This is a genomic window from Cohnella hashimotonis (genome assembly GCF_030014955.1).
GTDB classification, from domain to species: Bacteria; Bacillota; Bacilli; order Paenibacillales; family Paenibacillaceae; genus Cohnella; species Cohnella hashimotonis.
Genome location: NZ_JAGRPV010000001.1, coordinates 5,188,284 through 5,303,626 on the forward strand (window position 1 = coordinate 5,188,284; position 115,343 = coordinate 5,303,626).

The window sequence follows — 115,343 nt, forward strand, 5'->3', positions numbered from 1 at the left end:
ACCGCCCCCCCGCCCTCGTTCGTGTAGCTGTCGAGCGTCGACACAAGCTCGGGAATCGATATTTCTACGGCCGCGACGAATATAGGGTCTTTGCCTCTGCTTGAAGGAGGATAAACGAGCGTGACGAATATTCGGTCCTTCCAAAATAGAAAGGGAGATTCCTTGGTCTTCAACGGACCGCTCATCGCCTTGAACTGGTTCGCGTCGAAGTCCTTAATGCCTTCCATGTTAGAGGTGATGGTCCGGTCGATCAAAGGGATGAACACGGACGCTTCCTCTACGAACTTGCTCGAACGGTTAAGAATGTCGAGATGATTTTTCAACCGCAAATTCGCTTGCGTCTTTTCCACGTCGGACATGATCTCGGCGGTAATGCTGAGCTTCATTAAATCTTCGTCATTGATATAATCCTGCAAGGTTAGGAGAATGCCTCCAAAGTCATTATCCAGAAGCTCCATGTACAGATTGACGCGGGAGGATAAAGAATGGGTAATTTCTTTATTTACATTTTTGAGCCCCGACATATTAATCTGAAGACCGATGATGTACAAGGGACTGAGGACCACCAGAAAGGTCAAAACCAGTTTGGGAAAAACGCGAATAGCGGCGACTTTATCGACCATTCTCATTCATTTACTTGCCTCCACGGTTAATTATTGTTTTCTATATTATACTTTCAGACCCCTGGCGCCGATAGATTGTTAAAATCCCTGATCCATAATGCTGAAATAGGACTGATGAAATTCATCAGCCCTGCCTGAACTCTATTCGTTTAAACAGCGTGCAACTTGGCTAATAGCACTGCATATTTCGGAAGATAAACGCTCAGCTTCCGATCGCCCGACTGCAGATCGTGATATTCCGGCGAGTCGAATCGGCGTTCACGGTCCAGCACGGCCCATTCGCAATGCGTAAATCGCTGGTTCGCGGCAGGCGTCCACGCCAGCTCGTATTCCCGGCTCTCCCCGCGGAAGTTGCTTACCCATATGGCGGAATCGCCGTTTTTGCCCGACACGCCAAGCGCATAAACCCCTTGCAACCCATCCTTGATATTCGCTTCGATCCGATAATCATATTGGCAAAGCTCGTTGAACTTCGCGAACACATCATACATTTTCTGAGGGTTGCCGTACATATCGAACAGTCCGCAGAACATGCTGTGAGGCTGCGCATCGTAGTAATTGGCTTGATGGACGGGGCAATCCTGAAGCAGCGCAAACAATGCTGCCGAGAACGCTGCGCCCTCCTCGTTTTTCTGGCGCTCGAACACGCGTTTTCGATGCGCCGCTCCCTCCGGCCTCCAAAGCAGCTTTGCCGCTTCCTCGCTGTCGAAATGGAGATAGCCCCATTCATTCAAATGGCATTCCATATCCATATAGCCGGCTTCCTCGAGCCATTGCCGGACAAGCCGGGCGTTAGCCGCAACCTTCTCGGGATCGTCGGCGTACGTATGCCAAGTAAAAAAGTCCAAGGGAACAGCGTGCTGCCGGCAATAGGCGATAAATCCGCGCGTAAAAGGATGGTTGACCATCGTGGCGGCCTGTCCGCCTACCTTCAACGACGGATCATGCTGCTTGATGGCAGTAGAAGCGACGCGGTACAATTCATAATACTGCTCGTCGGTGCCCGACCACATGACTTGTCCGTCCGGATTGTCCGGTTCGTTCCAGATTTCCCAGTAACGGATATCGTGATGGAACCCGTCGGCCCATCCCTCGTTATAATGCCGGATGATGCCGATGCAAATACGGGCCCACTTCGCATAGTCCGCGGGTGGGTGAACGTAATATTTTTTGGACGTATGTTCGATGCTTTCGCCAAGCCTGTAGACGATTTTGGCTCCCGTAGCTACGATTGATGCCAGATATTGATCCGTTTTAGAGAAATGATAGCTGGCGGGATCCTCCGGATCTTTGCCGAAGTCGGGAAAGATCGTATGGATATCCACCTCGCCGGGATTCGGCCAATTTGTGTCATGAAGCCTCGCCAAAGGAATGCCCGCCTCTCGGTAAGCGGGAGTGACGTCAACCAGGGAACCTGCCGTGACGGGGCCGTTATTGACGCCATGCAGCTTTTTAAGCGGCGCCGACTTGCGGGTAAAGTCCAATCGAATATCAGGCATTCGCTTTCCCCCTCTAATGCATGATCCAGCCGCCGTCTACGTTTAAGGTCTGGCCGGTCAAAAAATCGCTGTCCGAAGCGGCTAAAAATACGAAGACGCCTTCCAGATCGCCGGCCGTCTCGCGTCTTTGGAAGCTTTGCAGCTCCGCCATTTCCCGTTCGAGCCGAGCCGGATCGTATTGGTGCATGTCCTCGCCTTCCGTCTCCGTGAGCACGGCGCCGGGCGTGACGCAATTCACCGCAATGCCGTGTTCCCCCACCTCTCTGGCGAGCGCGCGCGTAAATCCGACAACCGCTCCTTTAGAAGCGACATAGTGCAATAAATTCCGCTGCCCCGTAAAAAAGGTAACCGACGACACGTTGATGATTTTCCCGTACCCCTGCGTCTTCATGTGGGGGAATACCGCCTTGGCGCAATAAAATTGCGACTTCACGTTCGTATTCATGACGCGGTCCCATTCATCGCCCGTTATCTCGTGCCAATGGCATCGCGGATCGATACCCGCGTTGTTAACGAGTACGTGGACCGTCCCATACCGCCTCACGGTCTCATCGACCGCTGCCCGGACTTCGGCCTCGACCGACACGTCCGCCTGGATCGCAAAAGCGTCGCCGCCGTCGTCCCGAATCGAAGCGGCAACCTGCTCCGCCAACTCCGGCAAAAGATCTACGACGACAACGCTCGCTCCTTCCCTGGCGTACCGCCTCGCCACGGCGGCGCCGATCGATCTCGCGGCTCCGGTTACGATCGCGACTTGGCCCCGTAATCTCATAGCCGAGACTCCCCCCGCCACTCAAATTCATCCTCGAAAGGGTAGAACGGCCGCGGAAGCCGCCGATAAATCAAAGATCGGATGTTTGCGGGACTGCTGCCCGGCGTATCGAGAATAAAAATATGCGGCGAAATTCGTTCGTAATCGGCTCGAAATTGATTGGCCGATTTGACCAGCAGGAGATCCGCTTCCGACGGCTCGAGTCCCACGCTGCGATACATGGCGGGATCGCCGCTGAAAGTCGGCCACTCGCTCAGCAGCAGCGATATCGATCCGATCTGCAGGACGACGCAGCGCCCCATGTTCCCCGTCGTCCCCTTTAAGCTACCGCCTCCGAATTGAAATTTCCCGTCACCGATCGTCCGGACACGTCCCAGCACGCGAATGGGCACGCCTTGCTGCGTATTTTTACTGCTCGTATATCCGACGTCTACTTCGATCATGCTGCCGACGCCCGCATCGATCGCATACGCGACCGCCGGGGCGTCCACCATCGTCAGCAGGCAGACTAATCGGTCCTGCACGCCGAGGTCGAGCAGCTCCTTCAACACATAGTTGCTGTCGCCGGTCGATCCGGCTCCGGGGCTGTCCGCGGAATCCGAAATAATAAACGGCCGTCCGGCCGTTCGCTCCACAAGCGCTCTTGCGACGATATCGCGCACGGCGTGCAGCTCGATCTGGAATTCATGCCGTTTGTCCCAAAATAAATCCGCCATCCGATCCGCTTCCTTGGACACGATATCCGCATCTTCTCCAACGACCACGACGCTGCTGCCCATATCGGGCAGATCGAGCCACGGCTGGACGGGAAACAAGGACGTATACAGGGAATCGCCCCTGGATTCGCCGGCGCGGGCTTCCGTCCATAAATCAAAGAAGGGGCCGTGCGAGGTTTGACTATTTTCCGCCGGTACGATCATGGGTATTTTGCGAAAAGCGATGACCGGACGAACGCCCTTATTCAATATCGAGAGGAAAAGCTTACCCGCGCGGATACCGGTATCGTGGTGATCGGTATGCGGAAACGTACGGTATCCGATGATCCCTTGTACGCCCTCCACGATCTTATAGGTGACATTGGCGTGCAAATCTAGGGAGACGACGATGGGCTTCTCCGGACCGAGGCGCGTTCGGACCTCCTCGACGAGCGCGCCACCAGCATCGTCGCAGCCCTCTGCCGCCATGGCGCCGTGCAGCGCCAAATAAGCGCCGTCCCCGGGTCCTGCGCGATTCAGACATGAGATTAGCAGCTGCTTCAGCTCTTCCCAAGCTTCCGCGCGGATGATTCCTGAAGATACGGCAAGCGCGGAAACGATCGGCACGATTTCTACCTCCTCGCCGCCTGTCGCCTCCATGAATCCGGTCAGTTCCGTCTCGGCCTTTGAATCGCGGATTTCTTCGCCTAACGCGAGCTGGAATCTGCGGAAATCGTCCATCGTGCTCATCGTGGGGCTAAATGTATTGCTCTCTTGGATGATGCTCATCATCCATATTCGCTTCACTGACTTTCCCTCCCGCTAGTGAAGCATAGACAACTAAGGTCAGTATATAAAGCGAAGTCGGGCTCGTATATGGCACACTTTTTAGAATCGTTCTCTTTCATTTGGATAAAGCCTGCGTATATGATCGGCAGTCCTTTTGTATTCTTCCGCGGACGGCAAATGCTCCAACATCAGCGGGATATCCCTGCCTACATTCTTTGATTAAATTTGCATTGTCATAGTAGAGCAGCGGATTTGTGATCATATTTACCGGGTCCAGATGTACGGCGAATGCCTTGCGATCGACCGCGCGAATCAAGTCCAGGTAAATGTCGGCGCTATAGGGAATATCCACGGCATGGTCTCCAACACATAGAACGTGTTCCTTGGTTTCACGGCGTCTATGATTTCACGTACCGAGTCCACGATAAGCCCGAACGTGTCTTGAGAGAAATGATCCGTTGGTCGTCTTATGGCGGACCCATCGCGGAGGGCGAGACCTCGCTCGATTATGGCGCGTCTGCGTTCCGGGCGCGATGAATTCCTGCAGTCCCCCCAAATAGGCGCAGCTGCAACATCGCACTTAGCCCCCGATAATGAAAAAACAGGACCGATCGGAGCTTCTCCGATCGGTCCTGCTTTTTCATTATGCCTTCGCAACCTCATCCGCATAAGCCCGCGCCAGCTTCGCCAGCGCCTTGAAGTCGCCGTCCGCGACGAGCTTTTTGTCCACCAGGTTGCCGCCCAGGCCGACGGCTACCGCGCCGGCGTCCAGCACGGACCGGATGTTCTGCAGGTTCACGCCGCCTGTGGCTACCATTGGGATGTGGTTCAGCGGCGCGCGGATCTCCTTGAGGTAACCGACGCCGAGACTGCCGAGCGGGAATACTTTGACGGCCGATGCGCCGGCCTTGTAAGCCGCCACGATCTCGGTCGGCGTCATCGTGCCCGGCCATACTTCGATGCCCTGCTCGACGCCGAAGCGGACGACCTCAAGATCGAGGTTCGGCGAGATGATGTACTCCGCCCCCGCCGCCGCCGCTTCCTTGGCTTGCCCCAGATCGAGCACCGTGCCCGCGCCGATCCGCATGCGGCCCTCATAACGCTCGCGGAACCGCGAGATCATGCCGAGCGCGCCGTCGGTGTTCAGCGTCACTTCGAGGAAGACGACGCCGCCCTCGGCCAGCGCCTCCGCGGTCGCGTCTCCCTTGTCCTCCGGGATGCCCCGGATAATGGCGACGATCTTGCTCGCCGCCAGCGACTTCATCAGCTCGCTCTGCTCTCTGCCCGTCGTCATCGCGCCAGCCAACCTCCGTCCACGCACAGCACATGGCCGTTGAGATAGTCGGACGCGGCGGATGCGAGGAACACGACCGGCCCCTTCATGTCTTCGGGCTGGCCCCAGCGGCCTGCCGGGATACGGTCGGTGATCGATTGGTAGCGGGCCTGATCCGCGACGATCGGCGCCGTGTTGTTGGTCGTCATGTAGCCGGGCGCGATCGCGTTGACCTGGATGCCTTTGCTCGCCCATTCGTTGGCGAGCGCCTTGGTGACGCCTGCGACGGCATGCTTGCTCGCCGTGTAGCCGGGCACGTTGATTCCGCCCTGGAACGTCAGCATCGAGGCGATATTGATGATCTTGCCGCTGCCACGCGCGATCATATGGCGGCCGGCCAGCTGGCTGAGGAAAAAGACGGCGTTCAGGTTCAGATCGATGACGTCGAACCAATCCTGGGCCGCATGGTCCGCGGCCGGCGTGCGCCGGATCGTGCCCGCGTTGTTCACGAGAATATCGATGCTGCCGAAAAACGAGAGTGCCTTCTCGAATACGCCTTCCAGCCCATCGAGCTCGCTCAGATTCGCGGAGATCTGCTCGATCGTGCCGCCCGCCTCGCGGACGGCCGCTACGGTCGCATCGCAGTTGGAGGAAGCGACCGCGACGACCTTGGCGCCGGCTTCCGCGAGCCCGAGCGCCATCGCCTGTCCCAGTCCGCCGGAAGCGCCGGTGACGAGTGCCGTCTTGCCGGTTAAGTCGAACAACATGCTATATCATTCCTTCTCTTGGTTGATGAGTAATCTGACGCCGGCTTGCCTGTATTGGGAAGCCACTTCCGGCGAGAGCCCGGCGTCGGTAACGATCGCCTCGACCTCGGTCAACTGCGCAAAGGTGAATAGCGCGCCCTGCCCGAACTTGTGATGGTCCGCCGTCACGAAGGACTGCTGGGCCGTCTCGATGAGCGCGCGCTTCATCTCGCTGAACTCCCCCGTATAGATGGTGAAGCCGGAGTCCGGCTGAACCCCCGTCGCCGCGAGAAACGCCTTGCGGATATTGAGCTTCCGCACGTAAGCGACCGCATCGGCCCCAACCAGCATATTGCGAACGCGATAGCCGCCGGGCACGACGAGACGAATGGCCTCCTTGCGGACGAGTTCGCTGATGATAATGATGTCGTTGGTCACGACGGTCATCGGCTGGTTCGGCAGCTGCCGGGCCATCTCCTGCATCGTCGTGCCGCCATCGAGCGCGACGATATCGCCGGGCTCGATCAGGGATACCGCCAGCTTCGCGACCTCCGCCTTTTCGGCCGCATGTCGCGCGACCGGATTTTTGAGCGACAGGATGCCGAGCTGGTCCGCCTGCGCGAGCATCGCACCGCCGTGCATGCGCTGCAGCAGCCCCTTTTCCTCGAGCTTGGCCAGATCCTCGCGGATCGTTTTCCCCGTCACCTCAAGCCGTTCGCTGAGCTCGGCCACCGTCACCTCGTTCGCGGCCAGCAGCATCTCCATGATCATCTCGTGTCTGCGCAGAGGGTTCATTGCCGAATCTCCAATCCTAGCGATTTCCTTCTATTTTATATCTTTCATCGCGACTGCATCCATATCCTCGAAAATTTGATTCTCGCCGGCCATGCCCCAGATGAACGTGTAGCTGCTCGTGCCGACGCCGCTGTGGATCGACCAGCTCGGCGAGATGACGCTTTGCTCGTTGCGTACGGCCAGGTGGCGCGTCTCCTGCGGCTCGCCCATCAGGTGGAAGACGACGCCGTCTTCCGGCATGTCGAAGTAGAAGTAAACCTCGGAGCGGCGGTTGTGCGTGTGGCAGGGCATCGTGTTCCACATGCTGCCGTCCTTCAGCAGCGTCATGCCCATGACCAGCTGACAGCTCTGGATGCCGCCGGTGTGGATGTAGCGGTAAATCGTGCGCTCGTTGGAGTTGGTCAGGCTGCCCAGGTGGTTTGGCGACGCCTCGCTGATCGCGGCCTTCACCGTCGGGTACGTCTTGTGGGCGGGCGTCGAGTTCAAGTAGAACTTGGCCGTCTGCGCGCCGTCGTCGCTCGCGAACAGCACTTCCTTGGCTCCGAGGCCGATGTAAAGGCAATCCTTGCTCGCCATCGCATACGTTTCGCCGTCGACCGTTACCGTGCCCGCGCCGCCGACATTGATGATACCGATCTCGCGGCGTTCCAGGAAGGTAGCGGCGCCGATCGCTTTGGCATCCGCCTCAAGCTTGACGGAGCCGTTCACCGGCAGCGCCCCGCCGACGATAAAGCGGTCGACATGCGTGTAAGTCAGCGTCAGCTGGTCCGGCTTGAACATCTCTTCGATCAGGAACTCCTCGCGCAGGCGCGCGGTGTCGAATGCCTTCACTTCGCGGGGATGAGATGCATAACGGTTTTCCATGTCAGTAAAACCTCCAATTGTTTATTTATGTTCATATAAGTTTGTATAGGTTTATATTATAGCAGTATCAGTTCGTTTACAACCTTAAAAATACAAAACACCGTTTCCAGACAGCAAAAAACCATGCAGCCCGCAGGCGCATGGCTCTAGCTTCACCATTCCGTTTAATCCCTGATCGTGCGCTTTTCAATCGCATCCAGCCTTCGTCGAAGCTCCACGTTCTCTAGACGCAGGCGGTTCAACTCGGCTTTACAGGCTTCCACCAGCAGCAAAAGGCCCAGGCCGGCGGTAAAGCCGAAGAGGCCGACCCACGCCGCCTCATGCGATGTCAAAAGTCCGACCAGAAAAAAGACGATGCCTGCGATCATCAAAAGGATCGCAACGACAAGCGTCCTGCGAAACGCTTCAAACATCCGGTATCTCCTCCTCCGCAAGCTTTGCGGCCACGTACTCGCGACCCAGCCTCCGCACGAGCGCGATCAGCCAGATGCCGGCCGCGAGCTGGCCTAAGCCGGCAAGCACCGTCATGACCGCCACGAATCCGGTATAACCGTTCAAGCCGAACGGCAGAACGAAAAGCATGACGACGCCCGTCGCGAGACTCAGATTCCATGCCGCGCGAAACGAACGCGCCAACGCTTTGAGGCCGCCCGATGCGGCCGTATGCGCGAATCCCTCGCACAAGCCGTACAACAGCGCGAGCAGGCAAAGCGCCGAAAAGCCGATCGCCGACAAAGCGGACAGCGCGTAATATCGATCCGTCTGCACAATCATCACTGCGGCCGGCATCGCTCCCGCCAGCTCGGCAATCGACAGCACCAGCATAACGGCCGCCGCCAGCTTGGCGATCCCGAATTCTTTTCGGCGATCCGGGAAGCCGTACAAACCGAGCAGAATCAAGATGAATCCAAGCGTATCCGGCAGCAGGTCGAAGTTGTTGAACCTAAAATCGAACAGCATGAGGCCCAGTCCCCACGCCATCTGCGAGCAAGCGGTCCTCATTCCTTCGACCTCCTCTGTGCCTTGACGTATTCGCGAATGGCCGACTGCGTCGGATAAGGATGCCGCTCCATCGGAATCATTTGCACCCGGTCGATGCCGGACTTATCCGTGTATGCAAGCCGGAGTCGCATGGCGACGGGCTGGAGGTAAAGCTGTGAATTTACGGGGACCGGAAAAGCCGCCATAAGCGATATCGAAGTGCCGGCTTCGATCCCGCGCGGAAAGACGGCCGTCTCTGTTCCAAAATACAATTCATAAGTAAATGCGGAGCCAATCTCGTTCAAAAGAGAGGAGCTGAAGCCGGTTGCCGTGACAGGTTTCTCCACCCTGAACGTAGCGGTTCGCGTGCCGACAGTGGATCCCGATGTGCTCACGCCGCCGATCGAACCGTCGCTCCCCCGATCCTCCCCCCGATACACGATCCTCTTGCCGATATCCGACGTCCCCCGCGTGCCGTCGCTGTAGTTGACGTCGACCGAACGGATCGTCAGCGGCGCTGCCGCCTCGGACGGCGAATCCTCCTTTTGCTCGCCCGGCTCGAAATGTCCGATCAGCCGATAAAGCTTCTGATTTCTAAACGTCATATATGCCGAGATCGGATAAAACTGCAGCGCCGGCAGCCCCTCGATCGAAACCGAAACGGGCAGCCGCTTATCGTCGTTGTTCGCGATATAATACAGCATAAAAGAGTCCCCGGGCGAATCCGTCACTTCGATGAGATGCGATAAAAAGCGGCCTTCGGGCAGCCGGCCCGTTTCGTGCGAATAAATATTGCCTGCCCAGCTTGCGACCAGAGCAACGACGACCATCCATCCAATGTACGCCTTCCGCAAATGATCTCCCCTTTCGCCTCGCCTGTCGGCCTACGTCTCAACCGTCCAGCCGCGTCCAGGTCGTCCGCACGTACCCGAGCTTCATCCCGGCCCGGTCCATATCCCGATGGCTTTGAGACAAATAAGCGCATTGACCCACGGCAATCCCGCAGCCTCTCCGGTGAGCTTCGTCGATTCTGGCATCCAGCAGCCGCCGATGGAGCCCTCTGTTCCTGTAGGCCGGCAGCACGGCCGCGAAGGTGAACGAAGCTTTATTATTTTGGGTAAAAAGAACGCCGGCGCCGGCGGCCACGCCGTCTACGTAGGTGAGATAGAACTGCCACCCCGGCCTGCCGTGCAGCACTTGGTTGTTCGCGGCGACAGATGGGATTCCCGCGTCCGGCAATCCCGTCCCTCTGCAATGGATGGCCGCGTACAGCTCCAGTTGATCCTCGCGAAGCGCCTCAATCGAGATCGTCTCCTGCTCAGGCCCCCGACCCGAAGCCTGAACAGAATTCAAATACGCCGGCACCGCTTCCCGCCGTTCGGGCTGCACATACATAGACGTATGAATGCCGGAAGGATAAAATCCCGCCTCCGTCAGTTTACGGAGCAAATTCGAGCTCGCCAGGGCAGGCACCGCTTCGAATTGAACGGCACGCCCCCTGTCCCGGTAGAAAGCGACGATCGAATCGATCCGGTCCGCATCCGCCTCGGCGAGCCCTTTTACCGTGTTGAAGGCGGGCCAAGGCATCGTCTTGCTGTAAAAGCATACGGCATTTCCAAATCGCTCGATCTCGACGCCTTCCGGATTGCCGGGTCTGTCCCGGATGGCCTCCATACGATCCATCATAAATTCGATCTCAGAAGCCTCGATATCTCGAATGAGCGCAAGCGAGGGCTGTAATGCATTCATCAAGGGGATCCCTCCAGCAATAAGGACTATCCCCTGATTTTACCACCCCACTTCGCGAACCGTCCCTTTTTTTGACCGATCAACCTGACTTCGCCGAGAAACGCGAAATGACGAACACGAGCGGAACGTACAAAAACACCAGAAATTCTCCGGTTTTCGCGTACAATTCAATCATTCTCCTCGTATCCCCGGGGTCGTTGTCGATATAGAAAAAAATCGTGAACAGCGCCAGCGCGCCGATCAGCGCGATCCGGGGCCTCACCCGCAGCTGCTGCTTCAGGCTGTGACAGGCGGCCCACAGGCCGAGCGATATGTTCGACACCATCTTGAGCAGCCATAAATTCAGCACGACGTATTCGAGACGCTGCATAAGCGGCACATGAATGATCGAGACGATGCTCAGCGTCGGCCAGACGGTCTCCTTGAGCTGCTGCGGACTGAAAAACATGAGCGAGAGCAGCAGCATGACGATATAAATGAAGGCCGCGGCGCCTGCCGACATATAGGCCCATTTGGCGGATCTGGCGCCCTCCTTGATGAACGGATATACGGCCATCAGCGTCACGCAGCCCAAAAATTGCTGGGCCATCAGCCTGGTCGAGCCGAAGATCGCCGCGGCGCTATGATCGAACGCAGGCATCAGGTTTTGCGGATGTAAAAACGGAAAAACGAGCACCGTCTGCGGCAGCACGAACAAAAAGATGCTCAGCGTCCCCCAAAAACAAATGCCCGCAACCGTCTGAATCCCACCGGACACCGTATAGTACAGCAAGCCGAAAATGCAGAGCACGAGCGGCCATTGATTCATTTCCGGGAATATCCACACCTCGATCACCTGCAAATAAAAGCGCAGCGTGGCGAACGCGCCCCATAGAAAATAAAGAACGAAGCATAGGTTGAGGACCGCGCCAATCGCCCGGCCGAAATACCGTCGGTTGACCGCCACGAGATTGGCCCCCCGGGCATCCTGACGCGCGAGAATGCCGAACATCATCCAGATCAGAAGGCCGATGAACAGCGACGCAGCCAAGACGGCGATCCATGTATCCTGCTCCGACGCGGCCGCCACGTATCGCTGAAAATCCATAAGTCCCGCTCCGACCAGACTGACGTAGAGCAGGAAAAACAGATGGATGGCCGACAGCGTGTATTTGTCGCTTTTCGTTTTGTCCAAGAATGCCGTTCCTCCTCCCCGCCTTAATCGATCGTCCCGCTTTGCACGAGCTTCGCGCTCACGCGCACTTCGGTTTTCATTTTCGGATAGGCTGCATAGAACGCTTCGCCGTCCCAATGCCGTCGATGCGTCCGGGCGTAATCGCCGAAGCCGGCCGGATCGATGCGCAGCTGTTGGCATTTTGCAATAAAATCGGATAGGCCGCTCTCGATAAAACGTTCGATCGTTCGCTCCATCTCCGCCGCTTGCGATACATCTTCGATTTTCACCGATTCCGAGATGCTCTTGATGCCGACGGTCATATGCAGCGCGATCTTGAAGGACGGCGCCGGGCCGTCCGTGCGAAGCCTCCAGGAAGGACGGGAATTTAATATGCGAAGCAGCAAAAATTGATGGGAGCCCCCCTTCTCCCCAAGCGTAACGAGCAGCATGCCCGCGCGCGTTTTCTCGGACAGAAGCTTCAAATACAGCATCTCCGCGCCTTTTGCTACGGCAACGACCCGATCTTCCTTGAACAGGGCGATGCCTCCCGCCTGCGGCCGACGGCGGCTGTCCATCGTGATATAGGGCAAGTAAAAATCGCGGCCTTCGCCGTAGTAGCTGTACATCACCTCCTGCAGGTTTCTGCCCGGCAGCTCGGCCGTTCTCGAATTCTGCTCGATCATGCTGGTGAGAAACAGCGTATCGTCGGAATCGGTGGTCGCCGCCATCGTCTCTCTCGCTGTCGTATCCGCGACGGCTAGCAGACAGCGGTTCTGAACCTTCACGTCTCGGGACAGCATCTTCAGCACATGCGCGATGCCATGCTCGGCGTACGCTTTGCCGAACAGCATGAGCTTCATCTGTCCGTATTCGATCGGCTTGTTGGTCTGCCGGTTCAGCAGCGGCACCATATCGAAGCTGTTGTACGACGTCGTCTCGAGCAGCTTGACCTTGGTCTTGTCCTGATCGGTATACTCGCCGATCAGCATGCTCGTCACGATCTTTCCGTCCTGCCTGTCGTAGCCCGCCGTCTGGACGAGCGAGATCCGGTCCACGATCTGCGAGCTGCCGCAGCCGTTCAGGGCGAGCGTCACCGTCAAGAGCGCGGCGAACCCGAACCGTCTGACCGTTTTCCGTGCGCCGCGCATGCCTGTCTCACTCCTCGTCAAAATCGTTGCTTCGCTTCTCGGGGGTCGGCTTGTACCGAACCGTCTTACTCGGCTTCAAGTAACTCGGCCGCGAGCCGGTAACGGAATAAGAGGAACGCACCAGACTATCCTTCAAGTCCTTCGCCCGTACCGGGAAGAAGGGGACGGTATACGGATACCCGAGCGATCGAAGCTTGGATAGATGCACGAGCAGAAAGCAGACGCCCATGGCGATGCCCATACTGCCCCACGCAGCGGCGAGCAGGATGATGGGAAAACGCAAAAAGCGGATAGCGTTGGACATTTTGTAGATCGGCGTGACAAAAGAGGTGAGCGCGGACAGCGACACGATGATGATCAGAATGTTGCTGGTCAGCGATGCCTCGACCGCCGCCTGGCCCAGAATGACGCCGCCGACGATGCCGAGCGACTGCCCGATGCGGCTCGGCAGGCGCGCGCCGGCTTCTCGCAGGAATTCGACGGTGATCTCCAGAAAGAGCACCTCGAGAAACGGCGCGAACGGCACGTTTTCCCGGGAATAGATCAACCGGCCGAGCAGCTCCTTCGGGATGACCTCGTAATGGTACGTCATCAGCGCCACGTAAAAGGAAGAAGCGAATAACGAAAAAATGACGCCGAAGATGCGAATCACCCGGAAAAAGGAACCTAAAACCCACGGCAAAAAGTAATCTTCCGGCGAAAGAAAAAAATCGAACAGCGTGGACGGACCGGTGATGAAGTACGGGGAGCCTTCGCTGATCACGGCCACCTGTCCCGTAATCAGCGCGTAGACGACCCGGTCCCGGCGTTCCGTCGTCGTGAACAGCGGGAACGGCGTCCTTGAATTGTCCGCGATGATCTGGTCTAGCTGCGAGGTGTCGAATACGACGTCGAAGTCGATGTCGCTAAGACGCTTCTCCATCTTCGCGACATTCTCGTCGTTCGCGATGCCGTCGATATATAGCATGGCGACTCTCGAACGGGAGACGGAGCCGACGACGATCTCTTTGAGCAGCAGATCGGGCGTATTCAACTGCGCGCGCAGTAGATGGATGTTCGTATCGAGGTCCTCGATAAAGCCGATCTTCGGGCCGACGACGCTGAACTCCATGTCCGTCTCGTTGCTCGCCCGCAGCCCCTTCTTGGCCGGCAGCGAGATGAGGGCGCAAGATTGCTCGGGGGCATTGCCGGGATAAGCGAGCAGGTAGCCTTTGAAAATAAGCTTGCGTACGCGCTCCGGGTCGGGATCGGTCTCGACGCCGTCCATCGGGACATGCGCGAGCAGCGCCTTCAGGTCCGCGCTCTCCTTGGCCTGCGTCGAGCCTTGCAGCGCATGCAGAAGATGGCCGAGCGCATCCTCGTCGATCAGCGTTTTATAATAAGAGAAGCTGAAGCTGATTTTCCCGGTCGTTAAGGGCGTCGTCACGAAATCGACGGAGCGCTTGCAGCTGTCCAGGACGGCCGTCCTGGTGTCCCATTGTTGTTCCGGCAAATTCATTCCTCCGTTGGCCGACCGTTCCGCCTTTTCCAATAGTATCCGGTTATCCGAAGGCTTTATGCACGGGCCGAGCCGCGAAAAAGCTCCGCCGGCAGGCTGGGCCTGAGGGCGGAGCTTTAGATGGAATTTACTTTATCTAACCAGGCGGACCGCGCACTTCACGCCGGCGCCCGGGTCGCGAAGCGTCATCGTTCGCTCGTCGACGCCGACTCGCCACGCCGGACTGCCACTCTGCGCGTCTACAGATTCGACCGCTTGAATCCGGTACCCGTCATTCAGATACAGACTGACCGACAAGCTCTCGATGCCTGACGGCAGGGCGAGATCGATCTCTATCTTAGTCGCTGCGCTTCTACTTACGCTTAACGAAAGCGGACCGAACACGGTGCCCAGCCGGGACGCCCGGACGGATTTGCCGACCTCCAGCCATTCCGCAGGCGCGCTCGGCAGCAGATACAGCCGATTGCCCTCCAGAATATACATCGTATTCAAGATCATCTCCATGATACGTCCGTTGCCGCTTCCGTTCGGCTGCCAGGGAGACAGCCACGGGAGCTGCGGGCTGAAGCGTTCGTGCACATGGTTCGTATCGAGCGTCGTCGAGAACGCCATCGTCGAATAGAAGTAACGCAGTGCCTTCTCCCGCTCGCCGCGCAAGCTCCAGGTCCGGTGCCAGATCCGTTCCGAATGATTGACGTAATAGAGGTCGATCGGCGCCCCCGCATGCCGCTCCTGAAGCGCCCCGAGACTCGGATCCTCCATCTCGGGCAGAAGAATGGCGAACAGGTCGCTCATCGCGTACTTCTGGCGCATCTTGTACTCGATCTCGGGAATCCGCTCGTCGAAGGCGTCGATCAGACCCGTATCGATAAAGCTGACCGGACCGTCCCAGGCATAGAGGGCGGTTCGCACGTCCGATCGAGTATACGCCTCGTTCGGCATCCACCGGACGCCGTCGGCGTCTGTCTCCGTTCCTCTCTCGATTGCATCGCGTATACACGTCCGGTAATCGTCGGCTTCACGCGCGTATCGGGAGCCTTCCGGGTGTCCGATCTCTCCCAGAGCCGCAGCCATGCCGCTTAGGCCCCGCCAGGTCGTGACGTCGGAGAAGAAGAAGTAGCCTTTGTCCGGCCAATCGTGCACGCGCCCTTGTGGCAGGAGCCCGTAATGGGCGACTTTGCCTCCCGTTTCGTCTAAGGTTTTCGTGGCGGCGCGTTCCCGGCACACCCATTCGCAAGCTTTGAGAACGATGGACAGATGCCGCTCCAGCCATTCCCGGTCCTTGGTAACCCGATAGTAATCCGCGAGCAGCCCCAGCACGGCACCCGTCTCGCACATCCAGAATATATAAGCGCGGAAGGAGCCTTCCGGGGATACGATATCGCCCTCGGGACCGACGCTGTTCTCTTGGGTGCTCAGAAAATAATTCAGCGTTCGCTTGACGATATCCGCCTGTCCCAGCCGGGTCAGCATGCGCAAATAGGCGGAAACCTCCCACGTATAAACGACCGTGTAGTCGTTGAACCCGCCTTGCCCCGGCAGCGCCGAGCCGTCCGCGCGCGCCGCGATCAGCTGCAGGGCGTTGGTCCGGGCGGTATCGAAAATCGTCTGAATGACCGGTTCCGGCACCTGAACCAGGACTTCATCTGCGGTATAGCCGTCCCACATCGACCGGCCGGCCGCAATCGCCGCCTCTTCGTCCGGCAATGGAGAGGTGTCATTCCCTTCAGTCTGTCCCTGTCCGCCCACGAACGTATCGCGAATCTCAACCTGAATATGCTTGGTTTCTCCCGGTGCGAGCGTCAGCTCGAAACCTAGGATATGATTGAACTCTCCCGCCCGGCTCAGATAGGTGACGCTCGAAGCCTCGTCGGCGCTATAACGCAGCAGCGTCGACCCGTCGGCGTGCAGTAAGCTGCCCGAGGCCGCGCCCAGCGGCGCGTGCGTGAGCGGCATGCCGTCATGCCAGGGCTCGGCCAGGCTTTGAAAAGGGACATAGTCCTCGTTGGCATGCTCGTAAAACCGATCGTGGCTTGTCTCGGCGTTCTGATAGAACCAATGCCCGGTCCGCGACCGCGTCGGATGGATGTTGGTCACCTTCAAGTATTGATGAATGCGCATGCGGCCGTCCGCGCCGACGGCCGTCAAGCTGGTCAAGCGGTGCCTGAAGTCGCCGTCGACATAGGACGAGAACAGGATCGGCACCTTCGGCGAGAGCAGCGCCTGCTCGACCTGGCGAAAATCCAGAAACCGCGGCTGCTCCGCCGAGCCAATCAAAAAGCTGTGGCCGCGACGCAAGTCCCCCCTGCGTCCCAGCGCATCCTTGACGATGACGGTGCCGTCCGGACGCACCTCGGCCAGCGTGGCCGACAATGGACCGTGAATGTAAACTCTCTTCGACCGCGTCCGCGGATACAAGCCCGATATGCGGTTCCAATCGGGTTCTTTTGTCCCAATACTCATGCCAGTTCCAATCCCTTCAACGCTTCTTGGTATTCGCCCGCAAGCCTGTCGAGCGGCACGAGACTTTCCTTCATCCCGCCCGGCCGATTGCGGCTCAGCCATATCCGTTCGTAATCGCTCTTGATATGCGCAAGCTCCCGCAGCATGGCGGAGAGCCGCGCCTTGCGCGCCGCCGTATCGTCCGGTGCCGCGTGCTTGTACAGGCCGAGCTCGGTGCCATGCAGGATCAGCGCGACCGCATTCTCGTACTCGGCGATGACGAGCGCCGCATCGTCGCATGCCGGCGCCGCCGCCGCAAGCTCCTCCCGCAGCGCGCTCACGTACGCCGCTACGCGCTTGAAGTCCGATCGTGTCAGATCCGGGAGCGCTAGCCGGTCCAGATCCCGGTTCGTGTCGGTAAGCTGGTGGTAATACAACGTTCTGAAAGTGCCGCTCCCGTCGAAGTTCGTCTTCTGCTCCTGCAAGTAATAGTTGCCGAGATCAAGCGCGAACTGCCCCAGCCGGTTGTTGCGATCGAGGAAAACGAACCGGTCGAGGTAGGCGGCGATATCCGCGTCGATATTCCGGTCCACGCTCCAGCTCAGCGCCGCGCCGTAGACGAACCCGGGATAGCTGATCGGCAGATGATGCCAATGATGCGGCGAGCCCCAATCCGTGTTCAGAAACCCGATCGCGCCGAACTGCTTGCCCCGCAAGGCGGCATTGCGCAGATTCGACTTCATGTTGTCCGTCAGGCCGCCGATCGTGTTCCAGCTCGAGGTGCCCGGACACACGTAATACGGAATGCCGTGCTTCATCAGTGTTTCGCAATGCGCGGGATCGGGATCGTCCGCCGAGTAGCCCCACTCCAGCGCGATGAGGTCTTTGGGCAGCCGTTCGATCAGCTCCGGATAGGCCGCGATGATTTCCGCCCAGAACATCATTTTCTTGCCCTTTTTGCCGACCAGCGCATTCAGGTTCAACAAATAATCCAAGTAAACGATGCCTTTGCCCCGCCGCTCGCATTCGGCCTGGCTCTGCCCTTGACCCAATTCGAACGTTTCGTCGCAGCCTACGTTAAAGTAGTCGGAGGAAAAAGCGGGCAGCAGGTCGTCGAACGTGCGCTCGAGAAAGCCGAATACGGCGGGATCGACCGGATTAAAGGTCGTCGGGTGATACCGCCCCCACGGCGCCTCGCAGCCGTCCGGGCATTCGGCGAGCGCGTTGAATTCATCGCGGATCAGCCAGGGCGTCATATGCCCGAAGCTGTTCTGATTCGGCACGAGATCGATGAACCGGTCCGCGCAGTACCGGCTCAGCTGCCTGATCTCCTCGGGGGCGATCGGCGTGCCCGCCTCCCATACGTCGGGAAAGGACGGATACGCGTACGAGAACCCTTCGATATAAAGCTGCAGCTGGTTCAGCTTGAGGTCCGCCATCAGGTCGACGACGCGATACAGCGTCGCAAGCGTCGGGATGCGGTCTCTGCTGATGTCGAGCATGATGCCGCGAGCTGCGAAGTCCGGATAATCGGAAATGCGAAGGCACGGCAGCGACGCCTCGTCCCTGCGCGCCCAGAGGATCTGCTTCAGCGTGCTGACGGCATGGAACGCGCCGGCTTCGTCCTTATAGACGATCGACATCCCGTCCCTTCCGATCTCCAGGTGATAGCCTTCCGGCGGAAGTCTGTCCTCCCGCTCGAAACGCAAGCAGTCCGCCGCCGACACGCCATCGCATACGATGGACAACGCGCTGCCTGCAAGCTCTCGGACAAGGCGCTGCGCTCGCTTCGCGATATCCGTCATTCTCTCGCCCGCCGCCGACGGCAGCCGAATGCGGCCTTCCCGCGGCAACGCGTATTCCCCTTCCGTATATAGCAATTGCTGCGGATGGGGGACCAACAGCATGTTCTCCTCTATCATCACATCTGCTCCTTACCTTATTGAGACGCCGGTTCGTAGACCGAAGGCAGCGATACGTAGTCCACCGCGATCGTCCCCGTGCCGGCTCCGTTATTGGACAGGTCGAACCGAAGCTGGCGGATCGTGCCGTTCCACAGCGGTTCGTCGTCCATTCTGACGGCGTATACGCGCGCCGCGGTGTCAAAAGGAACGACCGTAAACGTTTTTTGTCTCAGCTCGCTCGCGCCCGTGTCGGTCGTTCGCGACCAATAGATTTTCGCCTGGGTCGCGGACGTGCCGTTTTGCATGCGTACGAGAATGACGCGGTGCGCATCTGCGGCCAGTCCAAGGTTGTCAGGCGTATAGATGAAAGGATCGGTCCCCGTTATCGTCTGCTGCAGGACGCCTCCCGCGACAGAGACCGTCATATCGTTCGCCGTGTTCCATCCCGCCAGGTCGCCGTTCGTCGCGAATTCCCAATGCGGGTCCGCCGCGCTCCCGATCCGGATATAATCGATCGAGAACGAGCCCGTGCCGCTGCCGTTGTCGCTCGGATCGACGCGCAGCTGCGTAATGGTGTTCGCCCAGGTCGACGTGCCGCTCAGGTCGATCGTATATTCCCGATACTGGTTGTCGTTGGGTACGATATCAAACGTCCGGGATTTGCTCTCCGACCGCGTTCCGTCCGACTGCGTGGTCCAGTACAGCTTGCCTTTCGTTGCCGTGGTCGCGTTATTCATGCGGATGACGACCCGTTTGTTAACGGCGGCGTTCTCGGCAATGCCATACCTCGTGACGAACGGATCGGTGCCGCTTACCGTCCCCTGCAGATAGCCTCCGGATACGGCCAGTCCGGTAATGTGATTCTCCGCGACCCAGCCTTCCGGATTGCCGTCGGTATTGAATTCCTCGCCGACCCGGCGATAGGATACCGCCGCCGCCGCGCCGAGCTCGTCGATCTGGAATCCGGCGTTCCATGCTGCGCCGCTGTTCGCCCTGAACCATACCTTGATCTTGTCGACCGACGTGCGCCCCGGCCAGCGGGAGACGTCCAGCCCCAGCCGGTTCCAGCTATCGGGCGTTATGGCGCTCAAGCCCTCGACGATTCGATCGCCGCTGTACAGCCGTACCTTCACCTCGTACTTGGTGGCGCCCGCCGCGCCGCCGAACGCGTTGACCGCCAGATAGAAGTACGGCGTGGAGGAGAGATCCAGCGGCGTGCCGAACGTTTTGACCAGTCCCTTCCATCCCGCAGCGCCGTGGGTGGCCAAAGAGGTATCGAACGCGGCCTGGAGCATCCCGCTGCCCGCATACGGCGTGCCTGGCGCGTTCGCGGACGCGGTCGCGCGGGCCGCCTGATTCGTATAGTCGGCCGGCTGCCATCCCTCTTGATCCGTATTGAAGTTGGCAATAGGCAGGTTGCTTCCGCTAGTCGCCGTAATCGGCGCCAACTTGGTCGTCGTCTCCGGCGTCCGAACGTTCAGCCGCGTCGCATCGAAGCCCGGAATGATCTCCGACCAATCCGACACGCCGATGACGAGCTTGGCGAAGTCCGATACGTTCGCGGATTCCGAGGTATCGATCCACTTCATGACGTTCCATATTTTTTTCTTGGCCGCCGGCTCGTTCGCGATCGCCGAACCGGTATTGCCCGTCCAGATGCCCAGATTCAAGCCCGATTCGAACTTGTTGTCCACGTGCCGATGCAATATAAACGAATCGATGCCGTCGTTAAACATCGCTTTGTAGTAAGCGTAGGCGTATGCCGCCGCCTGCACGCGCTGATCGCCGGGATCGTTGGCGTCGGCGGAGTGGAAGCCCTGCTCGGACAATATGAGATGCCGCTGGGCGTTATTGTACCGATACTGCGGCTGGTTCAAATACTGCGTCAGCACCTGAATGTTTTTGAACGTGATTTTCTGTGTATTGAAGCTGTCCGTCGCCGTCGTATCGTTCCAGGTGCTGGGCACGAAGATGTTCTCGGGATAAGGATGGTAAGCGACGTTCCAAGGGAAATTGCCGGCGGCGGCCGCTTGCGCGTTCAGCTCGTCGAGCAGCTGCTTGCCCTGGAAATTTCCCGCCGAATCCGCGACCGTCCACAGATGATCGAGCGACACGTACACGCGGGCGTTGCTGTAGGCCTTCTGCGCGGCCGTATGGACGATTCTTAACGTGCGTACATAGTCCTTCACGAATTCCTGCAACGTTTTCGCGCCCATGTTGTACCAGCCCGTATGGGTGTTCACTTCGTTGCCGACGATATAATTCACGGCCCGCCCGTACTGCCGGTCGGCTCTCGTATAGCGCTTCACGATAAATTCCGTCACGGCTTTAAAATATTTAGTGTTCGCGTCCTTCGTATTGAAGGCGCCGACCGTGCCGCCGTTATTGTCCGGATGAAGCATCAGATTGGAAGGCGCGGTGATCCCGTTCGGATAGATCAGCAAAATGAGAGAAACGACGATGCCGTTGTCCGACAAAGACTTTACGTCGCGGTCGAAGGCTTCGATTATGTCCTTGTCGATATAGAAGTTTTCTCCGTCCATCGCGTAGGTGATCGTGTCGCTGCCGGCGGCCGAGCGCAAAATGTTGCCGTAATCGAAGTTCAATGCCGCATGCCCGATGCCAAGCTCCTGCGCGTCGTCGATCAGCTGGACCTGCAGCCCTTTTTTGGTCGCGGACAACGGGAATGCTTCGTTGCTGGCGGCGACGCCCGAGAAGGTCGTCACGTACTTGGCGTCCACGGGCGTCAGCGTTCCCGAGCCGCTCCGCAGCGCGACGGCAAAGCGATCGTAAATCAGGTCCTTCCCGGCGGGATCGAACCGGTCCGCGCGAATCGTGAACGCATAGCAGGCTTCCGCGGTTCCGGAGCCGACCGCTTGGCTGACCAACGGCGTTTTCGATCCCAGCACCGGCGCGCTCGGATCTTCGTACGGCTCCAGCGCGAATAGCTGCAGGTTCTGAACCGCGCTCGTCCGGGTCCAGCCTTCGGCGACGATCTCAGTACTCGTGGCCGTAATGCCGTTGATTGCGCCGACGCCCGCAGACACGCACGGCACAGGCGAGACGACAGCGCCCGCTGCCGCCGCCGTTCTCCCGAACCAGGGCGTCACGCTTCCAACCGCCAACGCCAAAGCCAAACCTGCCGTCGCCCATCTCATTTTCGTCATCGATATTCTCCTCCGCTACATTTTTAACGCGCCTTGGGACACGCCTTGAATGTAATACTTCATGCCGAAGCTGAACAGCAGGACAAGCGGAAGCGACGAAATCGCGTAGGCCGCGAATTCCACCCCCATATTCGATACGCCGAACTGGTTTTTGAACTGGGTTAACCCGACGCCGATCATCTGGATCGAATTGGACTTGATCGTGAGCAGCGGCCAAATGTAATCGTTATAAATGTTGAGCGAGGTCATGATGAAAATCGTCATCAATACCGGCAGAGACAGCGGCAGCACCATCCGGACGAATACGACGACTTCGTTGGCGCCGTCGATTCTGGCCGATTCGAACAGCTCGTTGGAGATGCCCGCCATGAAGCTCCTGCACAGGAAGATGCCGAACACCTGTCCGACTGCCGCCGCATTGATAATAATGACCCATGGCGTATTGAGCAGTCCGAGATCCGCGTAGAGCACGTAGGAGGGAATAAGCGTCAGTACGCTCGGAACCATCATGAGGGCCAGGATCAGCATGAACAGCGTTTCTTTTCCCAGAAACCTTTTTTTGGCGAACGTATAGCCCGACAGCGCGGACAGGAACACCACGAGCGCGCCGCCGACGAGCGCATACAGGACCGTGTTCATCGTATATCGCCAGATCACGGCGAAACCGTCGCCATAATTACTGAAGTTCGGCGGGACCGGCAGCGCCCAGAAATCCCCGTAAATTTGCGCGTTGTTTTTCAGGGAAGAAATCAGCATAAAACAGATCGGCGTCAACGTAAGCAGGACGAATAAGCCCAGTATGAAATAAAGCAATCCTTGCCGAATCCAGCTTGCGCGGGTAAGCATGTTGAACGTCACCTCGAGTCTAATCCGCTTCCGTCTTGATAAACTTCATGTTCACGATCGTCAGGATGAAGATCGCCGCGAACATGGTCACGCCAAGCGCCGACGCGTAGCCCAGATCGTTGAACTTGGTCGCCGCGAAGTACATCTGCAGCGCGGGTACGTAAGTCGAATCCATCGGACCGCCCCCGGTCATGATCAGGATCGTGCCGAAGTCCTGGACGATCGCGATGACCGCCAGCACGACGAGCAATTTGATCTGGCCGGCCAGCAGCGGCAGATGGATGGATCGAATGATGCGCGGCGTCCTGGCCCCGTCCATCTTGGCTGCTTCGATCACCTCCTCGGAGATGCCGATTAATCCGGAATACAGAACCAGCAATTGCAAAATGCCCACGAACGGGAAATTGATGAAAATGAGCGCCCAGAGCGCGGTCTTGGCTTCGCCGAGCCAAGGACGCGACCATGAGCCGAGCCCCAATGCTTCGAGAAGCTGATTGATCATGCCGTTGCCCGGATCGTACAGGTTCTGCCAGATGAGCAGGATGCCTACGGTCGGTACGACCATCGACAGGACAAACGACGTGCGGAACCAGTACTGCGCCTTTTTATTGCGCAAATGATAGATAAGCTCCGCGACGATGAGCGGCGGGACGATCGCCTTGACCAATCCCGTAGCGATCAGAATCAGCAGATTATAAGCGCCTTTGCCGACATAGGGATCGGCGAATATCCGCTTGAAATTGTCCAGCCCGACGAACTCGCTGCGCGCCACGGGATTCCAGTCGTACAAGGAGTGGAACAGCCCGGAAAAGGCCGGCGTGTACATGAAAACGCAAAGCAGCGACAGGCTTGGAACGAGCATCAGGTACGAAAATTTATCCTTCCACAAGCGAGCCAGCACCTGCGGCTTGCGGCGTTGCAGCATATAGACGGCACCCGTCAGCGCAATCGCTCCCGCCGCGATCAGGCCGATCTTCCAGGCTTGGTCCCGGGCGGCTTGCGCCTTTGCGGACGCCAGCAAACCGTCGATCTCATAGGCGTATACCTGCCCTTTGTCGGACGCCGCATACAGCCGCCTGCCGTCGCCGCTGAACTTCACCTGTTGTCCGGCGCCCGGCTCCTTGGCCGACCACAGCAGGCTGCCGTTCGTCTTCAGGATCGCGTAGTTGCCGGCAAAATCCGCTGCCGCTACGTACGCGCCAGCCGCATCGAGGTGAACGGAGGTCAGCTGGTCCTTCATGATACGGCTGCCGATCGGCTGTCCGTCGCGATCGAAGACCGACAGCTTGTAGTCGGAGGTGCCGACCGCCATCGTGCCGTCATCCGCGACGCTGACTGCTTTGATCGCGCCGGCCATCGGCGTCTTGGTCACCGTCTCGCCTTCGCTGTTCAACAGATAGACGTATTGATCGGCTGCGCCCACGACGATCCAGCTGCCGCTGGGCGACAAGCCGATATGGTCCATGTAGATCCCGATCGGAATCTCGCGCACGACCTCTCCTTGCAGATCGAGCAGGTACACCGCATCGCTTCTGTACAGCGTGATCGCCACGAGCTGTCCGTCGCCTGTCGCGACGAGCGATTTGACCATCTTATTGAAGGTATGGGTCCAGACGTTGTTGCCCTGGCCGTCCACCATATACACGTTCCGGTCGTCCGAAGCGACCAGCAGTCTTCCGTCGTTCAGCAGCGCCACGTCAGTGACTACATTATTGGCCTGCGCCTCGAATAGCGGCTTGCCGTTCCGGTCCAGCACGACGGCAACCGCATCCTGCGTGCCGACCGCCATGCGCTCGCCGTCTTCGCTTACGGATATCGAGTTGATCGTCAGCTCCTTGTCCATCTTCCACAGCGCCTCCGCAAAGGCGGGCTGCGCGTACAAGAACAGTAGAGCAACGATGATGATCGCTAGTTTTTTCATGACATCCCCTTCGGCAAGCTCAAGTTGAGCGCGATGCCCCGCCCGGCTTCAGCGTTGCCGGACGAAGCATGCGGGCAATGATGCTATTCTCTGACCGGCGGCTTGCGTTCCGGATTGTCGAGATCGGACATTTCCTTCTTGTACTGCTTCATCATCTCGGGGAACTTCTTGTCGATGTCGGCTTGATACTGGGTCAAAAATTCGTCCACCGTGATTTTGTTGTAAAAATACTTGGAAATGAGGCCTACGAAGCTTTGGACGGACGGCTGATAGTCGTACAATCCGCGGGACAGGACGTTACCCGGGCTCGGGAGGCCTTCCGAGTTGCCGATCGCCTCGAAGGAGGAGAATGCCTTTTTCATTTCGTCCGGCAGCTCGATGTCGTTCAGCAGCGGCGCGCCGCTAAGCGAAGCGTCTTTGGAGTTCTGGACCGCCTCCAGGTAGACCTTGTACCCTTGCGGACTGGTTAGATACATCATGAAGTCCATATCAAGCGCCGTCTGTTCGGCATCCTTCTTCACGAAGCCGTAAGCGCCCGTGTAGATGTGAATCGTACGAGCCGGCGCCTGCACGTTCGGTCCTTCCATGGACGGCATGCCGAAGTAGCCGAATTCAAAGGGCTTGATGCCCGCTTTGTCCGACGTCGATTGCGCGTCCGCGAAGTCTTTGGGCAGCTGCCAGTAGGAGGAGGGCAGCGCGACCATCGTTGCGGCTTTCCCCGTCAAGAACAGCTTGTACGCCTGATCCTCCGTCATGCCGAGGAAGCCTTCGGGCGCATAGCCGAACAACGTTCTTAAGTTTTCGAATACCTCGCGCCAGGCCGGATTGCCTTCCAGCTTATAAGGACCGGTATGATCCTTGACGGCCTTCAGCATTCTGAGCTCGTTGGTGGACACGTTCACCTTGGCGTCATTGTACGAATCCGCCGCGTCGTACGACCATTTGTCGTCGATATCGGGCAGATAGGTATAATCCTGGGGCTGCGAGCGTACGAGCTCGATGTAATTCCGGAAGTATTGGTCCGGATAGATCCGCATCAGCCAGCCGGCTTGCCCGCTCCAGAGCGAGAGAGCGTTTGCGCCGATGGCGAAAGGCGTGATGCCCGACGCTTGGAGCTTCTTGTAAATGTCTATCAGCTCATTGAACGTTTTGGGCGTCTCCGTAATGCCAGCTTTGGCGAATAGCTCCTTGTTGTACATCCATAAAATTTGCACCGATTCGTAGCTTAACGATTGAATGACGTCAAGCTTGGGATCCTCCAGGTTGATTCCCATGCCCGCCAGGTTGAAGCTGTCCTTCCAAGCCTTGTTCGTGTACGGATTTTCCTTCTCCAGCCACGGCTTGAAGTCGACGAACTTCTGCGCCTCCGTCAGGTCCGCGTTTTCATTCGTCTGGACGAAGTCGGCTTCCGGCACGCCTGCCGCATATTGCGCCTGGAGCCAGTCGCGGTAGCCTTCCGCGGGCTTGATGTCCACGTTGACTTTGACGCCCGGGTGCAGCGCCTCATAGGAGGCGGCAACCTTGCCCCATACCTCCGCCGATTGTCCGCGAAGCGAGATGCGAATGTTCCCCTTCAGCGTATCGGCCGGCTGCGTCTGCGGACTCGCCTGACTCGACTGACTCGCCGTCGCTTCCGGACTTGCGCTTGGCGAGGCGTTTGCCGCCCCCTTGCCTTCATTGCCGTTCGAACAGGCGGATACCAGCAGCGCCGATCCCGCCAGCACGCTTAACCATTTAGCCTTTTGTCCATGTTGCACGCTGCACACGCTCCGATCTTTTTTTAGCTTTCATGAACGCTGTTTGAACGCTTTGAAACTGAACCCCTTGAAGCGGTAATGGCGTTGTATTCCGGCTTGCCGGCGTTGCGATCACCTCCTTCAATGCATGCGCTCGCTTTAATTATCGAAATATTCTGTCTATTTATTCGAGTACGTTTCCTGATAGAATCATACATTGGACCTTATCACGGATCGATAGACGGCCGCGGCCCGCTTCGCTGCGGCCTGTCTCTCGCTCCTCCGTTACTTATTTCTGCAGCGCCCGCAGCTTTGTGATCGCGGCTTGATGCGCTTCGTTCCAAAAATCGTACACCTGCTTCTCGCCCAGGCCGATCAGCTCGTTCATCATTTTGCGCTTGCCCTCCGCAAAGCTGGCGTCGTCTCTGGCCAGGATGAGCTTGGGCACGGCCTGGTTCAGATACGTATTGATCTTCTCGGACATGCCCTTGATCTCGTCCGGCTCGATCGTCGGCATGAAGCCGATCAGCTCGTACACCGGGCTGTTCGTGTATTGCACCCCCTGGGGCAGAATGTCTGCTGGCAGTTCGACGCCGTAATAGGAAACGGCCCGTTTTGCGATCGTGTTTTCGGGCTTGGCCAGCTCGTCGATCTGAACCGCGCGGTTGAGCGCAATCTGAATCGGATCCCCGGTTCCCGGAATACGCGCGTTCATGTCCAGGCCCAAATTGTTGAGGAACTTGCGGTAGCCATATTTGAGCGCGGCGTCGGGATCCTTCATGTTGTTTTCATAGGCTTGCGTATAGCGATATGCGCCATTTTCCATCACCCAGTCCACGCCTTCCACGCCGTTCGCGACCGTCATCGCGCCATGAACGGAATACAGCCAGTTGATCAGCGCCATTGCGCGTTCCGGATGCTTGGCATCCTTTGCGATCGCGATCACGTTCGAATTTCCGAATTTATAGTTGAAGGTGTGATACTGCCTGGACGGCATCGGCAGCGGCCCGAACCAGCCTTTGTCCAGGACCTGCCTGGATTGCAGATACTTGTTGCTCCCCTCGAACATCCCTCCGTTAATCGAAGCCAGCACTTGTCCGGTATTGTACTTCCGGGCGGCCTGATCGTATTTCTGCGTAAAACTTTCCGGGTCTAGCAATCCCATCTGATACGCCCGATTCCAGAATCGAACGTCGTGCCAGAATCCGGAGTCTTCGTCCAGGTACATGTTGAGAGTCTCGTAGGTGTCCACGTCGGTCTGGACGACGTTGGCCGGGCCGCCGTACAGGTAGGTGCCTCCCTGGTTGGCGACGCCGAAGTTCATCGTATTGTAGCTCTGCCCCCAGTCGAACCAGGTCGTGAAGCCGTAGTAAGGCTTGCCGTCTTCGTTGGTGGGGTGCAGCGCCTTCATGGCCGCCACGACTGCCAGATAATCGTCGCTGTCCTTGATCTCCGGGTAGCCCAATTGCTCGTAATAGTCCCACCGCAAGTACACGCCGTTCCAGAGCGGTTCGGGCTGCGCGGCTTCGCTCTTGATGTTGACGCCCAGAAATTTCAGCTCGCCGTCGCCGTAAATGCTTTTGAACGTGCCCAGCACTTCTGCCGGAACGTTTTTCCGGATATCCGGACCGTACTTCTCAAGCAGCGGCTCCATGTCCAGGACCAAATCCTTCATTTGGCCGATGTACTTTTTGTTGACGACCATAATATCCTTCAGGTCGTCCGTCGACAGGATGGCGGCGAGCTTCTCGTCCGTCGGCCTCGTCTCCATGTCGATGCGGATGCCAAGCTCCCGTTCGATTTGCTTCGCCACGGGGTCGTCCTGAATGCCGCGCGGCGGATTGCTGCCCATCACGGCGCTCCAGAAGCTGATCGTGACGGGCTCCTTGCCGTTGTGCGCGAGCCGGGCATCGGAAGAGGCTGCCGGGTTCCCGGCGCACGCGGCCAATGGTACCAACGAGATCAAAGAAACCAAAGAGACCATCAGAGCCGCGCGCCAGCGCTTCGTTCTCCCTTTCATTCCGCTCCAACCTCCGCACGCTGCATGACTAGGAAGCCTATGATCACATCTTACATGCGCGCCCCGTGCCCGTTCAATTCTAAAAACTATTGATCTTTATAATAATTATGGCGGCGCCGGAAAAATCGCCGTTAACGAAAGGATTAAGGGGAATGCCAGCGAATCCATAGCTAAACGTCACCATGAATTCGCCCAATCGAGGTGTTGGTCATCTTCAAACAGCTCTATGAGCGTTTGCTCAAGCAAAAATTTTTGAATCGACTGCTGATCGCCTACACGCTGATCGTCATCGTCATCATCTTGTTTTTCAGCATGACGATCCTGGAGAACACGAATCGCGCGCTTCGCGTCGATGCCGCGAACAGCCAAGCCCAGGCGATCCAGCGGGCGGCCAATTATTTCGAGCAAAAAGAAGCGACGATCAAGGTGTTGATCCAGCAGCTCTATTTAAACCCGGCGCAGAGCCAGGACATGCTGGAGTATCTGTCCAAAAAAATCGACACGTTCGACGAAGAGGACTTTTCCCAGTCCAGCCCGATCCGGTACTACCTGGACTCGGCAGCCTTTCAGGACGAAGATATTATGGATGCGCTGATCTATAAGAAAAACGGGCAAAATCTGCTCGTCCGCTCCAATTACATGTCGCTCGATAACGATGATTATTTAAACCGCAACATCGTACTTTATAATGCGATGGACGATCACTTTTACGGGCTGACGCTTACCCCCACTTATTTGCAGAGCTACTCCTCTCTGCCGAAGAAGCCGATCTTCACTCTATCGGGCAACATCCGCGGCGGCACGGGCACGACGACGTTCGACCGCAGCATCGCCATTTTGTCCGTTAATTTCAATACCGAACGCATCGCCGGCTTGTTCGAACAGCTGATCGACCGGAAGTTCCCGATGACGCTTCTGGTGCTCAACCAGGAGGGCAAAGTGGTCATCGACACGTCGAATCGCTATTATGAAGGTGTCTATCCCTACTTCGAGCAAGTGAAGGAAAGCCGCCAAGATGCCCGCCTGGACGAAGTCAGCATGGTTCAGACCGTACATAGCGAAAAGCTTGGCTATTATGTCACGGCCGTGCTGCCGCATGCCGAAATTTACGACAAGAGCCGTTCCACGCGAAATCTGATCGTACTGATCGCCTTGCTAAGCATCGTCTTCGCGATCGTGCTCGGCGTCATCAGCATCCGGTTTCTCGCCCGTCGGATCAAGTACATTAACAAGGCCATCCAGAAAGTACAGGTCGGAGACTTCACTTACCGGATCCCGATCGACAATACCAAAGACGAGATCAGCAATATCGCGGTGAACTTCAATCAAATGTGCGACTGGATCGTCAACTATATCGAAAAGGGCTATCTGTCCGAGCTCAAGCAAAACGAAGCCCGCCTGTACGCGCTTCAGTCGCAGATCGATCCGCATTTCCTGTACAATACGCTGGAGATCATCCGCATGGAGGCGCTCGCTTCCGGCAACGAACAAGTCAGCCACATGATCGAAATTTTGTCGCAGCTGTTCAGGAACAGCATCAAGGGCGACCGCTACGTACAGATCAAGGACGAGCTGCGCTTCTGCGAGAATTACCTGGAGCTGTACAATATCCGATATGCGGATCACTTGTTCGTGAAATATCAGATCGAGACGGACATCCTCGAATTCGGCGTCATGAAACATTTGCTGCAGCCGATCCTCGAAAATTGCATCGTCCACGGTCTGAAGCCCCACGTCGCCAACAATCAAATTACGGTGAAAGGCTATCGTCAGGCCGACGATATTATCATCGAAATTGCCGACAACGGAAAAGGCATGGACGGCGCCGAGCTGGAAAAAATCAAGCGCGCGCTGGCCGCGAGCGATATTCCGGACAGGCAGACGATCGGCATCATGAACGTCCATCAGCGGATTCGGTTGGCCTTCGGGCCGGCATACGGCCTGAGCATCGGCAGCGTCAGCGACCAAGGGACCGTCGTCGCGCTGCGCATGCCGGCCAAAAGCAAAGAGGAGTTGTTAGCGGATGCTGAAAGCTATCATCGCGGACGATGAACCGGCCATTCTCAAAGGACTACGCGGGATCGTGCAGTGGGAAGATTACGGCATCGAGATCGCGGGTCAAGCCTGCAACGGCATCGAGGCGCTGGAGCTGATCGAGCGAGAGCAAGCCGCGATCCTCATCACGGATATTCAAATGCCGGAGATGAGCGGACTGTCCCTGATCAAGGAGGCCAAGCGGAGAGGGTATCCGATCCGATCGATTATTCTGAGCGGATACGGCGACTTCGGGTACGTGAAGGAAGCGATCCAACTGGGGATCGAAAACTATTTGCTGAAGCCGATCGTTCGCGACGAGCTGTGCTCTACGCTCATGAATCTGGTCGAAAAAATCAATCGGGAATTGGATCGGCAAAACCAGCTGCGGAGCGATTCGTTGATCCTCAGGAACAACATCCTGAACCGCTGGCTGACGAACCATATCAGTCCGGCTCATCTGATAGAGCGCTCCGATCTGCTCCAGATCGATCTGAACGCCGGCCAATACCTGGTCTGCCTGTTTAAAATTTTATATGAACGACATCATGACATCTCGCATCGGGAGCTGATCAGCTTCGCGAGCGAAAATATTTGCAACGAGGTGTTGAACCGGTACGGCAAGGTCATCACTTTCTGCGACATGAACAATCACATCGTCGCCTTGTTCGACGATACGACGGATCTTGGACCCGAGCCGATACGCGCGCTGTTGGCCGAATGCGCGGCGACGATCAACAAGCTGCTCAAGTGCGACGTATTCATCACGGTAGGAAACCGCGAGCGCAGCTGCGACGAAGTCCATAATAGCTACGCCCTGGCCGTCGAATTGATGAATTATTCCTTGCTCATGCCGCCCAATTCTATCGTCGATCACGAGCAAATCGCCAAAGAATCGTTCGTGAACAACGAACGGATCCACTTGGACGACGAAAGGTTCCAGCAGGCGTTGGCCGAGAAAAACCAGGATGAAGCTTGGCGCTATATCGATGACGTATTCGGCCGGATCGTGCATTCCGGCGAGGCGCCGCTGCTGCGCGCTTATCCGCTCGTCATGGACATGCTGTACCGGATCCTGAACGCGCTTCGTCAGATCAAAGTCGACGCAGGCACGCTGTTCGATATTCAGGATACGGTGTTCATCCATCTCATGCGCGCTAAGTCGCTGGAGGAGCTCCAGTCCTGGCTGAAAACGATCGTCGCCAAAGCGATCGACAAAATGAACGCCGCCGATGAAAATTGGAATCCGATGATCAAACGCGTGCTGGTCTACCTGGACGCGCATTACGCGGAGAACGTGTCGTTAAAGACTCTTTCTCTCGCCTTTAACGTGAACGCGGCCTATTTGGGACAATTGTTCATTAAAGAAAAGAGCGAGACTTTCTCCAGTTATCTAAATACGATGCGGATCGAAAAAGCGATCGGGCTGCTGACCGAAACGAATCTGGAGCTGCATGAGATCGCCGAAAAAGTCGGCTATGCCAATCAAAGCTATTTTAATATCATTTTCAAAAAATTAACCGGCCTGTATCCCAGCAAGTATAGGCTGGATGCCCGTCATGCTGCGCCTCGGGAGTCTTGATACATACGCGCCTCCTCATGCCTCAAGCATTCTAAGAATAACCGTCACTGCCTCTGCGCGGGTTGCAGGCGCATTCGGGGCAAATTGATTAAGCGTATTTCCCTTCATGAGGCCCAGCTCCACGGCCGCCTTCACGGAGGGGATCGCCCAAGCCGGTATCTGATCGAGATCCGCGAACGCCAATTGAATATCGGTGCTTGCTTCTTTGCCCATTGCACGTACGAGGATCGCCGACATTTCCGAGCGCGTGATCCATTTGTTCGCACCGAACGTATCGTCTGCGTAGCCGGTAATCAGCTTGGCTTCCACAGCTGTTTGTACATACGCTTTTGCCCATGCAGGAATCTCTTTATTGTCATTGAATGCCAGGCCTTTGCCGTCGCTTGTCTGCATCTGCAGCGCCCGAACGATCATCGCCGCGAATTCCGCCCTTGTCACTTGAAGATTCGGCTTGAAGGTGGCATCCGCGTAGCCGGTGACGAAGCCCCTCTTTACGGCCTCATAGATGGACGCTTGGGCCCAGTGTTTCTTGATATCCTTGAAAATCAGCAAATGTGGATCGTCCGCCACCGCTGCCGTTACTTGAGGATCAAGCGTAACGACGTTCAGCTTGGAATCGACGAGTTTGATATCGCCAAGCTTGATGGACGTTGTCCCGGATCCGATACGCTCAAAGGTGATCGCGGCCAGCTCCACTTCCCCCTTCTCGCCGCCGACTTCTCCCACCTTCGTATGCGCGATCCGGATCGTATTGGCGCTAAGGATCGGGTTTACCGAAAAGCCTTTAATCGACGTTTCCGCCTTGCTAAAGGAAAGCATATCTTCGTCATAAGACAATTCTAAATCGTAAGCGTACAAATCCGTAAGCCCGTGCCCCATAATAGACAGCTTCACATCTCTGTCCGAATAACTAAGCTTGAGTTCGAAAGTGGCGTTGGCCTCTTTAGCCGCAACGGTCCCCTGGGACAAGCCAGCAGCGAGGATGACGATCGACAAAAGCAGGATCAACTTGCGTTTTAACATGCGACTCATCCCTCCATGAACTGAGGAGGAAGGCGCCGAAGCGCCTCCCCTCTTTTCTTACGCGAACGCCGATCGTTTATTGCTGCAGCCAATTCCCTACGATCATGCGCGCTACAGCCGCCAGTTCGAGAATCGTAATCTCGTGATGATCGAACAAGTCGGCCTTCTCTACCTGATCCCAGCCAGGCTGATCCTTCTTGACGCCGTAATATTTAGCGATGATCGACAGATCCTGAATCGTAATGGATGTCGCTCCGGGTACAAGCGTCACGATCTTTGAAGCGAACGTCGATATTGCCGCGTTCAATGCCGCCGTCGCTGCATCCACCGTCGACTGCGAGGCGCCGCCGCTGCTCTTCACCGCGTTCGCCGCTACGATGGTTGCTTGAAGATCCGTGATTGCAGCCGCCGGATATTGACCGACTTTATTGCCCGCCGTTGCCTTTGCAGCTTTGGCTTGGGCGGTGGCGATTGCTTGATTTAATGCGCTCAGATCGACCGAAGGCGTCGTCGTCGGATTCACGCTTGCTCTGAACGTGCTCGTTGCCGTCGTTAAGGTCGATACGGCCAGGTCCACTTCGGATTGCGTTACCGCCGCGCGGTCGCGGACAACAATAGCAGCGTTAATCGCAGCTTGCAGCGTTGCCTTCGTACCTGCCGGATATTGGCCCGGCGCCGATCCTTCGACTGCAGCGCTCAATGCTTGCCCGGCCTCCGCAATGGCCGTATTCAATGCCGCTTTATCGATCTGGATCATCGAGCCGCTGAATACGGTTACGGCGTCATCCAATGCGACTAGCGCCTGAGCGACGTCTGCCGTCGTTGCCGCTCCGTTCTGCGCCACGGCCGATGCAACATCGATTGCGGCCTGCAGCGTTGCTTTGGAGCCATTCGGATATTGTCCCTGTTGATTGCCTTCGGATGCCCCGTCATGCAGCGCTTGTGCGGTCCCAATGGCAGCAATCAATGCCGTCTTGTCTACTTGAACGACTTGAATGTCCGCCTTGGCCTGAGCGGTGTCGAGCAGCGAATAATGGCCCTCGTCGCCGACCATTTCCTGCTTGGTTACCGCAATCGTTGTCGTTGTGGCAGCGGCATCTGCCTTGGCATGGCCTTGAAGAACGAACAACGGTCCGTCTCCCGTCAAGAAGCTTCCCGTGAGTCCCATAATGATCAGGATCTCCCCGGTTTCCGGCTTAACGGCGGTCTCGACAACCTGGAGCCCCGTCCGCGAAGACGTAACCGCACCTTCATCCAAGACGTTGACGCCATCGTTCAATGAGGTCGCAAACGCGATCACGGCCGGATCGTACTTCAGCTCCACGCTCAGCATATTAAAATTATGCGTCAAGCCGTTTACACCGACTGTAAGGTTAACCGGTTGACCCGCGTACACTGGCGCCGAAGGACCGGTTAAGCTTGCGCCTGGCTGCAGCGCGGGCCCTTGCGGAATTACGACTTCCTTATCAGGGCTGGCGTTAAGAGAATCGGTTGCCCGATACCGGACAAAATACGTACCGGCGCCGAGTCCCGTAACCTCCGCACCCGTAATGGCGGTATAGGTTTGGGAGCCTTCCCTCCTGTACTCCATGGCCGAGGTCACGCCGGTAAGCTTTCCGTCATTTCCGTTGACGACGGTCGGCTGTACCCCTGCCGGCGTCGTCGGCGCCTGCTGATCCTGCTTGGCCGCCGCCTGGGTCACTTCCCATTCCCACAAGCCGACGCCATTGCCGTTCCGGGCTTTTTTGGTCATCGTAACGCGCAGCGATTTAACCGCCAGCGCCGGGTTAAATTCAAAGATGTTCGAGGAACCTACCGGCGTCGTAAGCGCGACGATGCCCGTGCTGACTGTCCCCGCCGTCACCCATTCATTCGTTTGGCTATTCAGCGGAATGTATGAATACGTGTACTTGGTAGGCGCTTCGATGCCGCCGTTATCCGTCCACAGCATCAGATTGGAGCTCTGGAGGGACGCGCCTTGCGGCCAATCGTATTGCACCCATTCCTCGGCGCTTGTATTGCCCCACGAACCCCAATGCGGGTTGGTTGCGGCCGTTTTTAACCCGTCATTTACCGCAGGGAGACTCTCCCACGACGACGTGAAGCTGGCCGACAGGCTGGCCGCAAACGCCATATTTTTATCGCGCGGGCTGAGCAGCCGCAGATCCGTCCGCAGCTTTTCAATGGCCTGGGCCACGTCCTCATCCGTCGCTTCCTTGTTGCTCATGACGGCAGCGGCGCCGGCCTTGGCGGCGGCAATCGGCTCAAGACCCTGATCGATGAAGTTCGCGGCTTTTAAGGAATTCGCAAAGTTAATCATCTGCGCGAGCTGCGACTTATCCGTCGCGCCCGTATAGCCGTTCACCTTCCACTCCAAAATGCCGATCCCGACGGTAAGAGGCTTCATGTCTATGCGAGCGCCCGTAATATAAGCCGGTTCGAAGGCGGTCGTATTGTACTTATTTAATGCGTTTCCAAGTCCGGTTACGCCTCTTGGCGTATACCATTTTCCGTCCGCATCGCGAAGCTGAAGCTTCATATCGGTCGGTTGAAAATTGCCGGAGCCGTCCCGGAACACATAGACGTCCATCGACGAGGCAAGGAACGGTTCATCCCACTGATACATGACCCATGCCGGTTCGCCTTCTTTTCCCCAGTTGTGCCATGCACTATTAGTGGCGCCTTTCGTTGGCGAGAAGTCCGACGAACTCTTCGGATCGTAGCCGTTGTTCATCGCTTCGGGATACCCGTCGCCGCCCGAATAGCTGGCGGAAGGCTTTGCGATCAGCGCGTTGTTTTGAGGCAACGATTTTACGACATAGACAGTGACGCGCACCTTCAAATCGCTGTCTACGATATGACCCTCGACTACGAATTCGCCTGGTTTCGCATAGCTGGCCGGATCGACCTGATTCCATGCGATCGCGCTTTTCCGATAGCCGTCCTCGTGCAAAATATCCACCTGTCCGGGAAGCGTCGGAGCCGCGTTAACGGAGGTCACGACGCTAACGGCCTTGTAGGCGCCATCGGTGTCTTTTGCGATATTAATCGTTACATCCTTGCTCGACACCTTGCCTTCATCGGCCGCCGTAAAGGTAAATACATAAGTGCCGGCCTTGCTTATTCGCGCGTATGCATCGGTTTTTCCGCCATTGACAAAAGTAACGTCCGCCGCGCCCTCCGGCTTTTGCTTCACCGTCCATCCGTACGTCCATACAGGCTCGGATACCTCGCTGTACACCGGATCCGCGGTCGCCTTGCCTGACAATACGATAATGCTGTCGTTCGAAGCATCCTGTACCGCAGTCACTTCGCCAATGACCGGAGGCTGTTTTTCCGGCGGAGCGGCCAACGTGAAGGTCAGATCGTTAGAACCGCTCTTTTGCCCGTCATTGGCGGTAAGCCTGACCGTATAAGCGCCTGCTTTGGTTCCGTTTGCCCGCGTGATCGTCGACTTCGGATTGGTAAAGCTCAGCTTGCCGCCTTCCGGCGCGCTGACCGCTTCCCATTGATAGGTCAACGTGCCGCCAGGAGCGCCGTCATCGGTCACGGTTCCTTCCATGACGAACGGAATCATCGCCTGCGGGTCTTTCGTCGTCAGCTTTGCCGTAACCTTCGGGGCTTCATTTTCGCCCGTATCCGTCTTTTCAATGCTCAATTTAGCCGTCAGCGCACTGCTCATCTGGAACATGGCCGTGCCTTTGTTGTTCTGTACATAGAACTGTCCGGCGTCTTTGTCGTCCAGCTTTATCGTATAGTAACCGTTCTCGACGCCTGCGCCATCGAACGTAATCTTTGAAGCATGCTCGCCTTTTGCAAGATTCGAGAGCTGCAAACGATAGGCCTTGCCGTCTTTTTGAATTTCTGCGCTTTCGATTTTGTCGCTTTCCGAGACCAAGTAGATCTTTTCGTCGATCAGGTTGATGCGTTTGCCAAATCCGTCCTTGGGCGCGATCCGATAAGTGCCGTCCTCTTCCGAGACCGAAGCGCCGTATCCGAAAAGACCGAATACCGGATCGGTGACGATATCGGAGCTGATCCGCAGCAGCGAGCCATAGAGGCCTTCCTCCGATTCGCCGGAGAAGTCCTGCCAGCCGTTGTTCATCACGCGCGTACCGCCGTCGTTTACGTTTTTGGTGCCGGTTCCGCCCTTCTGGGCGTTGTATCTCCAGGAGATGCCGCCTACGGACAGATTCGAGATCTGCCCCATATTGACGGCGTTAAAGTTTGAAATTTTCGCCGCATAGTTGCGCTGCTGCGCGACGGCAGCCTGTTCCCCGGTTCTCCCGTCATTTTCATAGCGCAGCCAGTCATCCATAATGGAGCCCGCCAACGAAGCGGTATATTGGAAATTCCACCAGCCCTCGCCGGCGCGGAATACCGGTACGGAATAGTAGTACCAGGTCGGCTGAATGCCCCGCATCGCTCGCGTTTTCAAGTCGGCCAAGCCCATGCTTTTCAGTGCAGCGTCCGCCCGCGCGTCTTCGGGGTAATAGGTGCGCAGCGCCTTGGCCGCGGCATAGGCCCCTTCTTCGCCGGTATTGTCGTATTCGAATTCCGACCCGTAAGGATAAGCGGCGTTGGTCACGTTCCGTCCTTTGGTTTGGGCGAACTTCTTTTTCAGATTCTCATACTCGGTCGTCATTCCTTCTTCTTTTAACGCCTCGATCATATCCGGAATCTGCTGTTCGCCGTAGAATCCCGTCGCTCCGCTCGAGACACGGTTGTAGTAAATGCCGTACGCCTTTTCCAGATAGTATTGCGGCGTCTCCCGATAATCTACCAAGTCGGGGTATGCCTTCTGGATCCGATACATGTTAAAGTAGCCGGTGGACTCCATAATCTCGGAAAATGTCCGTACGTAGGGACTTGCCGAATTCGTGTAAACGCCCGAATCTTTGAGGTAGTTCGCGACCGTAAAGGTTTTCTGCGTATTTTTCATATAACTTTCCCACATGTAGTCGATCAGGTAGTTCTCAATGGAGCGTATCTCGTCTGGATCGGGATCGAGAACGTTTTTCATCGTCATAAAATTGATGTTATCGTGGCTCCAGTCATCCCCCCAATGGCTGGTCGTCGTGTCCACGCCGGTTGTCAGATACCAGTCGCGGTAATTGCCGAAGGTCGGACTTGTCGGGTCCTTATCCTGCGTTTTCTCGACCATAAATTCGGCGTGGGCTTGAGAGGTTTGATCGAGCTCGGCAAGAATATTGAATTCGAACTGGGTAAACTTATCCAACTGTTCATTGCCGCTCTTCAGCTTGTAATTCACGCGAACGCTGTTATTGCCGAGATTGCCGAACTTGAGCGAATAGAGGTGATGCTGTTCGCCGTTCACGATCTTGGTCTCCACGAACTGCACGGATTCCGAATACCCCGGATTCCCGTCGGGAAGTCCGCGGCCTGCGCGGGAATTGTTGACCATGGCGCTTCTGGTCTGGCCGGACTTGATGTCCGGGATATGCGCGGCATCGAACGGATCGTTCTCTTGCACGGACTGAATGTCTACGGACTGCACGTCGATGAGGCGATCGTCGTAATGCAGGTCCAGCATGACCGGCATATTGATCGCAGCCTGGAAGCCCGGCAGCGCAACGGCATCGATCATGCCGGATTTGTACAGGTTGGAGCGAAGGTTAACCTCGCGCTCTTCCATCGAAGTTGAAGCGTTGTTGGGACTTTGCGCATTGGCTTGCGGACTGTTGTCGCCTGCGCGCACCGCCGAAAATTTAAACTTATACGTTTTTTGCTGATCCGGCGCCAACACCAGGCTGGTCGCATCCTTAAAATATCCGCGGCCGGTTTTCTGGATATCTTTGGAGTGGATATACAGCACGTTCAGCCCCGGGAACCAGCCGCCGCTGTCGCCGACCCAGTTGGAATACTGGCTTCCGTTGCGCAGCTCGCCCGCATCGCCCAGCCAGTAATCCACGTATTCGATGCGCGCGCCGCTTTCCGGCACCGGGGCAAACATCATGAAATTCCCTTCGCCGCTCGTGCGGATTGCATAGGAATACCCGCTGTCGGCACCGGCAAAGTTATGTACCGTCACGCGGTTGTCGTACGTATCGGATACGGATAAATACTTGTTATTCCAAGGCATCGGCAAGCCGATATCGCCGAATTCCATATATTTACCGCTTTTGTTTTTCACCGTGATTTCCCATAGCAGCGAGCCATCGTCCGTATCCATGTCGAAGACGGACTTCACGTCAAAACCTTTCATCGCCCGGGCAACCGTAGAATCAAGATTCTGTCCGATATAGTTGACTTCCACCTTTTTACCGTCCGCTGAAGCCTGCTTCGTAAAGTAAGGGTTGGCAGGGTTGATCGTCGTATACTTCGTCGACCCGCCGGCCGCCAATGTTTTGTTCGTATCCACTTCTACGAAGCCGGATCTATCGTTGGGGAACTGCCCGCTATCGCCGGTACGGTAAGAAAAAATCATCTCGCCCATCCATTGGTGCTGGACGTCGTTCTGCGGCGACGTATTGTTGGGCAATACAAAATTGATAGGTTTGCCGCCTTTATTTGTCGGGTTGTTCTGGATATATAATTCTTCGATCTGCCCCAAATCGCCGATCTTGGCCGAAAGACTGGCATTGGAAATGCCGTTCGCCGCCGCCGCTGCCGAAGGCACCGCGCTCATCCCCAAAGGCAGCGCGCCGAAAAACAATGCGGACGAAGTAGCCAGCGATATCAGCCTTTTAGTCGTCGTTTTCATTTTGACCTCCTGGTTACATGATTTATTCGAACATAAGGAAGCGCTTTCATAATTGGCTCGCAAGGAAACTTTTAATTCCACCTCCCTTTGAAAATCAGCCCCGCCAAATCTTTTTTAAATTTACAGTTCGGCGAATTCACAGTCGCCAACCATTAAGCAATCGCTTTCATAAACATTCTATATCCTGCAAACCACCCGAAAAAAGTATGATATTCAATCACTTTTTTAAAATTTGCAACCTATATAATCAAACGAGGAGCAGGACAAACGAAAAAACCGCTCCTCGTTACCAGGAACGGTTCGTATTTTTGATAATGCCCGTGGCTAAACGAAAACGGCAGCCAATCATTTGACCGGCTGCCGCAGTATATGATTGTGCTCTCGTTCTCGGTTAGCTTAGCGAACTATGCAACGGTTCCCACTCGCTTTTTCTGAGCCTGTAACAATTATATCTTTCGCTATCAACCTCAATTATATTTTGAAAAATAAATCCACATTTCTGTATTACTCTGTTTGATGGGATGTTACGCAAAAGAGAAATAGCATTGAGTACCTCGACGTTCGTATTTTCAAATAAATAATGGACTAATCCTTGTGCAGCTTGCGTTGTATAACCCTTACCTCTATGATCTTTCGAAATTGCAAACATAATCTCGCGGTTCGGTGTCGGCAATTCGTCTTTAATTCCAGTACAGCACCAACCGATAAAATTTCCCGTACCTTTTAATATAATTCCCAGACGAAGACGGAGTTCACCAATCTCCCCACCTTCCGATACAGCACTTAAAAACTGTTTATTTCCTGGAATTTCGTAGTTTATAAGCCACTCTTCTCTTTGTTCCTTAGATACATTCCAACCAGGCAAGTATTCATGGATTTCAGGTTGCCATGTTAACGAATGAAACATATCCAAATCATCAAAGGAGTACTCCTCAGATAGACATCTTTACAATCAATCATGAGAAGATTCCGATTCTTTTCACCAGCATGATCTGCACCCAATTTTTTCACCCGTACTTTCAATTGGTTGAGAACCGTTTATATCATAGCATTATCTTTTATTACTTATCACCCCATTGGGATTGAACTCTGGTCGCCAACTAAGATTCAATATTCATTTCCTATAAGAGTTTTCAAATTGAAAGAAATCCTCAGTTAAACTCCCACTTGTACTTATAGTCATCATCAATAAATAAATCAGGGTCTGCTTCTGTAAACTGGTTAAATGATATTAGCCATCCCGCGGGTATCCTTAAAGGAACTAAAGCGGGACCGATATGTACAACCTCTTTTTATTTAATTAACGTCTCCCGTTAGTTCAATGATTTGGCCTCCAGTTCATCATTCCGTTCATTTCTTTAAGTGTTTTTCGTCCCATCAACTTTATCGCATTTGTCCGAATGACAGTGTTCTCTTCATAAGCTAACCACTCTGCAATTTCTATCGCGGCGAGTGTTTGAACATCATTGTGCTTACTTTGCATCATTATCTCTATAAAATCGAAAATCCGTTTTAACACGGGGCTTTGCCAATCATATTTAAGAAGTTCTTCCATTGTTGGAACGACAACCAAACCAAAGACTACATATGGCAGATAGCCGTCGGACCAGATATGCGTATTTTCAGCGTAGAGTGGCTTTAGTTCAGGTATTGAAATTAAGAGTTCATCTATAACAGTGGTGTATACCATTTCATTTGCCACGCTCACAATCTCCTTCGGCACAAACCTGTCGTCAAACGAATCGGGCTGATAGCAACCCGCTTTCTTCTCGTTCTCTGTTAGCGTAAGGAGCTTGGAAATAGCTTCATATTTCCGTTTCCCACATTTCAATAATATCGCTCCAAAAAGGTATCCTTTTGATACTGTAAAAATCTATTTGATCATATTTCTTTAAATCGAACTCGACCATGAGATATGAGTGCAGGTTTTCACCATAATAAATAATGTCAGTCTGATGAACAGAAAGGATTGGATTGCCTGCTTCAAAAGGAGTTTCTGGGATATATCTGTGTGAATAAATCGGTATTAATTTGGGTGCATTGCGATACTGTACAATACACTTTCCCTTGGCTGCTTCTAAATCAACTGGCTTAACTCCCCATTCCTGTAACCAAAAGTTGTTGTGTTCAACATCGAACAACATGCCCTGCAAACACCAATCAAATCTTTCCTGTATCAATTGAACATTACGTTTGCTCATATCTCTCCAATTAATAAACTGGTTTGAAGTAGGTAAAGTAATTGATAGGAACTCCTTTAAATCTGGTGGAAAGCAAAAATCGTATTTTTGTTCGATTAATACAAACTCTGATTCAGTCAATCCTTCTGCAAAGACAACTCCATCATCCTTCATTTTACGTATCGTTTCAGAATAATCCATTCTTAAACCACCTCATAGACAATGCGTCTGGTTCTGTCCTTTAGTATAATGACTGAAAGAAGCAGTTAACGCGGCGGCAAACTGCTCCTAGATCGTTGAACTAATGTTCTCCGTTAGCTTGATCAAAAGTTGAGCTAAGTGCCCTTCCTTTTGAAGTATGATGACATGGTCTGCAAGTAGTCATTTAGCTTAATTGGGTCATCAGAATAATTATATGTCTTATTCATATCGCCTTTTTTTGAAACTGCTTTTACACTCAACATTCGAGTAGCCCAAGCATATTCAGGAATTTCAATGTCTGGATTATGAAAGAAGAACCAGCAGCATTCACCCTCAAGCACCACTTCGGCTAAAAAAGGGGTGCTATCTTTAACGTACTGTGATAAATCTTCTTTTGCGGACTCTTGAGCCATGCGTTTAGCTTGATCGAAGGTGATAGTCGGAATGTACTTATTAACTAACTCACCATACAGATATTGCGTTTCGAGAAAAAGCTCGTTTTCAGTTTTAATCGAAATAGTGCCAAAATCCATAACTCCAAGCGATGAAACATCCTCGGCATTCCGATCAATTGCCACAACAGTACAACTCTTCTCATCTAAAGCAGTATCTAAAGAATAAAGTTTACTTCCCACCGTTATTTTGTCTAAGGCTCTTCCATTTATTATTATATATTCTGGATTCTCTCCAGAAATAATTGTATGAATTGAAAAAATAGAGGCTCTTTCCATATTATTTGCCCCTTTCGCAAAACCAAACTATAGAATGAGTATTCGCGAAATTGCTACGCAATCCTGCCCGTTACTTCAATGAACAACGACAACCGATCGTCTGACCGGCTGCCGCGATGCCCGTTCTGCTATCGTTCTCCCATAGCGCAACGAAGGCTACCGATTAGTGCAGTTAACAAACCTTGTGCATTGTCTTCAGTATGTGTTTTGCACCAATCGCCCTTTATCGTATCTGTATTGTCGTCCTGATCCGTCTTCGCGTACTTTCCCGATTTCTATAAGGTAGCTTCCGTTGTCATTCAAGAGGTGAGCATGCTGAGGAACTTCCATGCCTCCAGGTCCATTAATAACCTTTGCCGATTCCATATGACCGTCTTTGACTCTCAAAACTTCAACGTCGGGAAAATTAAGATGCGCACCTTTAAAAGTGGCGATCAACTCCTGCGTACCGTCCCCGTCAAGATCCGCGAATTGAGGTTGACCGATTATTGTGAACATGACAAACTTCCCTTGCTTATTTACACCAAGGATATCCCAGGCTGTTTGATCTGACCCAACACCTCCGATCAGTTGGATGCCGCCAAACTCGCCCTTTAGCGGCTGGATTCTGACGGTTTCTGAATTATAGACACTGTTAAGCTTATAGGAATTGCCCGCGTACTTTGCAAAAGCATTATCAAAAGCGCTGCCCGAACCGTCTTGATATAGAACGATTGCGGTGTCACCGAGAGTCTGTTCCTTGGTTACTGTCCAGTCTTCGCCTGGCGTACCTGGTTGAGGCTCTGAAGTCTCTTTTAGCTCGAACGAAAGCTCTTTAACGTCGCGTTTCTCCGTTTTTGTGCGATTCGTTTGCGAAGAAGTGGAATTGCTCTGTTTTGGGTTGTTGTTTAGATTGCCATTCGTTAATCCGCAGCAGCCGCTGATCAATAAAGTGACTGCAAGCCCGAGCAAGGAGCACTTGTGGGAGTTTTTATAAAAAGCTCTGAACACGATTCTCCTCCTCATGAGTTCATTCTTGCTAATACATCCATATTTTATAGACGAATTTCTTATTAACAAGTTCAAACTGGACCAAATAAATATGGAATGCTGCCCGTTAGCTGAAAAACCTGCCGGATCACGCCAGCAGGCTGTGTATTGAACTATCGTTCTCCGAGGGAGTTCAATGACTTACTCTGTTGTTGAAATTCGTGTTCCTTAACAGCGGCATCAGAGAAGGCGAATCGTACCTTATCACGGCTTTTAAACTACAAAATGGTGCCGATAGCCATAGCCCCAACGAAATAATGAGCCTAATCCGACAGTGCCCGCATGATGTTGGATTTTGCCTCTGCCGCAATCGCTTCATTCCCGTCATCGACCGCTTGCATTAAGATCAGTACGGGGATGTATACCGCGATCAGCCGCGCCAGCAGCTTCGTTTCCTCGTCCGCTCCTCCGTACGTTTCGAAAAACACGCCGCGAGCGTAAGGTGGTAAAAAGCTGTAAGCAACGCTCAAATCGCAAGCAGGATGGCCTACGCTCAGATCGCCCCAATCAATGATGCCGGAAACGATCCCTTTCTCATTCACAAGCATATTTTTGAAATGAAGATCGCCATGTAGCATTGCATTCACCGCCTCGACACGGTCCGTTTGTAACCTGCTAATATACGCTTCGATCACACCGGACTCCTCCGGCGACAAGTGTTCAACCATCTTCGATAGAAAGCCCGCCAATTTCACCTTGCGCGATGCAATGTCCGTCAAGCTTCGATGATCTTGCTGAACTCCGCACTTCAGCGCCGTCTGCACAGGGAACCCATGCAATCTCCGCAAAAATTTCGCCAACGTCTCTGCCGATAAAGCTCGGCGTTCTTCCGTCAAACCGATTGGGAAATCTCCTGGCACGTAGGCATAGCCAAGAAATGGTGCCGGGTATCCGTCACTTGCTTCGCCATAAAACAACGGTTTCGGATAGGGGATGGTCATATAAGCCTCCAGCATCGGTAGCAGCTTCCCTTCCATACGAATCGAGCCAACTGCAATCGTTCTTCTTGGAAACCGGAACACGTACTCGTCACCGATGAGAAAAACCGTATTGTCCCAGCCCCAGCCCAATCGCTTCACTTGCTTCGATGACAGCTGAGGGAATTGTCTGCCGATCAGCGCCCGCGCCTGCTCTTCGTTAACTTCCCACTCCGCATCCCATACATTCGTTCCTCCCACGAATTGTCTGCCTCCTCCATCGGTTATACGTTCGTTTGTAAAGAGTTTCCTCCATTTGTTTTCCATGTTAAACTGCCCGTTACTTCAACGAAAACGGCAGTCGACATCTGACCGGCTGCCGTCGTATATATTGAGGGATAGTCTCCCGTTAGCTCAATAGTCTTATGGTTTAATTAGAGTCGCTGCTTATAGTTGTGGCTTGCCGAACACCTAATGCAGTGAGATCCCGACGGGCTTTGGAGGCTGGATGTGGTCACTCGCTTCTCAGAGTAAACCGGAGCGTCAATATGGTGTTAGCCGAAGGAAGTTCTGGAAGCAGCAATTGCATTTAAGGCGTTCTCAAAATAGCTATATACTTCATCTGCAATTCCCAGAAACTCTTCAACAGGTACATTACTATCCAAGTAACAAGCATACAGATAATTAACTAAAGCGGAGTCAATCTCGCAATAGTTTAATAGGGCATTCTTCATCTTATTAATGTCATCTTGCCATACACCTGTATCTTCTAAAACCAAAGAGTATAATGCACGAATTAATCTCTTAGAGTAACCTTTAATATATCTAGTTTGCATTGTGTTATCACTAGCATTAGAAAGTAAACGATGTATACGATCTACTTCGTTCTTGGTCTCTGTATTTAAGTCTATAATGAACGCTGGAGAAATAATTATCGGTGGTACTTTTTCACCAACGTCATGACCATATATGCAAACACAAATAATCTTAACCCAAAACCCCCACTCATTTGGTTTATTTAATACATCGTCAATCGAGCAAATAATCGTATCAATCTTAGTCACTACTGGATATTCTTCCAGCAGCCTGTCTTTAATATTTGACAATCTTTCGTAATCAATATCTTTGGGATTTACACATACAATAGTAAAGTCTGCATCTGACTCAAAAGGTTTAGCAGTTCCTTTTGGAATCGAGCCACACATATAAATGCTATGAATCTTACCTTTAAATTCGGTAAGTATGTTATCTATATACTTATCAACAAAATCCTTATATTCACTTTGTATTACAATTCTATTAATAACTTTTTCTAATATCATATAGACCCCTCCTAAACTAAGAACTTCTTTCGGTTAACGTCTTTTTTGCGAACTTCATAAATTCGTCATGACTTAAGTTGTTCGCGAAATCATTAAACTATCCTCCCGATCGTTAACAGCCTGCCCGATCACACAGGCAGGCTGTTTAATTCCAACTATCGTTCCCTTTTGAATGGCTCTTACTGATTTTCCTTCACCAAGAAGCAGATAGCGTGACTACGACTGCCGATCGCAGCGCCGGCACGTCCCTGTATATTTTAGATGCTATCCTTGCGCTGTGGGGCGGACCACGATTTCACTGACGTCCACCTCTTCTGGTTGCTCAATAGCGAACGCAATAGCTTTAGCGATAGCGTAGGGGGATAACGCGATGTTCTGATAAGCTTCGAGTTTGGCCTTCATCTCCGGGTCCTTTATGGCTTCCAGGGCATCCGAATTTGTGGATCCAGGTGTGCTTGTGAATCCCGGTGAGACGATCGTTACGCGAAGTTTATCGCCGGCTTCTTGACGCAGGCCCTCAGAAATCGCACGAACGGCAAGCTTTGTGCCTGCATAAACCGACATATTAGGCAGAATGCGATAGGCTGCCGTGGAAGCAATATTAATAAAATGTCCGGAACGCTGTTTCCGAAAGGTGGGTAGTGCTGCTGCTATCCCATATAGAACGCCTTTAATGTTGATGTCGATCATATTTCCCCATTCTTCGATCCGCAGATCGTCAAAGGGAGACATCGGCATGACACCGGCATTGTTGATAAGAACATCAAGCTTTCCAAATTTTTCGTGTGCCAATTGAACTAGCTCCGAAAGATCTTCGGATCGCCTCACGTCAGCAACTTGATAAGCTGCCTTGCCACCAGACTTCTCAATGCGGCTAGCTATAGCTTCAAGCTGATCCAATCGCCGTGCGCCAAGTACGACTTGTGCTCCGCTCTCGGCAAGCAGCATTGCAGTTGCTTCACCGATCCCGCCACTTGCGCCTGTAATTATTACTACTTTATCTTTTATTCGGGTCACACTCACCACTTCTTTCTCTATAATATTTCTTACAGATTTCATTTTAAGAAATGAGAGGGCTAATCCGGTAGGCGATTCACGCCCTTTCCTTGCCTAATCCCGCCAGATAAGTATAATGGCTTTAACAGTTTTGAATAAAAGAGGTTGGTGCATAAACTTGGAATGGATCATTTCTGAGTTAGTCCGGTACATCGATCGTCATGCACCGACGGATGGCGTACACAGCATGGCAATTCCAGCGCTTTATTTCAGACGTCAATCACAGCAGTCAGGGCCCGTGTACAGCAACAGCCATCCTTCCCTTTACATCGTTGCCCAAGGTTCGAAAACGGTTGAATTAGCAGAGGAAAGATATGATGTTGATCCAGGGAGTTATTTGGTCTCTTCGGTTCATCTGCCTGTAATCGGACAAATTACCCAAGCATCACCAAGCCACCCGTACCTAAGTTTACAACTAACCTTCCATCCGGATATTCTTCTTGATGTAATGAAAACATCCAGTCCCTCGAAGAAGATCACGACTGAACGAGGAATCCTATTAAATCCATCTACCTCGGACTTGCTCAAAGCGGTTCTACGCCTTGTAGAACTACTGGAGACACCCGGTGATATTGAGGTACTGGCTCCCTTGATCATTAAAGAAATATTTTACAGAGTCCTTCAAGGTGAGAAAGGAGAACTGCTGAAGCAATTTGCCGTGAACGGAAGCTATGCACTTTGCATCTCAGAAGCGATACAATGGATCAACCATCATTATTCCGAGCCTTTAATCATTGAAGAATTGGCTAAGACGGTCAAGATGAGTCCGCGGACCTTGCATAGACATTTCAAGAAAGTAACGGCTATGAGTCCGATTCAATATCAAAAGATGATTCGCTTGCAAACTGCACGACGACTGCTGCTTACAGAAAACCTGGATGCTGCTAACGCAGGATTTCGTGTTGGATATGAAAGTCCTTCACAATTTAATCGAGAATACGCCCGCTTATTTGGTCGTCCCCCGATAAGAGATATTCATGATTTACGCGATTATTCTTTGTAGAAGATATCGTAAGTAGCTCCCCAACTTTGTACCAAGGTTATTGGATGTATTCTGCCTGTTAGTTGAACAGCCTGCCGTATCTCGCCGGCAGGCTGTGGAATTGAACAATCGCGTTAGCTTAAATTTCAATGGAAGTATGGTTGGACTAACAATACAAGGCCAATGACTGCAAATATTGCAGTTCCAATTCGAGAAAATAAAAAATAAGCAGGTGAAGGTTCTCGTGTTGCCTTCCACCCTTGAGTTATACTCCAAAATGTTTTTGGCTTAAAAGTGGCGAATAATGCAATTCCTGTCCAAAGCACAAGTAATATTGTAATTAATACAGAAATTACTTTGATTTCAGGTGGCACCGTTTAATCCCCTCCTTGAGTCACACAATACTCCTAAAAATTTCAATTTTCAATCCTTTAAATGACTACGCTAAACTACCCGTTACTTCAATGAAAACGGCAGCCGATCGTCTGGCCGGCTGCCGCAATACTCGTTCTGTTATCGTTCCTCATTAGGTTCGAAATAACCTGTATTTGACGTATCTCGATTGAATGTAATAAACATCTTGAATACAACCGTAAGTGTGCTTTACTGTGTTCCATTCTAATTAACTGGAGTTTCCTAGATTACGGGCTCCCCCCAGCCGCGGCGAACAAGTCAGCCGCGGCGAAACCCGGATAGAAGGTATCGAGGATCGCCATGGAAGTCACGTCGACTTTGGCGATTTCGCCCGTGTCGAGCAGAATGTAGCACGCTCCGGCCTCCGGGCACAGCGCCATTTTTCGAGTTAGCTGCGGAAAGTACGTCGAGAAGGTCCCCCCTCTGCCATATCGGGTCAGGAGGTGCTCCGAAACCGCCACATACTGATTGTTAGGAGGATTTGCGGCACCTTCCAACGGAAGATCGATATACGGGTTGAAGGCGATCACCGGAATGCCTTGCTCGCCCAGCCCTAGATGGGTATCCGGCGGGATGGGGAATCCTGGTTCAGTATCTACCTTGATACCGCTCTGCGTATCGTAGATGTCTACATGTCCGGGGACGATGATATTTCCCCAATTCGGGATAAAAACGCTCGTCAGAGGCGTAGTGAGAGCGATCCGTCCCGGCAGTATAGCTGTTACGACATCATAACCCTCAAGCGAGTACAGCAGATAAGAGGTAGACGCCTCGTATATAAGCGCCGATGCCGGGTAGACGGAGATCATCCGGTCTCCATAAGGATCCCCGGCCATGCGCAGTACGCCGGCTGGCTGGGTGAGCGATCCGAGCAATTCTCCTGTCGCGGGTTCAATCCGCAGCAGCCGTCCGTCATCGGCTGCATATAAATCTCCGCCAGCAAGCATGTCCGCGAAGACAGCACGGGGAGCCGCTGTCGGAATATAGGCGGCGAACGATCGCAGATCAGATTCGACCATTACAATCCCGGCTTCATTTTCCAAGGAGAGGTACAAATAAGTGGGCTCGGCAAAAACGACTGGGACCATGAATTGCCCTGCAGATCCTCCCTCCGCGTTGTAAGCTCTTACGGACAGCGCCACGCCGTTCGATCCCGGACCTGCGGCGACAGCTCTGATCCCGACCAGGTCGAACCCTGCGAACGCATAAGCTTCAATCGAGCTGTTCGTGACAGTAAATAAATGTTGCGCGTATACGGTCATTGGGCCGCTATCTCCGGTGCGAGTATAGGTTTCCAACAGCACATTCGCGTAGTTTGCGGATGGGTTGGCTGCGGTAATCACCATTCCGGCCATCCGGCCCGGGCCTATATTGGCGATGAGGCCAGTATCCCACTTCATGTCGACTCCCCCTTCTAAGTCATGCTTCAATATCGTATGCCACACGAACGGTAAAGGGACAGGCACATGCGCAGCGGCGTTGACCCTAGCAATGCCTATTTCGCGCCAAGTCCGAACCGTTCCAGATCAATGGCGACCGCGAGAATCGATCGGATTGTAACGCAGGAGAAAATGGATTATGCTGGGGGAAAAATGGTGCAGGAAGGAGGCGAGGGGATCAATGTTATCCATTTCTGATATTCGTGAATTCGCTTTATCGATGCCTGGCGTGGAAGAGGTAGAGCATTGGGGAAAAACCTCTTTTCGGATGAACAACAAGATCTTTGCCGTGATCCAGGATGACAAGAAGACCCTTACCGTGAAGACCACCAAGGAAATAAGAGCGTTGCTTATCCAGATGGCCCCTGATATTTACAGGATCCCGGATTCGTTTTCCAACCTCAATTATATGCACATCAATCTTGAATTGGCGAACGATGCAGAAGTGACGGAATACATTCAAAATGCATGGGGACACATCGCACCGAAAAAAGCAGCAAAAGCTTTTTTTGAAAATCGAGCCGGTCGTTCCCGATAACGCGGAACTCCTTCGCCTAACACGAATTTGCCTGCTTGGACTAATTATCTATTTGAATCGTACTGGATGATTCAACCATTCATCCACGTCTACGCTGCCCTGAACGCGAAGCAGCCGATAGAAGAATCGGTAAGGCAATCTATACGATTCGAGATTCGGCAGAGCAAGGCGTTGGGCATACGCTTGTTTGAAATATTTTGCAGAGAGCTCATCTAAGACGTATTCTAAGCCGATAAAATCAAATTCTCTTGGTGCCAGCGCATAAACTTCTGTATCTACGAGGCCGGTTAACTCGCTACCGTTTGTCAGAAACTGAGTGGGATCCATATCGATTAAGACAAAAGTAAAGTGGCTAGGAACTGGCAATTTTTTGACCATTGCGATTATTGACGGAAGTAGTTGCCGGATACGTTGATGTTCTGAATAGAAGTTATCGACCAACTCGATCATGGTATGGATAAGTGCATCATGAAAATCCGATCTTGCCGTTTGATGGCTGCCGGATATCGTTCCCGCCCAGTCGGATCGAAACCGATGAAGACTGGCGATTCCCGTTCCCAAATCGGCGAGTGCGGTTGATGGCAGACCGATAAAAGAACGGCACGTTGAACCTTGCAGCTTCTCGACGACCAGATATTCGCGGCCGTTCAACGATCCTTTTCGAATCACTTGCGGCACTGGTATCGAAGTGAATAGCCTTAGCGCGCGATTGATCGCCGCCAGCTCGTCGACATGCCGCGGATTTATTCCGAACAGTCGACTGCATCCAAACCAGAAATCATTGTCCGGTAGTCCCCGCATCCTCGTCGAGCGCACGACAACTTCTTCTCTTTCTGTCTGGACGAGCCAAACATCGCTGGCATGATCGTCATATCCGGGATTGAGCTCCGTTTGCCGGAGGATGGGATCTTGAAATAAAAACTGCAAATCATCCATGGATTTGCCTCGTCTCATTGTTATTGAAAGCGTCTTGACTGCTAGCTGTGCATCATTGTTATGAAAGGCCCTTTGCTGCTGCTGCGCTTGAAATTTTGAACAAGCCTATGGGGTCGAACAATGCGTAGACGTTGCCATCCTTATCGGTATCTGTAGGTACGATCATGGGCCCGTATTGCTCGCGGTAAAGGAGAATGAACCGTTCGTTGCCATTGGGATCCAGCGAATACAAGGTTCCGCCGTTGTCCGTGAAGTACACGTTTCCTTTCGCATCGGAATGAGATACATAGGCGTCGGAATATCCGGGGAAACGGATTTTGTAGCTCCATAGAACTTTGCCTTTCGCATCTACTTTGGAAATCCCGCCATCCTTGCGGCTAACATATATATTTCCTTTGCCGTCGTTGGGAATGCCGGAATCTTTAAGCCATGCCGTATTAATTAGCCCCGTTGGCAGCGTCGCACCTGTCGCAGCGTCCCAAAGAACCCACGGGCCCGTTGATGAGGTTAGCAAAATGTACTTGCCATTGTTTACGAGAGTGGCATCACTGGAGATATTGTTACTCCATAATAATTTGCCGGTATCGTCCAACGCATAAATTTTATCTTCCGTTTCGACGTAGGTTGTCCCGTTAGGCCCCGTGAAAAATCCATTTACATTGGTATGCTTGAACTCAAATGTATTAAATTGCGTTGTCGTCACTTTCAGAATATCGGTGTTTTTCCATGCAATGCCGCCATTGCGTATACCAATGATTCCATCATCCGAGTACGTAACGAAGGTTCCGTCGGCGCCTCCTCGGTATGTCACAAAGTCTTCGGTGTTCCGGGTTACCAATTCGTATTCCCATAGAAGCGTCCCCTGCGCCGTTAATGCGGTAATATAACCCGGCGTATATTGGTCAAGGAAGCTTTGCGGTTGGCGAATGGCGTAAATCGTTCCGTCCGCCCCTAGTTCAAGCAACGTATAGTCAAATGCCGAGGAAGTTTTCAATGCATATTGCCACTGCTCTTTGCCGGAAAGGTCGTAGGAAATGACGCGATGACCGCTAACGACAAAAATTTGGTTTTTCTCTTTATTCATCCTCATGTCGTTTGCATCTTCAATCTCTTTAATCCACTTTATCGGGTAATTTTTGAAGCCTCGGAATTTTAAATGTTCGCCGCGATCGTTCGTATACTTGAGTTCCTGATTAACGTTCGAAGGGAGCTGAAACGGCTTGGCCGTATGAACTGTTGCTGCCGAAATGCCGGAAGTCTGGATGCCCATCAGAAAGACAGCGAGAAAAACTAAAACTTTTAAAGCTATGCGCTTCTTCAATCTGTTCCCTCCGTCTTTTCTCGTGAAATAATTAGTCAGTAATAACATACTTTCGACAAAGCGGTGGAATATCCTCCCAAGTAGCGATCGCTTGGCCCCCGCTTGCGCTACAGCTTCCGGACCGGTAAAATCGTCGACTTAAAAAAGAAAAAAGAGCGGATTCCCGCTCTTTTCCCATCCCAACTCAACTCATTCCGACTCAATTCAACTCATTCCAACTCCATTCATCAAATACCGGTTAAAGCGAAGTGGACCTTCGCTCCGGCATGGTTCGCCTCCATCGCGAGTACCGTCCGGAGCTCTTCTTTCGCCTCGCTCTTCCGGCCGAGACCGAGCAGGCCGAGGCCTCTCATGTAATGGCAATGAATCCGGTTGCGCTTGTTTAAATCGTCCTCGAAGACGAGGAAATCCGGCAGCGACACGGCAAAATAGTCGAATTTCACGTCGTCGTTCAGATGTCGCTCCGCATAGTCGACTAATTTGTTGAAGCGGCGCTTGGCCTCCTTCTCGACGCCGAGCTTCTGCCAGGCCAGGCCCTGGTAAAAAATCATATCCGGCGGTTGGTCGTTGTAGTACATCGCGCTCGCCGGCTCCTCCAGTCCCAGAGAAGCCCGCCGGAAGCTGTCTTCGGCTTGATCCGCGCGTCCCAGCCCTTCGCAGGCGAGACCCAAATAGTAATAAACGTTGTTCTCCTGAGCGCCCTCTAGCTTGCCTTCGCCCAGATTTTCCGGGTAAACGAGCGCTGCCTGCAGGTGAGCTACAGCGTCCTCGTACCGCCGATCGGCGAGATCCAGCTTCGCCGACTCGACATGCGCCAGCACATGCTGGCCCGTCGCCTTGCCTTCTCCACCCTCCCACGGATGGAACTGGCGCTCGGCCAGTGCGTGCAGCGCATCTGCATGGCGGCCCATCGCGTTCAGCAGCGTTACGTACTCGAGGTACAGGTCGTCGCGCTTGTCCACGAGCGTCTTGCGGGCGGCCAATACCTCGAACCGCCTTTCAGGCGCATAGCCCAGCTTCTTGTATAGTTGGTCGAGCTCGTAGAGCACCCGGGCGTCGTCCGCGCGAAGAGCATACGCGCGTTCCAGCGAAGCAAGCGTGCGGTCCGCATCGCCAAGCTTGTTGAAATACGCGAGCGCGAGATTGCGGTGTACCGTCGCGAAGTCGCCGTTTGCGTTCCGTGAAGCCTCCCAGGCCTTAATCGCGTCCTGATGACGTCGTTTGTCGTACAGCCAGTTGCCCAAGTAGTAATTCGCCTTGTCGTCCGCGCCGTCCGCGAGTACCGCGCTCTCGAGCACGAGCAGGTCGAACAGGCTGTTAGGGAAGCAGTACTCGGGATTCGACGCGCGTCCGGCTTCACGGAACGCCTGAGCCTGCGTCAAGTCGCCTGTTGCTTCATACAGATAGCCCAGCGTATAGTGGACCATCGGGTAGGCATCTGCCGAAGCCTCCGGCGCGATGCGGCGCAGCACGTCGATCGCTTCTTCGTACAGCCCGGCCGAGGCATAGTCGGCGGCCAGGCTCAAGTAATTATGGGCGTCGCCTCGCATGAGGCGCAGCAGCTCCGCGCGCGCGTCGGCGGATGCAGGTACATGGCCAGCCTCTGCGAATGCAAGGATGCGCTCATTGGCGGTGCCGAAGTCCGCCACGTCAATTGCCAGTGTCTCTTCAGCATAAGCCAAGGATTCCTCAACGCGTCCCAGCCGGCGCAGCAGCGCGGCCTTCAGATGGCGCGCCTTATAGTTACGGGCGTTGCGAACAATCGAGCGTTCGACCAGCTCCAGCGCCTCGTCGAATATGCCCTTCGAAGCCGCGATCTGAGCGAGCGTGAAGTACCCGGCGTCCTGCCAGGCGGCCGACCATGTCGACTTGTACAACGCCGCGAACGCTTCCTTGTCTTTGCCCTGCAGCTTCAATGCGAAGCCCAGCTGATACAGCGCCTCGCCGTCGTATGGGTTCGGGTTGCGCCACGTCAAGGACTTGACCGCAGAACGAAAATGCCCCTCCGCTTCAGCGAACAGCCCGCGCCGCAGCAGAAGCGTGCCGTAGGCAACATTGATGCGAATGTCGGACGGATCGCGCTTCAAGCCTTCAAGGTAATAGGACTCCGGCTCGAACGTGGCATGACGGTATTGCTCCAAATGCAGCCCTGCCAGATACAGCTGCTCGTTCGTACTTAACTCCTGTGGCTCCGGCAACGGCTTGGCGGCCTCCGGCACATCCTCGATGGAAGGCTCGGCAGGCCGGTAAGCGATAAGAAGGCGCCCCTCGGCGCTCTTGATCGTGACGGTCAGGTCATGCGGCCGGTCTCCCTCGTCCAGCGATACGACAGATTTGAACGTGGATACCGGCGATAGGACGACGCTCTCCTTCAAGTAAGCGCGCTGCCTGCCTTTAAGCTCGATGACCGCGTCAACGAACACGGAAGTCGCGTACGCCAGCACCGTTGCTTGGCGCGCGGTCTCATCGACCTCGAGATTAACGGCCGCGTCGATGGATGCATTTTTAACGACCCCGATGTCCTTGTAAGGCATGAAGTACTGGGTGAACGACTTTTCCTCGTAAGGCGCAAGCCACGTAAAATCAGGCTGGTTGTCCGTATAAACGCCGGTCATAAGCTCAATATACGGACCATCTTCGTCCGTAAGATTGCGGTCCCACGCCTGCCCGAATTGTCCATTTCCCCACGTCCACTGCTTTTTACCCGGCGATACGTGATGATTGGCGACATGCAGCAGACCGGCTTGGACGCCATGGTCGTAACCGCCGACGAAGTTGTATTCCGACTTGTAGGCCATATAGGATGTCGGAACAGGGATGTTCCGATAACGGGAAATGTCCACGCCTGCGGAGTAATCCATTTTGTAGTACATGCCCGTTGCGATCGGGAACCGGGAAACATCGCGTTTGCCATGGTCGAAGACGGCTGTCACGTCCGGCGGGAACACCGACTGCGTATGGTCGTTGACGGCCACCGCCGGGTTCGCCCACCACAGGAACGTTTGCGGCTCGGGCGTGCGATTGTACAGCTGCGCAGAAATTTCTAAGTACGCTTTGCCCGGATGCAGCGTAAAGCCAGCCGTTACCTTCGTACCGTACATGCGGTCGATCTCGCTGACCCACACGGTAGCGGAGCCATCCTCGCGCGCTTCGAGCTTGTATTCGACCGGCCCGTAAGTGTTCGGACGGTGGTGCTGTGGCCAGTTGAACTCAATGCCGCCGGAAATCCAAGGACCGGCCAGTCCGACGAGCGCCGGCTTGATGACGCGATTGTAGTAGACGAAGTCGTAGTCGTTTGTCTTGTCCAGCGCGCGGTAGACGCGGCCGCCAAGCTCGGGCATGATTTCGATCCGTACGAATTCGTTTTCCAATATGGCAAGCCGGTAATTTTGCGGCTTCTTATCGTCCTCGATTTTGTCGACGACCGGATGCGGATAGACGCGTCCGGAGCTGCCCTGATACACGCGCTTCTCCAGAAACATCGGGTTGCGGTCGGGCATACCGATGCCGTAAGTCGGAATAGAAACATCCTCTTCCCAAATCCGCACGGTCTGCGCCCGAGCTGTCGCTGCTTGTTGTGCCAAGATGAATCCCTCCTCCGATGGATACCTTCACTTTACGATAGATAATGCTACTCGCCAATTGACTGAATTCGGTTTATGATGGAGGATATTCTGATTTCATATGGATAACTCGACAGGAGTGGCACGTCGTGGACGATATTCAGAAACCGGAAGGCTTCCCTCAAGAAAAGCTGTTCGTGCTGCCCGACTATTTTGCCGTCGAGTTGGCCGAATTCGAGTTGACCAAAAATTTCTATGCGAGCGATATCGGTTACTTCCCCCGCGCGCGCCATCACTACCGCGATCGACCCGAGGGCTGCGACTCGCATATCGTCATCTATTGCACGGATGGCGCCGGATGGGTGGAGCAGGAAGGGAAGACCCAGCCGATCGCAGAGCGGCATCTGGCCGTCATTCCGGCAGGCGTCCCGCATCGTTATGGCGCATCGGCCGAATCGCCATGGAGCATTTACTGGTTTCATTTGAGAGGCGATCATGTCGACGCCCATCTCCGTCTCTATGGATTAGGCGGGCGTCCCGTCCAGGTATCGATCGGCATGCATACCCACTTTCTGGAGAGTTTCGAACGATGCTACAGCTTGCTCTTGGACAAGCCCTATTCGCTCCCGGCGCAGGTTCAAGTGTCGCAGACGCTTGCCCAGCTGCTAGGCGCGATCGGTCTTGGCACAGGCGGCACGTCCCGCCAACGCAAGCGAGAAGAAGATATCGAGCGTGCGATCCGTTATATGAACGATCATCTGCAGTCTTCCATCACGCTTCCCGAGCTCGCCTTTCATACGGGACTGTCGAAGCAGCACTTAATTTACCTGTTTAAGCAGGAGACGAGTTTCTCGCCGATCGATTATTTCCTTCGCCTGAAGATGCAAAGAGCCGGCCAGCTTCTAAGCCTGACCGGCATGGCTATAAAGGAGGTCGCCGCGGAAGTCGGCTTCGGCGATCCGTACTATTTTTCCCGCATGTTCAAAAAGCTCATGGGCGTCTCGCCATCCGACTACCGCAGCATGCCCAAGGGCTGAGGCCAGCACATGGAGGGGCCACACCGCCGATGGAGGCGAAGAAGCGCTGTACAGCGTCACATGGACGGACCACGGCGCCAACCGTGGAGAAGAGACGCTATACAGCGTCTCTTCGAGGGACCACGACGCCAACTGTGGCAAAGAGACGCTATACAGCGTCACATGGACGGACCACGGCGCCAACCAACCGTGGCAAATCGACCTAGCACGTTGATCGCTGGCGCATCCTCTCGGAGAAGGAGTTTTGTTTTAATGAACATTTTAATTTTAGGCGCGACTGGACGGGTAGGAAGTAAAATCGTTCCTTATGCGCTACATGATGGACATCATGTTACCGTGTTAGTTCGTACGCCAGAAAAAATTCAAATGAATGATGAAAATTTATCTATTCTTCAAGGTAATGTGCTGGTTAAACAGGATATCGGCCGTGCTATGCAAGGGATTGATACCGTTATAAGCGCATTAAATACGGATGGAACAACCACTCTCTCAGAGAGTATGCCTCTTATTATCGAAGCCATGGAACGCGAAGGCATACAACGAATTATCACGGTAGGGACAGCAGGTATACTGCAAAGCAGGACTAGCCCGGATACACTTCGTTATCAGTCCAGCGAATCCAAGCGCAGAACGGTCCGTGCAGCCACAGAACATCATAAAGTTTACGAGTTGCTTAAACAATCAACGCTAAAATGGACGATCGTCTGTCCCACGTATTTGCCTGATGGAGAAAGAACAGGTAACTATCGAGTAGAACGCCATTTTCTGCCTGAGGGTGGCGTTGAAATATCCGTGCCGGACACAGCAGAATTTACATTTGGCCTGATAAAAACGAACGATTATATCCAATCGCGTGTAGGTATTGCCTATTGACGCCGATGCCATGTCGGAGAGAAACACAATGCGCTCAAAAAGAAAAACCCCTTGATAAGCAAGGGATTATGATCAAGGAATTCAATCTGAAAAGATTAGAAAACGCTGTGGCAACAAACTGCGTTCCAAATCGGTGACGAGCGCCATTCATACGAGAGAACATCCGAAGTTACAACTCACAGGCTCGGACCCTGTGAGTTTAAAACCAACCGCTGCCGCTGCGCCTCGAACAACAGCACCGTGGCGGCCATCGCTACGTTCAGCGACTCGGCGTATCCGGTCATCGGGATGATGATCGGCCGATCGATAAGCGCCTGCGCTTGTGCGGAGAGCCCGGCGCCCTCGTTGCCGAAGAGCAGCCAGACGTCGCCGCCGGTCAGGTCGATCTCGTAACAGGACAGCTCCGCTTGCAGGCTCGTACCGTACAAGACCGCGCCCTGCCGCTTCGCTTCAGGCAGGAGCTCGCTCAGATCGGCCTCGATCGTCGGCACGCGGAAGAGCGAGCCCATCGTGGCGCGCAGCGTCTTGGCATTATAAAGATCGGCAGTGCCCTTGCCGAGCACGACGGCCGCAGCGCCGCTCGCAGCAGCGCAGCGCACGATCGTACCGACGTTGCCCGGATCCTGCACGCCGTCGAGCACGACGACGGGGCCGCGCCGGCGCAGGGCGGCCATAGTGTCGGCATCCTCGCTCGGTCCGCTTCCGAACAGCGCCTCCCGTTCGACGCTTCGCTTTATCGCCACCGCAAATACCGGCTGCGGCGTCTCGGTCTCGCTGCACTTGGCGATGATGTCCGGCGAGACCGGGATCCACGCCGTCTCAGCGGCCTGCCCGTCTCCCGATCCGCCGCGCTCCGCGTAAGGCAGCAGCTCCTCGGGCAAGCCGAAGCCCTCGTCGAAAACGACGGCCTCGAGCGGCCATCCCGCTTCGAGCGCTTCTAAGACCAGATGGACGCCCTCCAGCTTGAAGCGCCCGCTCTGCTGCCGGTATTTGCGCTCGGACAGCTTGGCCCATCCCTTGACGCGAGGATTGGCGACGGAGGCGATCGCTTGCTCAAAGACTGGCATAGTCTTGCTCCAATTGGGTCAGCTGCCCGTTGTTGCCCACGATGACAAGCACGTCGGTGCGCAGCAGCGGCTTGTCGGCACGCGGCGTCACGTCCATTTTTTCCCCGCCGTGCTTGATTGCCATGACGTTGCACCCGTATTTTACGCGAAAATCGAGCTCCCTCAGCGTCTTGCCCGCCATATTCGAAGGCACCTGCAGCTCGACGATGCTATAGTCCGGAGACAGCTCGATATGCTCGATAATGTTCGGCGAGATCAGATGATGCGCGACCCGCAGCCCCATGTCCCGCTCGGGGAACACGACTTTGTCGGCGCCGATCTTGCTTAGCACCTTGCCATGAAGCTCGGTTTGCGCCTTGACGATAATCCGGGGCACGCCCAGGTCCTTGAGAATCAGCGTCGTCAGAATGCTCGCCTGAATGTCTTGGCCGATCGCGACGACCACGACGTCCAGATTGCGGATGCCGAGCGCCTTGAGCGCTTCCTCGTCGGTGGAATCCGCAGATACGGCGTGCGTGACCACGTTCGCCATATCCTGCACGCGCTCCTCGTTCTCGTCTACCGCGAGCACTTCGTAACCCATTTTCGCCAGATACTGCGCGACGCTTGAGCCGAAGCGCCCGAGACCGATGACGGCGAATTGCTTTTTGCCCTTGGCCATGCCGAAGGTTCCTCCTCGTTCTTGCCTTGCCGGCTTCGCTTTTCGTGGTTTCCATTATAACACGGACCCGCGCGCCGGATAACCGCCCGTCGGCTCGGAGACGCTATATTGGCGGCAGTCCCGGATGCCCCGGCCTGCGGACGATTGCTTCGAGGAGGATCAGTACCGTGAACATCACCCTGCGAGAAGCCATCTTCAAACGCGTCGAAGGCAAGAGCAAGGCCGAGCTGAGAGCCACGATCGAGGATTCGATCGGCAATGCCGAGGTGACGCTGCCCGGTATCGGCGTGCTTTTCGAGATGATGTGGACGCACAGCGCCGAGGAAATACGCGAGCAGCTGGTCGACACGCTGCATGCCCAGCTTGCGGCAAGAACCGGGGCGGCGGATGCCCCGACACCGAGTTGAATTTACTTAATTCCGAAAATCCCGCATCTGGGAAACGACCGTCCCTTCGACGATCGTATCGGTGACAACCGGTACGCCGCCGACAGTCCTGACGAGGAGCAGATCGGCAAACTTGCCCGGCTCGATCGAACCGACGCTCGCCGCTTGCCCGAGCGCCGTCGCCGGCTCGAGCGAAGCCATGCGCACGGCTTCGTGGAGCGGGATGCCGCCAGCGTGCATGCCGAACAAAGAATGAAGCAGCGACGCCGGATGATAATCGGAGCAAACGATGTCGGCGGCGCCTGCCCTGACGGCTTCCATAGCCGTCAGGTTTTTGTCGTGGGAGCCGCCGCGCACGAGGTTCGGAGCGCCCACGCATATTTTCACGCCCCGTTCCGAGGCGTATGCGGCCGTCTCCAGATTAAGCGGAAATTCGCTGATCGACGCGCCGAAAGCGATCGAACGGTCCACTTGCTCCGGCGTATCGTCATCGTGCGAAGCCACTGCGATACCGTGCTGTCTGGCAAGCCCGGTAAGCTGACGCAGCCTGTCCCAATCGATCAGCGCCCGTCGCGCCTGCAGCTCCTCGACGATCCGCTCGCATTCCTCCGCGTCGACGCCCTGATTTTTCATCACATAACGGTGGAAGGCGCCCGGACGACGGTACTGCCCCTGACCCGGCGCATGATCCATCAGCGACAAATAATCGATCTGTCCCTCGCCAATGAGCCGTTCCGCCAGCGGAAATCCGGTCAGATGCGACACTTCGTAACGCAGATGAACGCGATGTCGTATCATCGACCGCTGCGCGCCGAGCCGCCGGATCGTGCCGATCATCTCCGACACGAGATGCTCGCCTCGAAGGCTTAAGCCCACGCCAAGCGACAGCGAATGATACATGGTCGTGATGCCATGCCCGGCAAGCTTGCGCTCGAATTGCAGGAACGCCATTTCCATCGGAAAAAGCGTGTTCGGACGCGGCTCGGTCTCCTTCTCGATCGCGTCGCAATGGATATCGACGAGACCCGGCAGCACATAAGCGCCGTCCGCATCGATCTCCTGTGCGTCTCCGCCAACGCCGATCTCCCCGCGGCTCCCGATCCGCGCGATGCGTCCGTTTTCCACGAAGACATCGGCTTGCTCCACGCTCCCGGGCAGCACGACCTTGCCCTTGCGAATCCATAGCCTTTTTTCCATTGCTCCGCTCTCCCCCGGCACTTCCTGATACGATAAGACGATAAGGATAGTATTCCACAAACGCCCTTGCGGGAGCAACTTTGAGCGTTCGTGGAAGAAACGGTCTAATATCGGCGGGCGACCTGCTCCAGTTATTAATCCAGCTCTGCCCGTGAAAATAAATCCCGGATCAGCGTTTCGTCCTCGCAGGCTGCCCTAAAGGCGCGGGCGAAGCGGACGACCGCTTCCCGGTCTCCGGAATAGGCGCTGAACATGTCCGCCTCCGGATCGAACCGGACGACGCCGGTCAGCTCGGGCATCCGCTCCTCCAGGAATACGGCAGCCAGCGAAGCCCAATCGTAGCCGCTGCCTTCGAACCCTTCGTCCTCCCGCATGCGGAACAGCTCTTGCTTATAAACGCCGGCATTCACAATGACGGAAGTGCCGCTGCCGTAATCGACGAGCTTGAACGGAGCCAGCTCCCCGTCCAGCATTTCGTCCCGACCGCGATTCTCCTCGCCGCTTCGTCCGGCCGCCGCGGCTTCATTTCTCAACTGCGCGATCACTTGCGCCGCCGCTTCGTCGTTGAACCGCAACCTGCCGTTTTCCGACTCGATCGCCCCTTGTCGCATCCGTTCGTCCAGCCATTCCGACACAAAGTCCGGTGCATAGCCGTTCGTGGCAAATCCTTCGCCAAACACCAGCATGTCCGGATAGCGCTTCAGATAAGCTTCCCGGTCCGTATCCGGATACGTCTTGGTATAAAGCCAGAACTGAACGTCGTACATCAGCTTCGACAGGGCGTCGGCGTGGAGGGAAAAGTAGCCTTTCTCCTCCACGATTCTTCTGCCTACGGCGCGGATGAGTTCCTCGACCGGTTCGAACGTCGACGCATTGCCGCACAGCTCCGCCAGCAGCGGCGTGAACTGGCCGTCGGTCACCCGCAGCAGATCCTGCTCCGCATCCTCGGCCGAAGTGTCGTACACCTCTTCGTTCACCAGCCCGCGGATAAAATCTTCGAAGTTCGAGGCGAGGAAAGTTATACGGTAATCCTGCTCCTGATCGATATGGACGACCTGAGGCTCGCCTTGCGGTCCGCAGTCTCGGTAATCCAGCATGACTACATCATGGCCGGCGGACGGGCAGTCGCAAAAAACGACCCCGATGTCGGGATAGCCCCACTCTTCGATCATGAACGGACTTCCGAATTCTCCGGTCAGCGAATATTCTTTGTCCCGGCCGATCCCCATGATGCCCGTAATCGCGATGTGATCGTCCGCCCACGAAGTCGGCCCTTTCGTCGGAAAACACGTATTGCGCGGGATGCCCCCGTTTTGCAGCTTCATCAGGTGAATGTAGCCGGCCGGCAGCTTGTAACCGAGCTCCTCTTCCACCTCGGCGATCAGTTCGTCCGTCGGCGGATCGGACACGTAGCTGTCGCGCGCGTACTCGCTGTCTTCCCAGAAGTCCGAAAAATCCAATTGCTCGAACGGAACTTCGGGATGATTGCGGGCCGAAGCCGGCTTGGCGGCGAGACGCTCGGCTTCCGAACGGCTCAACCTCAGCAGCGTCTTCGTCAGCTCGTCCGAGGGATCGAGACTGTGGGCCTGCTCGAACGCCGCGATCGCCTCCTCGTAGCGGTCCAGATAGTAGTAGGAATACCCCGTCCGAAAATGCCACAGCACATCCGCGGCGCCTTGCTCGGCTACCGACAACAGCAGCGTCAGCGCCTCCTCGTAGCGGTTGAGGTTATTGTAGGCTCTAGCCAGGTGGCTGGTAAGCGTGTAGTCCCGCTCTTCCGGGGGAATCTGCTCGATTTTGTCGACGATTTCGCCATAGCTGCTCTTGCGGTGCCAATCGTTCAGTTGCTCGATCAAGTTTTTGGCCATGGTCGGCGCCTCCGAATATGTACAAATTTGGATGTTTCAAAATAGGGCCAATTGAATTTACCCAAATCCGTCGCAGTTCAACTCTTTCCCGACCGGTTTGTCGGCCATTTTCTTCGTTATAGATCGCGACGCTCCGGCAAGCAGGCATAAAAAGCCCGGACGGTATCCATCTCTGACCGTCCGGGCTTCCGCATGACCTATGAAATAGCTGACCGGCCTTACTCGAAGCCGCCCTCCGGCATGATCGCCGGACGCTCCGCCAGCGGCTCAAGCGCGATGTGGCGATCTTCGGCGGACGCCTGGAGCAGTCCGTTCATCGTCTCGAGCACGTGCAGCGCCAGTCTGCCGGATGCCCTGTGCGGGCGGCCTTCGGCAATCGCGCGCGCCATGTCGATGACGCCGATGCCGCGCATGTTGTCGTCGTAGCCGAAGGCGAGCGGCACGTCCTCATAGTCGCCGCCCGGCTTTTTCAGCTTGACCGGACCGCCGAACGTATTCGGATCCGGTACGCGCAGCGTGCCTTCGGTGCCGTGGATCTCGATGACATTGGTCTGGCTCGTGCCGGCCGCAACGTCGAAGCTCGTGATCAGCGTGCCTACCGCGCCGGATGCGAAATCCAGCACGCCGGCGATATGCGTCGGCGTCTCGACCGGGATGCGCTCGCCCTTCTTGGCTCCGCTGCCGATGACGCGCTCGGGCAACGAGACTGCTGCGGAAGCGGTGACGCGGCGGATCCCGCCGAGCAGGAAAATGAACGCGGTCAGATAATACGGACCCATATCGAACAGCGGACCGCCGCCCTTTTGGTAGAAGAAGACAGGGTCCGGATGCCAGGCTTCAGGTCCGCTGCCCATCATGAAGCCCGTCGCCGCGATCGGCCGTCCGATCGCGCCTTCGTCGATCAGCTTGCGGCAGGTCTGGATGCCGCCGCCCAGGAAAGTCTCTGGCGCGCAAGCGATGCGCAGCCCCTTGGACTCGGCCAGCGCGACGACGTCGCGACCGTCCTGGAGCTCGACCGCGAGCGGCTTTTCCAGATAGACGTGCTTGCCGGCTTCGAGCGCGCGGCGGCTGATCTCGGCGTGCGAGGCCGGAATCGTCAGGTTGACGACGATGTCGATCTCGGGGTCCGCGAGCAGCTCCTCGACGGTATATGCTTTCGGCACGCCGAACTCCTGCGCGCGCGAGCGCGCACGCTCGACGTCGATGTCCGCGCACGCCACGACTTGCACGTCGGACGAGGCCGTAAGATTTTTCAGGTAAATCGCGCTGATATTGCCGCAGCCGATCAGGCCGATCCGATTTTTGCTCACGCTTATCATCATACTCCTTCGCGATTGGGTTAATCGCTTCCATTATACAGCTTGTCGCCCACGCATTGTTGTCCGTTTCTTGTTCGATTTTGGGTCTGTGCGCAAAAACGATTGCGTAACGCGATGCCTATCCGCTATAATCATGGATATAAAGAGTCTATAATGTCACCAAAAGGAGCGTGCACATGGAACAGTTACTGGATGCGGCGATCATCGGGGGCGGACCGGCGGGATTAAATGCGGCGCTTGTGCTCGGGAGAGCCAGAAAAAACGTAATCGTGATCGACGAAGGCCTGCCGCGCAACCGGGTCACGCATGAGTCGCACGGATTTCTGACGCGGGACGGGATCAAGCCGGACGAATTCAGACGCATTGCCGTCGAGCAGATTCGGGCCTATCCGTCGGTCCGGTTCGCCGCGGATATCGCCGTCGATATCGCGGGAGCGGACGGCGACTTCAAGATTTCGACCAAGGAGGGCCGTACCTATCGGGCGAAAAAGCTGTTGCTGGCCGTCGGCAAAAAGGATCGTCTGCCCGCGATCGAAGGTCTGACCGACGTCTACGGGAAGAGTGCGTTCGTCTGCCCGTATTGCGACGGCTGGGAGCTGCGCGATCGGGAGCTTGCCGTCATCGTCAAAGGCGAACACATCCTTCATTTCGCCAAGACGATTCTTGGCTGGTCGGACCGTATCATCTTGTTCACCAACGGTCCGCACGAGCTGACGGACGCGCAGCGCGAGGAACTGCGCGTACGAAATATTCCGCTGCATGACGGGCCGATCCGCCGGATCGTCTCCGAGGACGGTATGGTTAACCGGGTCGAGCTCGAAGACGGCTTCTCGGTCCCCTGCACCGGCATTTTTTTCGCGCCGACGCTGGTGGCCGGCTCCGACCTGCCCCAAGCGCTCGGCTGCGAGCTGACTCCGACCGGCAGCGTAGCGACGACCAATGCGCTGGGCAAGTCGAGCGTACCTGGCGTATTCGTCGCCGGCGACATCGCGACCGAGATGAATCAGCTCATCCAGGCCGCCGCCATGGGCGCCATGGCGGGCGCCGGCATCAACGCCGAGCTGCTGGCGGAGGCGTGGGAAGCGCGGGGACAAATGGGGCAAGGCTGACCGCTGCGGGCAACAAACCATGGAGAAAACGCCCGGAGCTGCCGACGACCGGCAGTTTCGGGCGTTTTCGATTGCCGCTCTTGTCCAAGCAAGCCCCTTCAATTGCAGCCGAAGGAACTTTTGCGCCTAGCTGAACGAACTATTGAAGCGTAAACGAATAAAGTGCCCCGCTGCCGGGAAGCCGGTTTGTCGCCGAGTCGTTCGAGACGAAGCCGAGACGAATCGTCTTGCCCGGCGTCAAGCCGAGCGAGGCAAGCGGGATCGCGGCCTCCAGCACGGTGTCGTTGCGGACGAAGCTCGCGCTGCCGAGCGTGCTCGCGAGCGTCCAGGTCCAGCCGTTGTTCGAGCCGGCGTACGCGAACAGACTTTGATTTTCGAGCAGCGTGTCGATGCCGCCGGACGTCCAGCCGGTCGGATTGAAGCCGGTCGTCGCCAGATTGTCCGTGTTCAGATAGAACTGGCTCTTGACGTTCAGGCCGCCGCTGCCCTGCGCGAGCAAATACAAATAGGTGCCGTCGTTCTTCGCCTTAAGGGCGGTCACGGTTCCGCCCGCCCCCGAATTAAGCGCGGCGACCGCGCTCCAGTCGGCGGCGCTGCCGTCGATCGCGATCGTCGCCTGTGCCTGCGGCGTCGCATTCACGGCGGCGGACTTCGCCGATTCGTTGCCGCTCGTATCGACTGCGGATACCTGGAACGCATACGTCGTGCCATTGGTCAGCCCGGTCGCCGTGTAAGAGGTCCCGCCGATCGGCGTCGCATTCTGCTTGACGCCGCCGCGATATACGAAGTACCCGGCCAGGTCCGGTTCGCCGCCCGCCGTCCATGCGAGCGAAGCGGCGCCGTTGCCTGCCGTAACCGTCAGTCGGGCAGGGACGGCCGGCGGCGTCGTGTCCGGCGTCGTCTGCCCGCCGCCGATCGTATAGGCCGGCAGCGCGGTGCCCGTCCCCGGCAGCCGGTTGGTCGTCGAATCGTTCGAGATATAGCCGACCCGTATCGTCGAGCCGGCCGCCACGTTCAGCGTCGCCAGCGGGACGGACAGCTCGACGACGCCGTCGTTGCGGACGAACTCCGAGCCGGACAGCGTCCGGACGGCCGTCCACGACCAGCCTGCGCCGTTATTGCGGTAGACGATATTGTTCTCGATCATATATTCGGTGCCGCTCTCCGCGCCGCTCGCCGTCCATCCCGCAGCGTTGTAGCCCGTCAGCCGATTGTTGTCGGCGTCGATAAAAAACTGGCCTTTGACGTTCAGCCCGCCGCCCTGCGCGAGCAGATACAGATTGCCGGCCGCATCCGCCGCCTTGAGCGCCTGCACGCCCGAGGCTCCGGTAGCGAGCGCCGCCTTGCCCGCCCAGTCCGCCGCCGCGCCGTCGACGACGATCCCGGAGCCGCTGCCGGCCGTCGGCGTCGCGGTCGCGGCCGCGCTCTTCGCGGACTCCAGTCCGCCCGCGCCGAGCGCCGTCACCTGGAAGCTGTAGGACGTCCCGTTCGTCAGCCCCGCGCTCGTGTAGCTCGTGCCGGCGATGGGCGACGCGTTCGCCTTCGTTCCGTCGCGGTACACATTATAGCCGGTGACGCTTGGATCCGAGGCCGCCGTCCAGGAGAGCGCAACTTGGCCGTTGCCCGGCGTCGCGATCAGTCCCGTCGGAGCGGCAGGCGCCGTCGCCGCTTGGGGCACGGCAGTCACCGACGCGCTCTTGGGCGATTCGGCGCCGGCCGAATTGACCGCCGTCACCTGATAGCTGTAAGAAGTGCCGTTGGTCAGTCCGGTATTCGTATAGGCGGGCGTCGCGACAAGCGACGTATTCAGCTTCGTGCCACCGCGGTACACATTGTAGCCGGCGAGGTTGGCTTCCGAATTCGGGTTCCAGGAGAGCCCGATCTGACCGTTCCCCGGCTGTGCCGCAAGTCCCGTCGGCGCCGCCGGCACCGCTGGCGTGCCCGGCACATTGAACTTCACGGACGAGCCGCCGAAGTTCGCAACGCGGAACCAGGTCCAGATCTCCTGGCCGGCCATGGCGCCCGGGAAAACATAGTCCGCGTCGAACGCCAGCTCGGCCGAATTGCCGGACTGCCTGATCTGCACCGGCCAGCCGTTGTTCGTAACCGTCGTCGTCGGGAATTTGAACACATCCCCCTGGCCCTCGACATGCGGCGCCAAATAAGCTTTGTTCGCATTTTCGAAGTAAATCCGCGAATCCGGCGTGACGGGCCAGGCGACGCCCTGCCAGCCGGCGCTCCCTTTCTTGTCGTAATCGAAGTAGATCATTTCGCTTTGCAGGTTAAGCGCGGATTTGGCGTCGATTTTCATAAAAAACTTGTCGCCCGCGAACTTCGCATACACCTTGGTGATGCCCTTGGCGTTGCTCCCCGCCGGATCGCTGTAGATGGGCGTCTCGCCGGACCAATCCGTAAAGTCGCCGTCGATATTGAAGCCCCCGAACAGATCGGTCGGATGCGTCCCGGCGAGCGACGCTTCGGGATAGCCCTGCGCGTCCAGCCAGCTCTTGGCGTCGCCGTACATATTGGTGAAGTTGGTCGCGCCGCTCACGTCGTAGCCCAGATAGCCGCTGTTCACGACAACCTCGTTCATCCATTTGGCCGTGCTTGACGAAGGGATAGTGAAGTCGCAGATGATGATATTGAAGCCGTCGGCCTGGTTGGCCTGCGCGTTCATGTAGTCCTTCCAGAAGCCGCCGAAGTTGTCCCGGCTGCGGTAGGTCGGCGAGGCCGAATTCGTGTTCCAGTTGTCGGCGAAGGCGGCATTCTCGTCGTAAAACTTGGAGCCGGACGTAATGTACGGATTGTAGTACCAAGATTCGGTGAGAAAAAGGTTGATCGCGTGACGATAGCGAGCCGCAAATTGGGAGGTGCCTTCGTCCGGATTGAAAAACCAGTAGCCGCGGTTGGCCGCAACGACCTTGGTCGGATCGACCGCCTTGACCGCCTCGACGAGCTCCACCATGCCTTTGGCAGTGAACCCGAAGTTGCCCCGCGGTCCCCACGAGGTCGTCGGTCCCGCGCCGCCGATCGGATCGGGCGTGTCGACCGTATCCAGGAACACGCCGTCATAGCCCGCGTCGTGCTCCAGCTTGTCGGTCATGAACGTAATTAGTTTTTTCCACGTCGGATCGCCGCCGTTGATATAGCCCCCGCCGTATGTCTTGTTCGTGTCGACGGCGCCGTCGCCGTTTTTCCAGTAGCCACCGTACAAGTAGCGCGAATCGTTCACCCAGGTGCCCTGCTGGTCCAGGTACCAGGGCATGAGTCCCTTGTTGCCCCAGGCGAGCAGGCTGCCCGTCGACGAATAATCGGCGGCGATCGAGATGCCCGAGTAGCCGTTGTAGCCCGAATTGTAGGTGCCGTCCGGCAGCGCTCCGCCCTCGACGTCGACATAGCCGCCGGCGGCGTTGTAATTCCACGGATTGGGTCCGTGCAGCGGGCCGCTCGGTCCGGCGTAGTCCGCCGGCAGCAGGCCGACGTCCTTGCCGTTCTGGATCGTCATATTGCCGGTGAACCCGGTGAAGACGCTTGAAGTAGCCAGTTCGCCGACCGAGATATAAGCCAGCACGATGACGTCGTCGGCCGTGCCGAGCACGCCGTCCGTGCCCCGCTTGACCTCGTTGACCTGGTTCGGCGTGAACGTCTCGAAGTAGAACTGGTTTTTCGCCACGTTGACGATGCGGATCGTCGGCTCCAGGATGACCAGATCGTACGTTTTCAGCGTGTTCAGCTGCGCCTGGGTAGCCGTATTCGTGCCGTACCAGATCATGACGCGGCTGTAGGCGTTCAGTCCGGGCACCTTGCCGTAGATCGGGTCTTTGCCGATGGCGGCATAGGCATGATGCGGACCCGGGATCAGCAAGGAGAACGGTGCGGCAAGCAGCAGGCACAGCCAGGCCAGCACGATTTTTCCGAGGCGGCCTTGAATCGCGAACGACATTTAACTCACGCTCCTTTTTAGTGATGAAACGTCGGTGATTCGTTTGCTAAACGAACGGGCGCACCACCTCCTTTGGCAAAATAAAAAGAGCCGCACTCGCGAAAGTACGGCTCTTCGGTTTTACTTGCTTAAATCGACAGCCACCGCGAGAGCATAGCGGCCGCCTGCGCCCGGCTGACGATGCCCGCCGGCGCGAGTAAGGCGCCCGGCAGCCCGTTCAGCAGGCCGCGGTCGATCGTGAATCCGACCGCCGGCTCCGCCCACGGCGCAGTCTGTCCGGCATCGGCGAATGCGGACTGGCTAGCGGCCGACGTCGGGACCGCCTCGCCGGGATGCGCCGCTTCGTAGGCGCGAAGCAGCATGACCGCCGCTTCCTGGCGGGTGATCGGATCGGAAGGCCCGAAGCGGCCGTCGTCTCTGCCCTGGAGGATGCCGAACGCGGTAGCCGCGCGGACCGCGGGAGCATAGTAGGCGTCGGCCGGGACGTCCGGGAAGACCGGCGCGTCCGCCGTTGCCGCAAGGCCTGCCGCTTTGACGAGCATCGTCGCGAACTCGGCCCGCGTCACCGCGCGGAGCGGCTCGAACCGGTTGTCGCCGATGCCCTGGACGATATGCTTCGCCGACAGCGACTTGATGCCGCCCGCGGCCCAATGTCCGGCAAGCACGTCCTCGTAGCTGCGGTCGAAAGCCAGCACCGCGTATACGCTAAAATGGTTGACCGTCGCCGTGACTACATCGCCTCGGGCCGCACCGCCGACGTACTCAGGCGCTCCGACGCCCGGAATCGCATAAATGCCCGCCAGCGCCCGATCCGCGCCTTCAGCCAGTTTTAGCGTCAGCTTCAGTCCTTCGTCGAATTGATGCAGCGGGGTCTTGACGCCGGCAGGGCTCCTTACGCCGAGCTCCAGCTCGTACGCGTCTCCCGCCTGGCGATAGACCGCGCTCGCCGTCGAAGCTGCAGCCAGCGCCTTCGCCGCCGCTTCGCCCCCCGGCCGCCTGACGACATAAAGCTCGCCGCCCTGCCAACCGCCGTCCGCGCGAAGCGCGGCAAGCTGCTTCAATACGCCCGGCGGCAGCTCGAGCGAGAAGCCGCCGTCCGCGAAGGCGAGTGATTCGCCGAGCGCGAACGCCGCATCCGCCGGTACCCGCACCTCGGTCTTGCCGGCTGCGATCGCGACCGTCGACTTGCCGCCGGCCGGCGCAGGCAGCGACGCGACCTGCTGCACCTCATCCGCCGGTGCCGGCGTCGGCCGCGCCGTTCCCGCGATCCGGATCGTATCCAGCGCCGCCCAGTCGTCACCCCGGTCGCCCTCGATCGCGAGCTTGATGCCCGGCTTGCCGGTATCCGGATCGAGAATGCCGACCAGCACCCGGTATTCGCCGCTCGCGAGATCTGCCGGGATATCCAGCGGCAGCGGCGCCTCATAGTCGCCGGGCAGCCAGCCGCGAATGTCGACGCCGCTCGCCTTCGTGACGCTCGACGCGACGACCCGTCCGTCCGCATCCGCCAGCGCGACGGCGACCGGCCAGTCGTAATAGAAAGGCGCGACGCCTTTGTTTGTCCACTGCGTCTTTACTTCGAGCTTGTCGCCCGCGGCCGCCTCGCCGTCGTGCTTCACGGCATTCAATACGTACCGGTAGCCGATCGTCTTGCGGAACGTGTCCATGTTCTCTTGAATGTCCTGCGTGATCCCGCCCTTGCCCACCTCGTAGTCCGCCGGCGCGGACGGTCCCAGCCAGGACGTATGGGACAGCCGCGCTTCCCGCAGCGACTCGACGATGCTGCCGTCGGCGAGCGAGAGCAGCGGATTGCCGCTCGTGAATTCGCCGCCGGAGAAGCTCGTTTTCCAGAAATCCGGCATCTTGGACGCAGCCTGTACTTCGGCCGCGCTCTCGCCCGGTTCGATATACAGGCCGATGTCCGACCAGCCGTCGCGAATCCAGCTTAGCCAGGATTCCGTCGAGCCCTTATCGCCGAACACGTCGTTGAACAGCCCGAGGCCGCTTGCCGCCGCGATCGGGAACGGCTTGCGCATGCCGAGCAGCTTGTGCTTGAAGCCGTCCAGATAGTGCTGCACGTACCGGTCGGATACAGCGACGTTCGGGAACTTGCCCGACAGCGGCTCCGGGTAGTTGTGGAATTCGCCCCAGTGGCCGAGCGAACCGATCTGGACGTAGGCGATGCGCGGATCCTCGTCGTAGCGGGCGGCAAGCGCCGCGATCATCCGCTCGTGCTCCTCGAGCAGCACGGGAAGGTTGTAGTTCGGCGCGAAGCCCGCGCCGATCTCGGACGAGTCGTACCATTTGCCCACGCCGTCCGCGGAGCCCGCCGCCTCGACCAGCTCGTCGTACAGCCAGTCGGGAATGTCTTTATGCGCCGGGTCCGACGTCGGCGTGTCCATCACGATACGAAGATTGATTTTTTTGCCGAGGCTCGCCCAGTAGGCGAACTGGTACTTTTCCTCGATGCCCGCCCAGTCGAACTCGCCCTTGACCGGCTCGAGCTCGCGCCAGCTGATGCCGGCGTACACCATGCTGTGCGACTGCGCATACGGCTCGCCGAGCGCCTTCTTCGGCACGTCCCGCGCCCAGGCGACCCAGCCGGTGTACGGATTGTTCAGCACGTCGAACGATTCGCGCGGATAGTAGACGCCCGCCTCGGACGGCTGCTCGACCAGCGCCTGCACCGCCAGCATCGGCCGGCCGACGCCGGGCAGCGCCAGGACGTTTTTCGCCGCATAAGCGACCTTAAGCCCGCTATCCGTCGTTGCCCCGATCTGATCCAGATACAGGTAGACGAGGTCGCTCGCCGCATCCGGCACGTTCTGCACCTTGCCCGATGCCGTCCAGCCGGCGCTGGCGCTGTCATATCGATAAAGCGTGTTGCGCGACACTTTGTAATCGATGCCGTCGCCCGGCCAGCGGGCATCCTGCAGACCGGTCGTGCCGTCCGCGTCGGCATCGATGAAGTATTCGTTCTGCGTGTTCAGACCGCTGCCTTGCGCCAGCAAGAACAGCTTCTCCCCGTCGCGCAGCGCGCGCAGCCGAATCGAGCCGCCGCTCGACGCCGCCTTGTTGTCGACGTCCGACCAGTCGCCGTCCCCGCCGTCGACCGCGATCTGGGCGCCGCGTTCGGACAGGGCTGCCGGATAGCGCGCTGCGCCGGAAGCCGCCGGCGCGTAGTCGGCACCAACGCCCAGCGCGACCCGCACCGTCGAACTCGCTTCCCAGCCGCTCATGTCGACGACCGTCTCCAGCACGCTTTCGCCGGACGGGGCATACACGCTCGACACGACGCTCTCCGCCGCGCCGAGCGCCTCCCAGCTCCAGCCGCTGCCCGTGCTCTTGTATGCGGTGCCGTTCTGCACCAGATAATCGGCGCCGGTACCGGCATATTGCCAGCCCTGATGGCCGGTCTCCGGATCGTTGTCCGCGTCGATGAACAGGTTTTTCTCGCCCGACAGGTCGTAGCCGTGCGCGAGCACGTACAGCCTGTCGTTTTTCACGAACGCCGACAGATCCCGGATATTGCCGGTGCCGGTCGCGATCGGACGGATGCCAGGCCACTCGGCGTCGTTGCCGTCCGCCGTCACGCGGGGCAGCGAGGGCACGATCTTCGCCGCCTGGGCGGCCGGCGCCGGCGCGTACACCTCGCCGACGTTAAAACCGATATACAGCGGCGCGGGGGCTGTCATCCCGAGCTCCCCGAGCGGGACGGACATCTCGATGACCTTTCCATTGCCCGAGCCGGACTCGGCATACTGAATGCCTTCCGCAGCGAGCTGACTCCAGCCCCAGCCGCTGCCGGTGCTGGCATACAGCGCGCCGTTTTCCATCATGTAGTCGAAGCCGTAATCCGGCCACAGCCAGTTCGTCGTGAAGCCAGTGTCCTTGCTATGGTCCGTGTCGATAAAAATGTCGTTCCAGTCGCCCATCCTGCCGCTGACCATGATGCTCAGCGTGTCGCCGTTCGCCGCGGCGTACAGCTTCGTGAGTCCGTCCGCGGACACGGCGACCGGCTCGGAGCCGGACCAATCCGCCGGATCGCCGTCGACCGCGATGTCCGGGTCGGGTCCGAAGGCTGCCGCTTCGGCCTCGACGGCCAGCATCGGCTTGCCCGCATCCGGCAGGAACGCGTTGGCCGCCGGCTCGGCATACGCCGCCTTCAGCGGGGCCGACGCGATCAAGCCAAGCAGCCCGATGTCGACCGCCGCCTCGGCGATCGTGCCCGAATTGGCGTACGCAGCCGTACCGGCCGGCGTCCACGCTCCGTCCGCATAGCGCTGCACCTGCATGCCGACGATCCGGTAATCGATGCCCGTCGCATCGCTCCACGCCGGCTCCTGCGCCCCCGTCGCCGGATCGCCGTCCGCGTCGATCAAGAAGACGCCGCCCGGATCGACGGCAGTTCCCTCCGCCAGCAAGTACAGCATGCCCCCGCGCTGCACGGCCTTCAGCAGGCTGAGCGAGCCTCCGCCCGCCGCCTCGTCCGCCGCGACCGCATCCCATTCGGACGGCGCGCCCGTGAATCTGGCCGGCGCTGCAGCTGCCGCTTCCGCCACGGTCGCCTCTCCGACTGTCGGCGCCAGGCCGGCGGCCAATGTCAATACCAGCCCCGCCGACAGCCATCTCCTAAGATGCGAGCGCTTACCTTTCTTGCCCTTGTCTTCATTCATTCCGATACCCACCTTCATTCCCTCATCCAGCTTCATTCCGTCATCCACCTTCATATCCCACGCATCCTCCTTCATCCCGTCTGCCGATCGCTTAAAAAGGCAAAAGAAAAGACAATGGGTTCTGCAGGCTTTGACGGACTGAATCAAAGTTAAATGCGGTTCCCATTGTCTTTTGCGCTATTCTTGTTGTTCGATCGATGCCGTTCGCGCCGGCGGACTTCGCGTCAAGCGACCGCCGGCGCTTCTTCTCTTATTTACCGTAAAGCGACCCGATCTCCTTCACCACGCCGTCAAGCTCGCCCTTGCCGGACAGCGCCGGCGCGAGCTTTTGCGGGATGATTTCCCACAGCAGCTTTTCCTTGCCGTCGAAGAACGGCGCGGAGATCGCGTATTTTTGCGCATCGATGAACGTCTGCTTGTTGTAGCCTTCGTCCTTGGCGAGATACGTTTCCGCGGCCGCCTTGTTGGCCGGGATCGACTGGCCCTGCTGCGCGAGCGCGATCTGGCCGTCCGGTCCGCCCAGCCAGCTCAGCAGCGCCCATGCGGCCTGCTCGTTTTTGCTGTATGGACTCATCGCGTTGCCTGCAACCTGCACGACCGTCTTCGTCTCTTTGAACTTCGGCGGCAGCACCGTGTCGAACTTGATATTGGCCTTGATGAATTCGCTGGCGGACCACGAACCCGCGAAGCTCATCGCGACCTTGCCCGTCGTCATCGTCAGGAACGGCTCCTTGGCGAGCGACTGGCTCTGGCTGAAGGTCGGCGTCACATGATGCTTGGTGATCAGATCCCGGTAAAACTCCAGCACTTGCTTGGCTTCCGGCGATTCGAGACCGAGCGACTTGTCGTCGTTCACGAGCTTGCCGCCGTTGGACTCGATCTGCGGCTCGAGCACGGAGTCGGCGGAGCCGGCCGCGTCGACCGTCAGGCCCCATTGCACGATGTTTTTGGCGTCGAAGTCCGCGTCCGCGGCCGTCTTGCCGTTACGATCGAGCGTCATCTTCTTGGCGATGTCGAGCGCCTGATCCCAGGTCAGCTCGCCGGCCGGATAAGCGGCGCCCGCCGGATTCGTCTTGGGGTCGTCGAACAGCCCTTTATTATAGTAGAGCACGATCGTGTTGGCGTCGCGCGGCAGCGATACTTGCTTGCCGTCGACCTGGTGGGCGGCCAGCACCCCGGGCTCGAAGTTGTTCGTATCGAAGCCCGTCGAGGCGATCAGATCGGTCAAGTCCTTCATCGCGCCGATCTTGGCGTATTTGTCCACGTACGCATAGCTGATCTTGTACACGTCGGGCAGATCCTTGGCCGCAGCCTGCGCGGTTAGCGCCGTCCAGTACGTGCCCCAGTCCTTGCTGACGACCTCGACCTCGACGTTCGGATATTTCTCGCTGAAGCCCTTGAGCAATTCCTTCGTCTGCTCGGTCTCCACGTTCGTTCCCCATTGCGCATACGTTACCTTGCCGGAGATGTCGGCTGCGCTGGCCGGAGCCGATGCCGATCCGGACGCCGGAGTCGATGCGCTCGCCGATGCGCCTGCCGAAATGCTGGATGCTGGAGACGAAGACGCGCCCTCGTTGTTGTTGCTGCCGCATGCCGCCAGACTCATCGTTCCGATCAGACTCAGTACCGCGAGCTGCGCGATCCGTTTCTTTGTTTGCATGTTGAGCCCTCCTTGTACGTGGATGAATGATTGACCTGCCCCTCGATGCGCTCTCACGGGTGTCCCCGGGATTACTTGATCCCGGTCATGACCACCCCCTCGATGAAGTAGCGCTGGGCGAAGAAGTAGATGACGCCGATCGGCAGCAGCGCGAGGAACGAACCGGCCGCGAGCACCGGGAAGTCGTGCGAAGTCTGGCCCATGATCATCTGGAGGCCGACGCTGAGCGTCTGCAGCTTTTCCGATTGGATGAAGATGAGCGGGGAAAAGAAGTCCGTCCACGAAAAGACGAAGGAGAAGATGAAGCCGCTCACGAGAATCGGGCTGGACAGCGGCAGAATAACCCTGGAATAGATCGTCCAGTAACCTCCTCCGTCGACGTAGGTCGCTTCGTCCAGCTCCCGCGGGATCGTGAGGAAAAACTGCCTGAACAAAAAGATGAAGTACGGGTTGCCGAGCACGTGTGGAACGATGAGCGGCAGCCACGTATCGTACCAGCCGATGTTCCGGTACAGCAGATACAGCGGGATCAGCGTCACCTGCGCCGGAATCATAAGCGTGGCCAGCACGATGGCAAACAGGAACTTGCGTGAACGCGCCTTTGTGCGGGCGAATCCGAACGCGATCAGCGAGGAGAACAGAATCGTGCCGAGACCGACGGAGCCCGCGATCGCGAAGGAGTTGCCGATCCACCGGCCCATGAGCGGCATCGATTCGAAGAGCCGTCCGAAGGCGCTTAGCGTAAACGGGTGCGGGAGAAACTCCGGCGGATATCTGAACGTCTGCTCCTGCGTCTTGAGCATCGTGGACAGCAGCCAGAACAGCGGGCCGGCGAAGATGAACAGGCCGATGAGCAGCGCGACGTATTGCAGCGGCGTTTTGAATCGGTAAGTCATGCCTATGCGTCGCCCCCTTTATCGCTCTCGTAGTAGACCCAGCGGTTCGACGTTTTCATCACGATCCACGTCAGGATCAGGATGATGACGAACAGAATCCAGGACTGCGCCATCGCATAGCCGAACTTCATGTCGCGGAATGCGGTATTGTAGGTATTCAGCATGTAGGTCGACGAGGAGTAGTCCGGCCCACCGTTGTTCAGCAGGCGGGATTCGGTGAACATCTGGAAATAATAAATCATCTGCAGCACCAGCGAGAAAAGAATCGTCGGCGAGATCATCGGCAGCGTGATGGTAAAAAATTGGCGGACCCGGCTGGCGCCGTCGATGCGTGCCGCCTCGTAGAGCTGGGCGGGCACGCCCTTGAGCGCGGCGAGGAAGATCAGGACCGGTCCGCCCGAGCTCCAGATGCCGATCGTCACGATCAGCGGCTTGCTCCATCCCTCGGAGCCGAACCAGTCCACCTTCGGGATGCCGACGGCCTCGAGGAGCTGATTGACGAAGCCGCCGTCCGTGCCGAACAGCAGCAGCCAGATGATGACCGTCGCGACGGGCGGCACCAGGTAGGGCAAGTAATAGATCGTGCGGAAAAAGCGAATGCCCTTGATCTCGACGTTCAGCACGACGGAGATCAGAATTTGGAACATGACCGTGACCGGCACGGCGATAAAAACGAAATACAGCGTGTTGCCGAAGCTTTTCAAATAAATCTGATCCTTGAACAAGTCCCGGTAGTTGTCGAACCCGATCCACTGCGGCGGCGTCACCGAGTTGTAATCCGCGAAGCTGTAAATCATGCTCAGCGCGGCCGGTCCGACGAAAAACACGAGAAAACCTACGATCCAAGGAAGGATGAACAACAAAAACGTGCCTTCCTCTTTCCACCTCGAGGTCATGCGGACTCCCCCTGTCTGTCGGCCTTAGCTCAGCTCGCTGATGTAGACGTAACGTTCTTCCTTGATGGAACGTTCGGCGGCAAGCGCGACGAGCAGCGCATCCCGGCCGATCCGGCCGTTGGCATAGGGCGCTTCGCCCGTGGCGACGGAATTCAGGAAGGCGTGCCGCTGCCGCTGGCTGCCGGTATGTCCGCCGTTCACCGAATCGGATTCGTGGTCCAGATCGATGTGGTCGCGGCTCTTGTCCTCGGGACCGAAGATGTCGATCGTCTTGTCCTTCTTGGCGATCATCTGGCCGCCGTTGCTGCCGAGCAGACCGATCTCGAGCCCTTCGTCCATCAGGTTCCTCGGTTTCAGATACATGCAGAGGCCGAGATTCGCCTTGCTGCCGTTCTCGTATTCGACGATGACCCAGGCATGGTCGACGATCGAAGTGCTCGTGAGCGTCCGGGTCTCGTAATGCGTATAGGAATTGGTGATGACGTTGGGCTGACCGTCCTTCAGCACGTGCTGGCCGCCGGACGCGAACACGCGGCGCGGCTTCGAATCGATCATCCAGTTGAAAATATCGAAATGATGGCAATCCTTCTCGATGAGCGCGCCGCCCGACTTGGAAGCGTCATAGAACCAGTCCACCGGCGGGAACGGATCGCGGAATTCCTTGCACCACATCATGGTGACGTCTCCCAGCCGCCCGGCATCCAGTTCCCTGCGCATCCGGCGATAGATGTTGGAGTAACGGTAAGTGAGGCCGATCTGCAGGATCACGCCCGCAGCTTCCGCCTTGGCGATGATCTCGTCGCATTCGCCGAGCGTCGGCGCGACCGGTTTTTCCAGAAACACATGCTTGCCGCGCTCGATAAACGGCACCGCCGCATCGCGATGCATGTAATTGGGCAGCGAGATGACGACGGCGTCGAAGGTGTCGATGTGTTCCAACAATTCCAAGTAACTCGCAACGATGCCGGGATTGTTTCTTCTTATGTACGGCATCGCCCTTGCCAAGTTGGATTCGCTCGGATCCGCGACCCAGACGATCTCGCAGTTTTCGATTTGATCGAATCCCATCGCATGGCCGGTCCCCATATCCCCAACGCCGATCAGTGCCAGCCGAATTTTATTCATCGTATATCGTGTCCCCCAACTCCGATGTGTTTGCGCCAAACTTTATTTGTTTGGATTACAATTTAAATATTATTCGAATATCAGAAAACCGTCAAGGATTATTAATGCAATTTGGATGAATTTTTCCTTGGTTTTTTGGACTTTATTTGGCGTAAATATTCGTAAAATACGATTACTTATGACGGTAGCACAATCTAACATTCGGTTTTTATCGATCTAAGCGCTTGCAGAGCCCTTGATTTAGAGAATGTGCACAAACTGCTTTTCACGCAAATTTTTCTTGCATTTTGCCGCAAATAAATCCAAAATTCCATGGAAAACAAAAGGCCCTGCACCGCATAAACGGGCAGGGCGTACGAATGGTGCCGCATCAGGTCGATTGTCTGGCCATTAACTCGAACGGAAGCGTAATCTTGACGGGAAGCGGGTACTTGTTCTGTCTGACGTCGACGAGCGTCTTGGCCGCCACCCAGCCGATCTCGAACTTGGGAATATGTACGGAGGTCAGCGGCGGCGTCGCGTACTCGGCGAAGTCGATATTGTCGATGGAGGCGATGGCGACATCCTGGGGAATGCGCAGACCGCTCTCGAATACGGCACGCATGGCCGAGATCGCCATCATGTCGCTGGCGGCCAGAAATGCGGACGGCAGCTTGGCCGGCTTTTCGAGCGTCCGCTTCATCAGCGTATAGCTTTTTTCCGCATTCCATTCCGTATCGAGGATCCATTCCTTATGGATCGCGAGTCCCGCTTCGTCCATCGCTTCTTTGTAGCCGCGGTATCTTTTTTCCTTGGTGATGTCGAGCGACCTGCCGGAGCCGCCGAGGAAGCCGATATGCCGGTGCCCCCGCGAGATCAGGTGCTGTACCGCATGCTTCGCCGCCGCCAGCCGGTCGTAGCCGACGCTCGGAATGGACGGATCGGACACGTCGATGCCGACAACGCAAGGGATATGGCGCTTGATCGCGTCGTAGACGACCGGATCGATGCTCTCGACGACGATGATGCCGTCCACCCCGCCGTCCTGGATCACCTTTTGCAGCATCTCCGGAGATTTGAGATCTTCGCCGTTGTGTATATAGGCCAATTCTCCGCCGTGCTCCTGAATGCCTCGCTCGATGCCCTCGAGAATCGGAGAAAAGTACGGATGATTGTACTTGTTCTGATTAACCGCCACGATGCAGCCGACCTTGCCGATATCGGGCTGCCGCGCGGATATCCCGCGCTTCGAGCCCGCGCCGTCCTTCGCCGTCTTGCCTGGGTTGTAGCCAAGCTGCGCCACCGCGTCCCATATGCGCTGGCGCGTGTCTGCGTTGACGGAACGGCTCGTATCGTTGTTGACGACTCTGGACACCGTGGAGATCGATACGCCCACTTGATCCGCGATATCCTTTAAAGTAGCCAATTCGGTCCGCTCCTTTGCCTTGATTTGCCCCAAACTTGTATATGGCTTTCATTATAGCCGAACCCCGTCCCTTCGGACAACCGACAATGTCGGCGCGCCACAAGAAAAGCCGCCCCGATTGTGCGTTGCGGGACGGCCTTCGCTCTGGCTGCGATATTGAAAAAATTGAACCGACGCGCCTTAAGGCGCCGTTTCCAGGAACTTCACGTCGGGCATGCGTTCCACGGCGGTGCGCATCGCGTACTCGTTTTCGAACAAGGCGACGTTATTGTCGTTCTTGTCCCTGACGAGCGTCGAGTTGATGCGGAACTTGGAGGCATCGAGCTTGTCGGCGACGATCCAGCGGGCGAACTGGAACTGCGTGCGCGCGAGCTGGATGTCGACGCCGTACTCGTTTTTCATGCGGTACTCGAAGACGTCGAATTGAAGCTGACCCACGACGCCGAGATACGTATCCTCGAACGGACCGATCGAGCGGAACACCTGTACCATGCCCTCTTCGGTCAGCTGATCGAGGCCCTTGAGGTATTGCTTCTGCTTCAGCGCATTCTTGACCGATACCTTGGCGAAAATCTCCGGCGAGAACGTCGGCAGCTCGTCGAACGTCAGGTTCGCGCCTTGCGCGAGGCTGTCCCCGATGCGGAAAATGCCCGGATCGAACAAGCCGATAATATCGCCCGGGTAGGCGGTATCGACGATGTCGCGGTCCTGTGCGAGAAACTGCTGCGGCTGGGACAGCTTGATGTCCTTGCCGGTGCGCACATGCTTGACGGACATGCCGCGCTCGAACTTGCCGGAGCAGATGCGCAGGAAGGCAATCCGGTCGCGGTGAGCGGGGTTCATGTTCGCCTGGATCTTGAAAATGTAGCCGGAGAACTTCTCGTCGTCCGGTTCGACTTCGCCTTCCGTCGTACGGCGCGACGTCGGCGCCGGGGCCAGCTGCAAGAAGTTCTCGAGGAACGTCTGCACCCCGAAGTTGTTGACGGCGCTGCCGAAGAAGACCGGCGTCAGCTCGCCCGCGCGTACCTTCTCGTAGTCGAAAGGATCGCCTGCCACGTCAAGCAGCTCGAGATCCTGCGCCAGCTGGTCGGCGAGATAATCGCCCGCCATCTCGCGGATCGCCGGATCGTTGTAGTCGGCAGCCGGGCGGACCTCGATCGTGGAGTGGTCGTTGCCCTGGAACAGCTCGACCTGCTTCTTCATGCGGTCGTAGACGCCGCACAGCTCGCGACCCATGCCGATCGGCCAGTTCATCGGCACCGAGCGGATGCCGAGCACGCGCTCGATTTCCTCGAGCAGCTCGAACGGATTCTGTCCCTCGCGGTCGAGCTTGTTAATGAAGGTGAAGATCGGAATGCCCCGCTTGCGGCATACCTGGAACAGCTTGATCGTCTGCGCCTCGACGCCCTTGGCGACGTCGATGAGCATGACCGCGCTGTCGGCGGCGGTCAGCGTGCGGTACGTGTCTTCGCTGAAGTCCTGGTGACCGGGGGTGTCCAGGATGTTGACGTTTTTGCCGGCATACTGGAACTGCATGACCGACGAAGTGACGGAGATCCCCCGCTGCTTCTCAATCTCCATCCAGTCGCTGGTCGCGTGGCGGGCGGCTTTGCGCGCCTTGACCGAGCCGGCGATATGAATCGCGCCCCCGAACAGCAGCAGCTTTTCGGTCAGCGTCGTTTTGCCCGCATCGGGGTGGGATATGATCGCGAAGGTGCGGCGCTTCGCCACTTCTTGCTTAAGTTCGTCGCGGATCGCTTTGCTCATGAATCACGGATTCCTCTCTTGGACAATATGGCAAACTACATTATAGCATATTGTGCCCGGTCCAGGAGGTGAACTGCGGCGGATCCATGGGGCATGCGGCGAAAATAGCGCATTTTTGGCGCTATGGCGGCGGTGAGCGTGGTGCGAGCAAAGGGCATGCGGCGAAAATAGCGCATTTTTGCGCGATGGCGGCGGTGAGCGTGGAGCGAGCAAAGGGCATGCGGCGAAGTAAGTTAGCGCGGCCCGCACGCGTAAAAAGCCGCATTGCACCCTGAGGTGCAACACGGCTTCCTGTCCTTTGCCGATAGATTCGCAGCTTAATGCGCCAGCGGCGCGTCTCCGTCTTCCCGCTTCTGCAGCACTTCCTTCTTCAGGAACCAGCAGAGCACGAAGGCGATGCAGACGAATACGATCGAAATCACGTACAGATTGTGATACGCGCCCGAGAACGCGGTCTTCACGTGTTCGAGCAGATCCGGCGCGAGCCCCTTCGGAATGCCGCCCGTCTGAATCTCGCTCGCGGTGCCCGCCGGCAATTGGTCCGCGATGCCCTCGATGCCCTTCTTGATGTCGCCGGCCAGCAGCGAGCCGAACACGCTGAGTCCGATGGACGCCCCGATCGACTGGAAGAGCTGTACGGTCGACAGCGCGATCCCGCTCTCTTCCTTGCTCACCGACTCCTGGACGATCAGATTGTCTCCGCCGAACAGCGCGCCGAGCCCGACGCCCATGATGACGAAGGTAACGACGACGAAGATCACGCTAACGTCGATGCCAAACTGCAGCATCAGCACCAGGGCGACGATCGGCAGCGTAAACGAAATAATGAAAATCGTACGGTAGGCAACGCGCGTGATAAGGAAACCGACCAGAATGCTGAACGGTATCGCCCCGCCCATGAACGCCAGGTTCAGATACCCGGAAGCCCTTGGCGACAAGCCCATGACGTTCTGCGCGAAAAACGGGAAGTTGGCGAACGTGCCCATGACGCCCAGCATCAGGATGAACACGAGACTCGACAGCACGACGACGTTGCGGTTGCGGAACAGATGGAGCGGGATAATCGGTTCTTCGACGCGCCGCTCGATCCAGATGAGCAGCGCCGTCAAGACGACGAACAGGACGAGCATGCCGATAATCAGCGGCGAACTCCACGATAGCCCTTGCGTCTCAATGAGCACCGGCGCGAGCAGCAGGGACAGCAGCGCGAGCATGAGCGTCGCGGCGCCGGTCCAGTCGATCTTCTTCTTTTCTTCGCCTCTCTTTTCCACCATCCCGATCCACATAACGGCCGCGGTCAGGATACCGAACGGCAGGTTGATCAGGAAAATCCAATGCCAGTTGACGTGCGAGATCAGCTCGCCGCTGATCGTCGGTCCGAGCAGCTGCGGCAGGATCATCAGCGGTCCGAACAACGCCTGCAGCTTGGCGCGCTGCTCGAGCTCGTACGTATCGCCGAGAATGACCATCGCGAGCGGCATCAGGCCGCCTGCGCCGATCCCTTGAATCCCCCGTCCGACGAGCAGCATCGGCATCGACTGCGCGAGCCCGCAGACGAACGAGCCGGCGATGAACAGCCCGATGCACGCGAGATAGACGCGTTTGCGGCCGTAGAGATCGGCCAGCTTGCCGAGAATCGGCATGAACAGCGTCATGGACAGCATGTAGATGCCGGCCACCCACCCCATCAGCGGCAGCCCGTGCAGATCCCGGATAATCGTCGGCATGGCCGTGGAGACGATCGTCTCGTCGAGCTCCGCGAAAATCAGGCCGAGCATCAGTCCCGTCAGTACGAGCGCTTTGTTGTTTTTGCGTCCGATCGCGGCTTGCGCGAGTGGAGCCATAGCCATTTGCGTTTACACCCCTTTAAATCGGCGGAGCCGCCTCCGTCTATGACGGCATCGCCGCGCTTTGAACTGTCGCCATCTTACGACCGGTATATGAACTCAATATGAAATGCGCGGCGTGCACCTGCCCAAAATGCCGCGCCGCTGTACTGCCCCTCAATGGCCACCCGCGGCCATTTCCGGCTTTCCCCCTTTTGCGGGGATCTCAAGCTTCGAACGGCCCATGAAAAAGACGGTGGCGAGCGCGAGCCCCGCGGGTACGAGCGACCAGAGGAACATATGCGAAATGGAGGACGACAGCGCCTCTACGATCTTATGCAGCGTACCCTCGGGAATGTTGGCGCGATTTTCCGGGGTCAACGATTGCCTGATATCGCCGAGCGCCGAGCCGGCGCCCTGCGCATTGTCCGAACCGGCGAACGCTTCCTTCAACTTGTCCGCGAGCGAGTTGCGCTGCATGATGCCGAAGACGGTCAGGCCGACCGTCATGCCGAGCGAACGCACGAACGACATCGTCGAGCTTGCCGAGCCGCGCTGGTTCGCCCCGAAGCCGTGCATGCTGGCCATGCCGAGTACCGAAAACGAGAAGCCCACGCCGACGCCCGTGACGATCATGTACCAGACCAGCGTCGCTCGCGACGTATCGGGCGTAATCGTCGACAGCAGCGCCGCCCCGATTACGAGGATAACGGCGGACAAGATCATGACATTTCGATAAGACGTCTTCATCGCGAGAAATGCGCCGATCTGCGAAGATACGACCGAGCCCAGCGTAAGCGGCAGCAGGATGAGCCCCGAATTCGTCGCCGAACCGCCGTTCACGCCTTGTACGAAGATCGGGATGTACATCGCAAACGTGATAAACGCCGCGCCGTAGAACAAACCCGCCACCGTGCTCGAAGCGAACAGCCGCTGCCGGAACATGGCGTAGGAGATGATCGGATCCGCCGCCTTGGTCTCTGCATACAGGAATACCGCGAACTGGACGAACGCCGCGGCGAACAGCGAGACGATCTTCGCCGAATCCCACGCATACGTGCCCCCGCCCAGCTCAAGCGCGAACATGAGGCTGACGACCGCGCCGACGAGGGTGGTGGCGCCCCACCAGTCGATGCGTTGTTTCAGATGCGCGCGGGATTCCTTGTAGCCGAATACGATTAGCGCCAACGCGACCAAGCCCAACGGGAGATTGATGTAGAAAATCCAGCGCCAGTGGACATGGTCGGTAATGTAGGCGCCGAGCAGCGGTCCGGCGAGGCTCGAGGTGCCGAATACGGCGCCGAAGATGCCCGACATGCCGCCGCGCTTTTCGACCGGGATGACGTCGAACAGAATCGTGAAGGCGATCGGCACGAGCGCGCCGCCCCCGATGCCCTGGATGGCCCGGTAGATCGACAGCTCGGTAATGCTTGTCGCCGTCCCGCATAGAACCGAGCCGAGCAGGAACATGATCATGCCGAAAATGAAAAACCGCTTGCGGCCGTACATGTCGGACAGCTTGCCGAAGATCGGCATGCCCGCCATTTCCGTGACGAGATACGCGGAAGTGACCCAGACGATCTTGTCGTAGTCGCCGAGCTCGGAGACGATCGTCGCCATGGCGGTGCCGACGATCGTGTTGTCGATGGCCGCCACAAAGATGCCGAGCATCAGTCCGGCTAGAACGATGCCCAGCTTGTTGCCTTGCGAAGCGCTCATGATTAAACCTCCTGAACGAAATTGAATATCGAATTAAATGCGTACGCGCTGACCGACCTTGGCGCGCGAGTCTACGCGCAGCTCTCGCCGGTACTCGACGCGCCCGATCGTGCACCCCGGGCCGATGACGACGTCCCCGCCCCTTACGACATCGGCTTCCGTATACTGCAGCTCGATCTGGTCGCCTTCGATCGTTCGTGCCTTCAGCGAGGCAGCGCCCGATGGCGTTACTAAATTTTTGAGGGCGCCGATCCGGCTTCGGCGCACGCGAAGCTTGCCGCCTCCAAGCTCGCCTACGGAGCTGGGCCCGTACAAGCCGAGCTCCAACCGCTCCGCGCTGAGCAGACCGCCGCAGACAACGGCGCCGCGCAGCACCGCCTCGCCGAGCTCGGCATCTCCGTCCACGGCGAGCTGGCCGTAAAGCTTCACCTTTTCGCTGCGCAAATTGCCCTTCACCTTTAATTCGCCCGTACCGCCGATTTCCCCGCTCGCAAGGTCGGCCTCCACGCCGCAAGTGCCGGTAAGCTTGACCGCAGCCGCCTTCAGCCCGCCGCGAACGTCAACTTCGCCGGTACAAGCCAGCTTGCTGCAATCCAGGTCTCCGCGAAATTCGCACTCGCCCGTAACCTTCACTTGGCCGAAGACGCCGCCGTTCGAAGAGCTGGATCCTAGCAATTTGAGAGCGGGCCGACTTTGATTAACCATTTACTTTCGCCTCCTCGCCGATTCGGGCCGACGGATGCTTGCGAAGCTCGGTCCGGTATTCCACGCGATCGATGACGCAGCCTTCGCCGATCGTCACCCGATCCCCCCGCACGACTTTTACCGTCGCGTGATCCAGCTCGATCCAATCGCCTTCGATCGTGTCCGCTACGAGCTCCTGAGCGAAGCTTGGCAGCATCCGCTGCCACAGCGATTGCCAAGCGCCTGTCCGGCCTTTGCCGATACGGATCGACTCTCCGCCGATCTCCTTCGCGGTGCCTCTTCCCTGCAGCTTCAGATCGATCGTGCCCGCGTTGAGCAGCCCGCCGATTTTAAAGGCGCCCTCCCCTTCGAGCGCGTCCATCTCACAGTCTCCGCCGACGGCCAGCATGCCGTTCAGACGCAGGCGCTGCCCCGCGTACGCCCCCTTAACGGTAATTACGCCGTCGATTGCGGCCGCGCCGGCTCTTACGCCGCCGGCGACGTCAAGCGTGCCGTCGAGATCCAGCTCGCTTGCCGCCAAGTGACCGCCTACCCGGATTCGCCCGTCCGCGTCGAAGAGCTGCGCCTCGATGTCGGTCGCCACTTTACAGACGCCGTTCAGCGCCACCTTCTTGTAGACGCCGCCCGCCGCCGTTCCGATGCCATCCATTTTCAGATCGCCGATCATTCCGCTGTCCATCCCTTATCATCCTCTCTTCAGTTCAGCTTGCTCCTTAGCTGCTCCGCGATCTCCGCCAACTGCAGCCTGGCAACCACCTTGACGCCGGCATCGAAGTACAGCGTAGGCGGCGCCGCGACGAGCGCGAACATCGTCACGCCCATCTTTCGCATGAACAGCAGCTCGCATGGCTTGCCTTCGTAGCGGGGAAAGTGACTGCGCAGCGTCTCCATCAACAGGTCGCTCTCGACAAGACTGATCTCTCCTGCAGACAGCAGTTGATCCGTTACGTACAAATACAAGAGCTGCGCAAACGAATAGGCTTCCTGCTCATTCGATTGTGCCGGTGTGCTGAGACGAGAAATCGACAACTCCGAAACAATGTTACGTTCTATTAACTCGCGTTTGGACAACGATAGTTCGGATTGAAAAGGAGACAGCTTGTCGGCCAATTCATCCAGCGATAAATCTTCCTTCATGTTCATGATCCGATCGATTCTCGCCAAGATCATATCCTTCGGGAAGAAGGTCTCCTGTCCCGTGAACGTAGACTTGCGAATAAACCACTCTTCCGGGATCAGCTGCTTGCGCTTCCAGCGGTACAGCTGACCGTATGAAATGCCCATCAGCTCCAGAAGGTCCTTTTTTGAAATCAATTCGCGCTCCATGCTTCTCACCTCTGAAAACAATGTAACATAACACTGTTACGTTGTAAACGAGCAAAATGAGCCGGCTGCGAATTTAATTTTAATCCGGACCGTAAGAATTCGCTTCGGTCTGCAGCAGCTTAGCGGCCTCGGTCTGGAGACGGAGCGCATCCGCCCTATTGGCAAAATAAAAATCGGGACGCTCAGCGCCCCGATTCTGCCTCGTACATTCTCGTACATTCTCGTACATTGCGTACATTCTTGTACATTCAATTAGTCGCCAATCAGCAGCGCCCTTGCAGGTGCGGCGTCGATGCCGGTCATCTTGAGCGGCGCGACGACAAGCCAGTACGAACCCGGCGCGACGTCCTTCAGGCGCACGCCTTCGACGATGACGATGCCTGCGCGCATCAGCGTGCGGTGCGTCGGGTACTCCGCCTGCGCGCGCTCGATGCCGAGCGCGTCCGTAGCGGCGACGGCGATGCCGATATCGGCCAGATAACGCGCCCCATCCTCGCGCAGGAAGACGAAGTCCATCAGGAATTCCTCGCTGAATGAGCTGCTCGTCTTAAACAGCAGACGCTCGCCCTTCTGGATATTAAACGGCACGAGGTCGTCCTTCGTAATCGAATCCTTGACGTGCGTCAGGTCGAGCACGCGCGCCGGACCGACCAGCTGCTCCAGCGGGATGGTCTCGATCGTAGCGCCGCCGGCCAGCATGTGAAGAGGCGCATCCACATGCGTCCCCGTATGTACGTTCATCGTCAGCAAGCTCTCGTGCGGCTTGCCTTGATTGTGATTTTGCACATTCGCGATACTCGGTTTTTTGGCCTCGTAGTTTTTCCATACCTGCATGCCTTCTTCGATCGTCATACTGATGTCGTAAATACGCGGCATCCGTCTTCTCCTCCTCCGAATAAAGGCTGCCCGCGCAGGCGGGCAGCCCCTCTACATTACTTGCCGGTGTTGCTCACCCAAATGACGTTGTCTTCGTCCTGCCCGTTGACCGGCCACCAATGGAAGCCGTCCTGATGGAGCAGTTTGTGCGCCTGCTGCGGGCCCCAAGCGCCTGCGGAGTAGTAGGAAAGATCCGCGGCATGCTCCTGCCAGGCAGCCGCGATCGGATCGACCAGCTGCCAGGCTGCAGCAAGCTCATCCCAGCGCGTGAAGTAGGTCGAATCGCCGCGTGCCGCGTCGAAGAGCAAACGCTCGTAAGCTTCCGGCGTATTGATGCCGACCTGGCAGCTCTGGCAGAACTCCATCGCTACGGGCTGCACAGTCATCTCGTTGCCCGGCTTTTTGGCGTTGATCCGAATGTAGATGCCCTCCATCGGATTGACGCGGATGACCAGCAGGTTCGGCTGGAGCTGCTGACGGCTCGCGAACAGCAGGTTGCCCGGCACGTTCTTGAACTCGACGACGATCTCGGTCGACTTGACCGGGAGCCGCTTGCCTGTCCTTACGTAGAACGGCACTCCCGACCAGCGGAAGTTGTCCACGAACAGCCGCGCTGCGAAAAACGTCTCGGTCGAAGAGTCCGCCGGCACCGAATCTTCCTCGCGGTAGCCCTTGAGCGCTTGGCCTCTCAGCTCGCCCGACGTGTATTGTCCGCGAATGACGCGCTCGCGCACCTCGTCGCCGGATTTGAAGTTGCGCAGGGAGCGCAGCACCTTGACCTTCTCGTCGCGGATCGCTTCGGGGTCGAGGTGGCTCGGCGGCTCCATCGCGATCATCGTCAGCATCTGCAGCATATGGTTCTGGACCATGTCGCGAAGCGCGCCGGACTTGTTGTAATAAGCCCCCCGCTCTTCGACGCCGACCGTCTCGGACAGCGTGATCTGGACATTCGCAATATGCTGCTTGTTCCAGAGCGGCTCGAAGAAGGCGTTCGCGAAGCGAATGACCTCGATGTTCTGCACCATTTCCTTGCCCAGGTAATGGTCGATGCGGAATACTTCGTCCTCGCGGAAAACGTGGCGGATCTCCTCGTTCAGCTTGGAGGCGGACGGGTAGTCGTAGCCGAACGGCTTTTCGATGACCAGTCTGTGCCAGCCTTCGCTCTCGAGCATGCCGCCGTCCCGAAGGTTCCGGGATACGGTGCCGAAAAGCTCCGGTGCCAGCGCCAAATAGAACAGGCGGTTGCCGGCGATGGAATAACGCGCTTCGAGCGCCTCCGTCGACGCCTTCAGCTCGCGGAAGCCTTCCACGTTGCCGATGTCGAGCGAGTGGTAGGTGAAGCGCTCCGTGAAGTCCTGCCAGTCCTGGCCTTCTCCGATCTTGTACCGGCAAAATTCCTTGATCGATTCGAGGACGTCCCCGCGGAATTGCTCGTCCGTACGCGGACGCCGCGCGAGGCCGACAATGGCGAACTTATCGCCAAGCTTGCCCTCGCGGTAGAGGCTGTACAAAGCCGGAAATAGCTTGCGCCGCGCCAGATCGCCCGTCGCGCCGAAGATAAAGTAAACCGCGCCTTCCGCGGTTACGTTGTCGATCAGTTGATCCGTCATGTATTCGTCAACTCTCAATGCGGTAGGATAGCGCTCGTCCGAGCTTCGGACTGCATCGCTTTAAAGCCCAAATTTGACCCTTACTCATGCACAGTAGTTTATCATAATTGACATCGCTAAGCTATTCTTTTGGAGGTTTTTTACAGCCCTCTTGCCGGGTGTATCAGGCGCATGCCACTAGGATGTTTCAGGCGCATGCCATTAGGGTAATTCAACATAACTTTACAATAGGGAAACATTGCCGTACTCCGCCATACACAATCCAATCAGCTAAACATTGCAGTTAAATAAACATTGCAGCTAAACATTGAGGAGGTCAGCAAATATGGCCATACGTTTCAATAGCTTGAACGGTTCGGCCCGGCTCTCCGCCCGGGTATCCCCCGTCAACAGAGTGACGCCGCTACTGCCGTTTCAAGAGGTGCTCGATGAGGAGACGTACCGGTACGTACGCGACGAAGGCGATTCGCGGCGTACGCCTGTGCCTGCCCCGCTGCCTCCTCACGTCAGGCGTGCCGCCGAAGCGGCCTCTTCCGTCGTGAAGCAAGCGATCGAAGTGAACTACGCCGTCGACAAGGCGTATGCCAGTCCGTCCGAAGCCGCAATGGCCGAGCTCCAGGACAAGGCCGAGAGCCTGAGCCTAAGCCTCCAGTCCGAGGAAGAGCTGCAGCTCGATCCCGGTATCGGAGCGCGACTTTCCGCGGCATACTCGCCCATGGGTTGGCGCAGAGTCGCCGAGCCGCTGGCCGAGCAAGCCCCTTGGCGGATGATTCCCATCCGCGAAGCGATCTATACGGATCAGATGCAGCTGCAATCGCTGTATCCGGAGACCGGACTGCTGCTCAGCGAACAAGCTTAACTTCTTTTTTGAAAAGGGACGTCGCGGCGAATGGCTGCGCGTTCCTTTTTTTGCGCCCCGCTTTGTGCCCCGCAACGTAACAACCGGTCTACTCTCCTGCAGCGCCTTATCTGCAGCCGCCGTCACCTTCCTGTTCAAAGGGGATACCGTTCACACGCTGGAAGAGCCTCGACAAACGTACCGTCGCATGCTAAAAAACCGCTAGGGGCTCAGCCTGCGGTTCCTCGCTTGTTCAGTCCGGGCGAACGGGTTATGTCTCCCAGCCGAGTTGTTAAGCCATCGGTCCCGGCCGGCCGAGCAAATAGCCTTGCGCATAATGGACGCCCATCGAGATGAGCTTGTCCAGCTCCTGCTGCGTCTCCACGCCTTCGGCGATCAGCGCGATCCCCATCCGGTCCGCGGCTTCGACGAGCGTGCCGAGCATGTGCTCCTTGAACGTGTCCGCATGCAGGCCGCTTACGATCGAACGGTCCACTTTGATATAATCCGGCCTAAGCTCCACGATCGACAGCAGGGAGGAGTAGCCCGCCCCGACATCGTCGATGGCGATCTTGTACCCTTGGCTCCGGTAGTGCGCAAGCACCCGCTGCACCGAGCCGAAGTCCCGGATGCTCGATCGCTCCGTGATCTCGAAGACGACCTGAGCCGGCGTCAAACCGTGCGACTCCAGGAGAGCCAGTGTCTTCCATGGCGCGAATTGGGGCGCGTCGATGATCCGGGGAGACAGGTTAAGGAACAGCTTCTGCTCCTTCGCAAGGCCGGCGCTGCCCGAGATGGCCCGCTCTCTGGCAAGGCGGTCGAGCGCATAGTCTTTGCCCGCGCGTTCGGCGAATTCGAACAACGGCAGCGGCCCGTTGAAGACGTCGGTGTCCATCGGTCTCGACAGCGCCTCGTAGCCGAGCGGACGGCGCTCGCGAATGTCGACGATCGGCTGATAGACGGACCGCAGCGCCTGGTTTTCCAGCAGCCGCTCCAGTTCGCCAAGGCGGAGCGCATCGTCAAGCGCGTCTTCGTGCTGGCCGTTCTGCATCGCTTCCCGTGCCATCTCGTGCAGCTTGCGTCCGGTCCCCTCTCCCCGCTTGAATTCGCCGAACGCGCAGCCAGCGTGAAGCGAAGGCAAAGGCGCGCCCCGCAGCTCTTCCCGGAGCGCGGGCTCCAGCAGCCGTTCCTTGTACGCCCTTGCGGACAGCATCAGCTCGCGTCTGAACCGGCCCGGCTCCTCCTGCTTGTCCGCGCAGAAAAAGAGCATCAGGTCGTTATGCAGCCATTTTGCCGCATAAGGTCTGGCAGGCCCGGCAAAGCTCTCGAGCAGCAGCTCCTCCGCCCGCTGTTTCCACCTCGCCTCGATCAGCGAGGCTGCGCTCCCCGCAGCGCCGCTCCAATAAAAGTACAACAGGGCGGCCTCTCTGTCCGCAACCATGGATATACCCGGCCCCGGATACGTTCCCAACGCCATCGTGTCTCCCCCTCCAGCCGTCTTATGCCCGTTCTTCGAATGACGCGGCGATCGCCTCGCTAACGGCGTACGCGCTTCCCGGCAGTTCCTTGGCTCTTTTCTTGCATGCCGCGGCCAATCGCGACAATTCTTCATGGCTGATGGTTCCGGAGCCGTCCCAGCGGATGACGGCGATCGAGAGCGATACGCCGGGCTGCTGGACGGCGCCGCCGTGCCGGTCGATCACCATCGTCGGCCGAGCCGTCCCGTACATCGGGTCGACACCGGCGTGGAACCGCTCGATAAAGGCGCGGCAGCGCGCTTCGGGATCGGATCGGTCGCTGATGGAGATAAAATCGTCGCCTCCGATATGGCCCAGGAAATGGTTGCTTCCTTCCTCTTCATTCAGAACGCCGTCAAGCACGGAAGCCGTATATCGGATCATATCGTCGCCGGCGCTGTAGCCGTAACTGTCGTTGAACCATTTAAAATAATCCAGGTCCGCGTAATAGACGCTGAACGGCTTGCGCATTTTAACGCGCGATTCAATCTCGCGGCGAATGCTATCCCCGCCCGGCAATCCCGTCAGCGGGTTGACGCGCCGCGCCGCTTCGGCTTGCAGCGAAGCGAACGACTCGAGCAGCGCCTTGACGGTGACGCCGCCTACGTACCGCCCCTGCTCGGTCACGATGACCGTATCGTACAGCTGGGAGTCCGAGCGGTCCATGGCCAACCGGGCGACGGCTTCCACGTGCATGTCCGCTTCCGCTACGAGCGGCGCATTTTCCATGATCTTGTCGATCGTCCGGTTCCAATACAGCGGCATGCCGAACTTGGACGCCAGCATCCGGTTCAGCCGGTCACGCGTGATCAGTCCGCGCGGCTGTTCCGCGATCGCCACAACGATGCTGTGGCTGTCCGGCTGTTCCTCGAACCATTCGGCGGCAGCCGATACCGGCGTCTCGGGAGGCATGGCAGGCATGGCCGCCGCGAGCCGGCCGACCGTCAGTCCTTGATCGCCCTCCGACCAGGGATCGGTCGATTTGGGGTCTGCCGCAGCTTTGGCCGGTTTAGCGGACAGCTCGGGAGCTATGGCTTCTTCCAGCGCCTTAATCGCTTGCGCGCCGGCTTCCAGCATCCCCTCCATCAGCAGCTGTTCCCCGCTGTGACCGTACGCTCGCGGAGGCAGCAGTATAAATCCGAAGCCGATCGCGGCTTCGGCGCCCGTATTCTCCGCAACGATGCTGCGAAGCTGCGCCTCAAGCTCGGGCCTGACGGCCTGCCGCCTGCGTTCATCCTCGGGCAGCCGCACGGCGAGCAGCAGCATATGTTCTCCCTGCCAGCCCCATAGGATCTGGGAGCGAACCTCCATCCACTGCTTCAGCTTTTTCTTCGGCCAGGTCGTTCTGTCGGGACCAAGCCGCCCTGCCAGCATGCCGACATTCCCCTCGCGGGAGCCTCCGACAATCGTCCTGATGCATGCTGGATTCAGTAGACTTTTTACCCATTTGCTCATGGTAGCCGCCTCCACTGACAACCTGCTTCTTACCTATTGTAGTCCTGAATCGTTAACGCAAGGTAATATTTACCGTCGGAAAATAAAAAAATTGTCGATCACGGTCGAACTTCCAGCCTAAGACGCGCATTCGGGTATGAAAAAACCGCATGCAGCGCACTTGGCGCGGTTCATGCGGCTGCTTTATTTTCGAATAGGGGTTATTCGGCCAATCCGTTGCGGTGCGCGTAGATCGCCGCTTGGGTCCGGTCCTCGACGCCGAGCTTGCTGAACATATTGGTCAAATGATACTTGACCGTCTTAATGCCGATAAACAGCTCGTCCGCGATCTCTTGGTTGGACTTGCCCTGTGCGATCAGCTGCAGCACTTCCATCTCCCGCTCCGTCAGCTCCTCGTGCGGCTGCGCCTCCGTTTGAGCCGGCCTTCGGAACCGGTTCATCATCTTGGAGGCCACCTGCGATTCGAGCACCGATTGGCCGCGGGCTGCGGCCCGGATCGCGTCCGCGATCTCGCTCGCCCTCGACGTCTTGAGCAAGTAGCTGAATGCGCCCGCTTCAATGACGGGATACATCTTCTCGTCGTCGAGAAAGCTCGTCAGCACGATGACGCGGCATTCCGGCTGCTGCTCGAGCAGACGGCGCGTGGTCTCGATGCCGTCCATGCCGTCCATGACCAGGTCCATCAGCACGACGTCCGGATCATAAGCTTTTGCGAGCCTCAGTCCTTCTTGTCCGTTCCCCGCTTCTCCCACCACTTCGATGCCTTCCTCGGTTCCCAGTACGGCAGCCAGTCCGATCCTCACCATCTCGTGATCATCGACCAGCAGCACTTTGATCGGCAGTTGCTCCGTCATCTTCCCACCCTCTCTCTTCCGTCATGATCGGCACCCGGATCTCGATGCGCGTGCCCTTGCCCGGCGCGCTGGCGATATTCAGTGAACCGCCAAGCTCGTTCACCCGCTCTTCCATGCTGACGATTCCGTACGAAGCGTGCTTCTTCTCTTGAAGATCGAATCCCACGCCGTCGTCCCGGATCGCCAGCCTGACGGTGTCTCCCCGTCTATGTAAGGCGATGTCCATTTTGTTCGCCCGGGCATGACGAAGCGTATTGGACAGCGCTTCTTGCACCATGCGGAACAAATGATTCTCGATGCCTTTGTTCAGCGGAAGGTCTTCGTCCATATCGAGCGAGATATCGATATCGACTTTGGCCCGCATCTCCTTCACCAGCTCCGGCACCGCCTGCGACAATCGCTTGCCCTCCAGATGGACGGGGCGCAGGTGCAGCAGCAGCGCCCGCATCTCGGACTGGGCGACCGAGGACATCTCCTCGATGAGGGCGATCTGGCGACGCGCCCGCTCGAAGTCCTGGTCCATCGTCCGTCCGACGGCCGTGGCCGTCATCGAGATGGCGAACAGCTGCTGGCTGACCGCGTCGTGCAGCTCGCGCGCGAGCCGCTGCCGCTCCTCGACGACGGCGCTCATGCGCGCCTTGGCCGCAAGCTCCGTATTGTTGGTGGACAAGCGCTGCAGCGAGGCTACCTGCTCCTCCCACTTGCGGCTGAAGCGAACGAGCTGTTCGGCGAGCAGCCCGATCTCGTCCTTGCCCATGTTCGGCTGCGGCTGCACCGGGCTCCCCCGCTCCATCAGCAGCAGCGTATGGCGCATCTGCTCGATGCGGCTGCGCGTCGGCAGGCTCCTGAACAAACCGAAGCCGACGCCCGCCACGATGAGGACGCCGACTGCGGTAAGGCCGAAGGTGATGACGGTCGACCACGACTCGAACGGAGCCGCGAGACCCTGGCTTTCCAACAGGTAAATGACGACGAAGCCGATCCCGAGGGAGAACAAAACAGCTTCGCCGATATGACGCCAGACCATGATGCGCTCCTCCTCAGATCGGCCGGATACGAATGTTGCCGACAATATAGTTGAATTGCAGTTTGATCTGCTGATCCTGACGCGTGTAGCCGGGCGTGCTCCACGATATGCGCCGCATCATGCCGCCGTCCCCTTGACCGTCGACCGTCACCTGGCCGAGCAGCACGTTCGCCTCGATCTGCACCCCGTAGTCCTCGGGCACGACGATCTCGATATCGCCGACGATGCCTTGCAAGACGACGTTCGTCGCATTGTCCTCGGGCACGACGCCGCTCAGATCCAGCCTGACCTCGCCATACAGATGCCAGCAGCCCATCGATCGGAGGACCCAGCCGGGCCGGTCCTGCCTCATGCTCAGAATGAGCCTGGGCCTGCTGACGTATCCGGCGCCCGGCGAGGGCTTGACGCGCAAATAATAGATTGACGCGAGGATCAATCCGATGGCGAGCACGAGACCGATCTGGTTGACGACCAGCACGATCGCGCTGACGGCGATGACCGCGACCGACAGCCGGCTGCGGTCCTGCCTGTAGCGCTCGATGCCGAGCCATAACAGGATGGCCGCGTTGACCGTCGCGAAGCCCGCGATGGCGCCGACGGCCAGATAGAGTCCGGCGGCGATGAACACCAGCGACTTTTTGGACAAGTTCAGGTTTCTCATACCGGCCGCCTCCTCTCCGTAGGATCGTCTGCGCTGCGGCCAAATGCCTTAATATCGCGGATAAAGCCATAACGGACGGGTTCGTCCGTTATGGCCTTCGGCGAGCATCCTTGCTAGCATACCACATGTTTCCTGCGGCGTGAATGCCGCCTTTCGCCGTTCCTTATTCGGCCGAAGCGGACGGAGGCGCGATGCGGCTCTTGAGCGCCGCCAGCTCTTGGTCGACCTTCATCGCCTTGGCCGGATCGACGGAGGACGGCGCGACGGATACGCCGCCGAACGGCGCGCCCGGCAGGCGGGCTACATCGGCTTCGGCTTCCAGCTGCAGAATTTTCTCCTCCATCCGGTAGAAGCCGCGGGAAGCGTTGCCGCTCTCGATCGTATGCGTCTGGCTCGATTGCGCCAGCTGCTTGCGCGCCTTGGCCATTTGAGCGCGGGCGGCCAGCTCGTTGCGCTTGTTGCGCAGCTTGTAGAACTCTTCCTTCATCTCGTGCAGCTGGCTTGTCAGCTCGGCGACCTGCGCGCTCGCTTGGCTGTGCAGCTCTTGCAGGCTGCCTGCCTGGCCTTCGTAGTAGACCTTCTCCTCGAGCAGCTTGCGGGCGATGCCTTCATTGCCCGAGAGCAGCGCTTGCTCAGCTTGGCCGATTCGCTCCGCGGAGATGCGGACCGCTTCGTCGAGACGCTGCTTCAGCCGGCGCTCTGCCGCCATCTGACGCGCTACCGTCACTTCGGCGTCGCGAATTTCCACTTCCATGTCGCGAATATACTGGTTGAGCATTACGACCGGATCTTCCAGTTTGTCCAGCAGCTCGTGCACCGATGCCTTCGTCATGTCCTTCATTCTTTGAAATACGCCCATTGTATTATTCTCCCTTCGATTGTTGTTCAAATTTGGTGATGCGGGCCTTCAGTTCTTCGATTTCCTTCTTGAGCGCCTTCTTCTCGATATCCTCCATCATCGCGTCCAGCGTCGACGACGCTTGCGAGGATGGAGCGGCCGCCTGGGGGGCGGGCCTTGCTGCGGGTGCGGCAGGACCTGGACCGGGCCAAGCGGCGCCGGAGTTCCAGGAAGAAGCGGGCGGTGCCGGCGGACGTTGTTGCGGGGGCGTCCAGCCGCCGTTATGAGGGGGAGGGGCCCAGCCGCCATGTCCTGCTTGCGGGCCGCCGAAGGCGCTGCCGCCGCCGAAGTCCGAATCGCGGGGAATGATGAACCCGGCGATGATATAGACGAACAGCACGGTGCCTCCGGAGAAGACGGTCACGATGACGAGCAGGATTCGCAGCAGCGTCGCGTCGACGCCGAGGTAATCGGCGAGTCCCGCGCACACCCCGAACAGCTTGCGGTCGCGGGTCGATCTATACAGCTTGCGCATCGTTTACCCTCCTTGTTCCAATTTGCGCTTCAGATTTTGCAGCTCGCGGTCCACGGCTTGCGAGACCACCGTGCCGGCCTGGTACACGAGTTCCTGGCCCATGCGCCGCAAATCTCTGAGGCTCTTGGTCTCCAGTTCCATGTCCGTCAGCCGGTCGTCCACCTTGCGCAGCATTTGCGAAGGATCGGTGCTCCCGGGTGCGAAGCGGGCGTTCAGCCTTTGCTGCAGCTTCAGCGACTCCATTCGAGCGATGTAGAACTGCCTGCGGTCGTACACGCTGCGGTATTCGTCCCGCAGCTCCTGCAGCAGCTGCTCCAGCTCCAGCAGCTCGCCGCGGCTCTGCTCGTACAAGCCTTGATAACGCTCCGCCCGTTCTTCGTGGGCGACCTTGTCGGCGAGCGCCAGCTTCGCGGCGTTCTCCTCGCCTGCCTTCAGCGCGGTCAGCGCCTGTTCCTCGCGGCGCTGCGCCCATAGCTGCGCGTCCTTCAGCTGCTTGTGCATCTGGTCGGTGTGAGCGGCGTATTGCCGCTGCAGCACCTCGCACTGGCAGATTTCCTGATGCGTCGACCAGAGGAACTGATCGATGAGCTTTACGGGGTCCTCCGCGTTGTCCAGTCTTTCGTTCAGCGTTGCGACCGTTATGTCCCGCACTCGTTTGACTACGCTCATTGTTATGGATAACCTCCTTTGCTTACCATCTGCGGGTACGACCCGTTTTGCCGTTCAGCATCGATATGCCCAGCACGATCAGCCCGATCGCCGCGACCCAGAAGATCACGACCGACAGCTTGCCCAGCAGCATGAAGCCGCCGATAATGCCGATGACAATGCCGATCAGCCTGTAGCCGTTGCGCCATGCCATCACGCCGAGACCGATGATCGCGATCGGAATGAGCAGACCGATGATCCACCCGAACAAATGACCCAGCTTACCGAAGAGAAGAAGTACGCCAAGCGCGATCAGCACCACTGCCCAACCACTGTTCTTTTTCAACTCGTCTCACCCCTTTGCGTCGTTTCCTGTTTGCTTTACCTCACAAACTCATTGTAAACGTTCGGACGCCTTCGGATAACGGACCCGCGCATGGAATTGCCCCTAGACTGCAGTCGGGGGCCGTCACGGTCTCAAGGTGCCAACATTTGCGGGTACCTTTGGCCATCGGTCTATGTTAGCGTTATCCATACCACGAACGGGAGGTGCTTGAATGTTACGCAAACGCTTGACGATCGCGACGGCCGGCCTGTTCGCGGCTGCGGCGATCTGGACGGCTATGCCGACCACATACGCTTCCGCTTCTGCAGCCGCTACGACGGATATCGGCTCCGCTTGGACTTTTGGAGGCACGGATGCTACGCCGGATGCTGCGGCAGACGGTACGACCGCTGCGTCCTCCGACGTTGAAAAGATTATCGCAGAAGGCATGCGTTATATAGGAACGCCATACGAATACGGTTCCGACAGGAGCACCGATGCTTCGTTCGACTGCTCGGACTTCGTCAAATGGATTTTTTCTCGCGCGGTTGGAATCGAGCTGCCTTCGGATTCGCGGAGCCAGGGAGATTACGTCAAAAAAGAAGGCGCCGTCTCGAGCGATTGGCGTGAGCTAAAGCGGGGAGATCTGATGTTTTTCATGTCTTACCGCGGCACATCGGCTTCCGCGTATGGCGATTCGGCCAAGTCTAACGCTGAAATAACGCATGTCGCACTGTACCTGGGAGACGGTAAAATGCTTCAAACTTACTCCAAGGACAGCGGCGGCGTTCGCATCGATCCGATCGATGGCACGACTTGGGAAAAGCGGTTTTTGTTCGGCGGCAGCGCCCTCTGATATCCAATAATATAGGCTCTGCCCCGGAAGACGGAGCGGAGCCTTTTTTTAAAGCCGGGTCCAGCTTGGAAACATCGCCGCTTGGCCGCGGTACGCACCATTCTCGTCAATCAGATTCCATACCACCGCTTGCTCGATCCGGAACCTTTTGCCGCTCCCCGAGATCCTCAAGCCTTCATACCCGTCGGAATACCCTTTTTTCCTGACGTTTTCCATGAAGGCTTCCCTGACGCTTTGCTCCATCGGTTCCGCCGTCAGTCTGGAAGGCATGGCCGTAAACGTCTGCCAGCTCATTTCCCATAGATTTAAGGCAGTCCGGTTGCCATAGTTCAGCACTGGATCCGACTCCGTCCCATGGGATAACAGCGCGAACGGCGCTTCGTACAATGCGTCCGTCGCACTCGCCCCCGGCTCTATTTCAGACAACGATTTCTTTGTTAATTTCCGGTAGCTATCCATAAGCAACCGGCTGTGCCGCTCCAGCCATTCTGCGTTTTCCACGCGCATCCGTTTCTCGCTCCTTTCCCATTTCCCCATTGTACTTCCGTTTCAGCGGCGGTCAAGTTGGACAATAGGAAGTAGTCCCGGGCTGATCTCCTACAGAGGACCTAACGGTTGGCCGGACGGATAGAATGTCCAACGGATAGCGCACAATGACATTAACTTTCAAAGGAGGAATTCGAAATGAGCGAGTCCCCGCATATCATCGATAAGGAAGAGCAAATCGATACGTCCAAGGTGGGCGATACCATCTCCAGGATTGACGCACCGAAAAAGGACGAGATCCTCCGCAACTTCGATTCGTTCAAAAGCTATCTGAACAGGCGGATCGCGCTTGGCGAGTCGCTGGGTCTCTCCGAGGAGCAGCTCGCGCAGGTCGCGGAGAAGGTCGCGGACTATCTGGCCGAGCATGAGGATCCCCGCAACGCCGAGGAGAATCTGCTGCAGGAATTGTGGAAGGTCGGCGATCAGGAAGAGCGGCATAAGCTTGCGCATATGCTCGTGAAGCTGGCGCAGCAATCCTGATCGTCCTTAAGCCGTGAATCGCGTTCGACCGTCGTATGCTGCGGCGGTCGATCCCTTACCCAGGCAAGGAGGATCGAACGATGGACAAAAAAACGAAAAAAAAGACGCTGCGCTTTGCCGAAAGTTTATACTGCCGCTTTCAGGACGACGAAGTGCCCGCGATGGGCGCCCAGTTGACCTATTACTTAATCCTGGCGATATTTCCTTTTATGATTTTCCTTATCGCCTTGATCGGCTTTACGCCCTTCACGACCTGGGATCTGCTGGACGCGCTGAACAAAGTGCTGCCGCAGTCGAACAGCCAGGTGCTTGTGGACTGGATCAAAAACATACAGGAAAACCGCAGCGGCGCACTGCTGTCATTCGGGATCATCGGTTCGCTGTGGTCGGCCTCCAGTGGCATCAATGCCATCATCCGGGCGCTGAACAAAGCCTATGACGAGCCGGAGACCCGTCCGTTCTGGAAGGTTAAGGGCTTGTCGCTCATCGTGACGCTCGTCCTCACCCTCGTTATCTTCAGCAGCCTGGCCTTGCTCGTATTCGGCCGTTGGCTCGGCGAGTGGATTTTCAAGACGTTCGCACTTCCCGACTTCTTCGATGAAGTATGGACCGTAGCGCAATTCGTCATTCCGATCGCCATCATCGCGCTCGTGTTCACGGCCATGTACAAGTACGTGCCCAACCGGCATTTGAAATTCAAGGAGGTTCTGCCGGGCGCCCTCGTCGCAACGATCGGTTGGATCGTCGCATCCGGACTGTTCGCTTTTTACGTCAGCAACTTCGCCAACTATACGAAAACGTACGGTAGTCTGGGCGGCGTCATCGTCCTGCTCACCTGGCTATACATCAGCAGCATCATCGTCGTGCTTGGCGGCGAGGTCAATGCGACGCTCGCATTCGACCGTGAGGGCAAGAGTAAGCCGGAATGCAAAAAGTACACCCACTCCATTACGAATGCTTGGAACAAAGTGAAAAACTGGCGTTCACCTAAACGGGACGATAAGGGTAAAAAAGCGCCGCCCCATGTTCACACATAAAGTTTGGCGGTTTGCTGCAGCGATATCCCAAGGAATACGGAAAATCGCCTAGCCTTCGGAATGCTCGAGCGCCTTTCACCCTCTATGTAGCGCATACGATCAAATCCGAAGACGGGTTGAATATAATCGGGCCGGAATTTCATTTCCGGCCCTCGTTCTTTTCAAATGCGATTTGCGGTTATTCGTCGTCATGCTGCTCGTTTTGGCCAATAAAATGGTTCATTTTACGGCTTCCGGCGTTCTCTCCCGATGAGCCAGATAGAACAACAGTCCCGTACATATCGCTCCGCCTGCAAAGTTGCCCAACAGGACAGGGATCCAGTTCCACAATAGCATGTCCGCGAACGAATAGTTCGCGCCGAGCATGAGCCCGGCAGGCAAGAGGAACATATTGACAACCAAGTGCTCGAAGCCTTGTCCGAAAAACAGCAGCACCGGCATCCACATCGCCGCGATCTTGCCGATCGTCGAGGTGGAGGACAAGCTCATGACCACGCCGAGCGCGACCATCCAGTTGCAAAGCACCGCCTTGACGAACGCAAGCATCCAACCGTCCGCGCCAATATGGATATAGGCCGTTGTCTTGCCCTCCGCCGCCGAGATGATCGCTTGCACGAGCGGGTTGCTCATCTCATGGCCCATCTTCGTGACAGCCATCGTGTATAACGCCGCGTACAATCCCGCACCGATTACATGTCCGACAAGCGCCCATGCGAAGCTTGAGACCATTTTGCCCGTGCTTATTCTTCTCTTGAGCAGGGCTAGCGGAATCGCCGCAAAGCTGCCAGTCACGAGCTCAAGGCCCAGTAGCAGAATGAGCACGAAGCCGATGGGAAACAAGATTGCGCCTGCGATCGGCAATTTGGTCTGCACGGAGGCGGTGTAGGCTAAAGTCGTCGCGCATCCCAGTATGGCGCCCGCCAATCCGCTTCGCACGAGCTTCTGCGATACAGGCAGCTTGGACTTCGCTACTCCCATTGCAATCAGATTTTCCAACATCTGTCCCGGCTTCACATAATCCATGCTAGCGCCCCCTAAGCTGCTGCCGGACGACGCCAATCTAGCTTCGGCCGGCTTCTTTGCTACATTATAGGCGGTGGAAAGCAGCATCGCTGTGACTAACTTAACAATCATAATCCCATTCGGGTTTGATTCTTTGTCCAACATTGACATGCATGAAAAAAGACAGCCGTTAGCTGTCTCTGAAGCTTTCGTTATGTAACCGCAAAGCTAGATCGCTATCTTCCCCCTCCGGGGATAGGAGCAACTCATAGGACGCTTTGCTTTCTTCTAAAGTCGCTCTTGCCGACACGATGATGTTCACATCCTCCGCCTTGCCCGATTTTAAGGAAAAGCGGAAGCCCTCGGCTTTGCCGTTCAGACGAAGACTGGGGCTGAACTGAATCTGGAACATGATCTGACTCGCCTTCGTCAACAGCGAATCGAATCGGATGCCGACGAGCGCATGCGACATAAAACCGAACAATGTACAAAACGCCGGATCGGCTTCCGTTATGAGGTCATCCTGCGTGAGCAAAAGCCGACCTACCGTCGGGACAGCCCCACGACCATGGGTCGGTACCTGCGAGCTCAAGCTTCTGCGACCTTATCTATTCCCGAATGCGCCTCGAGAAGATATTCGGAGATCAGGTCGACTGTCTCGTCCGGATGACTCACATGAGGGCAATGGCCGGTTGCCTCCATCATTCGAAAGGAACTTCCGCGAATTTGTTGATGCATATACGCACCTACTTCTAATGGCGCGATCAGGTCTTCCGTACATTGCATGATCAGCGTAGGTGTCTTCACCTTCGGCAATACGTCCCGATGGTCGGATAGAAAGGTCGCTCTTGCGAAAATGCCCGCAATTTCCGGATCTAGCTTGCAGAAGCTTTCCTCAAGTTCCTCTGCGAGAGCGGGACGATCCGGGTTCCCCATGACGATCGGAGCTAAATAGTTTGACCATTGCGCATAATTAGATTCCATAAGTCCAAGCAATCCTTCGATATCTTCGCGTTCGAATCCGCCGATATAGTCGGGCAGATCGTTAATGTATCTAGGCGATGGTCCAATCAGAACAAGCCGTTCGAACAACGCGGGGGACTGTACCGCAGCGAGAATGCCGATTGACGCCGCGACAGAATGTCCGACATAGACTATATTTCGGATTTCCAACGCTTCGCAAATTTCCAACACGTCGGTTGCGTATCCCGTCAATTCGCTGTAACGAACGGGATCGTAAGTGCTCTTATCTGAATTTCCCGAACCCACGAAGTCAAACAATACGATTTTCCAATGTTTCTCGAAGGCAGGGGCGACAAATCTCCACATGCTTTGATCGCAGCCGAATCCGTGCGCGAATACAATGACTTTGTCGCCTTCGCCTCTCACAGTCACATGATTGCGTCTGAGAATATCTCGTTTGTCCAATATACTTAACCTCCCGTTATGAATTCCATCATGCCGAGCGGTTATTTTCAATATCAGATATTATACCCCTCGCATCCTCATGCTACAAATCGACGCGATATAACTATTAAAAAGACAGACGACCGCTTGAGCAATCGCCTGTCTAATTCCAGGTTTTCTATGAAAATAAAAAAACAAGAAATTTAATTTTCTTGAATTTGTTTTGTGGTGCCGGTGAAGGGACTCGAACCCCCACTCCCTCTCGAGAAGCGGATTTTGAGTCCGCCGCGTCTGCCATTCCGCCACACCGGCATATTAAATTTAGTTTTAAATAAAAAAAATGGCGCGCCCTAAGAGATTCGAACTCCTGGCCTTTAGATTCGTAGTCTAACGCTCTATCCAGCTGAGCTAAGGGCGCGAATATGAAGTTGGAGGCGCCACCCAGACTCGAACTGGGGGTAGAGCTTTTGCAGAGCTCTGCCTTACCACTTGGCTATGGCGCCAAGAACTTAGATGGAGCGGAAAACGGGATTCGAACCCGCGACCTTCTCGTTGGCAACGAGATGCTCTACCACTGAGCTATTTCCGCAAAATGGCTGGGGATCTAGGGATCGAACCTAGGAGTGACGGAGTCAAAGTCCGTTGCCTTACCGCTTGGCTAATCCCCAACGAGGTAAAAATGGGGCGACCGAGGGGAATTGAACCCCCGAGTGTCGGATCCACAAACCGATGCGTTAACCACTTCGCCACGGTCGCCATGTTACCAAGTTTCATTGGCAGGGGCAGCAGGAATTGAACCCACACTAACGGTTTTGGAGACCGCTGTTCTACCTTTAAACTATGCCCCTATAATGTTAAGGTAAAACTGGTGGAGGATGATGGATTTGAACCACCGAACCCGAAGGAACAGATTTACAGTCTGCCGCGTTTGGCCACTTCGCTAATCCTCCAAGACTGTAAAACAAATGGTGCCGTCGAGAGGACTTGAACCCCCAACCTACTGATTACAAGTCAGTTGCTCTACCAATTGAGCTACAACGGCATATCCATAAGGCAATACTCAGATGGTGGCTCGGGACGGAATCGAACCGCCGACACGAGGATTTTCAGTCCTCTGCTCTACCAACTGAGCTACCGAGCCATTTTGCATTCTGTTAAAGAAAGAAAATGGCGGAGCTGACGGGATTCGAACCCGCGGTCTCCTGCGTGACAGGCAGGCATGTTAGGCCTCTACACCACAGCTCCATGTGGGATCTCGGATAAATTCCAAGATAAAGTTGGTTGCGGGGGCAGGATTTGAACCTGCGGCCTTCGGGTTATGAGCCCGACGAGCTACCGGGCTGCTCCACCCCGCGTCGTTAGCATGTCTTACTATTTTGGCGACGTTTCATATCATAACCGATATCGCCATGTTAATGCAAGCACTTTTTTAAACTTTTTTCGAATCAGGCTTGCTTTGTAATGATGGTGACCCGTGGGGGAATCGAACCCCCGTTACCTCCGTGAAAGGGAGGTGTCTTAACCGCTTGACCAACGGGCCGCATGCTTAAGTAAATAACTGGCGGAGAGAGAGGGATTCGAACCCTCGAGACGCTTGTGACGCCTACACGATTTCCAATCGTGCTCCTTCGACCAAACTCGGACATCTCTCCATGATGGCTCCCCGAACAGGACTCGAACCTGTGACAACTCGATTAACAGTCGAGTGCTCTACCAACTGAGCTATCAGGGAATATATGAAATTGTGCTGCTCGGCCTGGCGACGTCCTACTCTCCCAGGACCCTGCGGTCCAAGTACCATCGGCGCTGGAGGGCTTAACGGTCGTGTTCGAGATGGGTACGCGTGGGACCCCTCCGCCATTACCACCAGACCTACTGTGCGGCGTTTGCCATACAGCTTTGCAGCTTTACAGAGCTTGCGCCCTGAAAACCGGATGCGAAACGAACCTGCGCTTAGAAATGCTCTTACCTGTGCGGCTTGCCGTTTGTTCCTAGATCGGAACAGTAGGATAAGCCCTCGACCGATTAGTACTCGTCAGCTGCACGCATTGCTGCGCTTCCACCCCGAGCCTATCAACCTCGTGTTCTCCAAGGGGTCTTACTAATTGGGAAATCTCATCTTGAGGCGGGCTTCGCGCTTAGATGCTTTCAGCGCTTATCCCTCCCGCACTTGGCTACCCAGCGATGCTCCTGGCGGAACAACTGGTACACCAGCGGTGCGTCCATCCCGGTCCTCTCGTACTAAGGACAGCCCCTCTCAAATTTCCTACGCCCGCGACAGATAGGGACCGAACTGTCTCACGACGTTCTGAACCCAGCTCGCGTACCGCTTTAATGGGCGAACAGCCCAACCCTTGGGACCTACTTCAGCCCCAGGATGCGATGAGCCGACATCGAGGTGCCAAACCTCCCCGTCGATGTGGACTCTTGGGGGAGATAAGCCTGTTATCCCCAGGGTAGCTTTTATCCGTTGAGCGATGGCCCTTCCATTCGGTACCACCGGATCACTAAGCCCGACTTTCGTCCCTGCTCGACTTGTAGGTCTCGCAGTCAAGCTCCCTTATGCCTTTGCACTCTTCGAATGATTTCCAACCATTCTGAGGGAACCTTGGGGCGCCTCCGTTACGCTTTAGGAGGCGACCGCCCCAGTCAAACTGTCCGCCTGACACGGTCCCTTCACCGGATTCACGGTGACAGGTTAGAACCTAGATACGATCAGGGTGGTATCCCAACGGCGCCTCCATTGAAGCTTGCGCTCCAACTTCTTAGGCTCCCACCTATCCTGTACAGACCGTACCCAAGTTCAATATCAAGCTACAGTAAAGCTCCATGGGGTCTTTCCGTCACGTCGCGGGTAACCTGCATCTTCACAGGTACTAAAATTTCACCGGATCTCTCGTTGAGACAGCGCCCAAGTCGTTACGCCATTCGTGCGGGTCAGAATTTACCTGACAAGGAATTTCGCTACCTTAGGACCGTTATAGTTACGGCCGCCGTTTACTGGGGCTTCGGTTCACAGCTTCGGGTTGCCCCTAACCGCTCCCCTTAACCTTCCAGCACCGGGCAGGCGTCAGCCCGTATACTTCGCCTTACGGCTTCGCACAGACCTGTGTTTTTGCTAAACAGTCGCTTGGGCCTATTCACTGCGGCCCCCTCGGGCTATTCACCCTACCGAGGCACCCCTTCTCCCGAAGTTACGGGGTCATTTTGCCGAGTTCCTTAACGAGAGTTCTTCCGCGCGCCTTAGAATTCTCTTCTCGCCTACCTGTGTCGGTTTGCGGTACGGGCACCTTCTCCTGGCTAGAGGCTTTTCTCGGCAGCGTGAGCACGGAACCTTCGGTACTGTAATTTTCCCTCCCCATCACAGCTCAAGGTATTAGTGTGCGGATTTGCCTACACACACCCCTCACTGCTTGGACGAGCTATTCCATCAGCTCGCGTTCTTGCCCTCCTGCGTCCCCCCATCGCTCATAACGGATTACGGTGGTACAGGAATTTCAACCTGTTGTCCTTCGACTACGCCTTTCGGCCTCGCCTTAGGTCCCGACTTACCCTGAGCGGACGAACCTTCCTCAGGAACCCTTAGGCTTTCGGCGGACAGGATTCTCACCTGTCTTTTCGTTACTCATACCGGCATTCTCACTTGAATGCAGTCCACCGGTCCTCTCGGTCCGACTTCAACCCGCATTCAACGCTCCCCTACCCAAGTACCAAAAGGTACATGCCATAGCTTCGGTGGTGTGTTTAGCCCCGTTACATTTTCGGCGCAGAGTCACTCGACCAGTGAGCTATTACGCACTCTTTAAATGGTGGCTGCTTCTAAGCCAACATCCTGGTTGTCTTCGCAACTCCACATCCTTTCCCACTTAACACACACTTGGGGACCTTAGCTGATGATCTGGGCTCTTTCCCTCTTGACGACGGATCTTAGCACTCGCCGTCTGACTCCCGAGCATACATCCATGGCATTCGGAGTTTGACTGGACTTGGTAACCCTTGGCGGGCCCCGCACCCAATCAGTGCTCTACCTCCATGATGCTAAATCTCGAGGCTAGCCCTAAAGCTATTTCGGGGAGAACCAGCTATCTCCGAGTTCGATTGGAATTTCTCCCCTACCCCCACGTCATCCCAGAGCTTTTCAACGCTCACGAGTTCGGGCCTCCAGTAAGTGTTACCTCACCTTCACCCTGCACAGGGGTAGATCACCCGGTTTCGGGTCTACGACTACGTACTAAAGCGCCCTATTCAGACTCGCTTTCGCTGCGGCTCCGTCTCTCCGACTTAACCTCGCACGTAAACGTAACTCGCCGGTTCATTCTACAAAAGGCACGCCATCACCCCTAGATCGGGCTCTGACTTCTTGTAAGCGCACGGTTTCAGGTTCTTTTTCACTCCGCTCCCGCGGTGCTTTTCACCTTTCCCTCACGGTACTGCTTCACTATCGGTCGCCAGGGAGTATTTAGCCTTGGCAGATGGTCCTGCCGGATTCCCACGGGGTTTCTCGTGTCCCGCGGTACTCGGGATCCGTCTCGGAGGGGATAGACTTTCGGCTACAGGGCTTTTACCTTCTATGCCGGACCTTTCCAGATCTCTTCGCCTAACCTATCCCTTTGTAACTCCATGTGAGACGTCCCACAACCCCTGAGAGCAAGCTCTCAGGTTTGGGCTAATCCGCTTTCGCTCGCCGCTACTGACGGAATCACTCTTGTTTTCTTCTCCTCCAGGTACTTAGATGTTTCAGTTCCCTGGGTGTGCCTTCTCATGAGCTATGTATTCACTCATGGATGACTGGGCATGACCCCAGCCGGGTTTCCCCATTCGGACATCCCCGGATCAAAGCCTGCTTACGGCTCCCCGAGGCAATTTCGCTGTTCGCCGCGTCCTTCTTAGGCTCCTGGCGCCTAGGCATCCTCCGTGCGCCCTTAATAGCTTAACCAATCGCTCCGCATGGCCGATTTCAGCGCGTTCTCCCATCAACCCGTCTTCCCGTTTGCACGGTAAGACCGATTGTCGAAAGGCGACTTCAATTCGTCCATGCTTCGCTCTAAGCAAACTACACAAGGCAAATGCATGAGAATTTCTAATTGCGCATTTTCGTTTCGCTATCCGGTTTTCAAGGTGCAAGCGACTAACCCGAAGGCTAGAGGCTTAGAAGGATTTCTCCTTCAAAACTGAACTCGAGCGATTAAAACAACGGACTTCGTATTGCCCCGAAGGGCTCCTTAGAAAGGAGGTGATCCAGCCGCACCTTCCGATACGGCTACCTTGTTACGACTTCACCCCAATCATCTACCCCACCTTCGACGGCTGGCTCCCTTGCGGGTTACCCCACCGGCTTCGGGTGTTGTAAACTCTCGTGGTGTGACGGGCGGTGTGTACAAGACCCGGGAACGTATTCACCGCGGCATGCTGATCCGCGATTACTAGCAATTCCGACTTCATGCAGGCGAGTTGCAGCCTGCAATCCGAACTGAGACCGGCTTTGGTAGGATTGGCTCCGGATCGCTCCTTCGCAGCCCGTTGTACCGGCCATTGTAGTACGTGTGTAGCCCAGGTCATAAGGGGCATGATGATTTGACGTCATCCCCGCCTTCCTCCGGTTTGTCACCGGCAGTCGATCTAGAGTGCCCACCCAAAGTGCTGGCAACTAAATCCAAGGGTTGCGCTCGTTGCGGGACTTAACCCAACATCTCACGACACGAGCTGACGACAACCATGCACCACCTGTCTCCTCTGCCCCGAAGGGAAGGCCTATCTCTAGACCGGTCAGAGGGATGTCAAGACCTGGTAAGGTTCTTCGCGTTGCTTCGAATTAAACCACATACTCCACTGCTTGTGCGGGTCCCCGTCAATTCCTTTGAGTTTCAGTCTTGCGACCGTACTCCCCAGGCGGAGTGCTTAATGTGTTAACTTCGGCACCGAGGGGTGGACCCCCCCAACACCTAGCACTCATCGTTTACGGCGTGGACTACCAGGGTATCTAATCCTGTTTGCTCCCCACGCTTTCGCGCCTCAGCGTCAGTTACAGTCCAGAGAGCCGCCTTCGCCACTGGTGTTCCTCCACATCTCTACGCATTTCACCGCTACACGTGGAATTCCGCTCTCCTCTTCTGCACTCAAGTCTCCCAGTTTCCAGTGCATCACGGGGTTGAGCCCCGCACTTAGACACCAGACTTAAAAGACCGCCTGCGCGCGCTTTACGCCCAATAATTCCGGACAACGCTTGCCCCCTACGTATTACCGCGGCTGCTGGCACGTAGTTAGCCGGGGCTTTCTTCTCAGGTACCGTCATCGAATGTGCAGTTAACACATCCTTATTCTTCCCTGGCAACAGAGCTTTACGACCCGAAAGCCTTCCTCACTCACGCGGCGTTGCTCCATCAGGCTTGCGCCCATTGTGGAAGATTCCCTACTGCTGCCTCCCGTAGGAGTCTGGGCCGTGTCTCAGTCCCAGTGTGGCCGTTCACCCTCTCAGGTCGGCTACGCATCGTCGCCTTGGTGAGCCGTTACCCCACCAACTAGCTAATGCGCCGCAGGCCCATCCCAAAGCCACAGCTTGCACCGTGTTTCTCAGCAAGATGATGCCACCTCGCTGCCTATCCGGTCTTAGCATTCGTTTCCGAATGTTATCCCGGTCTTCAGGGCAGGTTGCCTACGTGTTACTCACCCGTCCGCCGCTAACCTCTTCAGGAGCAAGCTCCATCAGAGATCCGCTCGACTTGCATGTATTAGGCACGCCGCCAGCGTTCGTCCTGAGCCAGGATCAAACTCTCCATAAAGGGTAGTTCAATATAGCTCATTTCATTGCTGGTATAACTTTTGCTTCCGCCCCGAAAGGCTTCAGCGTCCGTTTGTTTTAACGCTCGATGTTCAGTTTTCAAGGAGCAATCTTGTCTTTGCTCTCGGCCTCTTGCTCGGCGGCCTCTCAGCGGCGACTTGAATAATATATCACAGCAGCCCATTTCAATGCAAGCTTTTTTTTCAACCGCTCGTCATTTTCTTTTTTGCTGCCGTTCGCCATATCCTTCAGTCGAAGGCGGCGAGAACTAATTTATCACAGATGTACAAGCCACGTCAACACCTAATGTCGATTTTGTTTAATTCCATGGAATGGTCTGAATGCCTTCATTAAGTGTCGCCATATGCAGCTGTCCTTCCCTCATATCCACATCGGTCACCGGGCATCCGAGCGACACGGATACGAGCGAGAATTGACCGCGGATTTTCGCTGCTCGGTATAAGCCGCGATCCGTGCAGAAGTAAAGGTTCTGCGCCAGTCGGACTGCATTAAATGCAAAAATGCCGGGCATGCGAAGCTTATCGAATCCGCCAGTCAAATCGCCCAATACAATCGCTCCACTCTCCGCGATCCCAAGGAGCGCGCCATCCATTGCAGCCAATCGCACGACCGCGGTCTTTAGAGAAAACTGCTCCCAAGCGCAGGTCAAGCGATCGTACATGGCAATGCCCCAGGGCAAGGCCAGAAATATAAAGTGAGGCGTAGCGAACACGTCGTACACCGGATTTTCAGTAGAAGCGATGTTTTTCCAACCCATTTGCGACCGACACCACAGCCCGCGCTCCGTCGCTGCAAATCCGATGCTGCCGATTTCTTTATACGCGTAACAGACGAAGGGCAGGCGCAGGTCCGACCAGCGGCCGTTGCTAAGACTGTACAATCCATGGTTCGTACAAGCGACGATAGAGCCCACCGAAGCCGGTTCAAGACGATTTACGTGCACCTTCGACGGCATACCTTCCATGAACGCTTCCCATCCGCCTTCTTCGGACGACCTCCATAGGCCGCGGCCTGCAGGGGAAACGAGCAGCTTGCGATCTTCCAGCGTTCGAACCGCCGACTGATGGAAAAGCAAGTGTTCCATACGGGATGGGTTTAACGACATCTATATTCGCCCCTTAAATTACGATAATGATAATCGTTATCATTGAGAATGATTATAGCCTCCCGCTCCGCTTACCGCAAGTTATATACAATAAAACAACTGTCATTAAAAAGAGCCCTCCGTGGAGGACTCTAAACGTATAATCGCCATCATTCGAAGCCGGATGCAGTATAGCGCAGATCGAGCCAGTGAAGCCCGTGTTCCTTGACCCCTCTCGTAATCTCCGCTACGTAACCTCTATGCGCAAGCTTGCGGAGCAAGGGGGATAATTCAAGATGGAGGTCCGACAGCGCCGGATGTTCCTGCAATTCGGACAGGCTCCAAGGCTCCGGACGGCTTTGCAAAATGCGCAGAAGCAGCAAAGACGAAGACTTCATCTTCGTTAGAACGGCAAACTCGACGGCAAGAATGACGAGATTCACCCGTTGCTCCATCGTTTCTCCGCTTGAAGTCATTTCGTCGTAAAGCTTAAAAATTCCCGGATTCACGCGTCTGACCTGTTCCCACAAGCTCGGCTCGGGATGCAGCGTTTCTTCAATAATAGCGATATGCGCCCAATGATTAAGCGCCGCCAATATATTCGTATACGCATCCATCGCGTGTTGATCCTTCAGGTTCTGCTTAGCCTGCAAGTATGCGTCCAGAAATCGCGAATACTCGCTGATGAGGCGTCTCTCGCGCAGCTGTTCGGGCCATCGATCGAGCTTGTTCCTCGCATTCGCAAGGTAGCCGTCCCTGTCGAGCAGCACTTCACCGTTGTTGAGCCATTGGAAAAAAGGCTGCCAATGCGCTGCGCCCGCGATCCAGGCATTCAGCCTCTCGGGCGTAGATCTGCGCACCAGGATCGTCATATCCCCCCACTTCCAGTGCTCCGCCGACGCTTTGCCTTCTATATATCCGTCGTCGTACAAAGCAAGAATCAGACGATCCATTCCGTCGATCAAGGAAGGGGAGCCTTCGAGGTTCTTCACGAGCAAAAGCCCGTTAAGCCGCTCGTCGGATCCGAACAGTGCCGTATAAAAAAGATTGGTATCTTCGAGACGCTTCAAGAAATTTCACCACCGTAGTCAGGCTTTGAAGTGGCTTGCCTGCTATTTGTAGGCTATAATGAGATATCTCTATTCGAGGAATAGCTCGACAATTAATTTTAATTCTACGCCGGGCGCAAGTTTCCTGCCGACAGGCGAATTAAGATCATGGGGGCAATCAGGCAATGAAAATGAAGGCCAGCAAAATATCGACGATGCGCACCTGGGGCTTGCTGCTGGTGCTCGGCGGGATGGGGCTTATGGTTCTGGGGACAAGCGGGATCATCCTGTTCGGACAAGTCGGGAAGATCATCGCCGCGATCTTTATGGTCATCGGCATCCTCACCTGCGGGGCTAGCATGTTCATCTACTTCTGGGTCGGGATGCTATCGACAAGCGCGCCGGTCATCGAATGTCCGGAGTGCGGCAAACGTACGAAAATGCTCGGCAAAACGGACCGGTGCATGTACTGCCACACGATTTTGACATGGGATCCGTCCCAGGCGACAAACGCATCGATCGCACAGGAACATGAATCCGCTCCGTCGACGACGGTATAAAAAAGGGCGCTTCGCCGCATTCGCGGCTAGCGCCCTTTCTGTTGCAATAGTTGTTGTTGAATCAAGGATAGCTCTGCAAAGCCTTATCCAGCACACTCCAAATGCCGTTCGAAGCAAATGCGCGGTTCCATGAAGCGGCGCCGGCCAGCTTGTACTTTTTGATAAGCTGAACTCTCGCTTGAACCGAGGTTTCGTCTTCAAGCCAGATGCGCTGCAATACGCCGTTGGCTTTGAACTCAACGTAATGCTGCCCCGTCTCCTCGGAGAACGCAGGCGTTAATTTGTTGTCTTTGACCGACTGCTGTGCCGCATCCATACCGATTGCTTTTGACGACACTTCGACCTTACCTTTGTCATCGGTCTTTTCGGTCCATACTCTGGTGTAAAACGGAATACCCAAGATCAATTGCTCCGGTGCCACGCCATCTTCCTTCAAAATCTTCGTGATCGCGTTCTCCGTCCATGGGAGCGAGGCGACGGAACCTGACACAGGACTCGTAGCCCAATGCTCGTCGTACGCCATGAGGATTAAATAGTCGACTGCAGCGGCAAGGCGGCCCCGGTCCAGATAAGCCGACCACATCTCGCTATTGGACTTCGGCGTCACATCGATCGACACGGATAATCCCTGCTCGTGCATAATCGGAGTGAGCTCGCGAACGAATTGGATCAAATTGTCTTTGTCTTTGGTATACACGTTTTCGAAATCGAGATTGAAGCCCTGTACCCTGAAGGTTCGCGCGTATGCGATTAATTGCCGAATCATCAAATTGCGCGACTCATACGAAGAGAGCGCTTCGTGCGTAATATCGGGCTCGAACGAGTTGCCGAACATTGCCCATACCTGCATGCCTTTATTGCGCGCCCATGCGGAATATGCCGCGTCCGCTTTGCTGTGTATATTGCCCTGACCGTCCGTAAGCGAAAACCAGCTCGGACTGACGACATTAACGCCGCTCCAATCCCCGATCTTGGCCGGATCCGGCATCACGTTATATATAGCGTCCCATGTCAGATTGATTCGCTTTCCTGTCACTTTCCACGGCACGTATGGCTCGCCTTGTTCGGTAATCGCGCCGGAAGCCGTCTCCTCGATACCGATCAGCGCAATGTCGCGTTTGCTCGCATAGCCCAGGTAGCCGGCGGCAGACTGAACGCGGTACCAGCCCGCTTCCTCCCCCCATACGACAACGCGCTGACCGGCCAGCAGATCCTCCACGATCGGATTCGACTTGCCTGCGCCGCTGCGCAATTTGGCTCCT

Annotated in this window: 86 protein-coding genes, 15 tRNA genes and 3 rRNA genes (2 of these 104 cut by a window edge); 13 read left to right on the forward strand and 91 right to left on the reverse strand. The window is 56.6% G+C overall.

All coding sequences use genetic code 11. The features are described 5' to 3' along the window. The 22 genes from KB449_RS20940 to KB449_RS21045 all read right to left on the reverse strand — a co-directional run. Window positions 1-629, reverse strand: partial view of a sensor histidine kinase gene (locus KB449_RS20940; protein WP_282910214.1) — the 5' portion only. The gene continues 1,120 nt to the left of window position 1, outside the view; the window shows 629 of its 1,749 coding nt (coding positions 1-629); its start codon is at window positions 627-629; its stop codon lies off the left edge, out of view. 143 nt (window positions 630-772) lie between these two features. Then, window positions 773-2,122, reverse strand: coding sequence for a GH39 family glycosyl hydrolase (locus KB449_RS20945; RefSeq protein WP_282910215.1), 1,350 nt, complete (start codon window positions 2,120-2,122; stop codon window positions 773-775). A 13-nt stretch (window positions 2,123-2,135) separates the two neighbouring features. Next, a complete protein-coding gene (locus KB449_RS20950; protein ID WP_282910216.1) occupies window positions 2,136-2,894 on the reverse strand; it encodes an SDR family NAD(P)-dependent oxidoreductase in 759 nt (252 codons plus the stop codon). After that, complete coding sequence (locus KB449_RS20955; RefSeq protein WP_282910217.1) at window positions 2,891-4,396, reverse strand: M81 family metallopeptidase; 1,506 nt, start codon at window positions 4,394-4,396, stop codon at window positions 2,891-2,893. The genes KB449_RS20950 and KB449_RS20955 overlap by 4 nt, the downstream gene beginning before the upstream one ends. 625 nt (window positions 4,397-5,021) lie before the next feature. Further along, window positions 5,022-5,672 carry a bifunctional 4-hydroxy-2-oxoglutarate aldolase/2-dehydro-3-deoxy-phosphogluconate aldolase gene (locus tag KB449_RS20960; RefSeq protein WP_282910218.1) on the reverse strand — a complete coding sequence of 217 codons (651 nt, stop codon included), beginning with the start codon at window positions 5,670-5,672 and terminating at the stop codon, window positions 5,022-5,024. After that, a complete protein-coding gene (gene kduD, locus KB449_RS20965) occupies window positions 5,669-6,418 on the reverse strand; it encodes a 2-dehydro-3-deoxy-D-gluconate 5-dehydrogenase KduD (RefSeq protein WP_282910219.1) in 750 nt (249 codons plus the stop codon). The genes KB449_RS20960 and kduD overlap by 4 nt, the downstream gene beginning before the upstream one ends. A 6-nt stretch (window positions 6,419-6,424) precedes the next feature. Then, window positions 6,425-7,192 carry a DeoR/GlpR family DNA-binding transcription regulator gene (locus tag KB449_RS20970; RefSeq protein WP_282910220.1) on the reverse strand — a complete coding sequence of 256 codons (768 nt, stop codon included), beginning with the start codon at window positions 7,190-7,192 and terminating at the stop codon, window positions 6,425-6,427. A 30-nt stretch (window positions 7,193-7,222) separates the two neighbouring features. Continuing rightward, entirely contained in the window at window positions 7,223-8,056 is an 834-nt protein-coding gene (kduI, locus tag KB449_RS20975; RefSeq protein ID WP_282910221.1) for a 5-dehydro-4-deoxy-D-glucuronate isomerase, read from the reverse strand. Between the two features lie 164 nt (window positions 8,057-8,220). Beyond that, complete coding sequence (locus KB449_RS20980) at window positions 8,221-8,469, reverse strand: hypothetical protein (protein ID WP_282910222.1); 249 nt, start codon at window positions 8,467-8,469, stop codon at window positions 8,221-8,223. Then, window positions 8,462-9,058 (reverse strand): hypothetical protein, encoded by a 597-nt coding sequence (locus KB449_RS20985; RefSeq protein ID WP_282910223.1) that lies wholly within the window; start codon window positions 9,056-9,058, stop codon window positions 8,462-8,464. The genes KB449_RS20980 and KB449_RS20985 overlap by 8 nt, the downstream gene beginning before the upstream one ends. Next, window positions 9,055-9,891: a hypothetical protein gene (locus tag KB449_RS20990; RefSeq protein ID WP_282910224.1), complete on the reverse strand. Its 837-nt coding sequence runs from the start codon at window positions 9,889-9,891 to the stop codon at window positions 9,055-9,057. The genes KB449_RS20985 and KB449_RS20990 overlap by 4 nt, the downstream gene beginning before the upstream one ends. Before the next feature lie 37 nt (window positions 9,892-9,928). Then, window positions 9,929-10,786, reverse strand: a complete 858-nt coding sequence (locus KB449_RS20995) for a GNAT family N-acetyltransferase (protein ID WP_282910225.1) — start codon at window positions 10,784-10,786, stop codon at window positions 9,929-9,931. 79 nt (window positions 10,787-10,865) lie between these two features. After that, window positions 10,866-11,960, reverse strand: a complete 1,095-nt coding sequence (locus tag KB449_RS21000; RefSeq protein ID WP_282910226.1) for a GerAB/ArcD/ProY family transporter — start codon at window positions 11,958-11,960, stop codon at window positions 10,866-10,868. A gap of 23 nt (window positions 11,961-11,983) precedes the next feature. Further along, window positions 11,984-13,090 (reverse strand): Ger(x)C family spore germination protein, encoded by a 1,107-nt coding sequence (locus tag KB449_RS21005; protein WP_282910227.1) that lies wholly within the window; start codon window positions 13,088-13,090, stop codon window positions 11,984-11,986. 7 nt (window positions 13,091-13,097) lie between these two features. After that, the gene (locus tag KB449_RS21010; protein ID WP_434082516.1) at window positions 13,098-14,588 is read right to left on the reverse strand and encodes a spore germination protein; all 1,491 of its coding nucleotides are present in this window, start codon (window positions 14,586-14,588) and stop codon (window positions 13,098-13,100) included. 132 nt (window positions 14,589-14,720) lie between these two features. Continuing rightward, on the reverse strand, window positions 14,721-17,051 hold the full coding sequence (locus KB449_RS21015) for a hypothetical protein (RefSeq protein WP_282910229.1): 2,331 nt from the start codon (window positions 17,049-17,051) through the stop codon (window positions 14,721-14,723). Next, entirely contained in the window at window positions 17,048-18,952 is a 1,905-nt protein-coding gene (locus KB449_RS21020) for a beta-N-acetylhexosaminidase (RefSeq protein ID WP_282910230.1), read from the reverse strand. The genes KB449_RS21015 and KB449_RS21020 overlap by 4 nt, the downstream gene beginning before the upstream one ends. 17 nt (window positions 18,953-18,969) lie before the next feature. Then, entirely contained in the window at window positions 18,970-22,101 is a 3,132-nt protein-coding gene (locus tag KB449_RS21025) for a DUF5722 domain-containing protein (RefSeq protein ID WP_282910231.1), read from the reverse strand. Between the two features lie 15 nt (window positions 22,102-22,116). Continuing rightward, window positions 22,117-22,947 carry a carbohydrate ABC transporter permease gene (locus tag KB449_RS21030; RefSeq protein ID WP_282910232.1) on the reverse strand — a complete coding sequence of 277 codons (831 nt, stop codon included), beginning with the start codon at window positions 22,945-22,947 and terminating at the stop codon, window positions 22,117-22,119. Between the two features lie 19 nt (window positions 22,948-22,966). After that, complete coding sequence (locus KB449_RS21035) at window positions 22,967-24,868, reverse strand: ABC transporter permease subunit (RefSeq protein WP_282910233.1); 1,902 nt, start codon at window positions 24,866-24,868, stop codon at window positions 22,967-22,969. 83 nt (window positions 24,869-24,951) lie between these two features. Beyond that, complete coding sequence (locus KB449_RS21040; RefSeq protein WP_282910234.1) at window positions 24,952-26,625, reverse strand: ABC transporter substrate-binding protein; 1,674 nt, start codon at window positions 26,623-26,625, stop codon at window positions 24,952-24,954. A 268-nt stretch (window positions 26,626-26,893) separates the two neighbouring features. Continuing rightward, window positions 26,894-28,624, reverse strand: coding sequence for an extracellular solute-binding protein (locus tag KB449_RS21045; RefSeq protein ID WP_282910235.1), 1,731 nt, complete (start codon window positions 28,622-28,624; stop codon window positions 26,894-26,896). Window positions 28,625-28,876: 252 nt separating this feature from the next. On the opposite strand from KB449_RS21045, the gene KB449_RS21050 reads away from it, so the two are divergent. Continuing rightward, the gene (locus KB449_RS21050) at window positions 28,877-30,676 is read left to right on the forward strand and encodes a sensor histidine kinase (RefSeq protein WP_282910236.1); all 1,800 of its coding nucleotides are present in this window, start codon (window positions 28,877-28,879) and stop codon (window positions 30,674-30,676) included. After that, complete coding sequence (locus KB449_RS21055; RefSeq protein ID WP_282910237.1) at window positions 30,648-32,240, forward strand: response regulator; 1,593 nt, start codon at window positions 30,648-30,650, stop codon at window positions 32,238-32,240. Before KB449_RS21050 ends, KB449_RS21055 begins: the two co-directional genes overlap by 29 nt. Before the next feature lie 15 nt (window positions 32,241-32,255). Here the strand turns inward: KB449_RS21055 and KB449_RS21060 are convergent, their stop codons facing one another. The 10 genes from KB449_RS21060 to KB449_RS21105 form a co-directional block, all read right to left on the reverse strand. Then, entirely contained in the window at window positions 32,256-33,263 is a 1,008-nt protein-coding gene (locus KB449_RS21060; protein WP_282910238.1) for an S-layer homology domain-containing protein, read from the reverse strand. A 76-nt stretch (window positions 33,264-33,339) separates the two neighbouring features. Beyond that, window positions 33,340-39,987, reverse strand: coding sequence for a DUF5695 domain-containing protein (locus KB449_RS21065; RefSeq protein WP_282910239.1), 6,648 nt, complete (start codon window positions 39,985-39,987; stop codon window positions 33,340-33,342). Window positions 39,988-40,378: 391 nt separating this feature from the next. Next, a complete protein-coding gene (locus KB449_RS21070) occupies window positions 40,379-40,894 on the reverse strand; it encodes a GNAT family N-acetyltransferase (RefSeq protein WP_350356278.1) in 516 nt (171 codons plus the stop codon). A gap of 411 nt (window positions 40,895-41,305) precedes the next feature. After that, window positions 41,306-41,689 (reverse strand): DUF7674 family protein, encoded by a 384-nt coding sequence (locus tag KB449_RS21075; RefSeq protein ID WP_282910240.1) that lies wholly within the window; start codon window positions 41,687-41,689, stop codon window positions 41,306-41,308. 103 nt (window positions 41,690-41,792) lie between these two features. After that, complete coding sequence (locus KB449_RS21080; RefSeq protein ID WP_282910241.1) at window positions 41,793-42,368, reverse strand: SMI1/KNR4 family protein; 576 nt, start codon at window positions 42,366-42,368, stop codon at window positions 41,793-41,795. Window positions 42,369-42,502: 134 nt separating this feature from the next. Beyond that, the gene (locus KB449_RS21085) at window positions 42,503-43,099 is read right to left on the reverse strand and encodes a hypothetical protein (protein ID WP_282910242.1); all 597 of its coding nucleotides are present in this window, start codon (window positions 43,097-43,099) and stop codon (window positions 42,503-42,505) included. 195 nt (window positions 43,100-43,294) lie between these two features. Then, the gene (locus KB449_RS21090) at window positions 43,295-44,089 is read right to left on the reverse strand and encodes a hypothetical protein (RefSeq protein ID WP_282910243.1); all 795 of its coding nucleotides are present in this window, start codon (window positions 44,087-44,089) and stop codon (window positions 43,295-43,297) included. A gap of 302 nt (window positions 44,090-44,391) precedes the next feature. Further along, window positions 44,392-45,306 (reverse strand): phosphotransferase, encoded by a 915-nt coding sequence (locus KB449_RS21095; RefSeq protein WP_282912879.1) that lies wholly within the window; start codon window positions 45,304-45,306, stop codon window positions 44,392-44,394. A 293-nt stretch (window positions 45,307-45,599) separates the two neighbouring features. Continuing rightward, window positions 45,600-46,367, reverse strand: a complete 768-nt coding sequence (locus tag KB449_RS21100; RefSeq protein WP_282910244.1) for a nucleotidyltransferase domain-containing protein — start codon at window positions 46,365-46,367, stop codon at window positions 45,600-45,602. A 264-nt stretch (window positions 46,368-46,631) separates the two neighbouring features. Next, the gene (locus tag KB449_RS21105; RefSeq protein WP_286672233.1) at window positions 46,632-47,426 is read right to left on the reverse strand and encodes an SDR family oxidoreductase; all 795 of its coding nucleotides are present in this window, start codon (window positions 47,424-47,426) and stop codon (window positions 46,632-46,634) included. A 115-nt stretch (window positions 47,427-47,541) separates the two neighbouring features. On the opposite strand from KB449_RS21105, the gene KB449_RS21110 reads away from it, so the two are divergent. After that, complete coding sequence (locus KB449_RS21110) at window positions 47,542-48,426, forward strand: AraC family transcriptional regulator (protein ID WP_282910246.1); 885 nt, start codon at window positions 47,542-47,544, stop codon at window positions 48,424-48,426. A 125-nt stretch (window positions 48,427-48,551) separates the two neighbouring features. Here KB449_RS21110 and KB449_RS21115 read toward each other — a convergent pair whose 3' ends face one another. Together KB449_RS21115 and KB449_RS21120 are read right to left on the reverse strand one after the other, a co-directional pair. Then, complete coding sequence (locus tag KB449_RS21115; RefSeq protein ID WP_282910247.1) at window positions 48,552-48,779, reverse strand: DUF6199 family natural product biosynthesis protein; 228 nt, start codon at window positions 48,777-48,779, stop codon at window positions 48,552-48,554. Between the two features lie 267 nt (window positions 48,780-49,046). Then, entirely contained in the window at window positions 49,047-50,219 is a 1,173-nt protein-coding gene (locus tag KB449_RS21120; RefSeq protein ID WP_282910248.1) for a hypothetical protein, read from the reverse strand. Window positions 50,220-50,397: 178 nt separating this feature from the next. Here KB449_RS21120 and KB449_RS21125 point away from each other — a divergent pair, with 178 nt between their 5' ends. Then, window positions 50,398-50,796 carry an MmcQ/YjbR family DNA-binding protein gene (locus tag KB449_RS21125; protein ID WP_282910249.1) on the forward strand — a complete coding sequence of 133 codons (399 nt, stop codon included), beginning with the start codon at window positions 50,398-50,400 and terminating at the stop codon, window positions 50,794-50,796. 48 nt (window positions 50,797-50,844) lie between these two features. On the opposite strand, the gene KB449_RS21130 is transcribed toward KB449_RS21125, so the two are convergent. The 3 genes from KB449_RS21130 to KB449_RS21140 form a co-directional block, all read right to left on the reverse strand. Continuing rightward, entirely contained in the window at window positions 50,845-51,732 is an 888-nt protein-coding gene (locus tag KB449_RS21130; protein ID WP_282910250.1) for an aminoglycoside phosphotransferase family protein, read from the reverse strand. 58 nt (window positions 51,733-51,790) lie between these two features. Next, window positions 51,791-53,053: an outer membrane protein assembly factor BamB family protein gene (locus KB449_RS21135; RefSeq protein WP_282910251.1), complete on the reverse strand. Its 1,263-nt coding sequence runs from the start codon at window positions 53,051-53,053 to the stop codon at window positions 51,791-51,793. Between the two features lie 227 nt (window positions 53,054-53,280). Continuing rightward, the gene (locus KB449_RS21140) at window positions 53,281-56,553 is read right to left on the reverse strand and encodes a DUF5107 domain-containing protein (RefSeq protein WP_282912880.1); all 3,273 of its coding nucleotides are present in this window, start codon (window positions 56,551-56,553) and stop codon (window positions 53,281-53,283) included. Between the two features lie 212 nt (window positions 56,554-56,765). On the opposite strand from KB449_RS21140, the gene KB449_RS21145 reads away from it, so the two are divergent. Next, on the forward strand, window positions 56,766-57,653 hold the full coding sequence (locus tag KB449_RS21145) for a helix-turn-helix domain-containing protein (protein WP_282910252.1): 888 nt from the start codon (window positions 56,766-56,768) through the stop codon (window positions 57,651-57,653). Between the two features lie 252 nt (window positions 57,654-57,905). Next, entirely contained in the window at window positions 57,906-58,526 is a 621-nt protein-coding gene (locus KB449_RS21150; RefSeq protein ID WP_282910253.1) for an NAD(P)-dependent oxidoreductase, read from the forward strand. Between the two features lie 176 nt (window positions 58,527-58,702). On the opposite strand, the gene KB449_RS21155 is transcribed toward KB449_RS21150, so the two are convergent. Continuing rightward, a complete protein-coding gene (locus tag KB449_RS21155) occupies window positions 58,703-59,593 on the reverse strand; it encodes a TrmH family RNA methyltransferase (protein WP_282910254.1) in 891 nt (296 codons plus the stop codon). After that, window positions 59,580-60,254 (reverse strand): potassium channel family protein, encoded by a 675-nt coding sequence (locus KB449_RS21160; protein ID WP_282910255.1) that lies wholly within the window; start codon window positions 60,252-60,254, stop codon window positions 59,580-59,582. Before KB449_RS21160 ends, KB449_RS21155 begins: the two co-directional genes overlap by 14 nt. A gap of 167 nt (window positions 60,255-60,421) precedes the next feature. On the opposite strand from KB449_RS21160, the gene sspI reads away from it, so the two are divergent. After that, complete coding sequence (gene sspI, locus KB449_RS21165) at window positions 60,422-60,661, forward strand: small acid-soluble spore protein SspI (RefSeq protein WP_282910256.1); 240 nt, start codon at window positions 60,422-60,424, stop codon at window positions 60,659-60,661. Between the two features lie 6 nt (window positions 60,662-60,667). Here sspI and KB449_RS21170 read toward each other — a convergent pair whose 3' ends face one another. From KB449_RS21170 to KB449_RS21185, 3 genes are all read right to left on the reverse strand, one after another. Further along, the gene (locus KB449_RS21170) at window positions 60,668-61,837 is read right to left on the reverse strand and encodes an alpha-D-ribose 1-methylphosphonate 5-triphosphate diphosphatase (protein ID WP_282910257.1); all 1,170 of its coding nucleotides are present in this window, start codon (window positions 61,835-61,837) and stop codon (window positions 60,668-60,670) included. 134 nt (window positions 61,838-61,971) lie between these two features. Continuing rightward, window positions 61,972-63,705 (reverse strand): Imm51 family immunity protein, encoded by a 1,734-nt coding sequence (locus KB449_RS21180; protein ID WP_350356236.1) that lies wholly within the window; start codon window positions 63,703-63,705, stop codon window positions 61,972-61,974. Window positions 63,706-63,923: 218 nt separating this feature from the next. Then, window positions 63,924-65,015 carry a Gfo/Idh/MocA family protein gene (locus KB449_RS21185; protein ID WP_282910258.1) on the reverse strand — a complete coding sequence of 364 codons (1,092 nt, stop codon included), beginning with the start codon at window positions 65,013-65,015 and terminating at the stop codon, window positions 63,924-63,926. A gap of 185 nt (window positions 65,016-65,200) precedes the next feature. Between KB449_RS21185 and KB449_RS21190 the strand changes: the two genes are divergently transcribed. Then, the gene (locus tag KB449_RS21190; RefSeq protein ID WP_282910259.1) at window positions 65,201-66,133 is read left to right on the forward strand and encodes an NAD(P)/FAD-dependent oxidoreductase; all 933 of its coding nucleotides are present in this window, start codon (window positions 65,201-65,203) and stop codon (window positions 66,131-66,133) included. 139 nt (window positions 66,134-66,272) lie between these two features. On the opposite strand, the gene KB449_RS21195 is transcribed toward KB449_RS21190, so the two are convergent. From KB449_RS21195 to zwf, 15 genes are all read right to left on the reverse strand, one after another. Beyond that, the gene (locus KB449_RS21195) at window positions 66,273-70,076 is read right to left on the reverse strand and encodes a fibronectin type III domain-containing protein (RefSeq protein ID WP_282910260.1); all 3,804 of its coding nucleotides are present in this window, start codon (window positions 70,074-70,076) and stop codon (window positions 66,273-66,275) included. Between the two features lie 128 nt (window positions 70,077-70,204). Next, window positions 70,205-74,806, reverse strand: coding sequence for an S-layer homology domain-containing protein (locus KB449_RS21200; protein WP_282910261.1), 4,602 nt, complete (start codon window positions 74,804-74,806; stop codon window positions 70,205-70,207). Between the two features lie 196 nt (window positions 74,807-75,002). Beyond that, on the reverse strand, window positions 75,003-76,412 hold the full coding sequence (locus KB449_RS21205; RefSeq protein ID WP_282910262.1) for an ABC transporter substrate-binding protein: 1,410 nt from the start codon (window positions 76,410-76,412) through the stop codon (window positions 75,003-75,005). A gap of 71 nt (window positions 76,413-76,483) precedes the next feature. Next, window positions 76,484-77,308: a carbohydrate ABC transporter permease gene (locus KB449_RS21210; protein ID WP_282910263.1), complete on the reverse strand. Its 825-nt coding sequence runs from the start codon at window positions 77,306-77,308 to the stop codon at window positions 76,484-76,486. A 2-nt stretch (window positions 77,309-77,310) separates the two neighbouring features. Next, window positions 77,311-78,204: a carbohydrate ABC transporter permease gene (locus KB449_RS21215; protein ID WP_282910264.1), complete on the reverse strand. Its 894-nt coding sequence runs from the start codon at window positions 78,202-78,204 to the stop codon at window positions 77,311-77,313. A 24-nt stretch (window positions 78,205-78,228) separates the two neighbouring features. Next, on the reverse strand, window positions 78,229-79,329 hold the full coding sequence (locus tag KB449_RS21220) for a Gfo/Idh/MocA family protein (protein ID WP_282910265.1): 1,101 nt from the start codon (window positions 79,327-79,329) through the stop codon (window positions 78,229-78,231). Window positions 79,330-79,699: 370 nt separating this feature from the next. Then, the gene (locus KB449_RS21225) at window positions 79,700-80,734 is read right to left on the reverse strand and encodes a LacI family DNA-binding transcriptional regulator (RefSeq protein ID WP_282910266.1); all 1,035 of its coding nucleotides are present in this window, start codon (window positions 80,732-80,734) and stop codon (window positions 79,700-79,702) included. A gap of 180 nt (window positions 80,735-80,914) precedes the next feature. Further along, a complete protein-coding gene (locus KB449_RS21230; protein WP_282910267.1) occupies window positions 80,915-82,501 on the reverse strand; it encodes a peptide chain release factor 3 in 1,587 nt (528 codons plus the stop codon). A gap of 317 nt (window positions 82,502-82,818) precedes the next feature. Continuing rightward, entirely contained in the window at window positions 82,819-84,351 is a 1,533-nt protein-coding gene (locus KB449_RS21235) for an MFS transporter (protein WP_282910268.1), read from the reverse strand. Between the two features lie 153 nt (window positions 84,352-84,504). After that, window positions 84,505-86,046, reverse strand: coding sequence for an MDR family MFS transporter (locus KB449_RS21240; protein ID WP_282910269.1), 1,542 nt, complete (start codon window positions 86,044-86,046; stop codon window positions 84,505-84,507). Window positions 86,047-86,079: 33 nt separating this feature from the next. After that, window positions 86,080-86,751, reverse strand: a complete 672-nt coding sequence (locus KB449_RS21245) for a hypothetical protein (protein WP_282910270.1) — start codon at window positions 86,749-86,751, stop codon at window positions 86,080-86,082. Continuing rightward, entirely contained in the window at window positions 86,744-87,430 is a 687-nt protein-coding gene (locus tag KB449_RS21250; RefSeq protein WP_282910271.1) for a bactofilin, read from the reverse strand. The genes KB449_RS21245 and KB449_RS21250 overlap by 8 nt, the downstream gene beginning before the upstream one ends. A gap of 17 nt (window positions 87,431-87,447) precedes the next feature. Next, entirely contained in the window at window positions 87,448-88,077 is a 630-nt protein-coding gene (locus KB449_RS21255; protein WP_282910272.1) for a YhbD family protein, read from the reverse strand. Window positions 88,078-88,329: 252 nt separating this feature from the next. Next, the gene (locus tag KB449_RS21260) at window positions 88,330-88,953 is read right to left on the reverse strand and encodes a cyclase family protein (RefSeq protein ID WP_282910273.1); all 624 of its coding nucleotides are present in this window, start codon (window positions 88,951-88,953) and stop codon (window positions 88,330-88,332) included. 56 nt (window positions 88,954-89,009) lie between these two features. Beyond that, window positions 89,010-90,563 (reverse strand): glucose-6-phosphate dehydrogenase, encoded by a 1,554-nt coding sequence (gene zwf / locus KB449_RS21265; RefSeq protein WP_282910274.1) that lies wholly within the window; start codon window positions 90,561-90,563, stop codon window positions 89,010-89,012. 325 nt (window positions 90,564-90,888) lie between these two features. On the opposite strand from zwf, the gene KB449_RS21270 reads away from it, so the two are divergent. Beyond that, entirely contained in the window at window positions 90,889-91,422 is a 534-nt protein-coding gene (locus KB449_RS21270; RefSeq protein WP_282910275.1) for a hypothetical protein, read from the forward strand. Between the two features lie 271 nt (window positions 91,423-91,693). On the opposite strand, the gene KB449_RS21275 is transcribed toward KB449_RS21270, so the two are convergent. The 9 genes from KB449_RS21275 to KB449_RS21315 all read right to left on the reverse strand — a co-directional run bounded on the left by KB449_RS21275 (window position 91,694) and on the right by KB449_RS21315 (window position 99,282). Continuing rightward, on the reverse strand, window positions 91,694-92,878 hold the full coding sequence (locus KB449_RS21275) for an EAL domain-containing protein (RefSeq protein WP_282910276.1): 1,185 nt from the start codon (window positions 92,876-92,878) through the stop codon (window positions 91,694-91,696). A gap of 22 nt (window positions 92,879-92,900) precedes the next feature. Next, window positions 92,901-94,373: a GGDEF domain-containing protein gene (locus KB449_RS21280; RefSeq protein WP_282910277.1), complete on the reverse strand. Its 1,473-nt coding sequence runs from the start codon at window positions 94,371-94,373 to the stop codon at window positions 92,901-92,903. Window positions 94,374-94,573: 200 nt separating this feature from the next. Further along, window positions 94,574-95,227, reverse strand: coding sequence for a response regulator (locus tag KB449_RS21285; protein WP_282910278.1), 654 nt, complete (start codon window positions 95,225-95,227; stop codon window positions 94,574-94,576). Then, window positions 95,187-96,254 (reverse strand): sensor histidine kinase, encoded by a 1,068-nt coding sequence (locus KB449_RS21290; protein ID WP_282910279.1) that lies wholly within the window; start codon window positions 96,252-96,254, stop codon window positions 95,187-95,189. The genes KB449_RS21285 and KB449_RS21290 overlap by 41 nt, the downstream gene beginning before the upstream one ends. A 13-nt stretch (window positions 96,255-96,267) precedes the next feature. Then, on the reverse strand, window positions 96,268-96,915 hold the full coding sequence (gene liaF / locus KB449_RS21295) for a cell wall-active antibiotics response protein LiaF (protein ID WP_282910280.1): 648 nt from the start codon (window positions 96,913-96,915) through the stop codon (window positions 96,268-96,270). A gap of 163 nt (window positions 96,916-97,078) precedes the next feature. Next, entirely contained in the window at window positions 97,079-97,774 is a 696-nt protein-coding gene (locus tag KB449_RS21300; protein WP_282910281.1) for a PspA/IM30 family protein, read from the reverse strand. Between the two features lie 4 nt (window positions 97,775-97,778). Further along, entirely contained in the window at window positions 97,779-98,288 is a 510-nt protein-coding gene (locus KB449_RS21305; protein ID WP_282910282.1) for a PspC domain-containing protein, read from the reverse strand. A gap of 3 nt (window positions 98,289-98,291) precedes the next feature. Then, on the reverse strand, window positions 98,292-98,957 hold the full coding sequence (locus KB449_RS21310; protein ID WP_282910283.1) for a PspA/IM30 family protein: 666 nt from the start codon (window positions 98,955-98,957) through the stop codon (window positions 98,292-98,294). A 22-nt stretch (window positions 98,958-98,979) separates the two neighbouring features. Beyond that, complete coding sequence (locus KB449_RS21315; protein WP_282910284.1) at window positions 98,980-99,282, reverse strand: hypothetical protein; 303 nt, start codon at window positions 99,280-99,282, stop codon at window positions 98,980-98,982. Between the two features lie 211 nt (window positions 99,283-99,493). Between KB449_RS21315 and KB449_RS21320 the strand changes: the two genes are divergently transcribed. Next, entirely contained in the window at window positions 99,494-100,117 is a 624-nt protein-coding gene (locus tag KB449_RS21320) for a C40 family peptidase (RefSeq protein WP_350356237.1), read from the forward strand. A gap of 48 nt (window positions 100,118-100,165) precedes the next feature. Here the strand turns inward: KB449_RS21320 and KB449_RS21325 are convergent, their stop codons facing one another. Further along, on the reverse strand, window positions 100,166-100,624 hold the full coding sequence (locus KB449_RS21325) for an MEKHLA domain-containing protein (RefSeq protein WP_282910285.1): 459 nt from the start codon (window positions 100,622-100,624) through the stop codon (window positions 100,166-100,168). Window positions 100,625-100,801: 177 nt separating this feature from the next. Here KB449_RS21325 and KB449_RS21330 point away from each other — a divergent pair, with 177 nt between their 5' ends. Beyond that, window positions 100,802-101,143 carry a DUF3243 domain-containing protein gene (locus tag KB449_RS21330; RefSeq protein WP_282910286.1) on the forward strand — a complete coding sequence of 114 codons (342 nt, stop codon included), beginning with the start codon at window positions 100,802-100,804 and terminating at the stop codon, window positions 101,141-101,143. Window positions 101,144-101,223: 80 nt separating this feature from the next. After that, the gene (locus tag KB449_RS21335) at window positions 101,224-102,180 is read left to right on the forward strand and encodes a YihY/virulence factor BrkB family protein (protein ID WP_282910287.1); all 957 of its coding nucleotides are present in this window, start codon (window positions 101,224-101,226) and stop codon (window positions 102,178-102,180) included. 219 nt (window positions 102,181-102,399) lie between these two features. On the opposite strand, the gene KB449_RS21340 is transcribed toward KB449_RS21335, so the two are convergent. From KB449_RS21340 to KB449_RS21450, 23 genes are all read right to left on the reverse strand, one after another. After that, window positions 102,400-103,203 (reverse strand): formate/nitrite transporter family protein, encoded by an 804-nt coding sequence (locus tag KB449_RS21340; protein ID WP_282910288.1) that lies wholly within the window; start codon window positions 103,201-103,203, stop codon window positions 102,400-102,402. Between the two features lie 169 nt (window positions 103,204-103,372). Further along, the gene (locus KB449_RS21345; protein ID WP_282910289.1) at window positions 103,373-103,774 is read right to left on the reverse strand and encodes a nitrogen regulation protein NR(II); all 402 of its coding nucleotides are present in this window, start codon (window positions 103,772-103,774) and stop codon (window positions 103,373-103,375) included. Beyond that, the gene (locus tag KB449_RS21350) at window positions 103,771-104,610 is read right to left on the reverse strand and encodes an alpha/beta fold hydrolase (RefSeq protein ID WP_282910290.1); all 840 of its coding nucleotides are present in this window, start codon (window positions 104,608-104,610) and stop codon (window positions 103,771-103,773) included. Before KB449_RS21350 ends, KB449_RS21345 begins: the two co-directional genes overlap by 4 nt. Before the next feature lie 205 nt (window positions 104,611-104,815). Then, window positions 104,816-104,901, reverse strand: a tRNA-Leu gene (locus KB449_RS21355). Window positions 104,902-104,930: 29 nt separating this feature from the next. After that, window positions 104,931-105,007: transfer RNA gene (locus KB449_RS21360), tRNA-Arg, on the reverse strand. 11 nt (window positions 105,008-105,018) lie between these two features. Further along, a tRNA-Cys gene (locus tag KB449_RS21365) sits at window positions 105,019-105,092 on the reverse strand. A gap of 11 nt (window positions 105,093-105,103) precedes the next feature. Then, a tRNA-Gly gene (locus tag KB449_RS21370) sits at window positions 105,104-105,178 on the reverse strand. 4 nt (window positions 105,179-105,182) lie between these two features. Then, window positions 105,183-105,257, reverse strand: a tRNA-Gln gene (locus KB449_RS21375). Between the two features lie 12 nt (window positions 105,258-105,269). Beyond that, window positions 105,270-105,345: transfer RNA gene (locus KB449_RS21380), tRNA-His, on the reverse strand. 18 nt (window positions 105,346-105,363) lie between these two features. Beyond that, window positions 105,364-105,437, reverse strand: a tRNA-Trp gene (locus KB449_RS21385). An 18-nt stretch (window positions 105,438-105,455) separates the two neighbouring features. Next, a tRNA-Tyr gene (locus KB449_RS21390) sits at window positions 105,456-105,539 on the reverse strand. Window positions 105,540-105,555: 16 nt separating this feature from the next. Beyond that, a tRNA-Thr gene (locus tag KB449_RS21395) sits at window positions 105,556-105,631 on the reverse strand. Between the two features lie 23 nt (window positions 105,632-105,654). Then, window positions 105,655-105,730, reverse strand: a tRNA-Phe gene (locus tag KB449_RS21400). Window positions 105,731-105,757: 27 nt separating this feature from the next. Further along, window positions 105,758-105,834, reverse strand: a tRNA-Asp gene (locus KB449_RS21405). Window positions 105,835-105,867: 33 nt separating this feature from the next. After that, a tRNA-Met gene (locus KB449_RS21410) sits at window positions 105,868-105,944 on the reverse strand. Window positions 105,945-106,054: 110 nt separating this feature from the next. Then, window positions 106,055-106,129: transfer RNA gene (locus KB449_RS21415), tRNA-Glu, on the reverse strand. 19 nt (window positions 106,130-106,148) lie between these two features. After that, window positions 106,149-106,241 (reverse strand) — tRNA-Ser (locus KB449_RS21420). A 4-nt stretch (window positions 106,242-106,245) separates the two neighbouring features. Then, window positions 106,246-106,321: transfer RNA gene (locus KB449_RS21425), tRNA-Asn, on the reverse strand. Between the two features lie 22 nt (window positions 106,322-106,343). Continuing rightward, a 5S ribosomal RNA gene (gene rrf / locus KB449_RS21430) occupies window positions 106,344-106,460 on the reverse strand. Window positions 106,461-106,594: 134 nt separating this feature from the next. Next, window positions 106,595-109,525, reverse strand: a 23S ribosomal RNA gene (locus KB449_RS21435). Window positions 109,526-109,815: 290 nt separating this feature from the next. After that, window positions 109,816-111,368: ribosomal RNA gene (locus KB449_RS21440) — 16S ribosomal RNA — on the reverse strand. The 16S, 23S and 5S rRNA genes sit together here with 15 tRNA genes alongside, the layout of an rRNA operon. Before the next feature lie 318 nt (window positions 111,369-111,686). Beyond that, a complete protein-coding gene (locus tag KB449_RS21445) occupies window positions 111,687-112,493 on the reverse strand; it encodes a hypothetical protein (RefSeq protein ID WP_282910291.1) in 807 nt (268 codons plus the stop codon). 149 nt (window positions 112,494-112,642) lie between these two features. After that, entirely contained in the window at window positions 112,643-113,542 is a 900-nt protein-coding gene (locus tag KB449_RS21450; RefSeq protein ID WP_282910292.1) for a nucleotidyltransferase-like protein, read from the reverse strand. Window positions 113,543-113,706: 164 nt separating this feature from the next. Here KB449_RS21450 and KB449_RS21455 point away from each other — a divergent pair, with 164 nt between their 5' ends. Continuing rightward, on the forward strand, window positions 113,707-114,081 hold the full coding sequence (locus KB449_RS21455) for a DUF2614 family zinc ribbon-containing protein (protein WP_282910293.1): 375 nt from the start codon (window positions 113,707-113,709) through the stop codon (window positions 114,079-114,081). A gap of 61 nt (window positions 114,082-114,142) precedes the next feature. Here the strand turns inward: KB449_RS21455 and KB449_RS21460 are convergent, their stop codons facing one another. Further along, window positions 114,143-115,343, reverse strand: the 3' portion of a protein-coding gene (locus KB449_RS21460; RefSeq protein ID WP_282910294.1) for a glycosyl hydrolase family 18 protein. 545 nt of this gene lie beyond the right edge of the window; the window shows 1,201 of its 1,746 coding nt (coding positions 546-1,746); the start codon falls outside the window, past its right edge — the gene reads right to left on this strand; its stop codon occupies window positions 114,143-114,145.

Bases quoted from the DNA above. Each gene is read 5' to 3' on its own strand.
- KB449_RS20945 (WP_282910215.1), bottom strand. From the start codon at position 2,122: ATGCCTGATATTCGATTGGACTTTACCCGCAAGTCGGCGCCGCTTAAA.
- KB449_RS20950 (WP_282910216.1), bottom strand. From the start codon at position 2,894: ATGAGATTACGGGGCCAAGTCGCGATCGTAACCGGAGCCGCGAGATCG.
- KB449_RS20960 (WP_282910218.1), bottom strand. From the start codon at position 5,672: ATGACGACGGGCAGAGAGCAGAGCGAGCTGATGAAGTCGCTGGCGGCG.
- kduD (WP_282910219.1), bottom strand. From the start codon at position 6,418: ATGTTGTTCGACTTAACCGGCAAGACGGCACTCGTCACCGGCGCTTCC.
- KB449_RS20970 (WP_282910220.1), bottom strand. From the start codon at position 7,192: ATGAACCCTCTGCGCAGACACGAGATGATCATGGAGATGCTGCTGGCC.
- kduI (WP_282910221.1), bottom strand. From the start codon at position 8,056: ATGGAAAACCGTTATGCATCTCATCCCCGCGAAGTGAAGGCATTCGAC.
- KB449_RS20980 (WP_282910222.1), bottom strand. From the start codon at position 8,469: ATGTTTGAAGCGTTTCGCAGGACGCTTGTCGTTGCGATCCTTTTGATG.
- KB449_RS20985 (WP_282910223.1), bottom strand. From the start codon at position 9,058: ATGAGGACCGCTTGCTCGCAGATGGCGTGGGGACTGGGCCTCATGCTG.
- KB449_RS20995 (WP_282910225.1), bottom strand. From the start codon at position 10,786: ATGAATGCATTACAGCCCTCGCTTGCGCTCATTCGAGATATCGAGGCT.
- KB449_RS21005 (WP_282910227.1), bottom strand. From the start codon at position 13,090: ATGCGCGGCGCACGGAAAACGGTCAGACGGTTCGGGTTCGCCGCGCTC.
- KB449_RS21010 (WP_434082516.1), bottom strand. From the start codon at position 14,588: ATGAATTTGCCGGAACAACAATGGGACACCAGGACGGCCGTCCTGGAC.
- KB449_RS21015 (WP_282910229.1), bottom strand. From the start codon at position 17,051: ATGAGTATTGGGACAAAAGAACCCGATTGGAACCGCATATCGGGCTTG.
- KB449_RS21020 (WP_282910230.1), bottom strand. From the start codon at position 18,952: ATGATAGAGGAGAACATGCTGTTGGTCCCCCATCCGCAGCAATTGCTA.
- KB449_RS21025 (WP_282910231.1), bottom strand. From the start codon at position 22,101: ATGACGAAAATGAGATGGGCGACGGCAGGTTTGGCTTTGGCGTTGGCG.
- KB449_RS21030 (WP_282910232.1), bottom strand. From the start codon at position 22,947: ATGCTTACCCGCGCAAGCTGGATTCGGCAAGGATTGCTTTATTTCATA.
- KB449_RS21035 (WP_282910233.1), bottom strand. From the start codon at position 24,868: ATGAAAAAACTAGCGATCATCATCGTTGCTCTACTGTTCTTGTACGCG.
- KB449_RS21045 (WP_282910235.1), bottom strand. From the start codon at position 28,624: ATGAAAGGGAGAACGAAGCGCTGGCGCGCGGCTCTGATGGTCTCTTTG.
- KB449_RS21055 (WP_282910237.1), top strand. From the start codon at position 30,648: ATGCTGAAAGCTATCATCGCGGACGATGAACCGGCCATTCTCAAAGGA.
- KB449_RS21060 (WP_282910238.1), bottom strand. From the start codon at position 33,263: ATGTTAAAACGCAAGTTGATCCTGCTTTTGTCGATCGTCATCCTCGCT.
- KB449_RS21065 (WP_282910239.1), bottom strand. From the start codon at position 39,987: ATGAAAACGACGACTAAAAGGCTGATATCGCTGGCTACTTCGTCCGCA.
- KB449_RS21070 (WP_350356278.1), bottom strand. From the start codon at position 40,894: ATGTTTCATTCGTTAACATGGCAACCTGAAATCCATGAATACTTGCCT.
- KB449_RS21080 (WP_282910241.1), bottom strand. From the start codon at position 42,368: ATGGATTATTCTGAAACGATACGTAAAATGAAGGATGATGGAGTTGTC.
- KB449_RS21085 (WP_282910242.1), bottom strand. From the start codon at position 43,099: ATGGAAAGAGCCTCTATTTTTTCAATTCATACAATTATTTCTGGAGAG.
- KB449_RS21100 (WP_282910244.1), bottom strand. From the start codon at position 46,367: ATGATATTAGAAAAAGTTATTAATAGAATTGTAATACAAAGTGAATAT.
- KB449_RS21105 (WP_286672233.1), bottom strand. From the start codon at position 47,426: ATGAAATCTGTAAGAAATATTATAGAGAAAGAAGTGGTGAGTGTGACC.
- KB449_RS21120 (WP_282910248.1), bottom strand. From the start codon at position 50,219: ATGAAGTGGGATACTGGCCTCATCGCCAATATAGGCCCGGGCCGGATG.
- KB449_RS21125 (WP_282910249.1), top strand. From the start codon at position 50,398: ATGCTGGGGGAAAAATGGTGCAGGAAGGAGGCGAGGGGATCAATGTTA.
- KB449_RS21130 (WP_282910250.1), bottom strand. From the start codon at position 51,732: ATGGATGATTTGCAGTTTTTATTTCAAGATCCCATCCTCCGGCAAACG.
- KB449_RS21140 (WP_282912880.1), bottom strand. From the start codon at position 56,553: ATGCCCGACCGCAACCCGATGTTTCTGGAGAAGCGCGTGTATCAGGGC.
- KB449_RS21150 (WP_282910253.1), top strand. From the start codon at position 57,906: ATGAACATTTTAATTTTAGGCGCGACTGGACGGGTAGGAAGTAAAATC.
- KB449_RS21155 (WP_282910254.1), bottom strand. From the start codon at position 59,593: ATGCCAGTCTTTGAGCAAGCGATCGCCTCCGTCGCCAATCCTCGCGTC.
- KB449_RS21160 (WP_282910255.1), bottom strand. From the start codon at position 60,254: ATGGCCAAGGGCAAAAAGCAATTCGCCGTCATCGGTCTCGGGCGCTTC.
- KB449_RS21170 (WP_282910257.1), bottom strand. From the start codon at position 61,837: ATGGAAAAAAGGCTATGGATTCGCAAGGGCAAGGTCGTGCTGCCCGGG.
- KB449_RS21180 (WP_350356236.1), bottom strand. From the start codon at position 63,705: ATGGCCAAAAACTTGATCGAGCAACTGAACGATTGGCACCGCAAGAGC.
- KB449_RS21190 (WP_282910259.1), top strand. From the start codon at position 65,201: ATGGAACAGTTACTGGATGCGGCGATCATCGGGGGCGGACCGGCGGGA.
- KB449_RS21195 (WP_282910260.1), bottom strand. From the start codon at position 70,076: ATGTCGTTCGCGATTCAAGGCCGCCTCGGAAAAATCGTGCTGGCCTGG.
- KB449_RS21200 (WP_282910261.1), bottom strand. From the start codon at position 74,806: ATGAAGGTGGATGACGGAATGAAGCTGGATGAGGGAATGAAGGTGGGT.
- KB449_RS21205 (WP_282910262.1), bottom strand. From the start codon at position 76,412: ATGCAAACAAAGAAACGGATCGCGCAGCTCGCGGTACTGAGTCTGATC.
- KB449_RS21210 (WP_282910263.1), bottom strand. From the start codon at position 77,308: ATGACTTACCGATTCAAAACGCCGCTGCAATACGTCGCGCTGCTCATC.
- KB449_RS21215 (WP_282910264.1), bottom strand. From the start codon at position 78,204: ATGACCTCGAGGTGGAAAGAGGAAGGCACGTTTTTGTTGTTCATCCTT.
- KB449_RS21220 (WP_282910265.1), bottom strand. From the start codon at position 79,329: ATGAATAAAATTCGGCTGGCACTGATCGGCGTTGGGGATATGGGGACC.
- KB449_RS21230 (WP_282910267.1), bottom strand. From the start codon at position 82,501: ATGAGCAAAGCGATCCGCGACGAACTTAAGCAAGAAGTGGCGAAGCGC.
- KB449_RS21235 (WP_282910268.1), bottom strand. From the start codon at position 84,351: ATGGCTATGGCTCCACTCGCGCAAGCCGCGATCGGACGCAAAAACAAC.
- KB449_RS21240 (WP_282910269.1), bottom strand. From the start codon at position 86,046: ATGAGCGCTTCGCAAGGCAACAAGCTGGGCATCGTTCTAGCCGGACTG.
- KB449_RS21245 (WP_282910270.1), bottom strand. From the start codon at position 86,751: ATGGTTAATCAAAGTCGGCCCGCTCTCAAATTGCTAGGATCCAGCTCT.
- KB449_RS21250 (WP_282910271.1), bottom strand. From the start codon at position 87,430: ATGGACAGCGGAATGATCGGCGATCTGAAAATGGATGGCATCGGAACG.
- KB449_RS21255 (WP_282910272.1), bottom strand. From the start codon at position 88,077: ATGGAGCGCGAATTGATTTCAAAAAAGGACCTTCTGGAGCTGATGGGC.
- KB449_RS21260 (WP_282910273.1), bottom strand. From the start codon at position 88,953: ATGCCGCGTATTTACGACATCAGTATGACGATCGAAGAAGGCATGCAG.
- zwf (WP_282910274.1), bottom strand. From the start codon at position 90,563: ATGACGGATCAACTGATCGACAACGTAACCGCGGAAGGCGCGGTTTAC.
- KB449_RS21270 (WP_282910275.1), top strand. From the start codon at position 90,889: ATGGCCATACGTTTCAATAGCTTGAACGGTTCGGCCCGGCTCTCCGCC.
- KB449_RS21275 (WP_282910276.1), bottom strand. From the start codon at position 92,878: ATGGCGTTGGGAACGTATCCGGGGCCGGGTATATCCATGGTTGCGGAC.
- KB449_RS21280 (WP_282910277.1), bottom strand. From the start codon at position 94,373: ATGAGCAAATGGGTAAAAAGTCTACTGAATCCAGCATGCATCAGGACG.
- KB449_RS21285 (WP_282910278.1), bottom strand. From the start codon at position 95,227: ATGACGGAGCAACTGCCGATCAAAGTGCTGCTGGTCGATGATCACGAG.
- KB449_RS21290 (WP_282910279.1), bottom strand. From the start codon at position 96,254: ATGGTCTGGCGTCATATCGGCGAAGCTGTTTTGTTCTCCCTCGGGATC.
- liaF (WP_282910280.1), bottom strand. From the start codon at position 96,915: ATGAGAAACCTGAACTTGTCCAAAAAGTCGCTGGTGTTCATCGCCGCC.
- KB449_RS21300 (WP_282910281.1), bottom strand. From the start codon at position 97,774: ATGGGCGTATTTCAAAGAATGAAGGACATGACGAAGGCATCGGTGCAC.
- KB449_RS21305 (WP_282910282.1), bottom strand. From the start codon at position 98,288: ATGCGCAAGCTGTATAGATCGACCCGCGACCGCAAGCTGTTCGGGGTG.
- KB449_RS21310 (WP_282910283.1), bottom strand. From the start codon at position 98,957: ATGAGCGTAGTCAAACGAGTGCGGGACATAACGGTCGCAACGCTGAAC.
- KB449_RS21320 (WP_350356237.1), top strand. From the start codon at position 99,494: ATGTTACGCAAACGCTTGACGATCGCGACGGCCGGCCTGTTCGCGGCT.
- KB449_RS21325 (WP_282910285.1), bottom strand. From the start codon at position 100,624: ATGCGCGTGGAAAACGCAGAATGGCTGGAGCGGCACAGCCGGTTGCTT.
- KB449_RS21330 (WP_282910286.1), top strand. From the start codon at position 100,802: ATGAGCGAGTCCCCGCATATCATCGATAAGGAAGAGCAAATCGATACG.
- KB449_RS21335 (WP_282910287.1), top strand. From the start codon at position 101,224: ATGGACAAAAAAACGAAAAAAAAGACGCTGCGCTTTGCCGAAAGTTTA.
- KB449_RS21340 (WP_282910288.1), bottom strand. From the start codon at position 103,203: ATGGATTATGTGAAGCCGGGACAGATGTTGGAAAATCTGATTGCAATG.
- KB449_RS21445 (WP_282910291.1), bottom strand. From the start codon at position 112,493: ATGTCGTTAAACCCATCCCGTATGGAACACTTGCTTTTCCATCAGTCG.
- KB449_RS21455 (WP_282910293.1), top strand. From the start codon at position 113,707: ATGAAAATGAAGGCCAGCAAAATATCGACGATGCGCACCTGGGGCTTG.